Origin of the sequence: Psychrobacter sp. Ps6 (assembly GCF_022129235.1) — a bacterium.
Taxonomy (GTDB): domain Bacteria; phylum Pseudomonadota; class Gammaproteobacteria; order Pseudomonadales; family Moraxellaceae; genus Psychrobacter.
Genome location: NZ_JADQAI010000002.1, coordinates 1 through 115,343 on the forward strand (window position 1 = coordinate 1; position 115,343 = coordinate 115,343).

The 115,343-nt window shown below is 43.2% G+C and carries 82 protein-coding genes, 1 tRNA gene, 1 pseudogene and 1 CRISPR repeat array (1 of these 85 running past the window's edge); of the genes and pseudogenes, 35 read left to right on the forward strand and 49 right to left on the reverse strand.

Annotated elements, in window-relative coordinates:
* Positions 1–53 precede the first annotated feature (53 nt).
* Positions 54–8,429, forward strand: a complete 8,376-nt coding sequence (locus I3255_RS02705) for a VCBS domain-containing protein (protein ID WP_238036564.1) — start codon at positions 54–56, stop codon at positions 8,427–8,429.
* 147 nt (positions 8,430–8,576) lie between these two features.
* On the opposite strand, the gene I3255_RS02710 is transcribed toward I3255_RS02705, so the two are convergent.
* The 10 genes from I3255_RS02710 to I3255_RS02755 form a co-directional block, all read right to left on the reverse strand.
* Positions 8,577–9,278, reverse strand: coding sequence for a cytochrome c (locus I3255_RS02710; protein ID WP_238036567.1), 702 nt, complete (start codon positions 9,276–9,278; stop codon positions 8,577–8,579).
* A 103-nt stretch (positions 9,279–9,381) separates the two neighbouring features.
* On the reverse strand, positions 9,382–10,983 hold the full coding sequence (locus tag I3255_RS02715) for a flavin monoamine oxidase family protein (RefSeq protein WP_238036569.1): 1,602 nt from the start codon (positions 10,981–10,983) through the stop codon (positions 9,382–9,384).
* A gap of 94 nt (positions 10,984–11,077) precedes the next feature.
* Positions 11,078–12,394 (reverse strand): cytochrome c, encoded by a 1,317-nt coding sequence (locus I3255_RS02720; RefSeq protein WP_238037210.1) that lies wholly within the window; start codon positions 12,392–12,394, stop codon positions 11,078–11,080.
* A 224-nt stretch (positions 12,395–12,618) separates the two neighbouring features.
* The gene (locus tag I3255_RS02725) at positions 12,619–13,233 is read right to left on the reverse strand and encodes a YceI family protein (protein ID WP_238036571.1); all 615 of its coding nucleotides are present in this window, start codon (positions 13,231–13,233) and stop codon (positions 12,619–12,621) included.
* Positions 13,234–13,414: 181 nt separating this feature from the next.
* Positions 13,415–14,209 (reverse strand): PAP2 family lipid A phosphatase, encoded by a 795-nt coding sequence (locus tag I3255_RS02730; protein WP_238036573.1) that lies wholly within the window; start codon positions 14,207–14,209, stop codon positions 13,415–13,417.
* Between the two features lie 49 nt (positions 14,210–14,258).
* On the reverse strand, positions 14,259–14,729 hold the full coding sequence (locus tag I3255_RS02735) for a diacylglycerol kinase (RefSeq protein WP_238036575.1): 471 nt from the start codon (positions 14,727–14,729) through the stop codon (positions 14,259–14,261).
* A 239-nt stretch (positions 14,730–14,968) separates the two neighbouring features.
* A complete protein-coding gene (locus I3255_RS02740; protein ID WP_238036577.1) occupies positions 14,969–16,315 on the reverse strand; it encodes a HAMP domain-containing sensor histidine kinase in 1,347 nt (448 codons plus the stop codon).
* Between the two features lie 77 nt (positions 16,316–16,392).
* Positions 16,393–17,094 carry a response regulator transcription factor gene (locus tag I3255_RS02745; protein ID WP_201602091.1) on the reverse strand — a complete coding sequence of 234 codons (702 nt, stop codon included), beginning with the start codon at positions 17,092–17,094 and terminating at the stop codon, positions 16,393–16,395.
* A 74-nt stretch (positions 17,095–17,168) separates the two neighbouring features.
* Positions 17,169–18,857, reverse strand: coding sequence for a phosphoethanolamine--lipid A transferase (locus tag I3255_RS02750; RefSeq protein ID WP_238036579.1), 1,689 nt, complete (start codon positions 18,855–18,857; stop codon positions 17,169–17,171).
* A gap of 166 nt (positions 18,858–19,023) precedes the next feature.
* Positions 19,024–19,713, reverse strand: a complete 690-nt coding sequence (locus I3255_RS02755; protein WP_238036581.1) for a Crp/Fnr family transcriptional regulator — start codon at positions 19,711–19,713, stop codon at positions 19,024–19,026.
* Between the two features lie 85 nt (positions 19,714–19,798).
* Here I3255_RS02755 and I3255_RS02760 point away from each other — a divergent pair, with 85 nt between their 5' ends.
* Together I3255_RS02760 and I3255_RS02765 are read left to right on the forward strand one after the other, a co-directional pair.
* Complete coding sequence (locus I3255_RS02760; protein ID WP_238036582.1) at positions 19,799–20,590, forward strand: class II aldolase/adducin family protein; 792 nt, start codon at positions 19,799–19,801, stop codon at positions 20,588–20,590.
* Between the two features lie 7 nt (positions 20,591–20,597).
* Entirely contained in the window at positions 20,598–21,470 is an 873-nt protein-coding gene (locus tag I3255_RS02765) for an alpha/beta hydrolase (protein ID WP_238036584.1), read from the forward strand.
* Between the two features lie 112 nt (positions 21,471–21,582).
* Here I3255_RS02765 and I3255_RS02770 read toward each other — a convergent pair whose 3' ends face one another.
* The 5 genes from I3255_RS02770 to I3255_RS02790 all read right to left on the reverse strand — a co-directional run bounded on the left by I3255_RS02770 (position 21,583) and on the right by I3255_RS02790 (position 27,558).
* Complete coding sequence (locus tag I3255_RS02770; RefSeq protein WP_238036586.1) at positions 21,583–22,356, reverse strand: sulfite exporter TauE/SafE family protein; 774 nt, start codon at positions 22,354–22,356, stop codon at positions 21,583–21,585.
* Between the two features lie 197 nt (positions 22,357–22,553).
* On the reverse strand, positions 22,554–24,059 hold the full coding sequence (locus tag I3255_RS02775; protein WP_238036588.1) for a tripartite tricarboxylate transporter permease: 1,506 nt from the start codon (positions 24,057–24,059) through the stop codon (positions 22,554–22,556).
* Positions 24,060–24,064: 5 nt separating this feature from the next.
* Entirely contained in the window at positions 24,065–24,520 is a 456-nt protein-coding gene (locus tag I3255_RS02780; protein ID WP_238036590.1) for a tripartite tricarboxylate transporter TctB family protein, read from the reverse strand.
* 115 nt (positions 24,521–24,635) lie between these two features.
* Complete coding sequence (locus I3255_RS02785; protein WP_238036592.1) at positions 24,636–25,655, reverse strand: tripartite tricarboxylate transporter substrate binding protein; 1,020 nt, start codon at positions 25,653–25,655, stop codon at positions 24,636–24,638.
* 613 nt (positions 25,656–26,268) lie between these two features.
* The gene (locus I3255_RS02790) at positions 26,269–27,558 is read right to left on the reverse strand and encodes an SLC13 family permease (protein ID WP_238036594.1); all 1,290 of its coding nucleotides are present in this window, start codon (positions 27,556–27,558) and stop codon (positions 26,269–26,271) included.
* Between the two features lie 342 nt (positions 27,559–27,900).
* Between I3255_RS02790 and I3255_RS02795 the strand changes: the two genes are divergently transcribed.
* Positions 27,901–28,626, forward strand: a complete 726-nt coding sequence (locus I3255_RS02795; RefSeq protein ID WP_238037213.1) for a GntR family transcriptional regulator — start codon at positions 27,901–27,903, stop codon at positions 28,624–28,626.
* A gap of 168 nt (positions 28,627–28,794) precedes the next feature.
* Here the strand turns inward: I3255_RS02795 and I3255_RS02800 are convergent, their stop codons facing one another.
* Both I3255_RS02800 and I3255_RS02805 read right to left on the reverse strand, forming a co-directional pair.
* A complete protein-coding gene (locus I3255_RS02800; protein ID WP_238036596.1) occupies positions 28,795–29,490 on the reverse strand; it encodes a hypothetical protein in 696 nt (231 codons plus the stop codon).
* 167 nt (positions 29,491–29,657) lie between these two features.
* On the reverse strand, positions 29,658–29,930 hold the full coding sequence (locus I3255_RS02805; RefSeq protein WP_238036598.1) for a hypothetical protein: 273 nt from the start codon (positions 29,928–29,930) through the stop codon (positions 29,658–29,660).
* 262 nt (positions 29,931–30,192) lie between these two features.
* Here I3255_RS02805 and I3255_RS02810 point away from each other — a divergent pair, with 262 nt between their 5' ends.
* Together I3255_RS02810 and I3255_RS02815 are read left to right on the forward strand one after the other, a co-directional pair.
* Positions 30,193–31,056, forward strand: a complete 864-nt coding sequence (locus I3255_RS02810; RefSeq protein WP_238036600.1) for a LysR substrate-binding domain-containing protein — start codon at positions 30,193–30,195, stop codon at positions 31,054–31,056.
* Between the two features lie 381 nt (positions 31,057–31,437).
* Positions 31,438–32,862: an aspartate ammonia-lyase gene (locus I3255_RS02815; RefSeq protein ID WP_238036603.1), complete on the forward strand. Its 1,425-nt coding sequence runs from the start codon at positions 31,438–31,440 to the stop codon at positions 32,860–32,862.
* 141 nt (positions 32,863–33,003) lie between these two features.
* Here I3255_RS02815 and rluF read toward each other — a convergent pair whose 3' ends face one another.
* The 4 genes from rluF to I3255_RS02835 all read right to left on the reverse strand — a co-directional run bounded on the left by rluF (position 33,004) and on the right by I3255_RS02835 (position 35,982).
* Positions 33,004–33,987 (reverse strand): 23S rRNA pseudouridine(2604) synthase RluF, encoded by a 984-nt coding sequence (gene rluF, locus I3255_RS02820; RefSeq protein WP_238036606.1) that lies wholly within the window; start codon positions 33,985–33,987, stop codon positions 33,004–33,006.
* A gap of 111 nt (positions 33,988–34,098) precedes the next feature.
* A complete protein-coding gene (locus tag I3255_RS02825) occupies positions 34,099–34,377 on the reverse strand; it encodes a peptidylprolyl isomerase (protein ID WP_238036609.1) in 279 nt (92 codons plus the stop codon).
* Between the two features lie 182 nt (positions 34,378–34,559).
* Positions 34,560–35,414 (reverse strand): patatin family protein, encoded by an 855-nt coding sequence (locus I3255_RS02830; protein WP_238036611.1) that lies wholly within the window; start codon positions 35,412–35,414, stop codon positions 34,560–34,562.
* A gap of 136 nt (positions 35,415–35,550) precedes the next feature.
* Positions 35,551–35,982 carry an Lrp/AsnC family transcriptional regulator gene (locus I3255_RS02835; protein WP_087040231.1) on the reverse strand — a complete coding sequence of 144 codons (432 nt, stop codon included), beginning with the start codon at positions 35,980–35,982 and terminating at the stop codon, positions 35,551–35,553.
* Positions 35,983–36,150: 168 nt separating this feature from the next.
* On the opposite strand from I3255_RS02835, the gene I3255_RS02840 reads away from it, so the two are divergent.
* The 3 genes from I3255_RS02840 to I3255_RS02850 all read left to right on the forward strand — a co-directional run bounded on the left by I3255_RS02840 (position 36,151) and on the right by I3255_RS02850 (position 39,955).
* Positions 36,151–37,245 carry an ornithine cyclodeaminase gene (locus tag I3255_RS02840; protein WP_238036614.1) on the forward strand — a complete coding sequence of 365 codons (1,095 nt, stop codon included), beginning with the start codon at positions 36,151–36,153 and terminating at the stop codon, positions 37,243–37,245.
* Positions 37,246–37,484: 239 nt separating this feature from the next.
* Positions 37,485–38,444, forward strand: coding sequence for an arginase (locus I3255_RS02845; protein WP_238036617.1), 960 nt, complete (start codon positions 37,485–37,487; stop codon positions 38,442–38,444).
* Between the two features lie 95 nt (positions 38,445–38,539).
* Positions 38,540–39,955: a YjiH family protein gene (locus I3255_RS02850; RefSeq protein ID WP_238036622.1), complete on the forward strand. Its 1,416-nt coding sequence runs from the start codon at positions 38,540–38,542 to the stop codon at positions 39,953–39,955.
* A 248-nt stretch (positions 39,956–40,203) separates the two neighbouring features.
* Here I3255_RS02850 and I3255_RS02855 read toward each other — a convergent pair whose 3' ends face one another.
* The 4 genes from I3255_RS02855 to I3255_RS02870 form a co-directional block, all read right to left on the reverse strand.
* Positions 40,204–41,853 (reverse strand): BCCT family transporter, encoded by a 1,650-nt coding sequence (locus I3255_RS02855; RefSeq protein ID WP_238036625.1) that lies wholly within the window; start codon positions 41,851–41,853, stop codon positions 40,204–40,206.
* Positions 41,854–42,035: 182 nt separating this feature from the next.
* On the reverse strand, positions 42,036–44,543 hold the full coding sequence (locus tag I3255_RS02860) for a CoA transferase (RefSeq protein ID WP_238036629.1): 2,508 nt from the start codon (positions 44,541–44,543) through the stop codon (positions 42,036–42,038).
* A gap of 247 nt (positions 44,544–44,790) precedes the next feature.
* On the reverse strand, positions 44,791–46,281 hold the full coding sequence (locus I3255_RS02865; protein WP_238036632.1) for a CoA-acylating methylmalonate-semialdehyde dehydrogenase: 1,491 nt from the start codon (positions 46,279–46,281) through the stop codon (positions 44,791–44,793).
* Positions 46,282–46,356: 75 nt separating this feature from the next.
* On the reverse strand, positions 46,357–47,538 hold the full coding sequence (locus I3255_RS02870) for an iron-containing alcohol dehydrogenase (RefSeq protein WP_238036636.1): 1,182 nt from the start codon (positions 47,536–47,538) through the stop codon (positions 46,357–46,359).
* 241 nt (positions 47,539–47,779) lie between these two features.
* Here I3255_RS02870 and I3255_RS02875 point away from each other — a divergent pair, with 241 nt between their 5' ends.
* The 5 genes from I3255_RS02875 to I3255_RS02895 all read left to right on the forward strand — a co-directional run bounded on the left by I3255_RS02875 (position 47,780) and on the right by I3255_RS02895 (position 55,527).
* A complete protein-coding gene (locus tag I3255_RS02875) occupies positions 47,780–48,556 on the forward strand; it encodes an IclR family transcriptional regulator (RefSeq protein WP_238036639.1) in 777 nt (258 codons plus the stop codon).
* 346 nt (positions 48,557–48,902) lie between these two features.
* A complete protein-coding gene (locus tag I3255_RS02880) occupies positions 48,903–49,883 on the forward strand; it encodes a YhdH/YhfP family quinone oxidoreductase (RefSeq protein WP_238036642.1) in 981 nt (326 codons plus the stop codon).
* A gap of 648 nt (positions 49,884–50,531) precedes the next feature.
* Entirely contained in the window at positions 50,532–52,862 is a 2,331-nt protein-coding gene (locus I3255_RS02885; protein ID WP_238036643.1) for a FepA family TonB-dependent siderophore receptor, read from the forward strand.
* Positions 52,863–53,047: 185 nt separating this feature from the next.
* The gene (locus I3255_RS02890; protein ID WP_238036646.1) at positions 53,048–54,052 is read left to right on the forward strand and encodes an alpha/beta hydrolase; all 1,005 of its coding nucleotides are present in this window, start codon (positions 53,048–53,050) and stop codon (positions 54,050–54,052) included.
* A gap of 443 nt (positions 54,053–54,495) precedes the next feature.
* Complete coding sequence (locus I3255_RS02895; RefSeq protein ID WP_238037216.1) at positions 54,496–55,527, forward strand: alpha/beta fold hydrolase; 1,032 nt, start codon at positions 54,496–54,498, stop codon at positions 55,525–55,527.
* A gap of 199 nt (positions 55,528–55,726) precedes the next feature.
* On the opposite strand, the gene I3255_RS02900 is transcribed toward I3255_RS02895, so the two are convergent.
* Entirely contained in the window at positions 55,727–56,137 is a 411-nt protein-coding gene (locus I3255_RS02900) for a hypothetical protein (RefSeq protein ID WP_238036648.1), read from the reverse strand.
* Positions 56,138–56,719: 582 nt separating this feature from the next.
* Here I3255_RS02900 and I3255_RS02905 point away from each other — a divergent pair.
* Positions 56,720–57,841 (forward strand): Fic family protein, encoded by a 1,122-nt coding sequence (locus I3255_RS02905; protein WP_238036650.1) that lies wholly within the window; start codon positions 56,720–56,722, stop codon positions 57,839–57,841.
* Positions 57,842–58,363: 522 nt separating this feature from the next.
* Here I3255_RS02905 and nirD read toward each other — a convergent pair.
* Together nirD and nirB are read right to left on the reverse strand one after the other, a co-directional pair.
* Complete coding sequence (gene nirD, locus I3255_RS02910) at positions 58,364–58,714, reverse strand: nitrite reductase small subunit NirD (protein WP_238036651.1); 351 nt, start codon at positions 58,712–58,714, stop codon at positions 58,364–58,366.
* A gap of 90 nt (positions 58,715–58,804) precedes the next feature.
* Positions 58,805–61,390: a nitrite reductase large subunit NirB gene (gene nirB, locus I3255_RS02915; protein ID WP_275950123.1), complete on the reverse strand. Its 2,586-nt coding sequence runs from the start codon at positions 61,388–61,390 to the stop codon at positions 58,805–58,807.
* A 610-nt stretch (positions 61,391–62,000) separates the two neighbouring features.
* On the opposite strand from nirB, the gene I3255_RS02920 reads away from it, so the two are divergent.
* From I3255_RS02920 to cobA, 5 genes are all read left to right on the forward strand, one after another.
* A complete protein-coding gene (locus I3255_RS02920; protein ID WP_238036656.1) occupies positions 62,001–63,503 on the forward strand; it encodes a NarK family nitrate/nitrite MFS transporter in 1,503 nt (500 codons plus the stop codon).
* A 3-nt stretch (positions 63,504–63,506) separates the two neighbouring features.
* A complete protein-coding gene (locus I3255_RS02925) occupies positions 63,507–65,594 on the forward strand; it encodes a bifunctional protein-serine/threonine kinase/phosphatase (RefSeq protein ID WP_238036659.1) in 2,088 nt (695 codons plus the stop codon).
* A 76-nt stretch (positions 65,595–65,670) separates the two neighbouring features.
* Entirely contained in the window at positions 65,671–67,098 is a 1,428-nt protein-coding gene (locus I3255_RS02930; protein WP_238036662.1) for an FAD-dependent oxidoreductase, read from the forward strand.
* Positions 67,095–70,274: a nitrate reductase gene (locus tag I3255_RS02935; protein ID WP_238036667.1), complete on the forward strand. Its 3,180-nt coding sequence runs from the start codon at positions 67,095–67,097 to the stop codon at positions 70,272–70,274. The genes I3255_RS02930 and I3255_RS02935 overlap by 4 nt, the downstream gene beginning before the upstream one ends.
* Positions 70,275–70,411: 137 nt before the next feature.
* The gene (gene cobA / locus I3255_RS02940; protein ID WP_238036673.1) at positions 70,412–71,344 is read left to right on the forward strand and encodes a uroporphyrinogen-III C-methyltransferase; all 933 of its coding nucleotides are present in this window, start codon (positions 70,412–70,414) and stop codon (positions 71,342–71,344) included.
* Between the two features lie 273 nt (positions 71,345–71,617).
* Here cobA and I3255_RS02945 read toward each other — a convergent pair.
* Positions 71,618–71,692 (reverse strand): annotated as a pseudogene (locus I3255_RS02945) (IS1 family transposase); the annotation flags it as partial.
* A 72-nt stretch (positions 71,693–71,764) separates the two neighbouring features.
* Between I3255_RS02945 and I3255_RS02950 the strand changes: the two are divergent.
* Positions 71,765–72,598 (forward strand): cation transporter, encoded by an 834-nt coding sequence (locus tag I3255_RS02950; protein WP_025644116.1) that lies wholly within the window; start codon positions 71,765–71,767, stop codon positions 72,596–72,598.
* 114 nt (positions 72,599–72,712) lie between these two features.
* Positions 72,713–72,841, forward strand: a complete 129-nt coding sequence (locus I3255_RS14840) for a hypothetical protein (RefSeq protein ID WP_269117256.1) — start codon at positions 72,713–72,715, stop codon at positions 72,839–72,841.
* A gap of 255 nt (positions 72,842–73,096) precedes the next feature.
* On the opposite strand, the gene I3255_RS02955 is transcribed toward I3255_RS14840, so the two are convergent.
* A complete protein-coding gene (locus I3255_RS02955; RefSeq protein WP_238036676.1) occupies positions 73,097–74,572 on the reverse strand; it encodes an ATP-binding protein in 1,476 nt (491 codons plus the stop codon).
* Position 74,573: 1 nt separating this feature from the next.
* On the reverse strand, positions 74,574–75,296 hold the full coding sequence (locus I3255_RS02960) for a heavy metal response regulator transcription factor (protein ID WP_238036680.1): 723 nt from the start codon (positions 75,294–75,296) through the stop codon (positions 74,574–74,576).
* 194 nt (positions 75,297–75,490) lie between these two features.
* Between I3255_RS02960 and I3255_RS02965 the strand changes: the two genes are divergently transcribed.
* The 7 genes from I3255_RS02965 to I3255_RS02995 all read left to right on the forward strand — a co-directional run bounded on the left by I3255_RS02965 (position 75,491) and on the right by I3255_RS02995 (position 81,452).
* Positions 75,491–75,751 (forward strand): hypothetical protein, encoded by a 261-nt coding sequence (locus I3255_RS02965; protein ID WP_238036683.1) that lies wholly within the window; start codon positions 75,491–75,493, stop codon positions 75,749–75,751.
* Between the two features lie 91 nt (positions 75,752–75,842).
* A complete protein-coding gene (locus tag I3255_RS02970) occupies positions 75,843–76,436 on the forward strand; it encodes a cytochrome c (protein WP_238036686.1) in 594 nt (197 codons plus the stop codon).
* A gap of 135 nt (positions 76,437–76,571) precedes the next feature.
* Positions 76,572–77,213, forward strand: a complete 642-nt coding sequence (locus tag I3255_RS02975) for a DUF411 domain-containing protein (RefSeq protein WP_238036689.1) — start codon at positions 76,572–76,574, stop codon at positions 77,211–77,213.
* Between the two features lie 79 nt (positions 77,214–77,292).
* On the forward strand, positions 77,293–78,999 hold the full coding sequence (locus I3255_RS02980; RefSeq protein ID WP_238036692.1) for a copper resistance system multicopper oxidase: 1,707 nt from the start codon (positions 77,293–77,295) through the stop codon (positions 78,997–78,999).
* A 25-nt stretch (positions 79,000–79,024) separates the two neighbouring features.
* Positions 79,025–80,137 carry a copper resistance protein B gene (locus I3255_RS02985; protein ID WP_238036695.1) on the forward strand — a complete coding sequence of 371 codons (1,113 nt, stop codon included), beginning with the start codon at positions 79,025–79,027 and terminating at the stop codon, positions 80,135–80,137.
* Between the two features lie 27 nt (positions 80,138–80,164).
* Positions 80,165–80,650, forward strand: a complete 486-nt coding sequence (locus I3255_RS02990; RefSeq protein WP_238036698.1) for a DUF305 domain-containing protein — start codon at positions 80,165–80,167, stop codon at positions 80,648–80,650.
* Between the two features lie 52 nt (positions 80,651–80,702).
* Positions 80,703–81,452 (forward strand): glutaredoxin family protein, encoded by a 750-nt coding sequence (locus tag I3255_RS02995; protein ID WP_238036700.1) that lies wholly within the window; start codon positions 80,703–80,705, stop codon positions 81,450–81,452.
* Between the two features lie 60 nt (positions 81,453–81,512).
* Here the strand turns inward: I3255_RS02995 and I3255_RS03000 are convergent, their stop codons facing one another.
* From I3255_RS03000 to I3255_RS03015, 4 genes are all read right to left on the reverse strand, one after another.
* Positions 81,513–84,857, reverse strand: a complete 3,345-nt coding sequence (locus I3255_RS03000; protein ID WP_238036703.1) for a site-specific integrase — start codon at positions 84,855–84,857, stop codon at positions 81,513–81,515.
* The gene (locus tag I3255_RS03005) at positions 84,844–87,330 is read right to left on the reverse strand and encodes a hypothetical protein (protein WP_238036706.1); all 2,487 of its coding nucleotides are present in this window, start codon (positions 87,328–87,330) and stop codon (positions 84,844–84,846) included. The genes I3255_RS03000 and I3255_RS03005 overlap by 14 nt, the downstream gene beginning before the upstream one ends.
* Positions 87,327–87,836, reverse strand: a complete 510-nt coding sequence (locus I3255_RS03010) for a hypothetical protein (protein ID WP_238036709.1) — start codon at positions 87,834–87,836, stop codon at positions 87,327–87,329. Before I3255_RS03010 ends, I3255_RS03005 begins: the two co-directional genes overlap by 4 nt.
* Before the next feature lie 357 nt (positions 87,837–88,193).
* On the reverse strand, positions 88,194–88,445 hold the full coding sequence (locus I3255_RS03015) for a helix-turn-helix transcriptional regulator (protein WP_238036712.1): 252 nt from the start codon (positions 88,443–88,445) through the stop codon (positions 88,194–88,196).
* 160 nt (positions 88,446–88,605) lie between these two features.
* Between I3255_RS03015 and I3255_RS03020 the strand changes: the two genes are divergently transcribed.
* The 3 genes from I3255_RS03020 (at position 88,606) to I3255_RS03030 (ending at position 90,724) form a co-directional block, all read left to right on the forward strand.
* The gene (locus I3255_RS03020; protein ID WP_238036714.1) at positions 88,606–89,232 is read left to right on the forward strand and encodes a hypothetical protein; all 627 of its coding nucleotides are present in this window, start codon (positions 88,606–88,608) and stop codon (positions 89,230–89,232) included.
* 65 nt (positions 89,233–89,297) lie between these two features.
* On the forward strand, positions 89,298–89,966 hold the full coding sequence (locus I3255_RS03025) for a hypothetical protein (RefSeq protein ID WP_238036717.1): 669 nt from the start codon (positions 89,298–89,300) through the stop codon (positions 89,964–89,966).
* Between the two features lie 65 nt (positions 89,967–90,031).
* Positions 90,032–90,724, forward strand: a complete 693-nt coding sequence (locus I3255_RS03030) for a hypothetical protein (RefSeq protein ID WP_238036719.1) — start codon at positions 90,032–90,034, stop codon at positions 90,722–90,724.
* A gap of 72 nt (positions 90,725–90,796) precedes the next feature.
* A CRISPR array of direct repeats spans positions 90,797–100,353; the repeat unit is 32 nt; unit sequence GTTTCAATCCACGCACCTGTGATAGGTGCGAA.
* A gap of 247 nt (positions 100,354–100,600) precedes the next feature.
* Here I3255_RS03030 and cas2 read toward each other — a convergent pair.
* The gene (gene cas2 / locus I3255_RS03035) at positions 100,601–100,891 is read right to left on the reverse strand and encodes a CRISPR-associated endonuclease Cas2 (protein ID WP_238036723.1); all 291 of its coding nucleotides are present in this window, start codon (positions 100,889–100,891) and stop codon (positions 100,601–100,603) included.
* A 36-nt stretch (positions 100,892–100,927) separates the two neighbouring features.
* Positions 100,928–101,959 carry a type I-C CRISPR-associated endonuclease Cas1c gene (gene cas1c, locus I3255_RS03040; protein WP_238036726.1) on the reverse strand — a complete coding sequence of 344 codons (1,032 nt, stop codon included), beginning with the start codon at positions 101,957–101,959 and terminating at the stop codon, positions 100,928–100,930.
* Positions 101,960–102,071: 112 nt separating this feature from the next.
* Here cas1c and I3255_RS03045 point away from each other — a divergent pair, with 112 nt between their 5' ends.
* Positions 102,072–102,224 carry a hypothetical protein gene (locus I3255_RS03045; protein ID WP_238036728.1) on the forward strand — a complete coding sequence of 51 codons (153 nt, stop codon included), beginning with the start codon at positions 102,072–102,074 and terminating at the stop codon, positions 102,222–102,224.
* Between the two features lie 52 nt (positions 102,225–102,276).
* Here the strand turns inward: I3255_RS03045 and cas4 are convergent, their stop codons facing one another.
* From cas4 to I3255_RS03090, 9 genes are all read right to left on the reverse strand, one after another.
* Complete coding sequence (gene cas4 / locus I3255_RS03050) at positions 102,277–102,912, reverse strand: CRISPR-associated protein Cas4 (protein ID WP_238036730.1); 636 nt, start codon at positions 102,910–102,912, stop codon at positions 102,277–102,279.
* A gap of 83 nt (positions 102,913–102,995) precedes the next feature.
* Positions 102,996–103,889: a type I-C CRISPR-associated protein Cas7/Csd2 gene (gene cas7c, locus I3255_RS03055; RefSeq protein ID WP_238036732.1), complete on the reverse strand. Its 894-nt coding sequence runs from the start codon at positions 103,887–103,889 to the stop codon at positions 102,996–102,998.
* Between the two features lie 54 nt (positions 103,890–103,943).
* Complete coding sequence (cas8c, locus tag I3255_RS03060; protein ID WP_238036734.1) at positions 103,944–105,998, reverse strand: type I-C CRISPR-associated protein Cas8c/Csd1; 2,055 nt, start codon at positions 105,996–105,998, stop codon at positions 103,944–103,946.
* Entirely contained in the window at positions 105,995–106,726 is a 732-nt protein-coding gene (cas5c, locus tag I3255_RS03065) for a type I-C CRISPR-associated protein Cas5c (protein WP_238036735.1), read from the reverse strand. Before cas5c ends, cas8c begins: the two co-directional genes overlap by 4 nt.
* Positions 106,727–106,775: 49 nt before the next feature.
* Positions 106,776–109,409 carry a CRISPR-associated helicase Cas3' gene (gene cas3, locus I3255_RS03070; protein ID WP_238036737.1) on the reverse strand — a complete coding sequence of 878 codons (2,634 nt, stop codon included), beginning with the start codon at positions 109,407–109,409 and terminating at the stop codon, positions 106,776–106,778.
* A gap of 172 nt (positions 109,410–109,581) precedes the next feature.
* Entirely contained in the window at positions 109,582–109,902 is a 321-nt protein-coding gene (locus I3255_RS03075) for a hypothetical protein (RefSeq protein ID WP_238036738.1), read from the reverse strand.
* Positions 109,903–109,912: 10 nt separating this feature from the next.
* The gene (locus I3255_RS03080) at positions 109,913–110,203 is read right to left on the reverse strand and encodes a hypothetical protein (RefSeq protein ID WP_238036741.1); all 291 of its coding nucleotides are present in this window, start codon (positions 110,201–110,203) and stop codon (positions 109,913–109,915) included.
* Positions 110,200–111,402 carry a DUF3596 domain-containing protein gene (locus I3255_RS03085; RefSeq protein ID WP_238036744.1) on the reverse strand — a complete coding sequence of 401 codons (1,203 nt, stop codon included), beginning with the start codon at positions 111,400–111,402 and terminating at the stop codon, positions 110,200–110,202. Before I3255_RS03085 ends, I3255_RS03080 begins: the two co-directional genes overlap by 4 nt.
* A gap of 11 nt (positions 111,403–111,413) precedes the next feature.
* On the reverse strand, positions 111,414–111,629 hold the full coding sequence (locus I3255_RS03090; protein WP_075107543.1) for a hypothetical protein: 216 nt from the start codon (positions 111,627–111,629) through the stop codon (positions 111,414–111,416).
* A 150-nt stretch (positions 111,630–111,779) separates the two neighbouring features.
* Between I3255_RS03090 and I3255_RS03095 the strand changes: the two genes are divergently transcribed.
* Positions 111,780–112,004 carry a helix-turn-helix transcriptional regulator gene (locus tag I3255_RS03095; protein WP_095570171.1) on the forward strand — a complete coding sequence of 75 codons (225 nt, stop codon included), beginning with the start codon at positions 111,780–111,782 and terminating at the stop codon, positions 112,002–112,004.
* A 241-nt stretch (positions 112,005–112,245) separates the two neighbouring features.
* Here the strand turns inward: I3255_RS03095 and I3255_RS03100 are convergent.
* Positions 112,246–112,322 (reverse strand) — tRNA-Val (locus I3255_RS03100).
* Between the two features lie 313 nt (positions 112,323–112,635).
* Here I3255_RS03100 and I3255_RS03105 point away from each other — a divergent pair.
* Positions 112,636–113,613 (forward strand): glutathione S-transferase family protein, encoded by a 978-nt coding sequence (locus I3255_RS03105; protein WP_238036746.1) that lies wholly within the window; start codon positions 112,636–112,638, stop codon positions 113,611–113,613.
* Between the two features lie 122 nt (positions 113,614–113,735).
* On the opposite strand, the gene hemB is transcribed toward I3255_RS03105, so the two are convergent.
* Together hemB and I3255_RS03115 are read right to left on the reverse strand one after the other, a co-directional pair.
* Positions 113,736–114,743: a porphobilinogen synthase gene (gene hemB, locus I3255_RS03110; RefSeq protein WP_238036747.1), complete on the reverse strand. Its 1,008-nt coding sequence runs from the start codon at positions 114,741–114,743 to the stop codon at positions 113,736–113,738.
* Between the two features lie 251 nt (positions 114,744–114,994).
* On the reverse strand, positions 114,995–115,343 hold the final stretch of the coding sequence (locus tag I3255_RS03115) for an efflux transporter outer membrane subunit (RefSeq protein WP_238036748.1). It continues 1,460 nt past the right edge of the window; 349 of the gene's 1,809 nt are visible here — the last part of the coding sequence; its start codon lies beyond the right edge, outside the window; it ends in the stop codon at positions 114,995–114,997.

Sequence of the window (115,343 nt, forward strand, 5' to 3'; positions counted from 1 at the left end):
TTGAGGCCGCTGACATTGCTTCAATCAGCTACACCAATGCTGATGGGGTGGTGGTGACATTAGATAACCTCACTGACATCCAAGCCTTCCTTGACAATGGTGACAGCATCACCATACCAGCAGGCAGCTTAAGTGCGCCTGCCATTACAGTCACTGTCATTGATGACAGCGTCTATGAGCAATCAGAGAGCCTCGTGCTTAATGTTGCCGTTGATGCAAGCAGTCCAACAGCAGCCACTGTAGGTACAGGCACTGCCACTGGTGTAATTTTAGATGAAGACCAGCGTGTCAACACCAACAACCCGAACAATCCAGATGATGTGACTGATGAAGTTGATGGCGACAAACCTGTTGTTGGTATTACTGCCGCTGATGCTCAAGCAGTTGAGGGGGTAGACAATACCTTAGTATTTACTGTGGCTCAAAACAACCTCAGTAATTTTGATACTACTGTTAAGGTCAGTTTAAGCAATAGTACACTCATCGCTACTGATATTGATAGCATCAGCTATACCGATGCCACTGGTGCAGTGATCACGCTGAACAATACTATCGATATTCAAAACTTTCTCACAAATGGCGACAGTGTCAAGATACCAGCAGGTAGCACGAGCGCCCCTGATATTACAGTCACCGTCGTCGATGATAATATTTATGAGCAATCAGAAAATATCGTACTTACGATCAGTAATGCGTCTAATGCCACTGTTGGCAGTAATGCTAGTGCCACAGGTATCGTACTTGATGAAGACAACGGGAACCCTAATGACGGTAGCACCACTGATGGTGACAAACCAGTGGTCAGTATTACAGGTACAGTAAACCTAAGTGAAACCGCAGCCAATGGGTCGGCAAATACGGCTACTTATACGGTTAGCTTAAGTAATCCAAGCGCCCTGGATACCAGTGTGGTCGTCAGTATTGCTGCAGGATCTGCAACCGGTAATGGTACAGATTATATTGCTCCTGTTACCCAAATAGTCACTATTCCAGCCGGTCAAACGTCAGTCAATATTACTGTACCATTAGTTGATGATACAAATTTTGAAGGTCCTGAGAACTTTACTGTCAGTATTTCAAGTATTGCACCAGTATCGACAGGCAACGTGACTATTGATCCTGTAAACAATACTGTAAACACCACGATCTATGATGATGGTACGACTGATGGCACGACTCCAGGCGGTGTGAATGATAATATCGTGCCAGTAGCAGTAGCAGACACCCTCACGCTAACCGAAAATGTGAGCGTTGGTTCAAATTCCGGTAACGTGTTAACCAATGATAATTTGGGCAACACACCGACTCAAAGCTTTACTTGGGGTACAGAGTTTGCAAGCTACGGTAGTATCACTAAAAACCCGGACGGCACTTACAACTACGCGCTCAGTAACGGCAATACGGACGTACAAGCACTGGCAATAGGTGAGACGTTGACCGAGACGTTTACCTATAGCTTTAGAGACCAAGATGGTGAGTTGGCAAACTCAACGCTGACTATCACTATTACCGGTACCAATGACCAACCAAGAATCACCAATGGTGCTAGTCTAAATGGCGTCATAGACAGCAGACAAATCACAGAGCAGACAGATGATACCTCTGTTATTACGCAAACAGGTACCATCAACTTTACTGACGTTGATACGAGCAATGAGTTAACACTCATTTATCTAAAAAATCAAAACATCTTTACCTTTGGTTCTAATACCGCATTGACGTCATTAACAGCTGATCAACAAGCGGCACTAGAAAATATATTTAGCGTGAATCAACCATTAACGTCTAACAATGAGGCGAGTTGGAATATCAACGCTTCCTCTGCTGCGCTTGACTTTATCCCGCCTGGTGAGACGGTAACGATTCGCTATGCCGTACAAGTCAATGATAATGAAGGGGTCACGACTGTCGCTAATGGCAATCAACCAAGTGCCAGTGATATTCGTTATGTCCAAGTCACGATCACAGGTACAAACGATGGCATTGCTCTAGTTAATGATAGTAAAACAATGCTCGAAGACGGCACACTCACTGGCAATATCTTTACCAATGATAATGATGATCCTGATATTGGAGAGATGCTGACGATAGAGAGTTATAGTGTTAATGGCATAGTAGTACCTGTAACGACAGGTACAAACGTCGCAACGGCTGTGACTATAGATGGAAATACCGTGGGTCAAATCACTATGAATAGCGACGGCAGCTATGTCTTTACGCCAACTGCCAATTATAGTGGCACTGTCCCTATCATTACGGCTAATGTGTCAAACGGCTTACCAGTTGGTAATGCTAACCGATCATCAGGTTCTGAGACGCTTAGTATTACTGTGACGCCAGTCTCAGATGCGCCTACTTTATCAGCTGTATCAGTGATAACAAACGAAGATACTGCTGTGTTACTAGGGCTAAAAGCACCTATCATTAAAGATGCCACTGATCTCACGGCAAATACAGATGATAGCCCTGAACGTATCGGCTTGATTACCCTAACTGGCATACCTAGAGGTGTGACGTTAGATTATGGTAGCGGCAATATTACGACAGCCGCTGCCAATCAAACGATTAAGATTTTATTGAGTGATGGCCCCACTGTTGATAACCCACCAGGGCAAGATGCGTCGACTATCACCATGACAAGAGCTGAATTTGAAGCGATGACGCTAACGCCACCTAGAGACAATGCTACTAATATCTCGTTTGGTATGTCAGTGACAGAGTATGAGGTTGATAGTACAGGTGCTATCGTTTCAGGAGTGGCAGGCGCTGCGTCTAGCACAACGATAAAGGTTGATGTGCAAGCAGTGACCGACAGCAGTAGTAATAATGCGGCTGGCGATGATGTCAGTACCTTTGGCTATACTACAGTGGTAGGTGATACAGGAGTTGTGTCTGGTAATACTTATACCGTGAGTGCCCAAGAAGGTGACTCTGTTGTCTTGCCAATTACCGCTGCCTTTGGTGATTTGGTAGGTAGTGGCACTAATCGCGAGACTTACGGATTTGTTATTAGCGGCTTACAGCCAGATGCGGTCATATCGTTTACTCCTGCGGGCAGCAATACAGTCACTGAATACACTGCTAACAGTAGCGGTCAGGTATTGATCGGTGTGAATGCCGCCTCACCTACATTGACCACTTTGGCCGTGAGTAGCGGCTCAGAGCCGAAGATCAGTATCAAGTCAGCCATCTATAATTCACTCGATATGAAAAATATCACCGTATCGTTATATACCCAAGACCACGATAGTGACTCTGATCTCAATCCGAATCTTGCAGGTAATCAGAGAGATGCTACTGTTGAACTCATCAGTACGGTGACAGTCGATATGACTGTAACACCTGTTGCTGGTCAAGTAGTAGCGAATGACGTTAGTACAATTGAAGACACAGCCTTCACGCTTGATGAATTTAATTTTGCAGTACTTGATGACCAAGACGGCAGCTCTGCTATTGCCGAAACCATCACTGCAATTCGATTCACCTTGCCAGAAGGTTGGACATATAACGATGGTACCACCGATATAGTAGGCGCGAGTGGTGGTACGGTGATTGTGATTACCGACACCTCTGATTTGGGTAGCTTGTCGCTTACGCCACCTGCGCAATCTTCAACAGATACTGACATTGTTTTTGAAGTAACCAGTGCAGATTTGGATGATGACGGAGGTTTAGGTGCTGTCTCGATTAGTACAACAACAGAATTGACCCAAACGGTCACGATTACACCAGTGGCTGAAAAGGTTGGTGAGGATATCGATGGTGATGGCATAGGCGACCTAACCATCAATCCAGACCATGCATATACGAATGTTGCACAAGAAGAAGTGGCCTTTAACCTTGGTGTTGATGGTGCATTTACATTGCTCACTGGCTGGACTAACCAAGACGACACTGTGAACTTTGGACAGGAAAGTTATACTACCGCTGCGAATGATTCTGAGCAGACTTATGCTCACCTAACGTTTGGTTATAAAAATGCTAGCGGCTTTGAAGCAGTTGAAGGCGCGGTCTTCACTTATAGTGATGGTACTAGCACTATTACTTTAACTGATAATGGTACTGGTGTTGATATTCCAGCTGCTTATCTTAATAGTGTGACGGTCATCTCGCCAGAAGATTATAGCGACTTCAACCTTTTCAATATTTTAAACCTTGCCGCTGATACTAAGACAGCGGTCAAAGTAGAAGCCAAAACCATCGATTATGATGAAGATACAGGACTTGAGGTTGAGGCCATCAGTGGTGAGAGCTATTTGACCTTTAAAGTGGTAGGTGTGGCTGATAGTGTCTCACTGGGCGTTGACCCCGCTTACGGTAATGAAGATCAAGCACTTGCTGGTGGCAATATGCGTGACGGGTCATCGTCTGCTGTCGTTAATCCAACGAATGGCATTGCGTTGCAAATTCGTCCAAGCTCACGTGATGATGATGGGTCTGAAACTTATAATGTAACCATTGCAGATATTCCAGTAGGCGCGAAGCTGTATGCCGATAACAATGGCACCATTACTGAATTAGATACCAGTAGTGGGACGGTGACAATATCAGATTATACCAATGACGTGACCCGCCTTTATTTTGTTCCTGCTGAAAACTACAGTGGCACTGTCAATTTGAAAGTATCTGCAGTGAGTGAAGAAAGTGATGGCGATATCAGTGCATCTAGTGCCATACTCAATTTGCCTGTTACCGTTATCGGCAAGGCGGATCTTATATTAAATGATACGCTAGCCACTCAAACCGCTACAGTCACAGCCGCTGACGGTCAAGCAACCACGAAGGATTATACCTACGTAGGTGCTGAAGATGCTGGTAATATCGCGTTATCAGCGTTTTTCTCTGATTCAGCTAATATTGCTGCTTACGATAACGATGTACCCACTGCCGAACAAGTCACTTATAAAGTGACCGGTTTGCCAACAGGGTTTAATATCACTGGCGCCGTATTCTTAGGTGGTAGCGGGCTTACGCGTAGCTGGTCTGTATCTTTAGATGCACTAAAAAATGGTACAGCGGAACTGGTAACGCCTAGCAACTTCGCTGGTGAAGTCGATTTTACTATCACTGGTACAACCACTGAAACCATCTCTGGTAATAGTGCCACGCATAATACTCAAAACGTATCTGTTCTAATAACGCCAGATGCGTCTGATAGTGTAGTGGCCAACCCACAAGTGCTAGCGACAGAGGATGTGTGGACGACTGTCAACTTCCTTTCTGCTTACAGCAGTACGGATACCACGGCACTAGCAAACATTGCGACTGGTTACGAGGCACTAGAAACCGTCATTTTAAAAGCTGATGACTTAATCAGTAGGGAAGTCGCATTGCGTGTTGATAACGTTGAAGTCACGTTGGTGGCAGGTGAGACATATGTCTATACGCCAGATCAACTCATTGAGATTATGTACGATGATGACAAGCGTCATAGTGATGACAATGTCACCATACCTTTTGATTACACGTATACCGACACGGCTACATTAACAGATGGTTCAACCATCACCACAACGTCACCAGTCATTACTGGCAAAGCGGTAAATGTTACTTTCCAAGCCGTTACTGACCAGCCGACTCTAACATTGACGCCTATAACATTGACAGGGGACACGGCTCCTAATAATACTATTGATAATAGTGGCTCAAATGATACAGCGTCGGTCACAGTTTCACTAACCTCACCTGATCAAGATGGCACAGAAAGCTTTACCCGTCTAGAAATCAGCAATGTGCCGGATGGTATTTTGGTAGTAGGGGGTATATTGGCAGGTAGTATTTGGTATGTGGATGTGCCAGATACTACGATAACAGCTTTAGCACCAACCCCAACGTATGAGTTGGTATTTATCAGAAATGAAGACATATTTAATATACCTGAAGGGGTGTTTGATATTACGGTCGTTGGGGTCACTCAAGATATTAACGGCGATGGTATTGACGGTAATGAAGTAAAAGTTTCAGAGAATTTCTCAATTACGCTAGCACGAGTTGATGGTACTGGTATAAACCCTGTAGATCCGGACTTGATTAATACGCTTGAGGTAACCCCCTTATCTCAGTCAGAAGACGCCCCTATTGTATTGTCTACTTTAATCAATGCGACGCTAAACTCTGACCCCACAAGTGCGGTGAGTGCTTACAGCTTCACATTGACTAACTTACCAGATGATACGGTATTGACCAGTAGTAACTCAGATGTGCAGGTACAGAAAATTGCAGGTCAATGGATTATCAGTGTAGAGGCGAGCGCCAACTTAACGCCGAATGAAGCACTAGCAGCAGTGACACTGACACTGCCTGCTGACTTTAGTACCAATGAAGTCGGTCAAGAGCTGGTCTTCGATGTTGAGTTCACGGCATTGAACGATCAGGGTTTAGATGACAATCTCAAAATTGAGAATGTTAAAGTTGAAATCAGACCTATTACTGATGCTTTTGATAACGATGGTCAGACTTCAGCCGTTTCAACCAATGAAGACACGCCAATTGCGATTAATATCAACTTAACCAATACCGCAGACGGTAATTATGTTTCACTAGTTGATGGTAAGCTTTATCTACAATTAAATGAGGATGGTTTAACGGATGATAGAGGCACCACTGGTGTATTGACTGATGACAATGGTGTTCCCTTAGTGTTAGTCACTTTAGCGGATGGTGAGGTTGGCGGTATTCCGGCTGGTGACTATTATGTAGTTAACGTGGCCGATACAGATGCCGCTATCAATGGTGTAAATCCTGCAGGTAGCATTACCGTCAACTATACACCTGCTGCTAATGAAGACGGCACAGCAATCATTAATGTTTATGCTGCTCATGAAGAAGTTCATGATATCAGTGGTCATGACAGTGGCACATTAACTTATGAGCACAGCTATAACGTCACCGTTACGGCGCAACCAGATGCGCTTAGTATCGCTGGGGTCGGTAATGATGATCAAGATAATAACCCGTTAACAGTGACTGCTACGGGTGATGAAGATACTCTAATAGCCATACCGTATCAGATAGATCAAGTTGATGAGGGAGATGTGGCAGCCAGTATTACACTGGATGAAGTGCCTAATGGCTACTTGGTATATTATGTCAATGCGTCAGGAGATCTAGTTTTAGCCAGTAATAATGGTGTGTCAGCAACTAACGCTGACAATAACTCATGGTCAATCGATGCGAGTAAACTGCAAGCTGGCACGGATAATATCTTTATTTCGGCGCCAGAAAATGAAAGCGGTGTCGTCACGGGTATTGAGATGAGTGTGGTTAGTAATAGTGGTATAGTGAGTGCTCCGCTTGCAGTGACGCTCGATGTGACACCAGTTGCTGATGCTATCGAGTTCAGTCCTAGCTCTGTGATTGGCTCTCAAGGCAGGTGGACAGCGCTTAATTTAAACGCGGCTATGGTCGATATTGATGGCAGTGAAACGGTTAATGTGATACTGACGGGCACTAACCTGACTGGTAATGTGCTCGATGTGAAAACCAAAAGTGGCACTGCTATAAACAATGTTACGTTTAATTTTGATAAAGTTACTGGCACTGGCACTTATACCATTATAGGTGTAACACCAGATCAGTTGAACGAATTGCTTGTGAAATCAGCCGTACCATATACAGGTACACTACAGATTAGCCTGCAGACGATTGAATCAGCCAATGACGATAGCCTGACTACAGCAGCAGCAGCTCTACCTGTTAATGTTAGTTCGACGTTGTTTTTTAGTGGAACCACTGAGGATGATGTCTTGATTTCAGTTAATCAAACTGCTGCGCTTAAATACTCTGGTGGCAACGGTAATGATACCTTTATCGGTGGTAGCGGTAACGATACCTTCAATGGCGATGCGGGAGATGATATTTTAACCGGTAATGCGGGTAACGATACGATCAACGGCGGTGCAGGTAATGACACTATTAGTGGTGGGGCTGGTAACGACACGATCGATGGTGGAGCAGGTGACGATATGATAGATGGTGGTACGGGAGCCGATACACTCAGAGGCGGTGCAGGCAATGATACAATTGTCTTTGCTGCGGACAATATCTTGATGGATGGTGGCACTGGTATCGACACCATACTCATCAATGAAAATAGCACCACCATTGATTTTGGTACTTTTGATTCATCTAAGTTTGAAAGTATTGAAGTCATCGATATGACAGGTAATGGCGCTCAAGCGCTTACCAATCTGTCGACCAGTGACGTGCTTGATATTATCAATGATACAATACTCACTGATAAAGATTTGATCATCAAGGGTGATGGCGGTGTTAATGGTGATTCAGTGACATTGACCAATGAATGGACGGATACAAATACTACGGTATCACAGGGTGGTATTAGCTACGATGTCTATAGTTTCTCGGATACCAATGGAACGCATGATCTGTTGATTCAGACTGATATTACGACCAATATTATTATATAGGTCCATTTAGCTAGTACAGAATGTGACTTTTATCTTCTATAAAACGCCATTGGATCAAATCCAGTGGCGTTTTTTTGAGTGTCATCTACGAAATAGCATGCTTTAATAACTGGCCAGCCCTCCTTGCTCAGTTGCTTATTCAATTACTTATTCGCTCGGGTCTGATCCTGGTGGAAAGTCATGGCGCAATTGTGCGACATTAGCAGTGGTAACCGTGTCAGTGAAATTGTTCAAATCATTGTGCACGTATTGTGTGACGGCGGCTATCTGCTCATCATTCATCATGCCATGGAACGATGGCATACCGCGCAGGCCATTGATTATTACGCTAATAATATAGTACTTTGATTCCATTTTGCTGTTGTTAGCTAGCGGTGGATAGTAACCAGCGCCTTGTGCGCCGGCGCCTGTCGGCATGTGACAACCTGCACAGGAGTCATCGTAGAGCTTTTTACCATTGGTCGTGAAAAACCCCGTTTTGCCTTGTGTGCTGCCTTCAAATTTAGTGAGCCATTTCTGCATGCTAGCATCATCGCTCATTTTTGGTATTGAGCGTACATCGACGATATTGCTGGCGGGTTCAGCCAATTCTGCTTTGGACATATACACGCCGCCCCATGCGCCTTGATTGCGACTGGCCTGATTGTCAAAACTGCTGCCGAAACTGCTGTTAAATAGCATGGGCGCTGTCTGTGGATTGGCGATAGTGGCTACATCTTGTGTTCTATTCTGACTACAGCCTGACAATGTTGCCAATGTTAGCAACGCGATCGATCCGCCAACTGTGAGCTTCATTATGGTCTTGTCTGAGCCGGACGATATATTTGGGTTTGCTGTCATTATATTCATGATTGTTCCTAATGTGCCTAGTCTCATTATTAACACCCTTGCTTCAACGCTAGATCTATCATACAAAGGCTTATGATCTAGATTCTTGTCGTTCTAAGGCTTGCTATCCAAGCTTTTTGGCCTTTTGATGCAAGCGTTTGGCGGCATCCATACCTGATAGGATTGCGCCTTCTTGCCACGCAGGAATGTGCGAACAGTGCTCACCTGCCAGTACGATGCGGTGGTCAATCTCGCAGAGGGTTTCGTAATATTGCTTGCGACTGGACTCGCTCCAGATACCGTAACAACCAAGCGACCAAGGGATTCGGTGCCATGCAACCGAAGTGCCCGAGCGGAACTCTTTGTTATATTGCGGATGAATCTGTTTGCCATAGGCAAGCGCCGCGTTGATACGCTCTTTGGGTGTTAACGAGTTAAACTTGTACGAAGTTTCGCCAAATCCATAAGCACCAAGCAGTACACCTGAGCCTGTGCTAAACATATCTTGTGACGGATAGGAGATTTGGGTAATCGGTAGATCAGTATAAGTGATGCCGCCATAGATCCATTCATCCTCTTCCCAAAACCGCCGTTTGAACTCCAAGCCTACTTTATACGAGCTATCATAAGGGACGGCTGCCATCGCTTTCTTCATTGGAGCGGAGACGTTGATATCAATTTGAGTCAGTATGGATAAAGGAATCGTACAAATGCACCAATCTGCGCGCACCGTTTTGGTGGCACTGTCAGGGCTGTTGCTATCGACATAAGCAACAGTGACGCCCGTCTCACCTTGATTGATTTTAGTGACTTTGGCATTAAAGGTAATCATATCGCGGCACTCACGCGTGAATGCATCACCGATTTTTCCCATGCCGCCGACAGGCTGAAACATCGTTGGTTGATGCACATGCACAGTATAGTTGCTATAAATGTCCGACCACATGCCTGAGTCTAGTAGCTTATCCATCGGTATGGGCGTTGATGGCTTGGCATCAGGCATCAAGCCGCCACCCGGATACACACTATAGCCGCGATGCTTACCCGTCTCATGGCTTTTGACATAGCGATAGTTATTATCCAGAACGCCCCAGCCCTTTAGCCCTTCGAGTAGTTTTTCTTTATCCTCCTTATTAACGGTATTATCAAGACTGCCTTTATTCACCGCTTTGGATAATAACTCTGAGACATAACCACGAATATCGCTCTGTACTTCGCCCAAACGCTGCGGTGCACCATTGAAGTGATTGGTACGGTGTAGGTAAGCGCGATCATTGGTCTGGATAAAGGGTTGCAATGCCACACCAAACTTTTTGCAGTAATGAAAGACCGCGTAGTGATGGATGGGCAATCGCCATGGCCCACCATTAAAATAATTGCCTTTTTTGAAGTCGCACGTGACCTCAGCACCGCCAAGCTCCGTATATTTATCGCCGCTATTCAGTGTCCAGCTACGTCCGCCGCCGCGGTTTTGATACTCAAGCACAGTCACTTTATAGCCTGCTTTGCGTAGCTCATAGGCGGCAGTTAGCCCGCTCAATCCCGCGCCTAAAACCACGATACTGGCGCCAGCAGGGGCGCCTTTCAGATTCATTTCTTCTTTAAAGCTCGATTCGGATGCAAACCCCAACGTGGTCATCGCTTGATACATCGCGGTCGCGCCTGCGGTCTTGCCTATCATGGAGAGCAGTTGCCGCCGTGTGGGAGATTGGAGCAGGTCATTCATAGGATTATCCTTATCGTGCTGGTCTTTGCCATATGACAAAAGGCGAAGATTAGGGCACATTTTTTATCATTAGTTTTAATGCCAATTCTTAGGGTTAGCTTTTTTCTTTAATCACGCGCGTGACATCCGCCGCGCTGACATTGCTGTTTGGTAAACCACCAAAGGTGACTCGTACATAGTTAGTAATGCTTGCAATCTGTGTAGGGCTTAAATCTTTTGAAAAGCCGGGCATCTTTGGTGCTGTGTTAAAAGCTCCTTTTGCCCCAAAGGCAATCACCCCAACGAGTGCATCAGGTTTTACACGGCGAATACTACTCAGACCAACGATAGAAGCATAGCGGGCATCGGGCTGGGCGTAACCATCGACGCCATGACAGCTGGCGCAATTTGCTAGATATAAGTCTTTTGGCGAGTTGCTGTCCAAGTTATTATTGCTGCCGCTATTGTTGACACTGCTGACAGTATTCGTTTTGGCCTGCGCCAGATAGTCTTTTTGCTCAAGTAAGTTATAAGTAATGGAGTTGCTGACTGGCTGCGGTAGGCGAGATACATTGACAGGTATCAAATAGTCATCGGTCTTAATGGCTGGGACGACTTTTAGATAAGATGCCATCGCGATCAGGTCTTCGTCAGTGAGGTAGCGCGTACTATGTGCCACGGCTTCCGCCATTGGCCCGGCCGCATAAGCGCGCTTATCAAGCGTTCCTGTACGCAGATAAGTTACGATGTCCATTTCGCTCCAAAGGCCGATACCTGTGTCGTTGTCAGGTGTGATATTTGGGGCAAACCATTTACCGAGTGGCGCCCCAGATAAATAACGGTCTTTATCAAGGCCTTGGGTTAGGTTACGCGGCGTATGACAGGTGCCACAATGCTCTAAGTTATTGACCAGATATTCACCGCGTTGCTGGGTTGTAGTCAGCCCTGAGCGATTTTCGGTAGAGGGCACATTGATGACGTTCCATGCCAGCATTAAGCTACGAATATTTAACGGGAAAGGCAGGTGCGTGGTTTTTTCAGGGGGTTTGTCTACGATAGGTACGGTCTGAAAGTACGCGAACAAGGCACTGATATCATCATCCGTTAGACCATGATAGGACGGGTAAGGCATCGCAGGATAGATCTGATGACCGGGTGCACGACCTTTGCGTAAGGCTTTTTTAAAATCTGCCTCAGTATAATTGCCAATACCATAGCGCGTCGATGGTGTGATATTGGTCGAGTAGATATTGCCAATCGGCGTCTCAATCGGCACGCCGCCACTATAGTCCTCACGGTGGCAGGCCATACAGTCGGCGCTGCGTGCCACGTAAGCGCCTCGATTGGCAAGCGCACTATTAGCGGGGCTGACATTTGGTAGGGTTATTCTGCTAGGCAAAGTGTCCATTGGCAAACTGACCGTGTCTGCCATCACTACGGTAGACACTAAGCTAAATCCCAGTCCCAATGCTACTGCCAATGAAAACGACAATGTTGGCATGACGGCAGAAAGTGGTTTCATAACGTCCTTATAGTGCTGATAAATCATCCTTAATCCCTCATCCTAATATGCCTGCAATTCGCCAGTCGTGTCTAGCAAAATAAAGCAACGTGATATCTATACACATTCAAAAAGCACTGCCGTAAGACTAAAGCTTACTGTCTGGCAGCTTCCACCTTAATATTTAAGTTAAGATTTTTGGTCAGTCCAAACCAGACAAATTTGTTTATATTCCATTTTGTGCGATCAATCGTCGCAGTGAAGTCGCCACCGCAAACGTCCTTCTTAAGTCTTGGGCTTATAGAGCAATTGAATGTGGCAGCCGTGAGACTAATGGGATGTGTCACGCCATGTAGAGTCAACTTGCCATCGATACGTGTTACCTTCGGACTTTTCTTATTTTGATCAAAATGCCACTTCGTCGACTTAAATTGCGCCGAGGGAAATTTTTTTGCATCAAAAAAATCTGGTCCCGTCAGGCTACTATTAAAAGAGGGGTTACCCGTATTGAGGGAGTCTATCGGTATGATTAATGAGATGTCGCCTGTTTGTCGACTTGGGTCGTATTGCAATTGACCTTTGATATCATAAAAGCCACCAGTAGTGGCAGAGGTCTTGAAGCGTTCAATGGCAAATCGTATGTGCGTATTGGTAGGGTTGATGGAGTAACTGGCGGCATGACTGTCATCGATAGTGCTGATGAGTAGTAATGGAACAATCAACAAGGCGTAGATGTGCGAGATTTTTTGTCCAATGCATAAGAGGTGCATGGCTACATTCCTTTGTGGGCTATCGATATATATAGCGTTTTATTAACGAGCGCCATCCATGGTTTTGCTCAATACTAAGCCAGTTCTCACTTATTATTTATACATTGTTTTTCAAATGGTTAGTAGTGTTATTTTAGTAAATATATAACCGCTGGTTTCAGTTATATCTAAACATTCATATCTAAATGTTGGGTGTCTGAGTGTTAGACAGCTTTATATCAGTACGGTTTTTATGATTGTCGGTATTTTTAGTTTTATTTGCTATCGAGTGTTTGAAGAAAAGAGTGGCAAGCGCACACGCTATCGTCAGTGACAGCAGCATCGAGACCAAAGTATGGCTAAAGAAATGATCGCCAAACAGCATTTTATATAGCCCCATTGTCCATCCCAAGACTGTGACTGTGGTAAATATTTGATAGCGGTATTTTTTTAACGTTGGCAAAAAAGCCAATCCATATAAGGAAAACCCTGCGCTGGCGTGAGCCGCTGGGAAGCATCTGGCGGGCGTAGCTGCTACGATATTTTGCCACAGGTTAAGGTAGGGCAAATCACCGTTAAAAATAACCAAGTCATTTGGGCAGCTCACATGGGTGACGCCTTTGAGCGTGGCAATGCTAGCCGGTACAATCGCGATTATAATCAGTAGATAGCCAATCTCTCGAATTGGTAAAGGAGGCAAAAATCTATCAAATTTACGGCGATGCTGCGAGGCGGCGTCAGGCAAAGGTTGTCGGTACTTTATGATTAACACTGCTATGAGGTAGACCGCCAGTAGGATCAGTAGGGCTTTGGGCAAATCATAAAAGATAAACGCATAAGGCTGCGCGCCTTTTTCTAGTAACCAGTGTCCATTGCTATAAAAAAGCGCACTGATACGTATGTCCAACTGGCTATGCTCAAAAACCAAGGTGGCAATGATGGTCACGCACAGTAATTTTAGCCAGTCCCAAGCCATTGAGTGGTTTTCTAAAGTCATGGATACACCTGATAACGTATATTAAGTGATGATAGATTCCAGCATGTTGCTATAAAAAGACAGACAGCGCCATTAACCATAAGACGGTTAAGAGAAACAACGACAAAAACTGCGCAGCAGAGCCGACATCTTTTGCTATTTTTGCGAGTGGGTGCTTGGCGGTTGAGGTATGATCGACGCAAGCTTCAATACCCGTGTTAATCAGCTCAACAATCAAAGATAAAAAAGACGCGATGACTAGCATCATTTTTATACTCATTGCAAAAGGCATAAAAGCGATAGCCACAAACAGGGCAAAGTTGAGCCACACGACTTGTCTAAAAGCTGCCTCAAACTTGTATGCTGCCTTAAATCCGTCTATTGAATAGCCAGCAGCTTTTATAATTCGGTAAAAGCCCGTTTTGCCTTTGGCGCTCTCTGCAAAGCTATCAGGCGTGAGCGCACTGTTATGTGCTACCTGCTTGATAGGGCTGTGACTGGCTGGCTTGTTTTCAAGATTAATAGGGGTAATTTTATTCATATAGAATTCTTAATCGTCTATTAATATCAAGGTACGCGCTCGGCTTTGTATGACCAAAAAAACAGTCAGGCAAAGTCGATATCGCTTGAGTATAAGACGAGAGAGATTAAGAAAATGTTAAGAGCGTAAGCAGAAAGGAAAATAAAGAATGATTCGGACAAATGGCATAAATGGCATTGCCCGCCAGTTCAGTGGGCAATGGTTAAATAGAAATTGTGGTGATAGTAAGCGAAGTACGGTTATTTATAATAAATAATAAAAGTGCTGCCGCCAGACGGATTGGCTTGATGGGTCAGCTGCCAGCCCATATGAGACATGATGCGTTGTACGATACTCAGCCCCAAACCTGAGCCTTCAACCTTGTGATTGATATCGTGCTCTGGTGACAAGGCTGTGCCGGTACCCTCGTCTTGATAGTCATGAGTCAATCGCTCAAATCGTTCATATAGCAGCGGCATCATCGCCTCAGGAATACCAAGACCCGTATCAGTGACCATGATTTTTTCGTCATCGATAGTGATGGTCACATCGCCATCATCGGTATATTGAAACGCGTTTTTTATCAAATTGCCCAATGCCATTTTTAATAGCTCAGGACGCACATAGGTGCTATATTCTTGCTCAGCGACTACCTGACACGTGACGGTCTTGTAGCGCAGCAAATAGGTCAATCGCTGTACCTCGGCTAGAGCAGTGTTATTAATGGATGTTTGCGGTGCATCGAGCTTTTCAGGAGCGCGCGAAAGTAAGAGCAGGGCGGTGATAATCTCGGAGGTCTCACGGGCTGTATTACTGATACGATTGGTAAATTCGTTCAGGTAGCTGTCTTCTGCTAACTGTGATGCCAATACCTCAGAAGCACCCATGATGATGGTTAAGGGCGTGCGCAGCTCATGGCTGACGTCACCGGTAAACAGTTGCTCGCGCTTGAGATATTGCTCTAGCTTATGGTTTTTTTCATCAATAGCACGTGCCAACACCCCAACCTCAGATGGCATGTGCGTGAGTTCTGTGAGGTTTTTATGATCCGTTTCGACGGCTTTTTTTAAATCGAGTAAAGGCTTGATGATTTGTTTGGAGGACAAATGAGAGAATATGGCGGCAATAAGCAAACTTAAAATGACCGCTACTCTCAGGGTATCTGCAAATATATCTTCTAAGTTTTCAAAGATCTCTAAAACAGGGTAGTGACTCATCACCATCTCAACCCCTTCCAAGTACGTCAAAATGTAAGTCTGATTGCCTTGTTGATAGGCGAAAAAATGAAGGTTGCCGTGGGCTTTGCCAGACTCACCGTCTATAGTGACAGACTTCTCTTGCACCGTTGCCGTTGCTGTGGTTTGCAGGTTAGTAGGGGCACTGTCGTAGCGATAGATCTTGATGCCTGGATCGGCAGTATAAATAGAGCGATCGCCATACTTTTCTTGGCTGATATCAAGCTGCTGCAACAGCCGACCCTTGACCAATTCCTGTTCTATTCTACTTTCCGCGTATAGAAAAATACTGACAAAAGCCCCGCATAGCAACAGCGCGAATATAAAGTAGGATAATCGAAACTTATTGGCTATCGAGTCTATATTGAACATAGTAAAGAGGTACTTAATCGAAAGAGGCAATTGATATAGTGAGCGATGGTAGACCGTATGAGGTGCTGCTCTCTCAGCTATACTACCGCGTTTTCTGATTTATTGGGATCGATGATTTGGTAACCCACACCAGGCACTGTCACTATCATGGTTTTGTCAAAAGGCTTGTCGACCTGCGCCCGCACGCTATGCATATGAGTACGTAGCGCATCACTGCTCGGTATATCCAGACCCCAAACCTTTTCTTCAAGTTCTGTCTTGCTGACGACTCGCGGTGCGGCACTCATTAGGATATGTAATATCTTAAATCCAGTTGGGGTGAGCTTAATGGATTTGCCCTCGCGCATAATAGTATGTTCGCTGTTGTTCAACGATAGCGCGCCCACAGCGATACTGTGCACAAAATGATCATCCTCATGACGACGTATAAGTGCTTTGATACGGCACTCTAACTCAATCAACGAAAAAGGCTTGACCAAATAGTCATCAGCGCCGCTATCAAAGCCTGCCACTTTATCCAAAATCGTATCGCGAGCAGTGAGCATTAATACAGGCGTTTTGTCGTGCAATTCTTCTCTGAGTTTCTTACACAGCTTGGTGCCATCCATACCTGGTAGCATCACATCGAGCAATATCACGTCATAATGATTGCTTGCGGCGAGCGTTAACCCACTGTAGCCATTATGTGCGTTGTCCAGCTCAAAGCCTTTTGGCTCAAAAAACGCGTAAATATTGGCCACGATATCGGGGTTGTCTTCAATAACGAGTATCTTATACATGATGTTGACCTAAAAAATAGTGGCTACCTAAAAGATAGTGATGGCCTAAAAGATGGAGCAATATAAAAACAGATTTAGTTATTTACTTTAAAAAAGGTTGGTGCTGCCTTGACTTCATCAGTCGTGATGCCAAAAAAGCTAAGCAATGTCGGCGTAATAAAATCGTGTGATACGGGCTGACTGCTCATACTAGAGAGGCTGTCTGCATCGATGTTATTACTATCTGGTGACCAAATGACCGCAGGCACATGTTTTTGGGTATCTGGTGCAAATTTATATGGCAGACCATGCAAGTAAATATTATTTTCACCCAGACTCTCGCCATGATCGCTCATATATACCATGACTACATCATAATCTTGTTCGTAAGTTTTTAGGGTATCGATCACGTTATCCAAAAAGTAATCGGTGTACAGAATCGCATTATCATAGCCGTTGATCACAGACTGGGCATCACATTTGGACAGCTCATTGGTCATACAGACAGGTTTATACGCCTCAAATTCTTTAGGATAGCGCTGGTAATAAGCGGGGCCATGATTACCCATTTGGTGTAACAAAATAAGCGTATTTTTAGGCGTCTCTTTCTCTGAGCTGCCTGACTTAACCAGTTTATCAAAACCATCAAGCATACCAATATCTCGGCATTCAACATCGCAGTTCGGGTTGGTATCAGCCGTTTTGTAGTCCTCAAAAGCAACACGATCAGCCACGCCTTTAGAGCTAGAGTTGTTGTCTCGCCACACGACATTGACCCCTTGCTTGCTCAGCGTATCGAGTACGTTTTCATTGTACTTGGCGGTATCGATATCATAGTTCTCTCGATTGGCATAACTGAACATACACGGTACTGAGTAGGCAGTCGAGGTGCCACAAGAGACGGCATCTTTAAAGCTATAAAGGTTTGATTGTTTTGAGAGCAGCGGCGTGGTGTTGCGTGTATAGCCATTTAAACCAAAGTGATCCGCTCGAGCGGTTTCGCCAACGACGAACACCATTAACTTGGGTTTTGCAGTGCTATTAGTAGGGGCTACGTGCTTTGCATCTGTCGCATGTAGCGTGAAAGTATCAGGACGGCGCAGCTCATTGACATAATTTTCGCCAAGTTTGATCGTAGAGTAAATAGGTGTGATCGGGTTGGCATAAGAGCGCACCTCTTTATGCTGACGAAAGAAGCTGGCGTATTGGTCACCAAAGGGTAAAAGACACGCCGCGATGACTGCGATAGACAATATCAAGGTAATTGCTTTTTGTAGAATACTGCGTTGCCAAGTAAAGCGTTTTAGACGAATTTTGCTAATGATAAATGCTGGCAACACGCCTAGTATCAGCACCCGAATGACCATGCTAGGGGCAAACAATCCCATCGCCTCTGCTTGATCGGTCTCCAGACTATTGACCAGCATATTGGTATCAAATATTGTCCCGTAAGCATCGGTAAAATAACCACAGATGGCGGCAGTGATCAGCAGTGCAATTAGTACTGGTTTAGCAATCGGACGATAGCAAAGCAGCTGCAAAACCAGCCACATCAGTCCAAACAACAAGCCAGTAATAGACAGTATAAAGCCGACGTTTTTGCTAAATGGATAGACGTTTAGCACCTGCTCAAAAAATCCAATATTGGCAGTCGCCACCAAATATAAGGCAACGATGATAATAAGATAACTGAGATTTATCTCACGATTGTAGAGTTTACTCAGATAGTTGTTTTTTTTATTGGCTTTAGGCGTGTCGATTTTGGCGGTTTGAGATATTGACATATAAATACTTCTCAACAGAATGATAGGAAACGTCATTCCTTACCATAACAAGTGTGCTGTTAAGAAGATGTTAAGGTGGCAGCTTCGATGCTAATGCTTATGATATTTTGCGAGGTGTTGAGTGGTTTATAGAAAATTTTACGGAAAGATTTTGCAGCTATTCAAATTATTCAGAATTCATCATTGCTTTTAATTCAGACTGATTCTTTATGGTAATAAAACCATAGTGCATATCGATTATGGCCTTTTTTTGCCAAGACTGAATGATTTTATTGACGGTTTGTCTGGTGGTACCAAGCATAAAGCCAAGCTCTTCTTGCGATAAGCGTAAGTCTATTTTGATATTGCCATTCACTTGCTTACCATAAGTAGCGATGAGTCCCATGAGCATGCTCGCCAGTCGCGCCGATGTATTGAGTGAGGTGGCATCATCAATCCAGTCAAATGCCCTACGAATTCGCGCGCAAGTGATAAGCGCGAGATGTTTGTATAAAATTGGATACTGTTGCGCCGTTTGAATCACTACCTTTCTAGGGATAGAAATCAACGTAACCTTATTGATTGTCCATGCATCGTGGGTGCGAGGATTGTCATCTATGATAGATATCTCACCAAACCACTCGCCACTAGATAGATGCGCCAACGTCATGGCATGGCCACTAGCGCTCACATTGCATACCCTAATCGTACCCGACACGACAAAGTGTAGCGCCGCATCATCGTTGTCACCGATGGCATGAATCATTTGGCCTTTTTGGTATACCTTTAGCACCGCATCGCCTGCCAGTAGTGGCTGCACAATGGCTGGTAATTGACTAAACCATGGGTCGTTACTTAAATAATGATTGATATTCATAAGTGTCATGTTTTTGACAGATTTGGTTTTATGAAATGGTGTAAAGTAATCATTCAGGATATCTAACACAGTAAAGGAGTACACCATGCAAACAACTATGCAAACCGCGACATCGACCGATTCAACCTCGAGTGTACACCATAATATGAGCGAACAAGAGTGGCAGATGCGAGTAAATCTTGCTGCTTGTTATCGCTTAGTCGCTTCTTATGGTTGGGATGATCTGGTATTTACTCATATCTCCGCCCGCGTTCCAGGCACAGAAGATGAGTTTTTAATCAATCCTTATGGCATGCTATTTGAAGAGATCACCGCCTCCAGCCTAGTCAAAGTCAACAAAGCGGGCGAAAAAGTAGCGCCATCGGAATACAACGTTAATCCAGCTGGATTCATCATTCACAGCGCCGTGCATGAAGCTCGCGACGATGCACATTGCGTGATTCATTTGCACACCAGCGATGGGGTGGCAGTCTCAGCGCAAGAGCAAGGCTTATTGCCCATCTCGCAGCAGTCATTATTTCCTTTATCTAACTTGGCGTATCACGATTACGAGGGCGTTGCGCTCAACCCCGAAGAAAAAGTACGCTTGGTTGCTGATTTAGGTGACGCTCACTTTATGATTTTACGTAATCATGGTCTGCTAACTTGTGCTGATACAGTCGCTGATGCATTTTTGAATATGTATATTTTACAAAACGCCTGCGAGATTCAAATCAAGGCGCAGAGCGGTGGCAGCGCATTGACGCCGATACCAGCACAAATATTGGCTGGTATTCAAGCGGCATCTGAGCAGGTGACCAGAGGGGCGAATGGTGATATCGCATGGCCTGCTTTATTAAGAAAGCTGCGCCGTACTGACCCATCGTTTGAGGAGTAAGCCAATAATGATAACCTTGGACGAATGGCGACGACAGGGAGAGTATTTTACTGTTGATGATCAGCAGATTTTTACGCGGCATGCCGGAGACAAAAGTGCACCAGCATTGTTACTGATTCACGGCTATCCTAGTGCTAGTTGGGATTGGGAGGGTATGTGGCAGGTACTCACTGAGCATTATTATGTTATTACTCTTGATATGCTGGGGTTTGGGTTATCAGACAAACCCAAGAATGCTCGTTATTTAATCAGTGAGCAGGCAAATCTTTGTCAGGCTGTGTTGCGACAATTGGGTGTCAGCGACTATCATATATTGGCGCATGATTATGGTGATACAGTGGCTCAGGAACTGCTGGCAAGGCAGGTTAATACTAATAGTGAGTTTTATATCGGTAGTGTTTGCTTTCTAAATGGAGGGCTTTTTCCTGAAACGCATAAACCTATTTTGATTCAAAAACTATTGATATCACGATTAGGTCCTTTGGTGTCCAAACTCATCAATAAGCAGAAGTTCGCCAGCAATTTACAACGAATATTTGGCCCTAACACGCAACCTAAACCTGACGTTGTCGATACGCTATGGCAGCTGTTAACACATAATAATGGTTTGGCAGTGATGCACAAACTGATTAACTATATACCGCAACGTCAGCAGTATCGTGAACGGTGGGTAGGCGCTATTATCAACAGTACCGTTCCTATTAAGCTGATAGCTGGTGCTAAAGATCCGATCTCAGGTCAGCATATGATCGATCATTATCGTAAGTTGATTCCCCATGCTGATGCGACCGAAATTCCTATGTTGGGGCATTATCCGCAGATCGAAGATGCGGAAGCAATAACAGCAGTCTACCTACAGTTTAGGACCAGTATTCTTTAATAACATCAAATGTAATAAAAAACGCAGGGTATCAAAAGATGCGCTGCGTTTTTTTGTAATAAGTGCCTATCTATTTTTATATGTAAACTGACCCTATCGAATGATAGGCTTATTAAAACAATACGTTTATGTTTCTTATGATCATTATTAAACCACTAATCACCATTAGTATCAGCAGCATTATTCTAAACTGACTAATACTGATGCCAGCCAAAAAGCGTTTGCCAATGACATTGCCAATAACCGCACCCAGTCCTAATACCAGACCATACACACAGATCTTGACAGTGAGTATGCCAAAAAAGGCGTAGCTGACGACTTGTACAATACCGACAAAAAAAGAATTCGCCGTTTTGGTCGCAATAAGATTTTCTTTTTCTAGACCTGCATTCATATAAAAAGGGTTAAGAATAGGGCCGAGGCCACCCACCAATGTGCTCATAAAGGCAATGAAAAATCCCACAGGTACAAAACCGACTTTTGGCATATCAAACGTTTTACTTACTTTACCGAACTTGTATTGGAAAATGGTAGAAACCAAAAATGCACCAACCAATAACTGAATCCAGCCGGCATCCAAACGGCTAAAGACCAATGCCGCTAACCACGCTCCTACGATAGCGCTTGGCACATAGTATTTGGTCAATGACCAATCAATATCATGCCAAAATAAATAGAGCCGCGAGGCATTACTCATAAAGGTAGCCACGTTGATCACAGGTGGCGCAACCGCAGTCCCTATCATCGAAGAAGTGACTGGTATCAGCAGCATCGCACCGCCACCACCAGATACCGTAGAGATAATAAAAGCGATCATACCAGCACTAAATAGTCCTACTAAGTGCCACGTTGGAATGGTTTGCAATAAATCTAAAACAAGGGGCACTATAAAATCCTATTTCATGAGTGACATCAAGTAGTGATGTTTTGCTAATGTTGGACAGCTGACAAAAAAGTGAAGAGTGTTAAGGGCTTGTCCCTAATAACGGTTGAAAGTAGAGTAAAAGTATCTCTAAAAAAACGGTGGTCATACCTGAGTATAACCACCGCCGGAGAGACATTTAGAGACGAACTAGCAAAAACTTATGCAGCAGTTTTCTTAAAACGTTTACGATACATTTTACGAATGATTGGCATGAAGATCATGACCACGACCAGACCCCATAATGATACGGTGATTGGGCTGCTCCATAGAATAGACATCTCGCCTTGAGAGATAGAGAGCGCACGACGTAGGTTAGACTCCATAAGCTCACCTAGTACATAACCTAGGATAAGGGCTGATAGTGGGAAGTGCAGTTTACGTAAGAAATAACCAAAGATACCAAGTCCTACCATGAACACCATATCAAACGTTGTGCTGTTGATAGAGTAGACACCAACGAAGCTGATAGCAGCGATTGATGGGATTAGGATGTAGTTTGGTACGTTCAATAGCTTAGAGAAAAAACCAACCAACGGGATGTTCATGACAAGCAAGATAACGTTACAGATGAACAATGAGGCAATAAGACCCCAAACGATATCTGGCTGCTCAGTAAATAGCTGTGGACCTGGCGTGATGTTATACAACGTCAACGCACCCATCATAACTGCTGTGGTACCAGAACCAGGGACACCTAGGGTCAACATTGGTACAAATGAACCACACGCTGATGCGTTATTAGCCGCTTCTGGTGATGCTAGGCCACGAAGGTCACCTTCACCAAATTTGCCATCATCACCAGCAATTTTACGTTCACTTGCATAGGTCATTGCACTGGCAATCGTCGCACCTGCACCCGGTAGGATACCAACGAAGAAACCCATTGCACCACTACGTAACATAGCACCGATGGTGAAGAGGAACTCTTTCATATTAAATAAGCTACGCTTACCTTGCGCGACTATTTTACCACCCGTACTGGTTCTTTCGAGCAAAATCAAGATTTCACTGACACTAAAGAAACCAATAACGATCGTTGTAAATTGGATACCATCAGATAGATTGACAGAATCAAAAGTATAGCGATAAATACCCGTCACCGCATCGACACCGACAGTCGCTAGACCCAAGCCAATCAAGGCTGATACTGCGGTCTTAATCGGCTGATCACCGACCAAACCACTCAAGCAGCAAATCGCGAATACCATCAATACGAAGTATTCAGCAGGGCCAAAAGACACCGCCCATTTAGCCAATAGAGGGGCAAACAAGACCACGCCAAGGGTCGCAATCGTCGAACCAATAAACGAGGCGACCGCAGAGATGGACAACGCAATACCTGCCTTACCTTGCAGCGCTAGCGGATTACCATCCAATGAGGTCATCACCGCCGCAGCAGACCCTGGCACGTTGAGTAGAATGGCAGAAATACGACCGCCATATTCACAACCAAGATATACGGCTGCTAGCAAGATCAGCGCACTCTCTGGTGGCAGACCAAGGGCAAAAGCAAATGGTAGTAGGATTGCTACACCATTAATCGGGCCAAGGCCAGGCAACATACCCACAATCGTACCAATAAAAGCACCGATAAGCGCAATCAGTAAGTTTTTGGGCAACATCGCTACGCCGAAACCGTGCATCAAAAAGTCAAAAGTTTCCATAATAGCTATCCCATTATTCCTGATAATATTCCAAGTGGCAGAATGACGTCCAAAGCCATGTCAAATAAGACATACAGGGCGATACTGATCACAACTGAAAAGACAAGGCTTTTAACAGGATTGCCTGCAAACAGTAGACCAACCGCAAAACACATCAGGGTGGTAGCAACAACAAAACCTAAAGGCTCAAAAATCAAACTATAAATCAATAATGCACTGACACACAGAACCAGATTTCTAAGCACAACCTTGTTATAGCCTAAATCAATGACTTTGGTAAATCGTGCTGGACGAAAGGCAATAACCAAGGTCAAAAGTGCCATCAGTGAGAAAATTAAAATAGGATAGGGCCGAGGGCCGATAGGATCATAAGCAATGGGAGCAACGTAACCAATAGCTAAGTAGACCAAAAATAAGCTAAATAGTCCCATTAATCCGGAGAACGCACGTTCCATCGTCATAGAGGTATTCCTTAAATTTTAAATAAAAAGGTTGAGAGATGTCTCATCTTTCAACCTTCGATGAATACTAAACAATTTAGTATTCAATCATTAAGGGGATATGGTCCGAGTAATGCTACTGTGCGGCAGCATCAACAAGACCGTACTCAGCAGACAACTCACGTAGCTCACCAGTACGCTTATAGACATACTGCTCAAGCTCATCGCCAGTCATAGAGAATGGTAGTAACTCTTGTTGTTCACGCAATTCGGCAAATTTTGGATCAGCAAGCATTTTATCAAATGAGGCTTTCCACCAGTCGTAAGCGGCAGGGCTAACATCTGGCCCCATGTAGTAACCACGAACGACAGGCCAAGTCACATCATAGCCTTGCTCTACTGCAGTAGGGATATCGGCCATAGAGCCACCCAGTCTTTCATCTGCAAATACGGCTAACACACGTAATTTGCCAGCAGTAGCTTGTGGCATGATCTCAGCGATACCAGCACTCACAACAGTGACATGGTTACCCATTACTGCCGTAATTGCCTCACCGCCGCCTTCCATCGCAACATAAGTCATGTCGCTAGGGCTGACGCCAACGGCTTTGGCCAAAATAGCGGTTTGCATCCAATCCTGACCACCAACACTACCACCAGCGGCGAAACTGATTGCTTTTGGATTTGATTTAAGCTCAGCGACCAATCCTGCTAGATCTTTGATTGGCGAGTCCGCATTGACAGCGATAGCACCATAATCAGTACCAACGGCTGCTAGCCATTTCACGTCTTTTTCAGTGAATTTACCAAATTTACCTTGTGATAAGTTCAGGATTGATCCTGTTGAAAACGCGATGATAGCGTCTTCGTTGCTGCGGTCATTGGCGACAATTTTGTTATATGCAACGGCACCTACGCCACCTGGCATATAAGTGACGCGCATTGGATCTGTCAATATTCCCGTGTCTTTTAAACCTGACTGAGCAAGCTTACAAGTCAAATCAAAGCCGCCGCCTGGTTTTGCTGGAGCGATACATTCTGGACGTGAAGGACCTGCAAACTCATCTGCACCTGCGCTCGCAGTTTCGTTAGCATTGTTACAAGCTGTCAAGGTAAGTACAGATAGACCAAGCGCTAGATAGGATAGTTTTTTCACACGACACTCCTTGTGTGTATTTTTTCAGTAAAAATCAATAAAGTTTTGATTGAAAGGATAGGGCGACTATACAAAAAGTTGGAAGCAGACCAATAATGTTACCAACCTTTACAACAGTAGTCTTTTTGTTCACTTTGCAAAAGTAACAGAATAATTTAGAAATAACAAGAAACATATGTATGTATGTATGAATTTTTTCTAAGTAGCAGTATTAACTATCTGACGAGTCGCACAAATGGCTATTTCAATGTGAAGTCACAAAGAAACCAGTTTGGGTCTGTAGATGAAATTTTATAATACCAACAATAACAAAAGGTTATGATTTGTCGTAAATGGCGCATATCGTCGATTAGTATAAAGATGATTTTGATTTTAAAATGGTCAGCTTGATAATAGGGGCAGGATAAATGAGGTGAGCGACGAAGCTTACGCTGTATTTTGACTACAAAGACTATCTGACAGACATAAAAGTAGACGCATTCTAAGGGGGTTTTTGCTGAATGAATACGTCTTTTACTGTGATTTGTTTGTCGTCATCTGTTTGTTGTCATTTGTCTGGATCGTATGCAATGGCATACATATGATCCCTATTGCTGTCTTTTTTCAATAAAAATTAGAACATCATTTGGATAAAGAAAATTGCTATTAGGCCAACGAAGATATCCAAAGGCACTGCCTTGAATAATAACGTATGCAACAGCTTGTTTTTATCTATATGCACTTGAGCGGCTCCCAGTATCAGACTGCCTCCTGACGAAAAAGGAGAGATAGATGAGCTTTGGGCACCGATGACAATACAGATAAACAAGAAAAAAGGACTCAAACCAGAAGCTACAGCCAAGGCAGGTACCATCGGAAATAAAGTCGGTGCAACGACGCCAAGCGTGCTGGCAAATATCGACATAATTGCACTAATAATGAATACCAAAAATGGTATCATCCAAATAGGAACGTTGGTACTGAGCCACTCTGTCAGCTCATAAATAACGCCCACTTCCACACCGAGGCTAATCAACATACCTACGCCGCAAATCATAATAAGCGTATTCCACGGTATCAAAGCAATCACGGTTTTTTCATCACCCAGCTTCAAAAATAAGCTCATCAAAGCGAAGAAAATGGCGATAAAACCAATATCAATCCGAGCATTCAAAAACTCAATGGCGTCTACGTTCGGTATGAGTAGGTTTGAGATGGGTACGATAAGTACCGTCGCCATCATGATAAAAATCAGCATGATGGACTTTTTCTGTTTGCTGTCAAACGGCTGTGGCACAATAGTCTGAATGGCTATTTTACTGGTCTTAGCATTAATAAAGCTATAAGTGCCTAATAAAACCACAGGCATCAAAAAGGTCGCGGCAAATATACCCAAACCATATGTAAAGGTATTGTCATTGGCCACACCAGCGCCGCTCATAAGCTCTCTAAAAATAACGCCACTCTGTGAGGTAATAAAATTGGCACCCGCAAGCGCTCCATAGTTCACAGATAAGGTTGCAATAATAATGTTTAAGTTGGTTCTTTTAGATAACAACAAAATCATCGGTGCCATCGTGGCAAGAACCGTGTAATAACCGGCTCCTAAAGCTGCTACAATTGTCGCAGCAAAGAAAATAGCCAGCGGCAAAAACGCTGGAAAATGTCGACACTTGTATATCAAATGCTCACACAGTTTTTCTAATGCGCCATTCGCCAAGGAAAAATTATAGAAGAGCGTAACGGCAAAAATCACAAAGAAAATCTTCAGAGGCCATAGCTTAATAACCTCATAAGCGCTTAGCTGCATACCAAAACAGCCGATAAGGTATGAAAACACAATCGCAAACAAGCCAATATTGATTTTAGTGGTGTAACCCAATGCAATAGAAATTACTATGGCCGCTATAAGATATAGGGTCATATTCGCTCCTTGGTATTGACTGTATGACATCTAAATATCTACATACATATATATGTTTTAGATTAAAGAGCATTGTGATAATGTTGACAAACAGCTTTTTAAGCCAGCAAATCTTATCAGCTTTTTAAGTGTATATAACTCAATAGAATAATAGCAAAAAAGGAGCCGTTAATTAGGTGAGATTGACCAAAAAATCTAGATAGACTTTAATATCGATGAGATGTGCATAGAGTTTGGTAAGGGCTTAAGATAGAGTGTCAGAGATACTCTACTTCTTATGAACATGATTGGACTTAGAAAGATTGGGCGTATTAATAAAATCTTCCTATTGTGGTGAAAAAAATTATGGATAATTTTAAAAAATTTAACATGCCACGGTACGAGCAAGTGCGGTGGCATATTCAAACGTTACTGACAGAAAATAAGTGGGATGAAAAAACCCCCTTACCGACAGAACAGGAGTTTGCAGACAAGTACCAAGTATCGGTGGGCACCGTACGCAAAGCGGTCGAGAAGCTAGTAGATGACGGCGTCTTGATAAAGCAGCAAGGTCGCGGTACTTTTTTAAAAAGGCCAAACTTTGAGGGCTCGTTACTAAGGTTTTTCAAATACCGTGATAAAGACGCTTCTTATGTCATACCGACTGGCGTCATCAAAAAGGTCATGTTGATAGAGCCTGTTGAGGCAATCAATAAAGAATTAAACATTCATGAAAAGGAAGGTTTAATTTATATAGAACGTGTGCGCATTGTCGAAGACAGAGTGATTTTGAGTGAAAGAATTTGGTTACCCGAAAGCCGTTACCAAGACTTTATCGGTCTTGAACCTGAAGACTTTGAAAATCTACTTTATCCTTTTTATTACAAAAAGTGCGGTCAGTTTGTCTCATCTGCCGTAGAAATGCTATTTTTTATCTCTAATCATATAGACCCTTATCTGGACAATACCAAGCAAGAAAACTTAGTGAAAGTATGCCGCGTTGCTAAAAATCTAGAAGGGGACCCTATCGAGTATAGAGAATCTTATGGATTGGCAGAAAAATTCAGTTATGAGGTCAATATCATTTAGCTATTGGCCATTTCACCATTGGCGAGGGCAGTGGTTAAGTTATGGTCGATAAGTTATAAAAAAGGAGCCGATGACTCGGCTCCTTTTTTATGTCAGTTTTATTTTTATTTCGAATCTAGAATCTATGAATGACCGATTAAAGAAATGGCTTATTCATCATTGAGCAGCTTACTTGCTGTTAAACGTAATCGTCTGTCCGCCATTACCAGCTGGCGGTGCGATAGTGACTTTGCTCGCAAGTATGTCGCCTTTGGCATTGATTTTGTAGCATTCTTTTGAGCTGCCTTCAGAGGTGCCACCAGCAAGCATATTGTCTGAGGTTTCGATACAGAACCATGCGGTCTGATTGCTATCTCGCGTTAGAGACCAGTTTTGGTTATAGGTTCCTATTTTTTTGCGCATGCTGCTATCGCTATAGACATTTTCAGTAATCAATTTGTTTGAGTCGCCCACTGTCGCCATTTTTGGGATAGTGGTCGTTTGGTTTGAGACCGAATATTTGCCTGTGCTGTCCGTAAAGCCGTGAAATACCAGAGGGTTCAAGGTGAAGTAATTGATAGCGACTGACTGATTAGTGATTTGATTGTTCACTTTGTTGATCGTGTTGATCTCAGTACCTTGTACCTTTTTATTATTGAAGACCATATTGCCTTTAGGCGTGACTTGAATATCTGCTGAGGCCGTTTGATTGCCGATATTAGCAACCAAATTTTCACTACGTTGTTTGGTATAGATATTGAGCATAGCAGTCTCAATAGAGTACTCGGTCACTATGTTGTTTGGGTTGGTGTTACCCATCGTTCCACCGCTCGCACAAGCGCTTAAGCCCAGTCCTGCGGCAATACATAATCCTAGTGTTTTCATGATTTAATCCCTCAGTCTATTTAGATGAATGCTATTAGTAGCTACTGTAAGTAGCAGTTATTATAAGGAATATCTACTATAATCGAATTTTTTAGCAATGACATCTGCTAACCATCCTAGACCTTCTATCATTACATCACTATAACAACCAGTAATTTTCTAGTGCGTTAAGAATTGCGGGCGATGCTATAGGCGTAACCAGAGTTTTCCATGAATTTGCCAAAAATATCCCCTAAGATAAATAGGGGGAAATATTTGACAGAAAATCTACCAAGACCTTGCATAAATACTTCAGTATAAATGCCCATTGTTTGGTGGCTTTGTCCACTTAACACAACGGCTAAAATAGCTAGTAAGGGCGCTAAAACTAAGACGCTCACGCCTCTATAGGCAAAATACATTAAGAGGGACAAAGACAACAAAATGGCAAAAATACTCATGATTTTGATTTCCTTCCATGGAAAAAATAGGCGGTGAACTATACTTTGTGAAGCGGATCGTTTCTTATAAATAGGATTTAGGTGGTTTACCGTCCAATAAAATTCTATGGACTGTTTTTATTATTTTTTATTTAAGTGGTAGGATAATGCTTTTAAGTGTCAATGCTTCCTGCCAGATCAGTACTTGAGAGATACTAGCCACTTTGAAATAAATTAGATCGTATTCAAATGTCAGGCATAACTTATAAGTGTGGTGATATCAGTGATAAGAGAGCTTAAAACCTTCGTTGCCGTTTGCGAGTTAGACAGCTTTGCCGCAGCAGCTCGACATATCAACCTGACTCAGTCTGCGGTCAGCGCACAAATCAAAACGCTTGAAGACAACCTGGGGTTGTCGTTATTTACCCGCTCTGCTCGTGCTATTACGCTTAATCCGCAAGGCACGCGCGTATTACCGATTGCCAAAGAGATTTTGGCGCTTTACTCCACAATGCAGCTGTCTTCAGATACTGACATTGCCAGCTATTACGGGCAGCTTAGGATTGGCTCGATCAACTCCGTGCAAGTGGGTATCTTACCAGAGGCGCTAAAGGCGATTACGTTGCTTGCCCCATTAATGCAGACAGAAATTGTCCCCGGGCGTGCTATAGAGTTATTTGAGAAACTAGAAGTCGGGGAGATAGATGCGGCGATCACCATTCAGCCAGCGTTTGCACTGCCAAAAGACATCGTTACCCAGTCTATTATGACCGAGCCTTACGTGCTCATCAGTCCCAAAAAATGGCCATTTCATAGCCTCAGGCAGATGCTTGAGCAGCATCCTTTTATTCATTACACCTTACAGTCCTCAGCGGGTGTGAAGTTAAATAAATTCTTTAAACAACAAGACATCAAGGTCAATACGATCATGGAGATCAATGACCTTGATGCTATCGTTAGGATGGTGGAGTCGGGTCTAGGCGTGGCGTTGATTCCATATGCAGGATTATGGATTAGAAGTACGCCGCCCGTACAAATTCACCATTTAGGGGATAACAGTTTGGTGCGTGAGGTTGTACTGGCATATCGTTATACGGATCGTCAGCAACCACAGATCAATGCCTTAAAGCAAGCATTGGGACTGTAAGTGAGTCAAGAGTCTTATAAACCTTGCTCACTGAGGCTAGGCGTTTGCTTGTGGCACGGATAATTAGCGATTAATCCATTGTTTCAATCAGCCAAACTCCTTATAAAAAATTCTCATAAGATACTTCCTACCACATAAATTTTTTCCAAAAATACTACTGTAAAAGCGCTCATTCTTTCTTATAGAACAACCTTATCTATCATACTTTTTATCAAGCATCAAAATTTTTGGGGCTGAGAACGAAATATTTGCGTTTTTCTTGTGCTTAATTCTCGGTTACGATGGCGCTAATCTTTAGTAGCACTAAGACAATGCACCTAAATAACAAAGTATTGTCTGTCTACTGCTTCAACCTTCCATACTTTAAGAAACCATAAAAATATGACACATACAGATAACCTTATCGATAATAAAGCCCAAACTCGCATTGAAAAAGACTTACTCGGTGAGCAAGCCGTTCCTGCCACTGCCTTATATGGTATTCAAACGCAGCGCGCCGCACAAAATTTTGATATTACCGGCATGCCAATCAGCCATTTTCCTGATTTGATCAAAGCACTGGCAATGGTAAAAGCCGCCGCTGCAAAAGCCAATTATCAGCACGGTCTACTCAGTGAAGAGAAGCTCAGCGCCATTACTGAGGCATGTACCGATCTGATACAAGGCGAGCATCATGAGCAGTTTATTGTTGATCTCATACAAGGCGGGGCGGGCACGTCAACCAATATGAATGCCAATGAGGTGATTGCCAATATTGGCTTAAAAAAGATGGGCTTTGAGTACGGTCAATATAGCCAATTACATCCTAACAATGATGTCAATCGCTCTCAGTCGACCAATGATGTCTATCCGAGCGCGGCACGTTTGGCAATGGTGTTTGCGGCAAAACCACTGCAAGAGGCTATTATCAAGCTACAAAATAGCTTAGCTACCAAAGGCAAAGAGTTTAGCGGCATTCTAAAAATGGGTCGTACTCAATTGCAAGACGCGGTACCGATGACGCTGGGGCAAGAGTTCAACGCCTTCGCCAGTGATCTAGGCAGTGAAACGGCGCGAATCGAACAGGCTTGTCTACAGTTATGTGAATTGAACTTGGGCGGTACGGCGATTGGTACGGGCATCAATGCGCCCAAAGGTTACGCCAGCTTAGCGATTAGTGAGCTCGCCGATATCAGTGGTCTGCCAGTGTCACTTGCTGAAGATTTGATCGCCGCTAGTGCCGACATGGGTGCCTTTATTACTTTCTCTAGTGTGCTCAAACGCCTCGCCATTAAGTTGTCTAAATTGAGCAACGATTTGCGCTTACTATCGAGCGGGCCACGCACAGGTCTGGGTGAGATCAATTTACCAGCGATGCAACCTGGCTCGTCGATTATGCCCGGTAAAGTCAACCCTGTGATTCCTGAGGCCATGACTCAAGCTGCCTTTCAGGTAATGGGTACGGATATGACGATTACCATGGCGGCAGAAGCAGGGCAGTTGCAGCTCAACGCGATGGAACCACTGATTGTTTATAACCTGCTCAATAATGCGCGTCTGTTAGAAAAATCGATTCGTATGCTTGATGAGCGATGCATTCAAGGCATAACTGCCAATGAAGCTCGCTGCGCGCAACATGTCGAAAATAGCATTGGTATTGTGACGGCACTGGTACCACATATTGGTTACGAAAACGCCAGTCGTATTGCAGGAAATGCTTTGCTGAGTGGGTCAGGCGTGGCGGATTTGGTCAAGCAAGAGAAACTGCTCAGTGATGAGGAACTCGCGGCAATTTTATCACCTGATAAAATGGTCAGCAGTATATAGATATGTGCATATAAGCTGGATTAGAGAAAGCAAAAAAAGGGCGGTATCTATCAACGGATATCGCCCTAATTATTTTAAAGTGTCTTATCTTCATCGTCTTGATCAGCATGATAGCGATGTGATGAAATTAGACAATTACTATCACTTAGAACCTCGACCTTTTGAGGGGCGTCTGCCATTTGTAGCAGGTCTACCATTGCCTGCAGAATTCTTGCCACGACCGGCAGGACGCCCATCTCTACCTTTAGAACCTGCTGGTTTTCTGGCATCATCCTTGGCATACTTGTTGCGTCCCTTTGCAGCACCCGCTGATTTTGCAGAGGGTTTTGACTTTGATTGAGCATCAGTACGCGGTTTTTTGCGTGGCGCATTGCGCGATTTTTTGCCCGAATGATTGTCTTGCGACGAGGATTTTTCTACCGCCTTTAGCAGGGTCGATAACTCTGTTGGTGTCAGGTCTCGCCAGTCGCCGACAGGAAGCCCCTTAAGGCTTACATTCATAATCCGCGTACGCTCAAGCTTGACGACGTCATAACCGAAATGCTCGCACATACGGCGAATTTGACGGTTCAAACCTTGAATAAGTGTGATGTTAAAGACGTTGGGTGCCACCTTGGTGACGGGACATTTTTTTGTCATTTTACCCAGCATTGGTACGCCACTCGCCATACCCTCAATAAAGCTATCTGTAATTGGCTTATTTACCGTCACGAGATATTCTTTTTCGTGGTTATTGCCAGCACGCAATACTTTATTGACCAGATCGCCATTGTTGGTCAAAAAGATCAATCCTTGAGAGTCTTTGTCCAAACGTCCAATCGGAAAAATACGTACTGAATGTCTCACAAAATCGACAATGTTGTTTTTCTCAGAGCTTTCCGTGGTGCTGACGATGCCCACTGGCTTATTCAAGGCAATAAAAATAAAATCATCAGGCTCGCGTGGCTCAATCAGCTGTCCGTTGACTTTTACTACGTCTCCAGCAGCCACTTGATCACCCACCGATGCACGCTTGCCATTGATGTATACATTACCTTGTTCAACAAAGCGGTCAGCATCGCGTCTGGAACAAATCCCACTTTCGCTGATGTATTTATTGAGACGAGTCGAGGAATTGTTATACATAAAGCACCGTTTTACCTGATGAAAAGCTTTTTTGCTAAGAAAAAAGCCTAAATTGAATGGTTCAGTCGTCTTGTCATTGAAGCTGCGACTTGTATTTTTACAGTCTAACGCTTACGTTCTGTAAAGCACTTTAACCACATGCCAGCCAAATTTGGTTTTTACCAAATGAGGGGTAAAAAGTTCGCCGTTAAAGCAGATTTTATCAAAGGGTCCTACCATTTGGCCTTTTTTGAACTCACCTAAATGACCACCTTTTTTGCCTGATGGACAGGTTGAGTGTCGTTTGGCCAGCACATCAAATGCCACGCCTTTTTTGAGCTTGGCAATGATATCTTCTGCCAATTCTTTTTGTTTGACTAAAATGTGCAATGCGCTAGCGGTACAAGCCATCGTATAAACCTTTCATAGAGTATCAATTATCGGGTCATTATATCATTACTTATCTTATCTTATTTTAGCTTAGTTACTAACCTTTGTGATTCAAAGGTTATCTGAGGCAAGGTTTAAGCCAATTTCTTATATTCGAAGCCCGTGTTTTCTCTTTAATATCTCTTCTTTACAAGATAAGGAGGTTAAAGCTGGTACCAATCCTCAATCGCCTTGTGTCCAACTTCTAATCCCACATCATAGCTATAACGGATTTTGGCCTTATTTTTGGACAATCGACTCGCCATGTTTTTTAAGTCGGGTGGACAAATCTCTAAAATTTTCTGTGATGATGGCGTCTGTAAAAATTGTACCGAGTCGTTATAGCGTTGGGTTCGCGTCAACAAGCTTTGGGCAAAACCATGTCGTTGCTTAGTATAATATTTAGCCAATAACTGATCGCCTTTACTGCTTGCTTTAGCGTAGTTTTGCGGGCGAGTACGTATGACCATGAGCTTATCAATACTCTCTTGCCCAGCTGCCCACTGTACGGGCAAAGCATCTGCCACACCACCATCAAAATAAGGCTCACCAAATATCTCGACCGCTTGGCGGGTTAGCACTGGGATAGAGCTGGATGCCCTTAATCCATCCAAAATATTGTCTTTAGCCGCTTTGATGTAGATCGCTTCTCCTGAAATAGCATGTGTTAATACCATGTAAAACTCAGCATGATTGGCAAATAACTGTGCCTGATCCAGTGGGTATTCTTGCTCCACCATATCCCACATCCACTTTAGATCCAGTAAGTCACCGCCTCTAAGGAAACGACCATAATGGATAAATTCAGATCGAAGGGAATGATCCAAGTAAATATGCAGGGTGCGGCCTTGTTGAGCGGCCAAATAGTTAGCAACGTTAGTTGAACCTGAAGAGACACCCACACACAGATCAAAAGGATTGAATTGTTGTTGTAAAAAGGCGTCTAAGACACCACTGCTAAATGCGCCACGCATGCCGCCGCCTTCAACCACTAGTGCTTGTCGATGTTGTTTAAGCATTGAAAACCTCGAATGACGCTCGAAAAGTATACCTACAAGTACACGAAACGAGGGGATAAAAAGTGTTTATAAATATAGTCGATACTAGGGAATTATATTTTTAAGCCGTTCTAAACCTATTTCTTGGATATAGACATTATAAGCTCGACAGCAGAACACTCGTTTCGCTATTCAAAATGCCGTCAATCTCTCTTACTTGACGCAGTACTTCATCAAATTCTCTTAAACTCGTCGTGTGTATTTCTGCCACCAAGTCCCATGCGCCATTGGTCGTATGTAGCTTAATCAGTTGCGGGATGCCGCGCAGCTTCCTAATCACTTGTGACGTAGATTTGCCTGTCACCTCGATCATCATCATCGCTTTGACCGTTTCTTTATCTAGGGCCTCATGCACTCGAATCGTAAATCCTAAAATAGCGCCATTATGAATCAATCTGTCCAATCTATTTTGGACAGTGGCACGTGAAACTTTGAGTTTTTTTGCAAGAATTGAGATGGTTGCGCGGCCATCTTGCCGAAGCTCAGATATCAGCTCGCTATCTAAAGAGTCATAAGTATAGTACGCCATAAAAGTGCTTCCTTCATCAAGTTTTGACATTATGCTAAGTAGAGATTATCAATATGTCAAAAATACATCAATATTTAATAAATTATTGACATTTTAACTGACATTTATAGTTGGTAGGATATTGATTGTCGGTTCAACAAATAATATTCATGGAAGGGAGCAACATTAATGTCTAAATTTATCGTATCACAAAAGCAAGGTGTGCCATTTGTTAGCGTACAGGCGATGGCTGAAATCATCAGTAATTATGGTATCGAACAGACCATAAAAGAATTGGTAGATGCGTTAGAGCAGGATTATCTTCGTTGGGATCAATTTGAAAAATCCAGTCGTTTTGCTTCTCATTCCAAAGACGGTGTCATAGAGCTCATGCCTGTCAGCGATGGTGACATGTTTGCGTGTAAGTATGTCAATGGCCATCCTATTAATACCAAGCGCGATTTGCAGACGGTCGCAGCTTTTGGTGTATTGTCTGATGTTGATACAGGCTATCCAATTTTATTGACAGAGATGTGTATTTTAACCGCACTACGCACGGCGGCGACCTCGGCATTGGTCGCCAAACACTGTGCGCCTAAAAACGCTGAAACGTTGGCGCTCATTGGTAATGGTGCGCAAGGAGAGTTTCAGGCGATGGGTATGAAAGCAGTGATTGGTATCTCAAAAGTGCGTTTATATGATGTCGACCCAGCTGCGTCTGAAAAAGTAGCGCATAACCTTGCCGATTCAGGCCTAGATATTATTATTTGCAAAACCGTAGAAGAAGCGGTTGAAGGGGCAGATATCATCACCACCTGTACCGCTGATAAGAAAAACGCCACGATTTTACGTGACGACATGATCAAAAAAGGCGTCTATCTCAATGCCATTGGTGGCGATTGCCCTGGCAAAACAGAACTTGATGCTGACATTCTGCTAAGAGCCGATCATGTCATTGTAGAATTTGAACCACAAACCCGTATCGAAGGCGATATCCAACAGCTCTCTCCAGACTTTCCTGTAACGGAATTTCACCGCATCGTAAAAGGTGAGAAAGACATACGCACCAACGACAATAATTTAGTGGTATTTGATGGTGTCGGTTTTGCCTCAGAAGACTTTACGGCTCTAGTATTTTTGCGTGATTTGATCAAAAAACAGGACGCCTATGAGCTGCTTGATTTGATCCCTCATCAACAAGATCCTAAAAACCTCTATTCGGTAGTGAAAGCTCACAGTAAAAATCATAGTACGGTAACGCATGAAGCTGAATCTATGGCGTAAGTGGGGGCTGTAGGTTTGAGCCGTTATAAAGTGTTTGATCCACTATAAAGTAAATAGGCGCTGCTGAAATAAATTTTGCGCCGCCTCTGTCTGCGAAGGCACAGCAAGCCAGAAAAATTTGTTTCAGTAGCATGTGATACCGGATATATCTTTCTTATTTAGGACTGACTATAGCTAAGTAGTGAGAAAAAAATAAATTCAAATGATAAAAAATTGTTTTATTTAATGGAGACAAAATAATGAATGATCTAATGAAAAACGTGCGAATAGTAGAAGTGTATTCAGATGTCGCAGGGCATAAAAAAGGCGCGTCACTAGGCATTGATGCATTGCGCGCGTCATCAAAAGAGATGAATGCAGACTACTATGAAAAACTGCAACTTGACAGTATCAAAAATGAATATATCCATGAAGAAGAATCGCCATTTAAACATGCAAAATACGCTGATGTGATTGAGCCAGTTATCTCTAAACTAGCACACAAAATAAAAGAGATCAGAGAAGAGAATCAATTTCCTATCGTGATCGCAGGCGATCATTCTAGCTGTGCAGGTACGATGCATGGTCTCAAAATGGCGCACCCTGATGCTGAGATCGGTGTGGTGTATATAGACGCGCATGCTGATTTTCATTCACCATACACCAGTGGATCAGGGAATATGCATGGCATGCCTTTGGCAATGGCCTGTGCAATCGATAACTTGGAATGTAAACGCAACGAGCTCTCTGACACAGAAAAAGAGTATTGGGAGCGACTAAAATTTATGGCGTCCAACGAGCCATCAATTAAGCCAGAAAACGTGGTGTTTTGTGCGGTTAGAGATTATCAAGAAGAGGAAATGGAATTAATCAAAAGACATAAAATTCCTTTATATAGCGTGGCTGAAATAACCAAAAAAGGCATCAGTGCCACAGTAGCCGAAATCTTTAAAAAGCTAGAATATTGCGATCATATTTATGTGTCGTTTGATGTCGATAGTGTTGATCCTTTATACGTTCCAGGAACAGGTACGCCTGCAATGAATGGTCTGTCTTATGAGCAAGCCATGCAGCTCAATATAGAGCTCATTAAAAATGAAAAAGTATGTTGCTGGGAAATGGCAGAAATCAATCCCTTATATAACAATTCAAAAGATGACTCAACGAGAATATTTAAAATTTTAGAAGAGGTTACACATTCTCTTTTAAATAATTACTAGTATGAAATATCAAGAATGAGTTAAAGGGTATTTAACCTAAAAAATATTACCTAAATTTTTAGGTTAGTTAAAAAGGGACGAAAGGTAAAAATAATATGGACATTATTAAAGCCAGCACTGCAAATCAAGATGCTAGCAGTGCTAATACCAGTATCAATATCAAACAGTTTTTAAAGTTTTTTATACCCTCTATGATAGGGTTGATTGTCTTCGTATTTCCCATTCCCTATGTAGATGGTAAGTTTGTCAGCTATGCAGACGGATTCACCATTCCTATCGCTGTGTTAAAGGATTATATACAGGGTTATATGAGCGACTTTTTGCCATTGCTCGTTGTTACCTCAATTATGATTACATTGGTTGGTAGCTTATATACCAAAATCATGAAACCTGCATTGATTTTAAACAATCACTTTTTGAATAACTTACTGAACGTCAAAACATCTTGGCTAATGCTTAGAATACTTGGTGCGTTTTTTGCTGTCGTGACCTATTTTCAATTTGGGTTTGAGACCATATATTCAGACAGTATTGGTGGTCTATTATTATATGAGCTCATGCCCATACTGTTTATTGTGTTCTTTTTAGCAGGATTATTACTGCCGTTATTGCTTGATTTTGGCTTACTAGAATTTGTTGGGGTTTTATGTACCAAAGTCATGAGACCGTTGTTTGGTTTACCGGGCAGATCCTCTGTCGACTGCTTGGCATCATGGTTAGGTGACGGCACTATTGGCGTATTACTAACGGATAAGCAATTGCAAAGTGGGTTTTATACCAAAAGAGAAGCAGCCGTGATTGCGACCAGCTTTTCAGCGGTTTCGGTTACCTTTTGCTTGGTGGTGATTTCTCAGGTCAAATTAGAAAGTTACTTTATCAACATGATTGGCGTGGTTGCGTTATGCGGTATTGTTTGTGCGCTCGTCGTACCAAAGTTATTCCCATTGTCTAAAATTGAAGATACGTATATCACAAAGAACGATGAGGTAGATTGCGAAGCGATTCCCGAAGGAAAAACGTTATTCAACTATGGCCTACACAAAGCCGTTCAAAAAGCAGACAAGAGCCCCAGTTTTTTGACTTTTTTAAACGATGGGTTAAAAAATATCTTGGATATGTGGATAGGAATTCTGCCTATCGTCATGGCAATCGGTACTTTAGGGTTGATTGTGGCAGAAAAAACGCCTGTATTTGATTATTTAGGTATGCCATTTATTCCATTCTTAGAGCTGTTGAATATCCCATTCGCCGCAGAAATGTCAAAAACGATCATGGTGGGTTTTGCAGATATGTTCTTGCCGGCTATTATTGGCTCTTCAATAGAATCAGAGTTAACGCGATTTGTCATCGCTTGCTTATCGGTCTCTCAATTGATTTATATGTCGGAAGTCGGCGGATTAATCTTAGGAACAAAAATCCCCGTTAGTTTCTTCCAGCTATTGGTGATTTTCCTATTAAGAACGGTTATCTCATTACCGATTATTGCGTTATGTGCTCATATGATCTTTTAATGATATTCCACTGTAAATCTGGCCTTGAAAGAGAAGATTGTAAATAGAGCCTGCTGAACACTCATTGCCGTATGACTGAATAAAAATTAGCAAATAAGAAACCACCTATCAAGGTGGTTTTTTACTATTAACATCGACCTATAGTTTTAGTGAGAAAACTGCTACGACGACCTATAACTTAGAAGTGCAACCTACACGAAACATCGCGTAGCACGTGTTTTATGCGCCTGACCATTAGCGTGTCAACCTCAACTCTTTTCCTCCACTAAATCTACCGTATCGACTTCAGGATGTGTGGTGTCATAGAGAACCGCTTTTATAAGGGCTATTCCCATGAGTACCATGACGAAACTAAAAGGCAGTGCACCAATCACCATTGCCGTTTTGATTGCGCCCAATCCACCACTGATCAGTAGAACCCCAACAACCAATGCTAATATAACACCCCAAAAGATAATGTGTGGACGACCTTTTGGACCTTCGTTACCACCTGAGTTGATGGTGTTGATAACCAAAATGGCCGAATCTAGCGTGGTGACTAAGTAAGTCAATAGTAAGACCAGAACTAAAATAGCCATTGCCCAAGCGGCATTAGGAGATAGCATCACATCCAGCATCGCCAGCAACTGGGACTCTTGACCGACGCTTGAGATAGCATCAGTACCACCTAATGTTAAATCGATTGCGGTACCGCCCACGACTGAGAACCAAATAAAACACATCAGTGCAGGTAGGATGACCGTACCGAATAGATAAACACGAATGCTACGACCACGTGAAATACGGGCAAAGAACACCCCGACGAAAGGACCAAAGGCGATCCACCACGCCCAATAGAACACAGACCAATCTTTTTGCCATGTGGACAACGTATCACCGACAGTCGTACCATCTGGCTGCCAAATCGTTGTTAGCAGGGCAGGAAGTGCAACCACATAGTCAAACAAACCTAAGAAGAAAGATTGCAAACCAAAGAATGTCGAACCAAAGATTAAGAAAAAGGTAAACAGAATAAAGCTGAGCCACATGTTGAGATTAGACAGCCATTTGACCCCTTTGCCAAGCCCTGACAATGCAGAGACGGTAGCGACCCCAACGATGACAATCAATGCAACGATAATCGCGGCCGCGGATGATTTTCCTTCAGCGTTGAGGAGCCAGTCGCCCATGCCAACACGGTACATGCTAGAAACAAATTGCTCAACACCAAACCCTAGTGTTTGTGCCACGCCCAAAAGCGTTGCAATGACAGCGACAATGTCAATAGCATCACCGAGTCTACCAGACAGTTTTTTGCCAAAGATTGGCGCAAGCCCTGAGCGAATAGTAAGGGGTAGTTTACGGCGGAAAGAGAAATAGGCCATCGAAAGACCGACTAAAGAATAGCAAATCCATGCACTAAATCCCCAATGGAGAAAGGCCCATTTATACGCGTATCGCACGTTATCAGCACCATAGCCTGTTGCCATACCTTGAATAACTTCAGGGTTATTGCCAAAGTGATACATTGGCTCTGCGGTGGCAAAGGTCAGCATGCCCACACCGATACCGGCACCAAAAATCATCGCAAACCATGAGAAATTAGAAAACTCAGGTTTGTCCCCTTTGTCTCCTAAGACAAGCTTGCCATAACGCGGAATGAAGGCTAGGAACATGGCGACAAGTAAGAAAAAGGTGACCGATAAGATATACCATGTCGAGAAGTTACTGAGCAAGAAACTATTGATAGTGCCTAGTATGGCAAGCGAGCTTTCAGGGAAAATGACTGCCCAGAGAATGAGCAAGCCGAGTAAAATTTTTGCAGTAATCGTAACGTCTTTATTAAACCCTTCATAAAAGCCTTTTGTGGCGACTTTGATGGGTAATTTGGTTAAAGGTTTTCTACGGTTAAATTTCATATCTAATCCTTTAGATAGTATGCTTCTCGTTGAAATGAGTCTTAGGTGCCGCAATCCTTCCGGTCGCCTAATCCATATTATTCAAAGAAGGTCATTGTTTGGCCTATGCACAAACCTAACGGCGCTAAACGCGGCATCAAGCAATGACACTTCCTGATTTAAATGGTTCATTAAATTTGAGGTTAACTTGGTAAGTATTCTTGACTCCAGCTATCGCTTACATAACCGCTTGCGATACTTTCCTCAATTTGTGACTCGCTATAACCAAGCTCTTTCATGATTTGACGCGTTGAATGACCGAACTTTTCGGGCCGAGAAAGCGCGTATATCTTGCTATGCGTGGGACGAATGGCATAGGGGTCAAGTTGGGTGACTTTGTGACCACTTGGATGGTCTTCATAGGTCGAGAATGAGTAACTGCCACGATCAATACCTGGCGTGTCATCTGCTAGTCGGCTATATTCTGCGCGTAGCGCATTGATATCAGCACAAATAACGGCAGCAATATCCGCGGCTTGCAAACGATCTACCCATTCGTGAGCAGGTATTTTTTGGAATGCGTTAGACAAGAATGAGGCACGGTCACTTTTTGCCAATTGGCTAAAACCTTCTAAGCCCTCGACTCTCTCGAAGTTGTCTACGTCAACTTCATGCGCGTTTAACAATACATAGTTACCTGAGGAGGTGTAGTAAAAGCGCGTTAATTCATCATGACCATTGGTTTCGCGGCCTGATGGCTCATCAAACAGTCCACGTTTTGCAAAGTCATAGCAATAAGGAATTTGTAGCAAAGCACTATTGGCAACGAGTGATGTCCGTCCGCGCCCGATACGTCCAGTACGGAATTTTTGATAAAGCGCCACACCAATACTCATCGCACCGCCAAAACCGCACATGACGTCGATGGTACCCACATGCGCATGCTCTTCAGGTGTATCCATTGCACCGCCGCAGCGCAGCATAATACCCGTGCAGGCCTGTACCACGTCATCGTAGCCAATAAAGTCGCTACATGGGCCTTTACGTACACCACTGAAGCAGTCCAACTTACAGAAGATGGCTTCAGGATTTAAGGCTTTTAAACCTTCAGCATCTAATCCCATTTTCTTAATTTGCGTGTCGGTGGCATTCCAGACGATCACATCAACCGACTTGACCAATTTTTCAAACAGCTCGCGGCCTTCGCCTTTGCCAATATCAGCAAGAATAGAGCGTTTGCCCGTCATTTGAGAAAGACCATAAATAACAGTGTTCCAGCTGTCATAGAGCGGAGTGGCAGAATCAAGTTTGATGACCTCTGCGCCAAATCGTGCCAAGTAAGCGGCCGAATGTGGCCCTGCAATCACGTTACAAAGATCAAGGACGCGAACGCCGTCTAACCAACCACGTTTTTCACTGCTCTCATTAACTGAAGGCAATTTGGTTCTAAAGTTCTGGAACTTTGCTAAGGCTTCATCAAAGGTACTCGGCTTAGGCGGCTTGGGTTCTAACATAAGCTCGCCACATTCTTCTAGCCACACAATTGGGCCTGGCTGAATCATCTTGCCATAAGTAGGGTCATCGACCTCGATCATCAAACCTGCCGTTTCTGCATGATCATCACGGATCCACTCTTGTAGCCAACGCTGCGGCGCGCCAGGGATACCACGTTTACCAAAGATTTTTTGCCATTCTTTAGAGGTACGTAGTAAAAAGGCGTCTTTCATTTTTGCAGCGATATGATCTGCCCAGTACTTTGGCATGGGGTAAACACCAAGAGAGGTATCGGACGTCCACTCACTAGACGGTAGATACGTGTCATCTTCCTCCGTCAGTCCTTCCGCCACCAATTCATCGTACAATCCAAGTACTTCTAAGCAGCGCTTGGCATGATGTTTGTGGCTTGGGCATACCACATAAAACATACGACCATCTTTACACATATAGCTGCGGTAAAAAGGATCGAGCAGTTCTTGCAGATCTTCATAGTTCATATTCATTGGGATGCCTTCAACGCGGCGGCGTTGAATTTCAACTTCGCGCTGAGTTAAATAACGCTCAGGCATGTCTTCAACTTCTATGGAGTTGTAGCAGAGTCCTTCCATAACAGCAGCGGCAAGCGGCACTTCAATCGCGTCACCAAGGCCAGTATTTTCACGGGCTTGTAGGGCAAACACCACAGAAGAACCAGCTAACATGGCACCATAAGCTGAAGGTAGTGGTAGGGGTGAGAACGATGGGTTAATCCCCATGAGGACACGGTTCAAACCCATGTCGGTAAATACGCCCGAGCTTGCTGAAACGATACTTTCGTAAGCACGTAGCTCACGGCGTCGCTCATCATTTGACGCAAATCCAGGGATGGACAAGGTGATCAGCTGCGGACGTTCTGCACGTAACGCGACCAAATCGAGTCCCATCTCTGCCATTTTGCCTGGGCGGAAACCTTCGATGACGATGTCGCTTTTCAAAATGAGTTGGCGGGCCTGTGCTAAGCCTTCCTCTGTTTTGAGATCGAGTTTGAGCATCAATTTATTGCGATTTAATATGGCGTTGGCAGGGCTTTGCCATTTTGGACCTGACGGTGGGTCTATATGAACCACGGTGGCGCCTAGGTCACCAAGCATCATACCTACAGCAGGACCAGCAATATATTGACCAAAATCGATTACTTTGACACCTTTGAGTGGCAATTCACGAGTTTCTTGCATAGTCATCCATCCTTAGAATTTTGTTATGCGATTGCTATTAAAAATTAGAGCTAGTAAAAATGAGAACGATAAAAATAAGTGTTTGCTTAGCGGCGATAGCATAGAGATGAGCGGCCGCCAAACTGTATCGCTAAAGTGCTCGCTATCTATCCACCGGTGAGGTAGATAAAAAGCAAGCACCAGTGATTTACAAATTATTTGCTATTTTTGAGGACACCAATAACCCAGCACTCAAAAGACAATAGGATTAAGTTGGCATAGAGAACTGTTTCTCATCTCTCACTGCCGTGCTAGGCCAGCGCTGAGTGATGGTTTTGCGGCGAGTGAAGAATCTAACGCCGTCTGGTCCGTACATCGCCAAATCGCCAAACAATGAACGCTTCCAACCACCAAAGCTCTGTGATGCTACGGGTACTGGTAGCGGGATATTGACGCCAACCATACCGACTTCAATGTTGTCGATAAAGTGACGAGCCGCTTCACCATCGCGAGTATAGATACACGTACCATTACCATATTCATGGTCATTGATAAGTTGCAGTGCTTCAGCCATGGTTTCTACGCGCATGACTTGCAGTACTGGACCAAAAATCTCGGATTTGTAGCTGTCCATGTCTTTAGTAACATGGTCAATCAATGTTGGACCAACAAAGAACCCTTCTTCATAACCTTCTGGCTGAACGTTAGAGCCATCCGTAACTAGGGTTGCACCTTGATCAGCAGCACTCTGAATGTGCCCGACAACTTTAGATTTGTGCGCTTTGGTAATGACAGGGCCAAAATCGTTGTTTTTCTCTGAATGCACACCGAACTTGAGCTCTTCGATAGCAGGCTTTAGCGCCGCAATCATCTTGTCAGCGGTTTCATCACCGACGGCGACGGCAACAGACAACGCCATGCAACGCTCACCTGATGAACCAAACGCTGCGCCTAGCAGTGAAGTGACCACATTGTCCAAATCTGCATCTGGCATAACGATTGCGTGGTTTTTTGCGCCGCCTAGTGCTTGGCAACGTTTGCCTTGCGCCGCTGCGGTCGTGTAGATGTATTCAGCGATAGGAGTTGAGCCAACAAAGCTGACTGCTTTAACATCTGGATGATGCAAAATGGCATCAACAGCATCTTTGCCGCCATTGACGACGTTGATAACCCCTTCTGGAAGCCCTGCTTCATGTAGTAGCTGTGCAATAAATAGGGTAGAGCTTGGGTCGCGCTCAGATGGCTTTAGGATAAAGGTGTTACCACAAACGATCGCCATCGGGAACATCCATAGTGGCACCATCGCAGGGAAGTTAAATGGGGTGATACCAGCGACAACACCTAGTGGGTGAAATTCACTCCAAGAGTCGATATTGGTGCTGACATTACGGCTGTGCTCACCTTTTAGGAGCTCAGGTGCAGCGCACGCATATTCGACGTTTTCGATACCACGTTGTAGCTCACCTGTCGCATCGTGTACGATCTTGCCGTGCTCTTCGCCAATGAGGCGGCAAATCTCGTCTGCATTTTGCTCAAGCAATTCTTTGAACTTGAACATGACGCGCGCACGTTTTAGTGGCGAGGTTTTGCTCCATGCTGGAAATGCTGCTTTAGCCGCAGCGACTGCTTCATCGATGGTTTTTTCGCCACCTAACGCAACTTTTTTACTGACTTCACCCGTTGATGGGTTGTAGACGTCTTGGGTTTGGCTGTCATTATTGACTAAGCTACCGTTAATAAAGTGTCCGATAGTTTGCATAGTTTATGTCCTTTAAACATGTTTGTTATTGGTAGGTTGATAAGTAAATGAAGGCGACTTTGATACTACAGAGCGCTATGCGTGAGCCGTACTATTGTCATCCCACAGCATGGTATAAAGCTGAATCATTTCTTCAAGATTGGGTATGCGAGGGTTATTGTTAGGGGAGCCCGATGCAAATGCTTGCTCACACATCGTGTTAACAAGTTTGTCAAAGTCGGCGCGCTGCACACCGAATTCTGCCAGCGTAGGCACATGCAACTCTTTATTTAGGTCTTTTAAAAAGCGCACTAAATTGGTGTTGGCTTGATCGTCGGTGTCGCTAGTATCCGCGATACCTAGGGCACGCGCGCAGTCAGCATAACGGTCAGGCGCGCTTGAGATGCCAAATTCAGTAATGGTTGGCAGCAGCATGGCATTTGAGAGGCCGTGCGGTACATGGAAAAAAGCACCAATCGGACGACTCATACCGTGTACAAGCGCAACTGATGAGTTACAAAAAGCGATACCAGCTAAGGTAGAGCCAAGCATCATTGCCTCGCGAGCCGCTTCGTCTTTACCATTGCGATAAGCCGTTTGGATATTAGGTCCAATCAGACGCAGCGCAGCCAATGCTTGCTGATCGCTATAGGCATTGCGTTTAGGGCTAATGTACGCTTCGATAGCATGCGTCATCGCGTCAATGCCTGTATCTGCGGTAGTACGCGGCGGTACACTGAGCGTCAGGCTAAAATCGATAATCGCTGCTATAGGCATGAATCCCATACCCACGCACAATAGTTTTTCGTTGTTGAGATCATCTGTAATGATGGTAAAGCGAGTAACTTCTGAACCAGTACCAGCCGTGGTTGGTATGGCAATGATGGGCAAACCCGTTTCATCGACTTGACGCGGGAATTTATAGTCACGCATATCGCCACCAAATCTACCTAAGATAGAAATGGCCTTAGCGCTATCGATAGGGCTGCCACCGCCTAGCGCGATAAGACCATCATAGTCTTTCGCTTTGACTTGAGAGACGCCAGCGCTGATAGACATTTCAGTAGGCTCTGGCACAGTGTCCGAGAACACATCTGCACTGATCTGCGCTTCTTTTAAAATGCCTTGAATATTATCGACATAGCCAAGCTTGACCATCATATCGTCAGTGATAATCAGGGGTTTTTTGATACCCAAACTTTTTAATATCTGCGGTAGCTTTTGGCAAGCATCGCGGCCAATTTCCATCGTTCTTGGCAGAAGGATACTGTGCGACATAGTTACTCATCCTTGTATTAATAACTTCCATTATTAGCTTGATAGGCCGTTTATTCGTCGTAAGAAGGACTGACAAAATGAATCATACCTAACAATAAAATTTCACATAACGATAAATATTTTATCGTTATGTGAAAGGTAACAGAATATGTTTATGATGACAAGACGCAAAAGCATAAATTTTATCGCTATAATGAATAAATTTATTTGCTGAGCGTCAGCTAAAGGTTTGGAGTAATTAATGAGTGAGGCTAAGAAGAGGAAAGGATCAAGCGTGGAGCGTGTTTTGCAGATCGTAGAAGTGCTGGCAAGCTCCCAAAGACCGATGAGTGTCAGTGATTTATCAGAAACATTAGAGGTACCCGTACCCAGTATGTATCGATTGCTGGATCAGCTGCAGAGCCTTGGGTTTATTCAATTAGATTTGCCAGGGAAAGTCACCTGTGGAAAGCGCACTTATAAGCTTGCGATGAACTTATTACAAAATAGTGATTTCAAAAATGAGAGGCTGGCGATACTAAATGAGCTATCAGCGAAAATAGGGGAGACAGTTGGCATTGCGATTTTGCAAGACTTAGATGTGGTGTATGTCGACCGCGTTATGTCGGATTGGCCACTACAAATATTTTTACCGTCGGGCTCTCATGTACCTGTATGGGCCAGTGCCAGTGGTAAGTTATTACTTGCACAGCTGTCGGATGATAAATGTGAGCGTATCGTTGAGAAGATGTCGATACATGCGCTCACGACCAATACTCAGACAGATAAACAGCAACTGATGCAAACGATTATAAAAACACGCGAGACCAAAGTGGGTATAGACAACGAGGAGTTTATTCCAGGAATGGTAGCTTGTGCGGTCATGATTCCTAATGGCGAGCAACAAGCATTTGCCACGCTGTTTACCCATGGTCCCACCGTCAGAAAAAGTATGGATGAATTACTCAGTTATTTGCCGCTGATGCAAGAGGCTGCTGATGAGTTGTCCATCATTTTTAATCAAAATTATGAATTATGAATAGAGAAGTAATTTGTAAAATACAGCAGTGTATTAACTCTCAATCAAGACATCATCGCTTCTATAACGCATAGAATAATAAAAAAGGTTGGCAGTACCATACGCAATATGGTGCTCCCAACCTTTTATTGTTGAAGCGATTTAAAGGCTTGTACACACATATCTTGTTATCATAAATCGATTATGTTATTTTTCATAACGATAATTTTTATATCGATATATGAAGCTATATTAAATTTGAAACATACTATTGAAATGCTAATACATAACTGAGGTAACTAAAGGCAAAGAATCTCCTTGCCAAAAATACTGAGGTTATAACTCTAAGCATGTACAAGGAGTGAATATGAAAGCCTTTTTAGTAGAGAAAGTAGCTGATAGAGAATTTTCTGGCGCGATACAAGAAGTTCCTGTCCCAGAATGCAATAAAGATGAAGTCGTCATAAAGACAACTTATTCTTCATTAAATTATAAAGATGCTTTAAGCTCCATCGGTAATCCTGGAGTAACTAGAAAATTTCCTCATATCACTGGCATTGATGTAGCCGGCGTGGTGCACGAAACGACATCCGATATCTTCGCCGTTGGAGATAAGGTACTGGTTACAGGCTATGACTTAGGTATGAATACGGATGGTGGACATTCAGAATTTGTTAAAGTCCCAACTTCATGGGTTGCAAGAATCCCAGATACGATCACTGACAAAGAAATCATGACTTTTGGTACTGCGGGATTAACGGCAGCTTTAAGTATTAATGAGTTATTAGATAATGGTCTAAAGCCAGAAGACGGTGAGATTTTAGTCACTGGTGCGACTGGTGGCGTAGGCTCTATAGCGGTTTCTATACTGAAAAAAATTGGCTTTACCGTTGTTGCCGTATCAGGGAAAGAGGAACAAATTGATTATCTTAAACAGATTGGTGCGTCAGAAGTTATTCTCAGAGACACTTTTAATGAGAATGCTAAAAAGCCTATGATGGCTGAGAGATATGTAGGGGTTGTCGATACGGTAGGCGGTGATATTTTAGCCAATGCCTTGAAATATATAAAATACGATGGGGTTGCTACTTGCTGCGGCCTCACAGCATCACATGAACTCAATACCAATGTATTTCCATTTATTTTGAGGGGAGTAAGACTAATCGGTATCGATTCGGTTGAATGTAAGCTTGAGAAGAAGCAAGCAGCATGGGACAAGCTGGCTGGTGAGTTTAAAATAGCGACGTTAGATAGTATCACTAGTGAGATTGGTCTAGAAGATATTACAACCACTTACGCATTGATGTTAGAAGGAAAATCCGTAGGCCGATATGTAGTAAAAATATAAGAAGCGTCTATCTTATTGTCTTTATGGTACCTCTCAAAGAGAGTCTTAATTTTTGGGGCTATATCATATTCAAGCAGGTAGTATCCGTGATGATAGTAAATGACCGATGCAAATAATGTCTGGTGGGTATGGGCATGAGTAAGTTCATTTTGTTGCCCCGATTGCGGGTCGGTTGCCAGATCAGTTAGACACATTGTTATTGTGGTTCAACACCTCATCAAATGAGCAAGACGATATAGATTTGGTCATAAAAGCAGGTATTGCTCATTTATGGCTCATGACTTTGCATCAATAAGTGAGCCAGTCATTTCCTTAGAGCGATTCATCTGGTTTCTTGTGTCATTTGGCTGAATTGATGACACGCCTTAGCTAACTGAAATTCTAAAAATCTGTGGCCAAAAATTTACCAATAGCTATATTCATAAGATAATCATGACACTAAAATAAAAATGATAATAGGAATGATTATTGTTTGTATTAATTCTATAATATTGCTAAAGTGTGTTCGCTTTATTGCCAATAGCTCATTAGTCATCCCGATTCTATGTCCTAAAGCAGAATGTTTACCTACTGCTAGGTGAATACCTGCCTAATGATTGGCTAAAGCTAAAATATACTGAAAAACAAGTATCATTAGGATTGCGATCTATGCCAACATCACCAAGCTCTGCCGCTACGCCCTTCTTTTATTTTCAAAAATTGCCATGTTTAACGACCAAAAGAGCTTTACTAAGCATTACTGTCGCCTCTATTTTGAGTACAACTGCATTCGCCGCTGAGAGTGATGACCTTACTGTACAACAAATAGAAGCGCAAGAAGCTGCAGAACAGAGCATGCCATCTGTTGAGCTCGATACCATTGTCGTTAAGGCTGCTCGAAAAGAGCTTGAACAGGCAGCTGGGCTGTCAGTAATTAGTGAAGAGGCTATTGAAAAGGCCTCTGTTTCTAATGATATTGCAGAAATCGTTCGAAAAATGCCTGGCGTTAATCTTACCGGTTCCTCTACTTCTGGTCAGCGCGGTAACCAGCGTCAAATTGACCTACGCGGCATGGGCCCAAACAACACTCTCATTTTAATTGACGGCCGCCCCGTTACCTCTCGCAATGTGGTCCGCCCTGGACGTTCTAGTGAGCAAGATACCCGAGGAGACTCGCAATGGGTGCCACCGAGCGCTATTGAGCGAATTGAAGTATTGCGTGGCCCAGCTGCGGCTCGATATGGCTCTGGCAGCATGGGCGGGGTAGTCAATATCATTACTAAAGCCCCGACCGAAAAAGAGTTTTCAGTCTCCGGTCATTATGAGTCGCCAGAGAGTGATTTGGAAGGTAAAGACTGGCGTACTAATATTAATATGGCAGGTTCTCTAAACGACAAACTGTCTTTTCGTACTACTATTGGTTACCATGACAGTGAAGGTGATGACCCTTATATCAATGCAGAAGACGCAAAAATTGTTGATGGCAATAGCGGTCCGACTGCTTCAGTTGCAGCAGGTATTGAGGGTGTAGAGAATATAGACGTCCGTCAGCTGTTTGAATATGCTATGGACGCTATGAATACAGTAGGCTTTGAAGTTAATTACAGTGCGCAAGAAAACCGCTGGGTAGGAGATTCACAGTTTCAAATAGTTAAAGACGAGCTGCTAGAGACGCTAGCTGACGAGTCTACTAATAAAATGCGCCGATATGGTGCTGCAATCACGCACCGTGGTGACTATGAGAATACCAGTAGCAACAGCTATTTGGAATTTAACCGTACCAACAATGAGCGCTTGGCGGAAGGTACTGCTGGCAGCGGAGAAGGTCAAATTCAGCTGCCAGAAGAAGATGAAGGTAAGCAGTGGAAAAAAGCCACCTATGATACGTTGAACGCCAAATCAGAGTGGGACATTTTCTTTGATCGTCACACACTAACAGCGGGTGCAGAGTTTCGCGGTGAAAAACTTACGAATCCCTTAGTGTCTGACTTAGTATTTGATGAAGGCTTTGAGTTTGGTGATGTCGAAACTGACCCTGCCAAGCGTGATCCAAAATCAGACGCTTATCTCGTCGGTGCTTATGTAGAAGATAACTATCAAATCACGCCTGATTGGTATGTAACCCCAGGATTGCGCTTTGATTATCACAGTGAAGCCGGTAGTAATTGGTCACCAAGCGTCAATACCACTTGGGATTTTAGCCCAAATTGGTCAGTGAAAACAGGGATCAGCCGCGCTTTTAAAGCACCTGATCTTTATCGTTTAGACCCCAATTATATCTATTACACTAGAGGTAATGGTTGTCCTTCTTGGGTGCCTGTTGACCAACAAGGATGTCAAGTATTAGGCAACCCTGACCTTGAACATGAAACCTCTTGGAACAAAGAGCTGACCTTTACCTATGACGATGGCACAGGACTCAATGCAGGCTTAACTTACTACCATAATGCTTATGACAATCGTATTGGGGCAGGCATAAACCGAGTGGCAGTAGACGCGGCGACTAATCGCTCTATCTTCCAGTGGGAAAATCAAGGTGAAGCTGTCATCGAAGGTCTTGAAGGCTTTGTGCAAGTGCCAGTGACAGAGGCTGTTTCTTGGTCTACTAACGTTACTGGTAATCTTCGCTCAGAACGTAAAGATACTGGTGAAGCGCTGTCATTAATCCCTAAATTTACTGTCAACTCTAACGTCAACTGGGACATTACTCCGCGTTGGAACGCTGACTTAGGCGTCAGCTATTATGGCACTATCGAAGCGCCTGAAGTTTCTGATACGACTGGTGATGAGCTAAGCACCTTGAAATTAGATCGCAAGCCTTATGCCCTTGCCAATGTCAGTACTCGCTATAGCGTAACCGATAATATCCATGTTGGTGCTGGCATCAAAAACTTATTTGATAAACAAATTAAACGCGAAGGCACTGGCACCAATGCAGGTGCTAGAACGTTTAATGAGCCAGGCCGTGCTTATGTATTTGATGTTAAGTTTGATTTCTAACCTTTAAAAGCGATGAGTAAGGTCTAAGCTGACTTTTATAAATACGTTATATTTTATGGGATCAGCTCATTAGACTGCTGACAAAATTAAGCACATCAGTATCTACTAATCAGTAGAATTAAGACACTTAGACAGCGTTTTATTTATAAAAAATATTATCCACACATTATAGGAAAAACTTATTTATGTCACATTATCAAAAAAAAGCCCTGCTCACTGGCGTACTGACTTTAAATTTGTTATTAGTAGCGGCATGTTCTTCTACGACGTCTACTCCAGATTATCCGGTGGTAAATGATATGCCGCAAAAAAAACAAGAATCACGTCGAAATGACAGTGCAGCAACTTCAGAGACCCTAAAAGCTATAGAAGCAATTTCTGAGAGTCAATTAGACGTACCATATAAAACGATAGGTAATAAAGACTTAGCGATGGATATTTATCTACCAAAGTCTGATACGAGTGCCAATACCGCAAAAGGTCATCCGCTTGCTATTTGGGTTCATGGTGGTGCGTGGAAACGTGGTGACAAAGCCGATTTCCCTGCCAAAAATCCAAACCTTGCTAAAGCCTTGCTAGAAGAAGGCTATGCGTTGGCGTCTATTAACTATCGTCTCTCAAGTGAGGCACAGTTCCCTGCGCCACTCGAAGACTCTAAAGATGCCGTAAAATTTTTACTGGATAATGCTAAGAGCTATGGTATAGATTCTGAACGTATGGTTATTATGGGACGCTCGGCCGGAGGTCATTTAGCAACGCTAACCGCTACTGAACTTACCGCATCTAAGCAAACCACATCGCAACCGATGCCAAAAGCTATCATAAGCTTTTTTGGCTTATATGATCTATTAGCACTGGAGGAGCAAAAATCCACTCGAACTCCAGCCAGTTCACAAACGCCTGAAGGACTATTTTTAGGAAATACACCGAGTGCCGTTCCAGAATTGGCTAAAATGGCATCACCTGTCACTTTTGTAACGCCAAACACACCTCCCACATTACTGATGCACGGTAATATGGATAAACAAGCCCCTGTTCAGCAAAGCTTAGATTTTGCTGTGGCGCTAGAGAAGAATAACGTGCCTCATAAGATAATTGTTGAAGACAACGCTCGTCATGGTGATCCAATTTTTGATAGTAAGGCATATGTTGATCAAGTACTGGCCTTTCTAAAAGTTCATAATCCATAAGATAATGTGGATTATTCGGAGATACTTTTAAAATAGTGACATTGCGACAGCTCCCACTAGCATACCTGTCCTATCAAATTACTATAATCAATATATGATATAGCCGATTCATTAACTACGGTATGTAGCTAATGAGTCGTTTTCGTTGTTTTATAATTTAGTCTCGATGAGAATTGAATATTTATAATAGAAAGAGTCCATAGTTGAGTTTTTAGGAGGTGTTTCTTGTTGTTATGAGAGGGATGATCTTAACTCGACATTTTATCCAAATAAGAAGTCTGCAGATACGATAGTTATGAACCCCTCTATAAGATAAATTTTCGAAGCGTTATTAATTTGGCACAGATTAAAATATCTGCAGACAAGAGATGAAAGGTTTATTTTATATGATAAAAAATATATCTAGTTTAAAATCAGTTGTTAAGTCAAAACCTGAATTACCGATGCTTTATTATAAAAAAGATGGGGTGTTCAATGATACGGTTGTAGCTCTAGAGCAGTTGCAACAAGGGTACAGTCCAACACCATGGCTTCGTAATAATCATATACATCTTATGTTCTTTGATATCATTAAAAAGAAGCTCGCTCATTTAGAGTACGATTACATTGAACAATTAACTATGGTTGATGGTGGGACTACAGCCATCGCTTGGTTTGGACTGGATCTGTCTGAAGGTACACCAACTATTGTTCTTTTACATACAGTCACCGGTACCTTTAATTCAATGCGAGAAATAGTTCATGATTTGAATTTCTATACAGGATGGCGCGTAGCTTTATGTATGCGTCGTGGACATGATCGTCTACCCCTAACAGTTCCTAAAATTAACCTATTTGGTTCAACTCAAGACCTCAAAGAGCAAATTGTTTGTATCCAAGAAAAATTTCCAGATTCTGATTTGTATGCAGTGGGTTCTTCTGCTGGAACAGGCCTATTAATACGGTATTTAGGAGAAGAAGCGGAAAAAACACCGATCAAAGCTGCTTTTGCATTATGTCCCGGTTATGACACTGAAATAGGGTTTAATAATATCCATCCTATTTACAGTAAAATTATGACTAAAAAACTTATTCGAAAATTTATTTTGGCTCATCAGGAAACATGGCAACAGATACCGCAATGGGAAGACATTCTGGGTACTAAGTCTTTAGCTGAATTTGAAAAAGCGTACTTTAAGATGGCTGGGTTTTCTGACTATGGAAGCTATGCCGAAGCAACCAATCCAATTTATACGTTCAAAAACATTAAAATACCTTTGATGATTTTGAACTCAGAAGATGATCCTATTTGCCATATTAAAAACTTTGAGCCATATAAAAAAATTATCGTAAAGATGCCTAACATTATTGTAGTGACTACAAAAAAAGGCAGTCATTGCGGATTTTATGAGGGATTGTTTAAGACAAAATCTTGGGCAACGCGTCTAATGTCTGAATTTTTACTTCATCAAGAGAAAAGTTATAACAATAATTAGAAGGTTATATTCTTTACTTTGAAAAACTGTGATCAACTGCTCATGAAAAATAATAAGTTATATAGTTAGTGATAACTCATATTGAAACAATGGCAAAACCGAACTTAGTAAATTAAAGACACGGTTAAGCGTTTACCATAACGAAAAAAATTGGAACTATAGTGTAGCTTTCAAATAAAGAAGCTTTAATACAAAAAACTTAACTCACAATAGATAGTTTTTCATCTGTGATTAGCATAATATGCATAAAAGATCGTAGTAGCGGTGAGTATTGCCATTTGTTCGTTTGCTTTCTATGGTCTTGACTAGCAATACCGATATGGAGAGCATTTTTCGAATCATTAGAGTGCTGTTTAATATCTTGATAGTCAGTAGATAACATAGTTTTCATCAATAAAGCTTCGTTGCTACTCACCAGCCAACGTTTCAAAGGCAGCAGTTGTTCAGCAATATCAATGAAACGCTTCAACTCTTTCTCATCTCCTTTTCTAAATGGTAGGTATGCTCTGCTATTAGACAGTTTTTGACTACATATCTCAATAAACCAAGTCCAGTCAGCCCCTGAATTTTCTCGTAGACGATAGGCATTACTTAATAAAAGCGATAGCAATCTTAAATCACTTTGGTATTGAATATTCAGTGGACTTAGTACGGAATTCTTTGAGTCTGATGGCTTAACAAAGCGAGGTTTGCCGCGTTTGGTAGTGATAGCGGCAACCTCGCTCGCACGTTCTACTGTAGAAATATTTGCAAAATTTTTCCCCTACAGCCCATATTCCACAGACAAAAAAAGCCCCAATCGCGAGATTGGGGCTTTCTAAATTTGGTAGGCATAAGCAGATTCGAACTGCTGACCTCTACCATGTCAAGGTAGGTCAACGAACGTGTAAAAAATGATATTATCTTACATACACTGATATTCATAGCCTGTATATATTATACGATTTAATAATCACAATGTAAATTGTAATAAAATAAAATTTAACTCGTAATTGGGCACTGTATTTTTATAGTATTTTTACCTCTACTCAAGCCCTTACCAGAATAAAAGAATATGTGTGTTTGTTGAGAATCTACTCTTATTGCATCTACTATTGTCATTTTTGAGTTTTTGCGTATTGCCTCTACTACTTATTCTCTGCATAATATAAGGAGATTACTGTCCTAATCTCTGCATATTTCTGAGGAACATATGAAGCATGTTACTTATATTCATGAACATCCAAACTGGACTGAATGGCAATGGTCGGACAAAAAGCTATTGCCACTCGTCAGTCGTGTGCGGATATTACAAGGCCATTTACTAGGAAAGCTGCTAACACTAGGGTTCGATCTGAATGTTGAGGCACAATTAGATGCGGTGACCTTAGAGATTATCAAAACTTCTGAGATAGAAGGTGAGACACTAAATGATGAGCAAGTTCGTTCTTCAGTTGCGCGGCACTTAGGGCTGGATAATGCCAGTATGCTAACCACTACTCGTGAGATAGATGCAGTGGTAGAGATGATGCTAAGTGCCACCTATCGTTATCAACAACCGTTATTATTAGATGATCTACTCGGATGGCATCGAGCATTATTTCCAAATGGATATAGTGGGCTTTATCGTATTCAAGCAGGCAGTATCCGTGATGATAGTAAAGGACCAATGCAAGTAGTGTCTGGTGGGTATGGTCGTGAGCAGGTCCATTTTATTGCCCCAAGTGCAGATAGGTTACCAGATGAGCTAGATAAATTTTTATCATGGTTTAATACTTCGTCAAATAAGCAAGACGATATAGATTTGGTCATAAAAGCAGGTGTTGCTCATCTATGGTTTGTGACTCTGCATCCATTTGATGATGGAAACGGTCGACTAACACGAGCACTCACAGAACGAATGCTGGCAAAAAGCGATAACAGCGCCCAACGCTTTTATAGTATGTCAGCGCAAATTCTTAAACAGCGTAACGACTATTACAAAATACTAGAACGTACGCAAAAAGGTGATAAAGATATCACGGATTGGCTGGTGTGGTTTTTGCAAACGCTAGAGCAATCCCTCATTATAGCTCAAGAAACCACGGATAAAATTATCAATAAGGCAGGCTTTTGGCAGACGCATCGACAGCATGCTTTAAATGATAGGCAAGTGAAGATGTTAAATATTTTGCTGACTGATTTTTATGGCAAACTCACCACTAAAAAATGGGCGACCATGACCAAGTGCTCTATAGATACTGCACTACGAGACATTAATGATTTAGTAGAGAAGGGTATGATGAAAAAATCTGTAGCATCAGGACGCAGTACGAGTTATGAGTTGGTTTTATGATAAAAACTATATTGTTCAAGTCTGCTATGGCAGCAAGAAAGGATTCTAATAAGCGGCAACAGATGCAACCAATTCAGTGACCTAATATAAGTGGTTCCATTATGAAGGTCTAAAATATTCGATACGATAAGGAAGTCTTAACTTTATGAGAGGGTTGTATCTACAAGATCTTCTTTGTATGTACAGGGGACCAACATAGAGCCCAAGCTGATTGTTCAAGATGATAAAAGCGCCTAGACTTTGTTATACATCTACTGTGCAGTTATTGGTTGTAGAAAATAAAGCAAGATGTCTTATTCCTGTGTGATAAATGTGCATTATCATTTTAATGTTGATTTATGAATGATCACAAACAGCTTTTCTAATCTTATTTAATATCGATAACTTACTAGCAGACATCAATCTCATTAATTTATTGGGGGATGACAAAAGGTTTGATGAAGAATAAAACGGCCTTCGACTCTTAAAGTCAAAGGCTGCTTCAATAGTCTAGAAGGTAGTATGTACTAGACACACAAGTACCTAGTTATATTTTACGATGACATCGCTCCCCTCAAGCTCGACTTTATACGTGTCGAGTATAATGCTTTTGTCATCTAAACATTGACCTGTGACCAGATTAAAGCGTTGCTTATAAATAGGTGAGGCGACATATAGTACATTTTCATCAGAGCCATCCTCGTTAGTAATAGTGGTGCCGCCAATCAGACCTCTAGACAAGACGTTGGCTTGACTGAACGGGTCATAATTATCAAGCGCAAATAACTGTGTTTGCTTGGTGCAAAAAATAGCCACTTGTTTGCCGTTTACGAGCGCACAGACACCTGTCTCGGGAATAATATCATTGATTTTGCACACAGTGAGCTGAGTCATCAGAAGATCCTTAATAGTAAAATATAAATGAGACCAACAACAAAAAATGCTTTTTAGCGTCTAATATTAATAGACGCTGACACGTTAAGATTACGCCAATTCGGTCACTTTTATTTGCGTCTTTTCGATATCGGTTGCAGGGCGAATCTGCTCTCGCTCAGTGACGAATACCACATTGTCATCGCCTTGCTCACTATTAACAAAATGCCGGAAACGTTTGAGTTTTTCGCTATCAGTAATGGTGGCTTTCCATTCACAAACATAGTTGTCGATGAGTAATTGCATCTGTGACTCTAGATCCTCAGCGATACCTAAACTGTCCTCAATAATGACTGCCTGTAGATACTCAAGTCCACCTTCAAGGCTCTCGCGCCATTTGGATGTACGCTGAAGCTTATCTGCGGTCTTGATATAAAACATGATAATACGGTCGATATATTTGACAACTGTATCCGTATCAAGATCCGTTGCGAATAGTTCACCATGACGCGGGGTCATGCCACCATTACCGCAGACAAAGAGATTCCAGCCATTTTCAGTAGCAATAATCCCAAAATCCTTGCTTTGTGCTTCAGCGCACTCACGGGTACATCCAGATACGCCCATTTTTATTTTGTGCGGTGAGCGCACGCCTTTGTAGCGGTCTTCTAATCTAAGGGCTAAGCCAACACTGTCATCGACACCGTAGCGACACCAATTGTTACCCACACAAGATTTTACCGTACGCAGAGATTTACCATAAGCATGACCCGTCTCAAACCCAGCATCGACCAGTTGTGTCCAAATATCAGGCAGTTGCTCTAAACGGGCACCAAATAAGTCGACGCGCTGACCGCCAGTGATTTTGGTATAAAGATTGAACTCTTTTGCGACTTGTCCGAGGATGATGAGTTTATCTGCAGTAATTTCACCACCAGGCACACGCGGCACGACCGAATAGGTACCGTCTTTTTGAATATTGCCCAGATAGTAATCATTGCTGTCTTGCAGTGGCGTGAGTTCAGGTTTGAGTACATAATCATTCCAGCAAGACGCCAAAATAGAGGCGACGGTTGGTTTACAAATCTCGCAGCCATGACCACTACCGTGCTTGTCCAGTAGCGCATCAAATGTCTTAATGCCTTGTACTCGAATCAAGCTATACAACTCCTGACGTGAGTGAGCAAAATGCTCACACAGATCATTGTTGACTTCAAAACCAAGCGCGGTTAGTTGATAGCCTAATGTGTCTTTTACCATGGGTGCACAGCCACCACAGCCTGTACCAGCACTGGTACATGATTTTACCTCTGCCATGGTATAAGCACCGTCTTCAACGGCGGCGCAAATAGCACCTTTGGTAACGTTATAACAAGAGCAAATCGTGGCGCTATCGGGCAGGTTCTCGATGCCCATGGTGGGCTTTTCTACGTTGGGTAGGATCAGGCTTTCAGGATGGGCAGGCAGGTCAATATCGTTTAGAAATAGCTGCAAGAGATTGTTGTAATCTTCAGTGTCACCTACCAATACAGCGCCCAGTAGCCGCTTATTGTCCGCTGTGGTTACCAGTTTTTTATAGATACCCTCAGCAGGGTTTTGATATAAGTAGCTCAAACTGTTTTCTGTTGCACCGTGCGCATCACCGATACTGCCCACATCGACGCCCATTAATTTGAGCTTGGTGCTCATGTCAGCGCCTGTAAAGGTCTGAGCGTGATCGCCTGCGATTTGAGCGGCGCAAATACTGGCCATGCTATAACCTGGCGCGACCAAGCCAAAAACGGTGTTGTCCCATACGGCGCATTCTCCAATGGCATATACATTCGAAGCATTGGTACGGCAGGCTTCATCAATCAGAATACCGCCACGGGTGCCGATTTCAATACCGCATTCAGGGTTGCTTTTGATAATGCCATCTTGCGGACGAATACCCGCACTAAAGACGATCATGTCGGTATCCAACGACGTATCATCAGCGAACTGCATGGTTAGATGACATGATGCTTCATCCGACAGGGTATTGTCGATAATGGCCTTAGTATTTTTACCTGTTAGTACTTTGACGCCAAGGGCTTCAATTTTACGCTTTAAAATATCACCGCCAGCAGCATCAAGCTGTACGCCCATCAGTTGAGGCGCAAACTCTACTACGTGAGTATCTAATCCTAGTGTGACTAGGGCTTTGGCAGCTTCAAGACCCAGCAGACCACCACCGACCACGACACCTTTTTTGACTTTTGGCTGCTGAGCAGTACTGAGGATATCATCCAAATCTTTAATCGTACGATAGACATGACAGTGCGGATGCTCGCGCCCTGGAATCGGCGGCACAAACGGATAGGAGCCTGTTGCTAGTACCAATTCAGCATAGTCTATCTGGGTACCGTCTTCCGTGCTGATACATTGATTGGCGGCATCGATGTTTGTGATTCGCTGATTAAGATGCAACTGAATCTGAGCATCCTCATACCTGCTCAAGTCCACTAAGTTTAGTTTACTCACATCTTTATGTTCAAAATAGCTCGATAGATACACCCGGTCATAAGCTGGGCGATCCTCTTCAGCAAATACGTGAATCTCAAACTGATCGTGTAAGCCTTTCTCTATGGCTCTCTCGATAAAGTGATGTCCCACCATACCGTTACCAATCACCACTAATTTAGCTTTATTCATCGTACTTACTATAGTGCTACTCATATGCCTATCCTCAGTAATGGGTTTGCTTAAATACTTTCATCTAATGTCCCATCCAAAAGTCGCAAGTTAATTTTTAGATGGTTCAATGATAGATAGTCGTTAATGCTTAGATGCCTATAACTATTAAGCTCTCAATAATCGTGCCAAACACAATTAATGACATTCAATTATCGAACCCTTATATAGTTAAAAGATATGTAGCATTACCAGTTTATAAGGTCATGCCAGTACTTTTGGTGATGCTATTTTCTGTTGTAAGTAGTTGCTTAATACAATCTTTTTAACAATTGTTATTTATATCCTATGCACCAAAATAGTTACAAAAATGCACCAATTTGGTTTTGATTGTTACTTTAAAGGTGCATCGCTTACTTTAATTAACCGAGGGGTAACTTATTTTTATCTAAGTAATATTATTTAATTGGGATGCCTTTAGAGCCATTTGGCACAAAGCGTAGCCCTATTAAAAAAGATGACGTTTCATATCTATATCAATTTTATATCTGTAGCTGGCACATCCATTGCACTCTCTTAATGGTCGCAACTGATAAGTTTTTGACTCATAACGTGTTTTTATAACTTTAATGTTAGCCATTTGAGGAAATCGTCTATGCCTTCATCGAAAACTGATGTGTCAAATAAAAACAAACTGAATATCTTTTCTTTTAGCGGTAAAAACAAAATTCTCCATCTTGGGTGGATGGCGTTTTTTTTCACCTTTTTTGTATGGTTTAACCATGCACCATTCTTATCTGCGATAGGGGAGAGCTTGAACCTCACCAAAGACCAGGTAAAAACCTTATTGATATTAAATGTTGCCTTGACTATTCCAGCCCGAGTCATCATCGGTATGTTGACCGATCGCTTTGGTCCGCGGCTTGTTTACACTGCAATTTTAGCCATTGGCGCTATTCCTTGTTTCACCTTCGCTTTTGCGCAAGATTACAACACGTTAGCGCTATCACGCTTTTTATTAGGTTTCGTTGGTGCAGGGTTTGTGGTCGGTATTCGTCTCATGAGTGACTGGTTTCCTGCCAATGAGCTGGGTACAGCTGAAGGTATCTATGGGGGCTGGGGAAATTTCGGCTCTGCCGCCGCGGCACTGCTACTACCGACAGTCGCTATTGCGGCCGCTGCCATTTTCGGCGGTGAGGAAGGTTGGCGTTATGCAACGGCTACTTCAGGGTTGGTTATGATGCTCTATAGTGTGATTTTTTATAAGATGGTACGTGATACCCCTAAGGGTGCCACATATTTCAAACCTAAAAAATCTGGTGCCATGATGGTGACTTCATCAGGTGACTTTTGGCTCATGATGATATTTAAACTGCCTATGTATTTGGCATTGGCCTTATTAGCGTGGAAATTATCACCAGCTGGCGTAAGTTTGCTGAGTCAGGCAAGTGTCAACATCGTTTATATTGCGTTGGTGGTGTTATATGTTTATGAATTTATCAGTAGTTATCGTTTTAATAAAGAAGTATTCACCACGCCTGTGCCAAAAGCTCACCGATATGACTTTAAGCAAGTCGGTATTTTGAATATTTTATACTTTGCTACTTTTGGCTCAGAGTTAGCTGTGGTGTCTATGCTGCCACTCTTCTATCAAGAAACCTTCAACTTATCGATTGTTATGGCAGGTGTCTTGGCATCAAGCTACGCCTTTATGAATCTGATGTCACGTCCAGGCGGCGGCTGGTTGAGTGATAAATTTGGTCGCAAAATTACACTTTTGATTCTCACTGCAGGTTTGGCCGTTGGTTATCTGTTGATGGGTATCGTTGACTCTTCATGGCCGATCGCACTTGCGCTGTTGATTACCATGTTCTGCTCTTTCTTTGTACAGGCGGGTGAGGGAGCAGTGTTTGCTGTGATTCCTTTGATTAAACGTAGTATGACAGGTCAGTTTGCAGGAATGACAGGTGCCTACGGTAATGTCGGGTCAGTGATCTATTTGACCGTACTGAGTCTGGTATCGTATCAGGTATTCTTCTTTGTGATTGCCGCAACGGCTGTGGTTGGCTTCTTTGCGCTGTTTTTACTAAAAGAGCCTGAAGGCGTTATTATTGAAGAGATGCCAGATGGCAGCTTTGCTCAAATACAAGTGAGCTAAATTATGCATGAGAGCGACAAACAAGCTCCTAAAGTGACAAATCAAGTAAGCAGCCATGATGCGGACGTTGCATTGTGGCTGCCTGATTTTTGTACGATGGCAGGTCGCAAAGCTGAGAACCAAGATAGCCTACTCATGACGACCTGTTTGCCTTATGGGTTTCCATCGTCATCGCATAGTGGCAATCATCGCTCTTTTACAGCGCCTTTACTGGTGTTGATGGCTGATGGGGTCAGTGCTTGCCAGTTCCCCAAACAAGCCAGTCAGTCAGTGATAAACACGGTGGCACACCATATCACCTCAAAGCTTGCAGAGATGGTACAGACAGATCGGATGCAAGCAAATGAGGCATCAAGCGAATCGCAAAGGCACTCTGCAATCGAAGCGCAAGAGCCAAACCCACTGTACAGCCTTGATGACGATCAAGTTGCCATCGTGATTAAGGAGGCGGTGCACCAAGCCAATGATGCGCTTTATTTCCCGCAAGCGTATGAGCGCCTGCCAGCTTTATTATCGACTTTATCAGGATTGCTATGCATAGGCGACCGTATTCATCTGTTTCATACGGGAGATTCTCGTATCTATCGTATCGGTATCGATAGTATGGTGCTATTGACCAAAGACCATCACATTCACCACGGACGGGATAAAGGAGCCCTGTCTGCTGCTATCGGTGCTGACACACGAGTGGAGCTGCAACAATTTGTGTTTACCTTGCACCAAAACGAGTGTTTGGCGCTCATGACCGATGGGGTTTATGAGTCTATCGCGCCAGCAGAGTTAGAGTTTGAGCTGTGTGCTGCGGTACAGGTTATGCATCAATCAGTGGGATGTCCCAATCAAATCATCGACCATCTTCAGGTAAGCCAGCGTTTGTGTGAGCACGCCTTTAGCGAGGGTAGCCATGATAATCTCAGTGTGATCATGCTGGGTATGAACGATGAAATCATAAAGAGTAAAACGCACCGAGAAACAGACAACGGCATTGCGCTTGATCAGGGTGTGGATAGCGACAGTAGTCACGCTCAGGATATCAATCACTATCGCTTACCAACTGGCTTGGCAGTAGGGGCACAGATTGATAATTTTGTGGTCAAAAAAATCATAGCGCGTACGGCTCGCAGTGAGGTGTATTTAGTAGAGGATAACGACCAGCATGCATTTGTTTTGAAGTCGCCAAGTCTCAATGTCATTGCTGATGGACATTATCTACGTGAGTTTTTAAAGGAACGAAAAATCGGTTTGAGCCTGTCCAAGCACAAACGTATTGGTGAGCCTGCTTATAATCAAGTGGACCCCAATAGCGTATCCTCCCATGATCCGCTTTTAACCATTGATGTCTCTAAAAAACTGAGTGCGACCTTTAATGCGTCTAATGCGTCGGGGCTTTTGCGCTACTACCCAGTACCTGCCAGTAGCACTTATTTATATCATTTAACGGAATATATCGAAGGGGAGAGCCTACGAGTATTTATGGATCGTCAAGCCCCTTTTGATATTTGGCAAACTTACGATTTACTTACTAAGATCGGCATGGCGGTCCGTGTGATGCATCGGAACTATCTATTGCATCAAGATATCAAGCCTGAAAATATATTATTAACTCAATCAGGTGCGGTCAAGTTAATCGACTTTGGCTCTGCTAGCTCCTCCATACTAAAAGACAGTACGCGTCCTCCTAATGGCGATTTGCACTACGCTGCACCAGAATATTACACCGATGCCCCAAAAGGCGTGCATTCTGATTTGTTTTCTATTGCCGTGATTGGTTATGAGTTACTCACAGGTGAGCTGCCATTTAGCTCGCAAGATTTGATGAACCCATCCGCCTCACTGATCGTACCTGCAGAACGCCTACGTCAAAACCGAGTGCCAGCTGCTAGCCAACAAGCGTTGATGCGTGCGCTACATTCTAGTACGCAGGCAAGGTATCAAGCGATTGGTGAGTTCTTACAAGACTTCAGCCCTGATAACAGTAACGATATCAGAGACCCTGAACCGCTGATTGTACGTCATCCCTTATTGGTTTGGCACAGCATTTGCTTTATTCAATTTGTCATTATCATATCGTTGCTGATTTATTTTTTATAAAACCTTGTTAAACGTAAATAGTACGACAAGCCATTTTATTCAACGCTGCGTGCTGCGGCTAAGGAATGATTTTCCTATGTCACTTGATTCACCAGAACCAACCCATACTTCTTTTTCTAAACGTCGGACTACTGCTGGCATCGTTATTATCGGAGCGGGCATGGCAGGCAGTCGTTTTGCCATTGAGCTGGCACGTGCCCAGCAGCAAAGTAGCCAAGAAAAAGGCGCAGCGCATTTACCCATCACATTGATTAGCAAAGAACCGCAAGTTGGCTATAACCGTATCATGCTGTCACCAGTACTTTCAGGAGAGTCGGTTTTTGAAGAGACATATTTATACGAGCTAGCAGAATATGAGCAATTGGGTATCACGGTATTGGCTGGCACGTCGGTAGATGCCATCGATACCAAGCAACAGTGTATTGAATTGAGTGATGGACAAGCCTTAAATTATACCGAGCTGGTGCTGGCTACTGGCTCACAAGCTCGCGTCATCCCTTTTGCCAATCATGATGCTAAGGGTGTTCATGTATTTCGAGATATTGCTGATGTGCAGGTATTGACGGAGTACGCGCGCCAAGCAAAAAAGGGTCTCGTTATTGGTGGCGGGGTGCTGGGTCTGGAAGCCGCTTGCGCTTTGGCGTCTCAAGGGGCAGATATGACAGTGGTTCATGTCGATAGTCATGTTCTCAACCGACAGCTTGATATGCCCGCCGCTCATCTGCTACAAGCAGAACTCTTCAGTCGAAGTGTCAAGCTGGAGGTATTAGCCAACACAGAATGTATTACGGTCAATGATCAACACGAGGTTAATGGTCTGTTGTTAAAGGATGGTCGCACACTGCCAGCAGACTTTATTGTCATGGCAGTTGGCGTCATCCCCAATATGACGCTGGCGCAGCAAAGTGGTCTTGAGATTAACCGAGGTATCCTTGTAGATAACTTTATGCATACTAGCTGCCCGCATGTCTATGCGATCGGTGAGTGTGTCGAGCTGGACGGGGAGCTATTCGGGATGGTGGCTCCTGTCAATCAACAGGTCGATACTTTGGTGTCTGTCTTAAAAGCGCCACGCATCTCAAGTCGCAAGACAGCCAATAGTGACTCGCAACTAAATAAGTCTAAAAACCACTGGCGTCCCTTTATAAGTAAACCTTTATCTTTAAAATTAAAAGTATCTGGCATCGCCGCTTTTTCAGCAGGTCAGATTGCTTTTGATGATAGTGAAATGATGCGGATAGAGCGCGTGGTCTATCAGCAAACGAGCCTCAATCATTATCTTTGTCTCTATATTAAAGAAAGCAAACTTATTGGCACGGTACTGTACGGTGATGTGAGTGAAAGCGGGTTTTATAGTCAGCTGATCACTGATGGCAGTGATATATCCTCGATAAAAGAAGACCTTATCTTTGGCGAAGCCTATTGCGATTTAGAGAAAATAGAAGCAGCTGAGCCCGAATCTGCCGTGCCAAGTGACGCACACCTAATAGGAGAGGCATCATGAGCAGCACCATCTTAAATGACGATCAAGACCTCAATATTGTACCGTCCTCTCGCATTAAGACTTACACTGAGGGCTTGATCAGTCCTATTCGTACCACTTGTCCTTACTGCGGTGTGGGCTGCGGCGTACTAGCAAACATCGATGAGGCAGGTGTAGTCAGCGTGACAGGCGATCCTGATCATCCAGCAAACTTCGGTAAACTCTGCTCAAAAGGCAGTGCATTGGCACAAACATTGGGCACTGAGCGCAGGTTGACTCAGCCTTATTATCAAGACAAACAGCGATCAATTGCAAAAGGACAACCAACAGATAAGCAGCCTGTCGAGTGGGAGGCAGTATTGGATGATATTGCCAGTCGTTTGAATAACACTATCGCGACACACGGGCGTGACAGCGTAATGTTTTATGTGTCAGGGCAGCTGCTTACAGAGGATTACTACGTTGCCAATAAGTTTATTAAAGGCTTCATTGGTAATAATAATATCGATTCCAATTCGCGTCTTTGTATGTCCTCAGCGGTTGCAGGGCATAAGCGTGCTTTTGGTGCAGACTTAGTGCCTAGTAATTATGAAGATTTAGAGTCTTGTGATTTGTTGGTATTGGTGGGCTCCAATATGGCGTGGTGTCATCCTATCTTATTCGGACGGTTTTTAGCCGCCAAAAAGCGTGATCCTAATAAAAAACTAATCGTGATTGATCCGCGTCGTACTGATTCTTGTGAATTTGCCGATTTACATGTGCCCATCACTGTCGGCACGGATACCCACTTATATAACGGACTGCTGCATTATCTTGAGCAAGAAGGCTGTGGTGATAAGGACTATCTTAAGCAGTGTCAGGATGTCACGCCCGCCTTAGAGGCCGCAAAAACATGGACGATTGATAAAGTGGCGACGGCATGCGGTATCAGTGAGGAACTGGTACGGGAGTTTTATGAGCTGGTCGCTGCAAACGATAAAACAATCACAGCATTTAGTATGGGAGTCAACCAGTCTGCGAGTGGTACCGACAAGGTCAATGCCATCATCAATACTCACTTGTATACTGGGCGAGTGGGCCGAGTAGGTGCAAGTCCATTTTCACTCACCGGTCAGCCGAATGCGATGGGCGGGCGTGAAGTGGGCGCGTTATCGAACCTACTTGCCGCGCATCTAGACCTAGATAACGAGCAGCATCGTCACTTGGTGGCTGATTTTTGGCAAGCGCCGCAACCGCTTGCCGCAGAGGTTGGGGTAAAAGCTTGCGATGCTGCTGATGCCATACTAGATGGCCGTATCAAAGCCATCTGGATTATGGCGACCAACCCTGTCGTCAGCTTGCCCGAGGCTGATAAGTTTCGCCGCGCACTGGCTACCTGTGATTTGGTGATAGTATCTGACTGCTCCGTCGACAGCGACACGGTTAAGTGTGCAGATATTGTTTTGCCCGCACAGGGTTGGGGGGAGAAATCAGGCACAGTGACCAATTCGGAGCGCCGCATCTCGCGCCAGCGGGCTTTGATGCCTGCACTCGGACAAGCAAAGCCTGACTGGTGGATACTGTCGCAAGTCGCTAAACGCATGGGTTTGGCAGGGTTTGATTATCAGCATCCTAGGGAGATATTTAATGAGCATATCGCCCTAACTGCTTATAGAAATGATGCCAACCAAGATATATCAGCGAACAATCAACCGCGCTATCTTAATTTAGCAAAAGATCTTTCTCCAATGGTAGTCGGTTCGATAGCATTGATAGAGGAAAGCCCAAACCATCTTGAGCAGCAAAATAAAGACGTCGTTTCTTTCAGTCGTGACGCATATGATGCCATGACACCGTTTCAGTGGGGCGGCGCACGTATCGCACCAATCAAAACACGTTTCATTGCCATTATGCCGTCTAGTCACGCGAGTATACCCAACAGGCATCCACGACGATTAAGGTCAAAAAGCACTAATAGTAAAAAAAACAACGGCAGTCGTATGTTTTATCAGGATGACTCAGGGGCAGTAGACTTACGGCTGATTACAGGTAGGCTGCGCGATCAGTGGCATACGATGACGCGCACAGGACTTGCACCGCAGCTCAACCAACACGAGTCTGTACCAACGCTCACCGTGCATCCAAATGATGCCAAGCAGCTCGGTGTTGACCAAGGCGATTATGTACAGCTACGTCCCTGCTATGAGAAAAACTTATCAATAAATAGCCAGCCGCCGCGTACGGTCGCGAGCACCACTACAGGCAGTCAGGTGCTCGCCCAAGTTGCCATCAGCGACAGTATGAGTGCAAGCGATGCCTTTATGCCGATGCATTGGAGCAACGCCTTTGCTCGTTTTGCTCGCGTAGGTACGCTGATCCCAACAGTTGTTGATCCGCATTCAGGACAGCCTGAATTAAAAAATTCTGCAATCAGCGTGATGCCTGTGCCGATGAAAACTTATGGCAAGATTTTGGTGCATCCTGATCTACAAGACACCATGATAGTGCATCTGCGTGAGACTTTATTGAATTTTGAGAAAGAGTCTGAGGATCAAGGAGTGCTGATATCTTCTTCTGATACAAATAAAACTTCTGAAAGATCAAACTCATTACCAGCATTGACATGGAGTTTAAGTCGTCAAACCAATAGCGTCTTGATTACTTTAGCCAGTCCTATAGATAGAGTCGTCAGTAAATTGCTTGATCCTGATTATTGGCAGCACTTTATCAATACTTATCAAGCATTTCTCACCGATAAATCGATCAATAGTGCCTTCACTTGCAGCAAGCAAGCAAAGCAGCTTCGCTTCATTTCGACGCAGGTAGAAGCAAATAATAAAGCGATAGATCGGGCATCGATTAGTACGTCAAAGTCTGACATACCAAGCGATCAGCTACTACTGAGCGTTTGTTTTGCACCGCAGGTGGCGCAGCTGCCCAGTATTCATTGGCTTAACAACTGCTTTGCCAGTACTGATGCGATACCAAAGAATCAACGCTATAAGTGGTTGCTAGCAGGTCGTCCAGCGACAGGGTATGTTGATCCAGGTGCATTAGTATGTTCATGTATGGCAGTTGGAGAGAATATTATTATCGAGACGATTACCAAGCAACAGTGTATGAGTGCCCATGCGGTTGGAAAGGCATGCCGAGCAGGGACTAACTGCGGTTCATGTGTGAGTCAAATCAATGCCTTGATCGATAGGTATGCGTCTTAAGTAGTGCTTGTTGCAAAGTTGGATCGTTAATATGGCATAGGGCTTGCACCGTATTTTATATGCTCTTCTTTTCTTAGTTATGCCATTGTTAAGTGCAGAGTTGCGCGTCATTAACAGTGTTATTAGGAGTTATTACCATGACTGATTCATCTACCTTCATCGCCGCATTAACTTCACAAAATTTACCCAATATAAATTGTCATATCAGTGTGAGTAATGAGCCATCATGTATAGAAAAAAGTGTGAAAACGGGCACGGTACATTTGGTTGGTGCAGGTTCTGGCGATCCTGAGCTACTCACGTTAAAAGCATTACGAGTGATGCAAAAAGCAGAGGTCGTACTCTATGATAGTTTGGTTTCAGAGGATATCTTAGATATGTGTGCGCTGACGGCAGAGAAGATATTTGTCGGTAAGCGCCGTTCCAATCATGCGCTACCACAAGAAGGTATCAATGAGCTGCTAGTCAAACATGCGTTAGCAGGTAAAACGGTCGTTAGGCTCAAAGGGGGCGACCCCTTTATTTTTGGACGAGGTGGTGAAGAACTGCAAGAAGTGGTGCGTCATGGTATTCATTTTGAATCTATTCCTGGTATCACTGCTGCTAGTGCGGCTGCAAGCAGAGCAGGTATTCCCTTGACACACCGTGATCATGCACAAGCCGTAAAATTTGTGACCGCCTGCAAAAAGTTGGGCGCACCTAACAATGACTACGATGAACTCTTAGACAGTACGCAGACCGTTGTCTTTTATATGGGGTTGAATAGACTAAATGAGATGACCCAAGGGCTAATTGCCGCAGGACGCGACAGTAATACACCTTTTGCTGTAATTAGTCATGCCAGTTTACCAACTCAGCAGCTGCTCATCGGTACGCTTGGTAATATCGCCGAGCAGCAAGCTGAGGCAAAATTACCAACACCTGCACTACTAATTATGGGTGATGTGGTTACTTTATATCATGAGTTTGCAAGCTACAACCTTGGTGCGTTAGGTAAAAGCGCATGTGTTGACGTTCAAAACGTTGTTAGCAGTCATGATTTAGTCAGTAATTTGGAGGTTGTCACGTAGGATAGAAGCATACTAGTGCCAAGCGATAATAGTGCTTAGCACTTTTATAGTATGTCAGCACAAATTATTAAACAGAGTAATGACTACTACAAAATACTGAAACGCATGTAAAAAGTAGACGATATAATAAAAAGAGTATGATGCAAGGTACCATGACTTTGGGTACAGTAAGAGTTAGTTCAGCAGACTGGTATAAGTGGTTCCATTATACCAGTCTGTTTTAAGTAGTCTATTAATAGTTTTAAAAGGTGAGTTGGCTGGTTCCGCTGGGGTATAACTTTTGAAACCATTTTTCTTTATATTGTCACTTAGACAGGCTGGGCGTTTGATGTATAGTGTCATTTGCATTTCACTATTTATCAATTTCTCAGCCTGTTTTTTTTCTACTTTTTGAACCACCACCCGGATATAAATGTAGCTATGAATAAAACAACTTTTAAAATATCGAAGATGGACTGCCCTTCGGAGGAAAACCTAATCCGAATGAAATTAGAGGGCCACTCGAATATTGAACATCTTGAGTTCGACATTCCTAACCGTCAATTAACTGTGTTTCATCATGACAATATAGAAGGGATAGAGACTGCTATTCATGACCTAAAATTAGGAGACACCCTACTCTCGACCGAAACCATTGACCCCTCTGATCCCAACAATAATTTTAAAATTGATGCTGACTCTAGTCACAAAAAAGATGCTGAGCAAAGAAAGCTACTATGGATAGTGCTGGTCATTAACTTTGCTTTCTTTATTATTGAAATGAGCACGGGACTGATTTCTCGTTCGATGGGGTTGGTCGCCGACAGCTTAGATATGTTAGCAGATAGCTTCGTGTACGGAATTAGCTTATTTGCGGTCGGTGGAACGGTCATTAAGAAAAAACGGATTGCTAGAATTGCCGGATATTTTCAAATTACGCTAGCGATTCTTGGTTTTTTAGAAGTACTAAGACGTTTCTTTGGCAATGAGCAGTTACCTGACTTTTCTACCATGATAGTCATATCGATTCTTGCGCTAATTGCAAACTCGATTTGCCTCTATTTACTACAAAAATCGAAAAGCAAAGAAGAAGAAGCCCATATGCAAGCCAGTATGATTTTCACTTCAAACGATGTGATTATCAATTTAGGGGTAATTGTTGCAGGGATTTTGGTTAATTGGTTACACTCTAGTACGCCTGATTTGATTATTGGTAGCATCGTATTTGCTTTAGTTATTCAGGGCGCCTTTAGAATATTGAAGTTGAGTAAGTAGCCAAGCCTAATAACTGAAGCAAATAGCTCAAGTAAGTAGCTTAATTAAACCGCTAAGTGTAAAGTAACTGGGTTTGAAGCAAATAAACATCATAAGGATATGAGACCTCAAGCAATGATTGAACAAACTTTAAATCTAGTCACCACCAAAGACCATCAGCAAGTTGCCGTTTGGCGAATAATAGATGATGAAGTCTTTGATAAGAATCTGGGAGACCTTCCTAAATTTTGTGTAAGTATTTAATCTAAACGTCAGTTACACAGAATCTGGGATGGTCTCTTCAAGTCCTCACTAGCGCACCGATCATAGATAGAATATCTATGGTAAGTACACCAAGAAGTACACTGTGACTATTTAAGAAAGTCAAAATATTGATATCATTAGCTTATAGCCCAAGATTCAAGTCCTCACTAGGGTGCCGTCATTATTATCTTAATATCTTGTTAACTCATCGATTTTTATAGTTCATAAAATCCAAGCATCGTAGTATGAAAATAGTTAATATTTGGCCATCAATAACTCTACAGTAACCTCAAAATGATACTCATCTTTGATCGCAATATTTACTTTGCCTTTATGGGCATTGGCGATAGCCCGAACGATAGACAATCCTAGTCCTGTCCCTGAATGTTGACTGCTTGTCTTATCATGACGATAGAATCGCTCAAATAATTTATCGGCCGCGCTTTGATTTAGCGGTTTGTCTAAGCGGTTAGTCAAGGCGATTTTTAATAATGATTGTTTTGAGGATAGAGGATCTTCTTTTGAGTTCTCAAGAGTCATATCTGAGGTAATGATGGTAGCTGATATTGTGATAGTGCTGGCACTAGCGGCGTAATAGATGGCATTTGACAGCAGATTAGCAAATAACCGCTGCAGCAAACCTTCATCACCTAGTACTGTCGCAAATACACCCGATTTTACAAAAGTTATCTCACGATCCTCGGCAAGCATTTCATAGTAGTCGATCAGCTTTGTGATTAGACCCTCGGTATCTACGTTACTAACTTGCGAGTCGCTTAATCCTTTTTGAGTTTTTGCCAGTAACAACATATTATTAATCATAGCCGATAGCTGCTCTAACGTGTCATGTTGATGGTGTAGCTGCTCAATGTATTCATTACCATCTCTTGGCTTACTCAACATGACTTGCGTTTGCGTACTCAGCGTTGCAATTGGGGTACGGAGCTCATGGGCGATATTATCTGAAAACCGAGACAAGGATTCAAAATTACTATCAAGTTTGACCATCATTGAATTATAAGATTTTGCTAGTGGTCGTAGCTCTAAAGGCATATCACTGACGGTTATTCTTTCATCCAGTCTTTCAGGGTTAATCCTTTTCATTTTTTGTACGATAGTGGCCAAAGGCGCAAACCCCCAATACACACTTAATGCAGCTACTGACACCAACAGTAATGTAATAGCGAATAAAATCATACTGAGTTGACGATTGAAATGCATGAGATAGTGGTGATGAACATCGATGGGCAATGCAATAAGTGCCAAAACCTCTTGGTTTTCGATGATGATTGCTCGGTAATTCCTACCCTTTATCTCAATCGTGAATTGCTGATCACGATAGACTTGCCACAATTGTGGCAGGCTAAAATCTGAAGGTAGGTCGTTGATGAAGCTGGTTGGATCGCTAGATAATAGTGCACCGCTCTTATTTGCAATGACAGTTTTTAAGTCATAGTCAAGCCGAGAAGGATGTAGATGGTTGGCGCTAGTTAATGACTGAGATTTTGAAGCTGCTGATGACTTTGTCTGAGCATCAACATCATTGATACTTTTGCGCAGGTTAAAAGCTGCATGCGTGATAATCTCAGAGTCCATTTGTTCAAAATGTCCACTGACAGAACGCTGCACCCACGCGTAAATAATCACTTGAGAGATAATTACGAATACAGTTAGCAGAAAAACGGTGCGCCACAGTAATGGCAGGCGTCGACTATCTAACCGATATTTCATATTAGATATCGTCAGCTTCGTAAGATGGCTGGCTATCAGCGATTGTATTGACAGCATCTAATCGGTAGCCCATACCACGCACAGTATGAATCAGCTTTGCCTCATGTTCATCGTCTATCTTTATGCGCAGACGTCTTATCGCCACATCAATCACGTTCGTATCATTTTCAAAATTCATATCCCATACTTGAGAGGCGATGACTGAGCGTGGTAGAACTTCACCTCGGCGCTCTAATAAAAACTGTAATAACGAGAACTCTTTTGCGGTCAATTTAATAGGTTGGTCTCTTCTATGTACGGTACGCTTTGCAATATCCATTTTGAGATCTGCTATTTGCATGATCGTACTTTGATAATCGACTTGATTAGCACGTCGCAATAGACTTTTCATCCTGACTACCAATTCTGCAAACGCAAACGGCTTGGTTAAATAATCATCGCCACCAATCTCAATCCCTTTTATCTTGTCACTTAAGTCATCTTTTGCTGTTAAAAATAGCACGGGAGTATGTTTACCTGCAGCTCGGTAGTTACGCACCAGCTCAAAGCCACTAATATCCGGTAGCATGACATCCATCAGTATCACGCTAAATTCTTCAGTCATCAATGCGTGATAGCCATCTAGGCCTGTTAGATAATGATCCACAATAAACCCAGCTTCGGTTAAGCCCTTTTTTATATATTCGCCAAGTTTCAACTCATCTTCTACCAGCAGTACTTTCATAATAGCTTCCCATATACATTTCACGCCTACCTAGCATAGTAAAGCATAACCCCGCTTTGAACATCAAAAATTCGCAAGATGACAATATTGTAATCTTGCGGTCATGTCTCTGTCAGAATCAATAAAGTATGCTTTAGAGTAACTTAATACTTTGAAGTCTTGTCGATTTCATACCAATCAAATAAGGATCTATCATGTCACTATTTAAATCAATCGTAGCAACCGCTATCGCCTTAGTTGTTTCAACGTCTGCTATGGCACATGACCCTAAGATGCATGCTGAAAAGGATCAGATGAACTGTGAAAAAATGGAAAAGCATATGCAGATGATGCAAAAGATGGATCACAGCAAGATGGACATGAATGATCCTGCCATGAAAGCCATGATGGCTAATATGGGTAAAATGAAACAGATGTACCAAAAACACTGTGTGAGCAGTGATAGCGACTCTTAACGATTCCTTTTATACGCTCATGATTATTGCTAGATGATTTTCATCAAAGGTTAATCGGATATTAATAAAAATGGATTTTTAGGATGAGCCTATGAAGTTTTTACTAGGAATACTCTTTGCTGTCTTTGTCGCTATTGTAGGCGTTTTTGCGGTAGTGACTAGTGGTGTGATAAATATTGGCGCTGATCAAGCCCATAGCCCACTGGTTTATAAATTTTTAGAGACTGCCCGCACGCGCTCAATAGCAAATGCTAGCAAGGGCATCATCGTTCCAAACCTAGCAAAAGTAGATATGATCAGTACAGGCGGTGCGGATTATAAAGATATGTGTGCAGGCTGTCACTTATCACCTGGGGTGGAAAGCACCGATTTTAGTGAAAGTCTATACCCTAAACCGCCCAACTTTACCAACGCTGATGTGGTGAAGCGCTATCAAACGAAAGCTGGCGCACAGCAAGGATTTTGGGCGATTAAGCACGGAATCATGGCGTCTGGAATGCCAGCATGGGGTGCCTCTCACGACGATGACAGAATGTGGGCAATGATGGCTTTCATTAGATCGTTACCTGAATTAAATGAAGCTCAGTACACGATGCTGACCACGAGGATAGATACTGACATTATGGACATGAGCTTTGATGGAGATATGGATATGTCGGATGATAGCTTTGAAATGCAGCACTAATTATTTAATAAAAAGCGTAGCACTAAAATAGTGCTACCTTTTGCAATTTAAGTTTGGCCTGTTTTACTTTATTTAGTGATAGGTTGTAGAAATTTTAAAATGTCCAATAGACAAATACATGCTTAGGAGTGTTTTATGAGACGCTATACCAATATGTTTTCTAGTAAGCACAACCAGTTATCTGGTCGTACGCTTTTAGTGATGATGACATCTTCACTGTTACTAGCGGCTTGTAGCCAATCAAATACGGGCACTTCTGATTCAAAACCCGTACAACCTGAGCCAACTGTTGCCACATCAACCAATCAGGTGACAGAAACACAAGCTGAATCTACAGCGGTTACGACGCCTGTAGTCAACCAATCAGACCTACTTAAGAATGTTTCAGCGACGGTTTATAAAGATGCCAACTGTGGGTGTTGCAAAGAATGGGTAAGCTATGCAGAAGATAATGGATTAAGCGCAACCGCACACGATGTTGAAGATTTGTCTTTATTCAAAGAACGCTATAGCGTACCGCAGCAGATGCGTTCTTGTCATACCACCGTTACCACCGATGGCTTTGTTTTTGAAGGACATGTTCCTGCAAAATACATGGCACAGTTCTTAGCAAATACTCCTGCACAAGCCATTGGACTTGCTGTACCAAGTATGCCTGTTGGTAGCCCCGGTATGGAGTATGAAGGTAAGTTTATGCCTTACAAGGTAATGCAACTTAATAAAGATGGCACCACAGAAGTTTATGCGGATATTGAGTCTCCTCAGCAGCAACTGTGATTAAATTATTCGTTAAATATAAAAAATATAACAGCCAAAAGCTTAACCACCATCTCGCAAATTAAATTAGGTCATCATTATGAATAAACAGAACATATTGAACCGCCGACGTTTTTTGACTGGATCTTCTGCTGTCCTTGGTGCTTCCTTGATACCGACCATTGCCAGTAGCGCATTAGGCCATTCGAGTCGCTCGGGCAGTCAGGCGGCTACCATTAATAGTGATCAAAACACTCATAAAGTACCTGTATTGACAGGCAAAGAGTTTGATTTATACGTCAGTAAACAGTCTGCTATTGTGAACGGTAAAAAGAGCATGGCGACGCTCATCAATGATTCACTGCCAGCACCAACGCTAAAGATGCGTGAAGGTGATACGGTGGTGATACGTGTTCATAACCAGATGGATGAATCAACTTCTATTCATTGGCATGGGTTGCTGGTGCCGTTTGAAATGGACGGTGTACCTGGAATTAGCTTTGAGGGCATTCCTGCGCACAGCACCTTTACTTATAAGTTTAAGCTCATGCAGTCAGGCACCTATTGGTATCACTCACACAGTGGTTTCCAAGAACAAACTGGCATGCTGGGTGCTATGGTGATTGAACCCAAAGGTCGCGAGCGTCATCCTATCGAAGAAGACCACGTGATCGTGCTCAGTGATTGGACCAGCCGTAATCCGCATAATCTACTGAAGCTGCTCAAACAGCGCGCAGACTTTGACAACTATCATCTGCCAGACTTCAAGAAGCTGTTGTCTGATATTGCCGAAACGGATATGAAAACCGCGTTTGATAAGCGCAAAATGTGGAATCAGATGCGCATGATGCCAACCGATTTTACTGACTTGTCGGGTGAGACTACCTTTACCTACCTTATTAATGGCAAAACAACGGCAGCTAATTGGGCACAAATCGTTAAAGCAGGACAGCGCGTTAAATTACGCTTCATCAATGCCTCAGCGCAAACTATCTTTGATGTACGCATACCCGGTCTCAAAATGACTGTAGTGGCAACCGATGGTATCGATGTCGCACCAGTTGCGATTGATGATTTTCGTATTGGTGTGGCTGAGACTTATGATGTCATCGTTACCCCGACCAAAGATGCCCATACCATATTTGCCCAAAACATAGACCGTTCAGGCTATGTTGCAGCAACACTTGCAACTAAAGAAGGCGCTCGTGCTGCGATACCTGCTATGGACAAAGTTGAATGGCTCACAATGGCAGATATGATGGGCGCTATGGGTGCTGATGGTTATAAAGCCCGTCATGCCAAAACAGAATACGATTTTAAGAGTGATATGCGTGTGGACAGTCCACGTATGAACCTTGATGATCCCGGTATCAACCTGCGCAATATTAATAGAGAGGTATTGAATTATAGTCAGCTGCGCTCTGTCGATGAGGCAATATTTGCGGAGCAGCGCAAACCTACCCGAGAGATAGAACTACATTTAACCGGTAACATGGAGCGCTATATTTGGGCGTTCGATGGGGTCAAATTTAGTGACGCGACACCAGTGAATATTAAGCCGGGTGAGCGCGTACGTATTACCTTGGTTAATGACACGATGATGAATCATCCGATGCATCTACATGGGATGTGGAGTGATTTACGTATGCCTAACGGCGAGTTTCAGGTGCGCAAGCATACTATTATGGTACAGCCAGCGCAAAAGATTAGCTTCGATGTGACAGGAGAAGCTGGACGATGGGCATGGCATTGTCATCTGCTGTATCACATGGAAGCCGGTATGTTCAGAGAAGTGGCCGTCGTTTAATAAACCTTCGAATATGAGCCTTATTATGAAAATTTATAAAGTAAGTCTACCGTTTATTGGCATGTCATCTTTGATGTTATTAACGTTACCTTTAGCAAATGCTGCTGAGATGACCATCATGGATCATAGCAGTATGGACATGTCAGGTATGGACCACAGCAGCATGGATATGTCTGGCATGGATCATAGCAGCATGGATATGTCTGACATGGATCATAGCAGTATGGATATGTCAGGTATGGACCACAGTGGCATGGACATGTCGGGTATGGATCACAGCAGTATGGACATGTCGGGTATGGATCATAGCAGTATGGACATGTCTGGCATGGATCACAGCAGTATGGACATGTCTGGCATGGATCATAGCAGCATGGATATGTCTGGCATGGATCACAGCAGTATGGACATGTCAGGTATGCAAGGTGGTAAGGCTCCAGCTGATGCTCGAAGTCCTGACTACTCAAACGGCGTTCCCTATGGACGTTATGGCAAGCCTATGATGATGGGTGATATGCCATTATGGGGCGTTTCTGTAGATGATTTAGGTTATCAGTTTGATGACGATCAGATTAATTATGAGGTTGGTGCTTGGTATGGCCTAGATGAGCGCCGCCTCTCTTTACGCAGCGAAGGTAGTGTTCAGACCAAGGGTGATAAAGAAATTGATAGTCTGACCTCGTTGTCTTATTGGAAGCCACTAAGTATCTTCTGGAATGGTTTGGCAGGGGTAGCCTACGATACCGAGAATGATAAGCCTGCCGTTATGGCGGGTATTGAGGGCACAGCACCTTATTTTATTGAAACCGATGCAATGGCTTATCTGTACTCTGATGGACAGGTCCGATTGGACCTTGGCGCAGAATACGAGTGGCGTTTGAATCAGCATTGGGTTGTGATACCAGAAGTAGAACTAACGGCATTTAGCAAAGAGGATAGCGACAACCATATTACTAAAGGCTTTAATGAATTTGAGGCTGAAGTGAGGCTGACTTATGAGACGCTAAGCCGTCAATTAGCGCCTTACGTTGGTGTGAGTTATGAGACGGCGCTTGGTAGTGCTCGTGGTCAACGACGTCAACATAATGAATCAGTTGATAGCAGTAGTTTGACAACGGGGGTCAAATTCTGGTTCTAATATCATTAAAATAATAGGAGATATACTATGAATGCTTCAGATCAGAAAAACATGAATCATCAACAGGGCATGAACCCGTATGTAAAGTTCACCCTGATGATTCTAACGTCTACGATTGTGATGTACATCATGATGTATTTCAATACTTATGAGTGGGATCATATTTATTTTAGTGAGACCAGAGCCTATATGGCACTGTATATGGGTGCAGGTATGGCAGTGGTCATGTTGGCCTTTATGACCAACATGTATAAGAAGACCAAAATTAACTTGATGATCTATGGTCTGAGCGTATTGATGTTTGCTGTTGGTATTTGGGGTGTTAGATCACAAGCAACAGTCGATCAAGTCGATTGGATGCAGGCCATGATACCGCATCACTCGATTGCTATTCTCACTAGTAGTCGTGCTGATATCGAAGACCCGCGTGTGCAGCAGCTTGCCGACGATATCATAGAAGCACAAAAGCGTGAAATTGATGAAATGCAGCAGCTGATTGAAGAGCTTGAATGAAGCGTAAAAGGTTTAGAAGATAGAATCTATAGGTTAGATAGGAGTGTGTATTATGAAAACAGCCGTGGTTTATCGTATGGTCAAACCTGATCATGTTTGTCCATTTGGTTTAAAAGCACTCGATCTTTTAGAGCGTAATGGTTATCAGGTCGAAGACAAACATTTGACGAATGATGCTGAAACTCAAGCAATTAAAGACAAGTTCAATGTTAAAACTACGCCGCAGATTTTTATCGATGGCGAGCGCATAGGCGGGTATGACGATCTGCAAGCGTTTTTTGGCAAAGAGGTTTCTGAAAGTACTGAGATGAGCTACACGCCAGTGATCGCAATATTCGCAACCACAGCACTCGCTAGTATTGCACTGACTTGGAGGTTTAGCAGCACATTGTTTTCGGTACAAACTATCATCTGGTTTGTTGCCTTATCCATGATCGTGCTTGCTATTCAAAAGTTGCAAGATTTAGAGAGTTTTACCAATCAATTTTTGGGATATGATTTGTTGGCACGTAAGGTAGTCCGTTACGCCTACGTTTATCCTTTCGCCGAGGCGTTTGTAGGTATTTCCATGTTAGCAGGTGTCGCATGGCTAAGTGTAGTAGCGGCTATGGTGGCTATATTTATAGGCGGTATCAATGGCCTCTCAGTATTTAAGGCCGTCTATATAGACAAGCGTGAGCTAAAATGTGCCTGCGTTGGTGGTAACTCAAATGTACCGCTTGGTTTTGTATCTTTGACTGAAAACATTATGATGGTTGGTATGGGCATATATATGCTCATGAAATTTTCAAGCACATTCTAGTTCTTATGATGATTGGCCTTAGGCTTGAATCTAAATAAATCCGTGAATAATTTAGAAAAATCAACTCACAATAGATAGTTTCTCATCTGTGATTAGCATCATATGCACAAAAAACCGTAGTAGTGGTGAGTACTGCCATTTATTCGTTTGTTCTCTATGGTCTTGACTAGCAATACCAATATGGAAAGCATTTTTCGACTCATTAGATTGTTGTTTAATATCTTGATAATCGGTAGGTGACATAGTTTTCGTCAACAAGGACTCGTTGCTACTTATTAGCCAATGCTTCAAAGGCAGCAGTTTCCCAGCAATATCAATGAACCGCTGTAACTCTTTTTTATCTTCTTTTCTAAATGGTAAGTATGCTCGGCTACTAGAGAGTTTTTGACGACATATCTCAATAAACCAAGTCCAGTCAGTCTCTGATTTTTCTCGTAGACGATAGGCATTATTTAACAAAAGCGAGAGCAATCTTAAATCACTTTGGTATTGAATGTTCAGTGGACTCAGTACAGGGGTATTTGAATCTGATAGCTTAACAAAGCGAGGTTTGCCGCGTTTGGTAGTGATAGCAGCAACCTCGCTGGCACGTTCTATTAGAACTTTTGCATCGTGAATAGAAATATTTGCTAACTGGGATGCTTTATTTAAAGGCATCTCTTTATCGTAGGTCTGTAGTAGCAGCTGTACTCGGTTTAGACCATAACGACTAAACAATTCATCAGTGGCTGGCGTACTGGTACTCAAGAGAAGTTGCTTATCACAGTTTTCGATCGTGAATTTCGGTGACTTGCGTTTGCCTTCTATGATATTTTTAAATAAAAGTGTACGTATACTAGACATATTGATCATACCGTTATCATCAATGTCAGCATTATCACTGATCTTTCTTGGGCTAATTTTAGTAGATTTGGTAAGGTTAAGCAGTGTTTGTTTAGGCAGTTTTATATTAGAGACGCTTAACGCATAAGTAGCCATTAGAGTAGCAAAGTGATTGTAATACTCAAAGCTACGCTCAGGCGATAAGTGTCCCATAATACCTGATAGAGCGTACCAGCGATCTTGTGCATCTATATGCTCTCCGAGTAAGCCTTGTTGTATGCGTAGTATGTCGTTTTTGTCATAATCGGTTAGGGCTTCCACGAGATCTGGATGGCCTAATAGCGCTAAAGATAGATTACTCACCGCCGTATGCCTAAACCCATGAAAGGTATGCTCTGCCGCACTATCATCTGCTGATATGTCTTTTAAGACTCGTTTGAGTAATTGCAACGGAACATGGTCATCAATAGGGCGCTGATCCGATGATAAGGTAAAGATAAATTTGTTTGAGTTGTCGCCAATATTACTCTGCACAAAGTTAATAAAAAAATTCAGCTCATTAGGTTTGAGGAGAGCAAATAAGGGAACGCGGCGAATACTACTTTGAGTCTTAGTTGGACGGTAGCTATTGGGCCTGATCACCACTGAGGGTGTGGCTGTTTTTAAGCCTTCGATGTCATTATACTTAAGTCCCAACAGCTCTTTTTTGCGCATGCCAGTACGATAGACTAAGATAAATAAAAGCGCGAACATCTCCCGCTCCAATATATCTACAGAACCCAGTATCTGAGTAATAATGGCTTGGTACGCTTGCGGTGATATCAGCTCCGCACGTACACGTCGACCATTTTTGGCGTGTTGGAAGTTCACGGAGGGTAGGTTGTATTTACTCTTGGCAAAGTTGTGCATATTCTTTAATAAATTGGCAGAATATACAATGTCAGTATTATTACGTACGACAGCTTTATACTCTAAAATATCTTCATAGAGCTCTTCAAACTCTTCCTCTGACCAAATGTCAAGCGGCTGCGCTGTTGTGAAATATAACCATTCATAGCCTATGGTTCTGATATATTTCAAAATAGTTACGTTGTTCGGTGGTCCTTCTCGGCTTAGCAAACTGAGTACCCAATCTAATAAAATTTTTTCACTTAAATCATCGTATTGCTTATAACGTTTTTGTACTCTTTCAATAAGAGTAGGTGGCTTTTTGCTAGTTTTTTTCTTTTTCTGTTTTTCTTCCATTTTGAAGTCTTTAGTCAGATTCATAATTAAATCAGACTTTCTAACCTCTATCTTTTTGTTAGAACTGCTAGGCGTCTCTTTTTGCATAATAGAGTTTTTGCTGATAGACAGCGTCAAGATATGTTCTAGATCATACGGCTCCTCTTTATACTGATATTTTTGGTTCAAAAACCAATCAAAGTCTTGCGTGCTCAGTCCAGTAGTGTTATGCATACCTCGCAGCACCCCAACTGAAGCGTGGTCAATGTCAGCGCCATCGAGCATCTCCCAGTGATAACTGGCGTAATATAAAAACCTTGAAAAGGGAAGTGGCTTAATACCTAAAGGCTTGATCACGTCAGACAAAGCTAAGGTCACATACTGTTTAATCTTAGCTGCTGATAGCTTAGCAAGTGTACGTTCGGTCTCTGCTGGGCTGCTGTTTTTATGGTAACGAAGCAGCCAACACTGACTGACCACATCTACAATGATTTGCTTAGTGTTATAAAGCTTGTCACTTCCTTCTTCGCGCTCGTTACCAAAGCGCTTTTGGACAAAACGCGGTGAGACTATTATCCTTTCTTTGATGAATGGCTGATACTCTTTGGCGAGCAATGAGGTAAGCCACCCTTGAAGCATTTGTACTTCATTGATACCGCCATATACAATCCCTGAGAATATCAGCCAGCCTATGATTTCCTCTTGGCTGTAATCGGCTGTTTGCTCCCAATCATGCTCTACTGCGCGAATAATTTTGACCAGTGATTTGCCGTTTTTGACCCAGTCGTCATTAATAGTCAACGGATTAAACTTTATGGGCTGCGGCGCGATTATCTTAGGATAATAGTGTTCTGCAAGCATGTAACGTTGATTTTGATAATCAATAAACTGACTGACAGTTTGCCATGCTTGTTTTAAGGTTTTGGTTGTTTTATAGGCTTGAGAGATTTTGTCCTGAACAATAGCTTGAAAATTATCGAACCCTTCGCCAGATAAAGGCTTTAGCTTATTAGTAAAATCACGCTGAAACTGACCTATCACTTGGCTTTCTGGCAGCCATAACTCATCAGCACGACTTATAGGGCTCGGCATAGGGAAAAAGGTGCGACTATCTGGCCAAAGTACTTGTTCGTAGTGTCCGTAATATTTACTAATAGATTGGGTGAGCCTAATGTTGCCAGGATAGGATTTTTGCAAGAAGTCCCACTCGGTCTGTAAGTCAGCCAATAGCTTTATGTCGTAATTTTTAGGGACATCATCTTTTAGTTCAGAAGGATAAGGCACGTAACGTTTTTTTCTACCATCAAATTTTGCTAAACCATCAATGATTTTTGGCAGGTGGATATTATCTATGAGCATGGTCTGCCTCTACAAGTCTTCTCTCAGTACGGCTGAGCTTAGAATAGTTGTTCACTTTTATAAGATTTAACCCTAACTGCTCAGCGATCTGCTCAAATACAGGTGCAACACGTTTAATATCTGCTTTACTGCACGATGAAAAACGACCTAATACTTCTTGTCGAGATTTTTCATGACCAATAACGGTGTTGATTAGCGGAAGCTGAACGCCATATTTCTCAAGCTGAGTACGTACGAAATGACGTGTCCAATAAGGGTTGGCATCAATGATGTCTTTAGTCATATGATAGGCATCGCCTCGCTTGATGTCTTTTAGATTATTTACACTTGCAGATAAGAGCTTCAATAGTGCTTCATCGTTACCTAAGCGGATACTATCGATAGTCTCCCTGATTTCTGGCTTTGATTGATGTTTAGTCTCATAGTCACTTAGATAGTCTCTATATTGTGTTAAAAGGCGTACAACAGTAGGGCATAATGGAATTAGCCGATCAGTTCGCACTTTTTTAACAGGCTTATCATTGATAACAAGCCAGCCCATATCGAGATCGATATTACACATTTTTCCAAGACCATTATTTGGTCGCACGCCGGTTAAAAGGCAGAATACAAACCATACTAAAATACTGATTCTATTAAAGTGAATATCATGAGTTGTACTCTGTTCCGCCCAGTGCTTCATCCCATTTATAATCTTATATACAGTTTTGAGCGTGAGTGCAAAAGCTGAGCCCACCGCATATTTATGCCAAGGCGTGATATAAGTTAAGTCAAAGTCACTATGACTATTAAATACGCTCAGTGCTGATTTATAGTGTGCAAGAAGTTCCTCACTGGTATGGCTGCTATAGTACATTGCTGGAGCATGAGGTGCTGATGTGCGGCAAATAATATCGGCGATATGCGCATGGCAATTTGGCGTATAGCGAGAGAGTACAACGTGCAATGCCGTTTCTATTCGATTGACTGAAAGGTAAGGTAGACCAAGGCTACTACGTAAGTCAGCGAGATAAGCTATAAAGTCCGCTTTCACAGGCAATTTGCAAGCAATCAGGTTATCAATTAGCCATAAAGGTAGTGGGATTTTGATGTCATCAGAGTGGTTTTCGTAATCTTGCTTCGTTAATGTCTGACTAACAGAGCGTTTAGTAATACCAAGGCTGTGTTTGATGTAAGCTCTTTTATCGTAGATACCAAAAATACTAGGATGACCGATATAACCTGATATGAGTAACGATTTAACTGGGAGACCAGTCAGCATTGAGAGCAATAGAATACCAGCGCAGATTTTATTCGTTTCTGTCTCTGGTAGAGATTTGGCATCTTGGTGTAGCGCGGCAAATAGGACTTGGTAACCAGCAAGGGATAGCAGTCGTGTATTAGAATTGAGCGCAAGATTACGCTGGGCCATATATTTTTGCTGCAGTGACAAATCAATAGTTTGTAGCGGTATAGATTGCTGTATGAGAGGGTCTGGATAGTTGTCGTAGCTGATATATGGCGCTTCATTGTGATCGAGATACTCTTCAAAACTCGTCGTTAATCCTTCATAAGTTTCTGTATGGGCATCTAGAAATCCCAGATCTACAGCAGTAGCATTATGCTCAATGTCATCCGGTGTACTGCTCCAATTATTGTCGCTATGTGTACTACCCCAGTTATGAGTCGGCATATTAGAGTCAGCTTGATATATCGGATTGTTATCAGATAATTTTATAGGCTTGATACTATTATTTTTTGGTGGTTTTTTACGTTTAGGTTTTGCTGCCTGTAAGTTATATGCGTGCTGGTAGGCGATCGTTATTTTATCTATTTGGCCAAGCTTGGCCTTCAATATAGATTTTTCACTTTTTGCTTTGACTGAGTCACTAATAGGGTTGTTAGTTAATGCCTCAAACTCACTTTTTTTCTGCTCTAATAGATTATTGAGAAGGGTAGATATGTACTCCACACTTATGGTCATCTGAGGCAAGTCGGGTAGTTCACGCCAAATCCACGTTCGTCTTATAGAGCTTGAAAACTGAGCTTGTTTAAACTGCATTAATATATTATCAGTGTGCTTTTTTATACCATGCCGCATCAGCAGTACGCTGGTGTGCATTGCTATAGCTAGCCAAATCAGATTTTTTCTTAGAAAATTATGGGGGACTCTGTTTATAGGGTTCTGCATGAGAATGAGTAGCTGCATCATCAGCGGCTTTCGTGCCAGTGCTGATTTGCTAGTCTCCATATAGCGGCGAGCGACGGGTTCTGTTTGTAATATCTGTACGATACACTCGAACAAATCTTGAACAGAGTCATCCGGATATACATAGCTATCATTTACCGAAATAACAATGGCAGATATGGCAGCTAAAACTTCTTTTGGGTATATGAATACCTCATCATCGCTAAGTGTATTAACAATATCTGTTAATGTTTGCGTACTAAGCCATTCTCGCTGTTCATGAATGCCTTCAGTATTTTTCGTCATAAAACACTCTCAGAAGATCGCTTATGGTAGGTTTGCTCATTGATATTTATGAGTTGACAAAATGTAGTAATAGGAAAGGTGTTTTTGTTAAATAACGCTTGGTTCATACTTATAGTTAAAATCTCATTTAAGCAGGTATAGATAAGCTTTATGTCTAAGAGCTTTTTATACCGAGCGATGATGTCAACCAATTCATAAAAAGGTATGCCAGACACTAACTGCTCTTCACTTATGCTACCTATACTCACATCTTTTCTGACTAATTTTTGATCTATGCTGAACAGTTTTAAGGAGTAGTAGAGTTCGAAATTATTGACCATCGACCATACTGTCTTTTCTTTAATAAATAATGTAGGTCTGAAGAAGACTCGGTTCTGCTCCATTTCTATATCATGACTACCCATTGAAGGTCGAATATGATTAACGTAAATATCGAACAAACTAATGATATCTGGATGTATCGTCACTGTGTTTTTTTGAAGCTTAGCTATTGATATCCTATCCATTTCTTCCTCACTTAGTCCATACTCTCTAAATATTTAAGTCGGCATTTATCACTTGTTTACCTCCACTCTATAATAAATAAAACCAAAAATCAGATAATAGTTTGAAGACTAGAAACAAGACGTCAACTGTTGACGTGTGTGGATAGAATACAATTATTAATAGGTAATTAAACTTTTTATATCTCTCTATATCAGCTTAGTCTTTCTTATAGTAACGGGATGATAGTTAAAGTTAATGATTTTGAATAAAGAAGAAGGGAAACGACAAGAGAGTTCATGTCGATTGAAGCTTAGCTACTAATATAAATAGATAAGAATATTATCTAGTCGCTTATTTTATATCTAACTATAACCATCCTACCGCCACTCAAGTATCTGAGCCGCCAACGCATCATCAGCAAAAAAATAAGCTGGCGGTACATTTAGCGTCTTGGCTATTAATGTCAGTATTTGAAAATCCGGTTGATGAATGCCGCGCTCATAACGATTGATACGCGTACTGGCGACAAACTCATCTAATCCAATAGCAAGACCTAATTGCTCCTGCGTAAGTCCTTTTGCCTTTCGTGCCTCTTTAAACCTTTTAGTAAATATAGTCTGTAAATTCATAGGTCATCTCAAAATAAATAAACTACGAATTTCGTCTATTTCTTCTTGATTTTTACTACGAATAACGTAGTATTACCATTTATCTATGTAGGCCGGATTTTTGTCGTGTAGATGATATGGGAAATAAAACTGACTTTTAATTGACTAGAGAGTGATAAGAATGACTATCCAAACAGTATTGGCTCCTGACAACCGTGCACCTAAATTTAATTTAGGCAAGCCTAGCTGGTCGACACAGCTTCTTACTAATAAGAAATTTTGGATAGTGGTGGGTGGTTTATCAGTGCTCTTTTTAATTATGGGCGTGCCTTTTGATACCGTATTTCTCATATACCTTATCGCTGCCATACTTGGATTTATAGCTTCAATGATAGGTTCGCAATTTAAGGCTTTTGCTAGACTCATCAGGAACGACAAGGTTCCCGCTTATTTCCAGCAGAATCATGATTACTTTAAGCAGCACCTCGTACAAAATCATAACTTTCAGGTGGATTATGAATCGGTGGGGATTTTGGTTGATGCGCAAGCTAAGCGCATTGCTTTTACGCTTGATCCTAAAGTCAGACCTCAGGTCATTGTCTGTGACTTTGTGGATGTTCAGCGTTGGCAGGCCTATTCGCAAGGAGTAGAAACGCAAAATCAGTATGGCGCCACACGAAGTTTAATCAGTAAGCACTATGTGAGTGTGTACATCAGAAACCCTGAGCAGCCGAGATATGACTTTTTTGCAGCAGATAGTGTCGATGCTGATCAATGGGTGGCTAGATTAAGTGCGCTGTTGAATTAATAATGGCTATAATACAAAAGCAGACTAAAATTGATTAATTATTAACTTATAAAAGGATAAGTATTATGAACAAACAAACCCTTTGCCTGAGCCTTATGCTTGGCTTAACGTTGAGCACTACTGCCATAGCAGCTGACTACAATAGCTTTTTATCACCCAGCTCTTTAGGTAAAGAGGTCAAGACAGTGAACAGTCAGTATAAGCTTGGCCTCAAAAAACAAGAAGGTGGTGGTTATAGTAATAGCGACGCGTACGACTGTAATCTTGACGTGAGTGTTAATAGTCGAAATCTGATAACACGTATTCAAGTCTCACCCAATACCGAGAAGTGCCGTTATCAAGCAACGTCGAGCGGAGCAAGTTTCAATGCTAAAAGTACTAAAACAGTAGACATTCTTAACCAAGTAAAGCTTGAAGATATCAAGTTCATCCCAGGATGTTTTAATTGTCCTTCGCGTATTGAGTTACCTGATAGCTTAGTGGTTAATAGATCTCAGGACAAATACTATACCGAGTTTGAGGTATCAGGCTATAACGGTGATTATCACGATTTTATGGCCAAAAAGCTGTTTGGTAGTTTTAGCCAAGATGACTACTATCCAACCATGGATAAGTTAGAAGAAAAATTGAGTAATAGCCCTGATAGTTATGACCGTAAAGATTTCAAACTCAAAGCCATTCAGACCTATGATCTTCAGCAGCAACCATGGAGTTATGCGATTGGTCTCAAGTAGCTATTAGCCTAAAAATGCTGAATAACAATGATCTATTGAAACGATTGATAAAAGGGAAGATGGCTATGAATATGAAAACTCGTTTGGACATACCAGTGCGTAGGATGATGCTGGCAGTAGTTGTGAGTGTGGGAGCTGCTTTGACAGGTTGTAGTGAGATGACTGGCGTTATGAATGACTTACAAACCATGACTACCTCAAATCTACCTAAACAAGGCATTGCGCAACCAATCAATAAAACCGCTGTTTCGTCACAAATAAAAGGGGCATCAAAGACAGATTTGGTTGGCTTGGTCGGCTGGTTTGAAAACAGCTGTGGTTTTGATCCAGTCTCCTATACTGAAGGCACTAAAGAGAATCAGGTTCAGAAAAGATTTGACGCTTTTCAAGAGTCGTTTATGGCAAAGCAGTATAAAGCTGATGGCAGTTACACCGCTTATGTCAAACCTGATTATCGATCGAAACTTCCTGCTAACTATAGAGAAGCTGTTAAAAATATCTCTGTGGTAGAAGACAGCAAAGGTGTGCATTATTACGTAGATTTTAATAATGCCACCTACCGTGGGTATGACTTATCACGCTTGGAGCTGTTTTATCAGCCAGAAAGTGATTATGTATACGATACGCTGTATTTTAAAAATGCGAATTTTGTAGAGCTGAAATCTGTCTTTAAAACCACAAGTGATGAGTTGGATGAGCTTCGAGGTGGTGAGTTTGATGCTAAGAGTCGTTCGGTGATGTGTTATTTGGGGTTGTAGATTAAAAGTGCTCAGTAAGATGGTTAGAAGGAAAAAGCACAAAGAGTTGATATTATTTGTGCTTTTTTTCTGGTTTCAGTCCATGCACCTGTGATAGGTGCGAATGCATTTTTTGCATTTAGTAATAAGCAATTAACTGTTTCAATCCACGCACCCGTGATAGGTGCGAAAATCTAGCTTGTGCCTCTGCTTGCTTTTTGATTGTTTCAATCCACGCACCTGTGATAGGTGCGAAAGCAAAGCAGCAGTACCGCCACCTTTTAACAAGTTTCAATCCACGCACCTGTGATAGGTGCGAACCAGCCCACCGACCCGTACCCGCGCCGTAATAGGCGTTTCAATCCACGCACCTGTGATAGGTGCGAATATTTTCAGGGTTCCAAGTTATCCAAACTTCTGTTTCAATCCACGCACCTGTGATAGGTGCGAAGCTCAATCGGTGTGATTGCCATGCACTATGAGGTTTCAATCCACGCACCTGTGATAGGTGCGAAACAATCAAAAAGAGCGTATTGCAGCATTAATTGATGTTTCAATCCACGCACCTGTGATAGGTGCGAACTTACGTATTGTTTCGTCGTCTGTTTCTTCTTTGTTTCAATCCACGCACCTGTGATAGGTGCGAACTCCCATATTCTTAAAAGGTACAACATGCCCGTGTTTCAATCCACGCACCTGTGATAGGTGCGAATATCACCAACACAAGTATGTTTAGACTTAACGGCGTTTCAATCCACGCACCTGTGATAGGTGCGAATTGCAAAACCTGTTTGATTGCCCACAGCGTATGTTTCAATCCACGCACCTGTGATAGGTGCGAACAACTACGACAAATCACATGAGTGGGTTTATAACGTTTCAATCCACGCACCTGTGATAGGTGCGAACGGTGATGCCTACAACACTTGACGATGTGATTGTTTCAATCCACGCACCTGTGATAGGTGCGAATCTGTTCTATTTCTGCCCAATCTTGCGGATTTAGTTTCAATCCACGCACCTGTGATAGGTGCGAAATTATTAAGAGCGAGTTTGATAGCGTTTGATAGTTTCAATCCACGCACCTGTGATAGGTGCGAATCAAAGCTTTGGCCAAACTTGGATAGTAAAAGCGTTTCAATCCACGCACCTGTGATAGGTGCGAAGATAAAGTGGCCTTACCACGGTCAACGATTTATGTTTCAATCCACGCACCTGTGATAGGTGCGAATATTGCGATGCACAGTATTACGTTGATTTGATAGTTTCAATCCACGCACCTGTGATAGGTGCGAAGAAATCCCCAAAAGTGTTTACGTTGATGGTATCGGTTTCAATCCACGCACCTGTGATAGGTGCGAATTTTAGACAAAAAAAACGCCCCACTCTAATTAAATTTTCAATCCACGCACCTGTGATAGGTGCGAATCAGGCTCTTTTGATGTTCAAGGCTTGCGAGAATTAGTTTCAATCCACGCACCTGTGATAGGTGCGAATGCTGGTCTTGGTCTTGCTTCTGCTGTCGTCATGTTTCAATCCACGCACCTGTGATAGGTGCGAACTAGCAATGGGTGGTGATACGTCTTCGATTCATGTTTCAATCCACGCACCTGTGATAGGTGCGAACTGGTAGGTTGCCAAGCGTCATCGCTGGCAGGTTGTTTCAATCCACGCACCTGTGATAGGTGCGAACCTTGGGGTTATATTTATGAATACCTAGAATGGGTTTCAATCCACGCACCTGTGATAGGTGCGAAAATGGGGATGCTTATACGTGCTACGACACAATGTTTCAATCCACGCACCTGTGATAGGTGCGAATTAATGCGTCTGTAGGGCTGTTTAAGCTCTTAGTTTCAATCCACGCACCTGTGATAGGTGCGAAGCTTTTGCACAAACACGATGAACATGCTGTCGTTGTTTCAATCCACGCACCTGTGATAGGTGCGAATCCAATTCATCCTCATAGTTCTTGACAGCGCAAAGTTTCAATCCACGCACCTGTGATAGGTGCGAAAACAGAACAACCAAGGCTATCAGCAGCCACAGCAGTTTCAATCCACGCACCTGTGATAGGTGCGAAACCCCTAAAGCAAGACAAGGTAGATAACAGCCTGTTTCAATCCACGCACCTGTGATAGGTGCGAAGAAGCATCACGCGCAAAAAACACCATTATTGCCGTTTCAATCCACGCACCTGTGATAGGTGCGAAGATTCTATTTATGTGCTATGTATCAGCTAAAAAGTTTCAATCCACGCACCTGTGATAGGTGCGAATAGATTGCTGCGCAAATCTGCGCCTGTTACGCGGTTTCAATCCACGCACCTGTGATAGGTGCGAAACAACAGGCGATGCAAGAGTTGTTGCAGCAGCTCGTTTCAATCCACGCACCTGTGATAGGTGCGAACTTTCATCTTATACGCTTGCTGACGCACTACTGGTTTCAATCCACGCACCTGTGATAGGTGCGAATGCCAAGGTTGTACCTATCAATATAAATGGTCAGTTTCAATCCACGCACCTGTGATAGGTGCGAATAGCACCTATTGCCAAACAGCTAGGCATGAGCTTAGTTTCAATCCACGCACCTGTGATAGGTGCGAAGCATTTAATGCTTTCTGCATTACCTTCTTTTTAGTTTCAATCCACGCACCTGTGATAGGTGCGAATCTAGCGTAACACCTGTAAACCAACATTTACAGTTTCAATCCACGCACCTGTGATAGGTGCGAACCCATATCTCTGAGTTTTCAGCACGAATGGTTGGTTTCAATCCACGCACCTGTGATAGGTGCGAAACCTCTTGCAAACTTGTAGCGACATGGCCTATCGTTTCAATCCACGCACCTGTGATAGGTGCGAACTCGCTGTTAAATTCAGTCCAGTGGGAAACGAGTTTCAATCCACGCACCTGTGATAGGTGCGAAAACCCCTGCTTGCTTGCCTCTTGCAGCCCATCGAAGTTTCAATCCACGCACCTGTGATAGGTGCGAATTAAACTCCTCAGGCTTAATGCCTGCCTTTCTAAAGTTTCAATCCACGCACCTGTGATAGGTGCGAAGATGGTCTAAGTTCTTAATTAGAGTGCTCATGCGTTTCAATCCACGCACCTGTGATAGGTGCGAACGCTACGCGCTATTGGCCGTGAGCTAGATAAAAACGTTTCAATCCACGCACCTGTGATAGGTGCGAACTCTCCAAACACACGATTAATCAATCGCTGCAAGTTTCAATCCACGCACCTGTGATAGGTGCGAAACGTTATAATTGACAGGCTCCATTACATCAGTCGTTTCAATCCACGCACCTGTGATAGGTGCGAAGCACCCGAGTTAATAAGATCAGCAGCAGCATCAGTTTCAATCCACGCACCTGTGATAGGTGCGAATTCCCCCTATCGGTGCTATCTTCATTTATGATGTTTCAATCCACGCACCTGTGATAGGTGCGAAACCGTCCTGATTTGCTAGAATGGTGTTATAGAGTTTCAATCCACGCACCTGTGATAGGTGCGAACATTCATTGCGACCAGAGGTATGTTTGGCGTCATGTTTCAATCCACGCACCTGTGATAGGTGCGAATCACCTAAAATGATTAGTGCTCTAGATAAGCTTGTTTCAATCCACGCACCTGTGATAGGTGCGAAACGGTGGCGCGTGCTGCTTTTTGCCAAGCAAGCAGGTTTCAATCCACGCACCTGTGATAGGTGCGAACGCAAACTAAGCCAGTACATCAAGTATGGCTTAGTTTCAATCCACGCACCTGTGATAGGTGCGAACATTAAGGTTGCTGAGAAAGCTAAAGTGCTTGAGTTTCAATCCACGCACCTGTGATAGGTGCGAACGTCATGATTGCTGTGTCTGGTGTGGCAACCGTGTTTCAATCCACGCACCTGTGATAGGTGCGAAGCTAAAGAAAACACGCTTGAGCCGACCTGACAAGTTTCAATCCACGCACCTGTGATAGGTGCGAAACCTGTATATTCAAAGTTACCATCTATCACGTTAGTTTCAATCCACGCACCTGTGATAGGTGCGAACAAAAGCTTTATATATCTATTAATAACCAGTTTGTTTCAATCCACGCACCTGTGATAGGTGCGAAGTTATGCAGCCAATCGACTGCCTGTAAGTTGTTGTGTTTCAATCCACGCACCTGTGATAGGTGCGAATTAACATCATTGCTAATGTATTGGTTATAAGGGTTTCAATCCACGCACCTGTGATAGGTGCGAACAAAGCGTCTGAGTAGTTCATGATTACGTCAAATGTTTCAATCCACGCACCTGTGATAGGTGCGAATCAAGGTCAACCTGAGCAACAAGCGTTACGCGAGTTTCAATCCACGCACCTGTGATAGGTGCGAAACACTGTCAGGTAAGACGCAGACAGCGTATGAGTTTCAATCCACGCACCTGTGATAGGTGCGAATGTTCTTAACCAGTAACGCTATGTTCGCATATACGTTTCAATCCACGCACCTGTGATAGGTGCGAACGGCAGTCCAGCCTATACCCGATACTATCAACACGTTTCAATCCACGCACCTGTGATAGGTGCGAAAAGCTACCACCACGCGCTTCAATTATGGGTATTGTTTCAATCCACGCACCTGTGATAGGTGCGAAGCTGATACTAAAACGAGCACAATCAAAGCTGATGTTTCAATCCACGCACCTGTGATAGGTGCGAAATGCCTATAAGCGACGACCAAGAGGTTAGGGATGTTTCAATCCACGCACCTGTGATAGGTGCGAAAAAGCGAATAGGAACGGTCAACGGATTATTACGGTTTCAATCCACGCACCTGTGATAGGTGCGAACGCTTGTGGGTCAATCATTAATCATTAATAACGGTTTCAATCCACGCACCTGTGATAGGTGCGAACTGGTGTCGCTTACATGATGGGTTTTGATATTGTTTCAATCCACGCACCTGTGATAGGTGCGAACTAGAGTCGTCTAGTGGATTTACCACCGGTGATGGTTTCAATCCACGCACCTGTGATAGGTGCGAAACCATGAATTTATTTTTGAAGGTTTGATATCAGTTTCAATCCACGCACCTGTGATAGGTGCGAAGACCCAAACACCCTGTTTGCTGATATACGCATGTTTCAATCCACGCACCTGTGATAGGTGCGAATCGATGCCGCCTCGACCTTCAATATGTATTAAGTTTCAATCCACGCACCTGTGATAGGTGCGAAAATACCTGATATTTCACCTTCACCTAAACCGTAAAGTTTCAATCCACGCACCTGTGATAGGTGCGAAGCTAAGGCTGTAAAAGGTTTAGCTGAAGGTTTAAGTTTCAATCCACGCACCTGTGATAGGTGCGAACGTTCACGATTGCGGGTGTTTATTCTGTCCACATGTTTCAATCCACGCACCTGTGATAGGTGCGAAGGCGTAACGACGGTTTATAGCAAGACACTAGCAACCGTTTCAATCCACGCACCTGTGATAGGTGCGAAAGAGTCATCTAGCGGATTTACCACCGGTAGTGGGTTTCAATCCACGCACCTGTGATAGGTGCGAATAGGCTTAACTTTTGAGTACATTAAGCTCGCTCGTTTCAATCCACGCACCTGTGATAGGTGCGAAGCTAGTGCAATACCTTCTTCTGACGTTTGGCTAAAGTTTCAATCCACGCACCTGTGATAGGTGCGAAAGGTATCCCAGAAGTAGAGATGCCCGACTACTGGTTTCAATCCACGCACCTGTGATAGGTGCGAAAAGTGATTGCTAAGCAGCAGGCTGAAAAAAGCGTTTCAATCCACGCACCTGTGATAGGTGCGAATTTTTAACAAGCGCGAACCAGCAGCCAGTGCCAAGTTTCAATCCACGCACCTGTGATAGGTGCGAAGCGACCGCGCCCAAATTATAAGGGAATGGTGCAGTTTCAATCCACGCACCTGTGATAGGTGCGAATCGCCAAAAGCATATCAAACGGGTTTTTATTGTCGAGTTTCAATCCACGCACCTGTGATAGGTGCGAAGGCTTGCATTACAACCTCAGCCGTTATGTAAGAGTTTCAATCCACGCACCTGTGATAGGTGCGAACGTGGAATGCCCCAATAAGTATATGATTAGGTGGTTTCAATCCACGCACCTGTGATAGGTGCGAATCTGATGTATCTGCAATACATTTCAACTTTGCAGTTTCAATCCACGCACCTGTGATAGGTGCGAACAGCCTCACCAAGTCGTCTTATGTGCATACAAAGTTTCAATCCACGCACCTGTGATAGGTGCGAACTTTCAGACCGCCAAAGTATACCAAGCAGGGCGTTTCAATCCACGCACCTGTGATAGGTGCGAATCCCAACGCATTGAGCACATATCACCGTTGCGCTGTTTCAATCCACGCACCTGTGATAGGTGCGAACGACAATCAGATAACCGTCTTTTCTGCCTAAATCGTTTCAATCCACGCACCTGTGATAGGTGCGAACAACAAATCAGCAGAGTTACTGATTGATTTTTGGTTTCAATCCACGCACCTGTGATAGGTGCGAACCGAATTAATGTAGTGATTGGTAGCGTATGCACGTTTCAATCCACGCACCTGTGATAGGTGCGAAGTTACTGCTGCCAATGAGCGTGCTGCTGCTGCTGTTTCAATCCACGCACCTGTGATAGGTGCGAACTGACCTTGCAGCCATTCCTGCGCCATCTGCGCGTTTCAATCCACGCACCTGTGATAGGTGCGAATCCTGCTCAAAACGTACAACTAGAGCTTGGCAGTTTCAATCCACGCACCTGTGATAGGTGCGAATGATGTTTCTCGGTATCGCTACACCCATGCGCGGTTTCAATCCACGCACCTGTGATAGGTGCGAACCACTCTGCCTCCTCTGCGGTAAATGCCGAGCCGTTTCAATCCACGCACCTGTGATAGGTGCGAACTGAAAGCCTTTATCGATGCCATGTATGAGAGTGTTTCAATCCACGCACCTGTGATAGGTGCGAAAAGCCTGAAATATCGCCGCCTGTCTGCTCGTAGTTTCAATCCACGCACCTGTGATAGGTGCGAACAGCTATAGCATCTTCGTATCTAGTGTTTTGAATCGTTTCAATCCACGCACCTGTGATAGGTGCGAATTTAATCGCTCAACCTCGCTGGCATCAGCTTGCGGTTTCAATCCACGCACCTGTGATAGGTGCGAATTTCGGTTTGGTCTGATAAACAGCAAAATATCTGTTTCAATCCACGCACCTGTGATAGGTGCGAAATTGCCTCTGTACGTACTTGTTGGCATCACTTGTTTCAATCCACGCACCTGTGATAGGTGCGAAAATCACCCTTAGCCAAATCATTTGGATGAATAAAGTTTCAATCCACGCACCTGTGATAGGTGCGAAATCAGCCAATGTGGGGTCTTTCTTCCCTGTAGGTTTCAATCCACGCACCTGTGATAGGTGCGAATATTTATTAAATCACCTATACGGTGAGTGATAGTTTCAATCCACGCACCTGTGATAGGTGCGAAAAGACCTGATATGATGTTATATTTAATACAATGTTTCAATCCACGCACCTGTGATAGGTGCGAATTCTTAGCTTCTACTACTTCATCAGTGTATATAGCGTTTCAATCCACGCACCTGTGATAGGTGCGAAATAGCCAGCTTTTAAGGCGCTCTGTGTTTGATTGTTTCAATCCACGCACCTGTGATAGGTGCGAATCATTGCTTGACCTGATATTACTTGCCATACTATGTTTCAATCCACGCACCTGTGATAGGTGCGAAACTGCTTAACGCGCTCGGTAAAGTTTCGTCATAAGTTTCAATCCACGCACCTGTGATAGGTGCGAAAGGGGTTGCATCAGTGCCAGCAGTGGCAGACAAGTTTCAATCCACGCACCTGTGATAGGTGCGAAGCAAATATATTTACCGATGACGGTGCATTATTAGTTTCAATCCACGCACCTGTGATAGGTGCGAATAGGGTAGGGGTGCTAGCAATGCCTTCTACTATGTTTCAATCCACGCACCTGTGATAGGTGCGAACATGACCACTTGAACCCAGTAGGGCAGGTGGTAGTTTCAATCCACGCACCTGTGATAGGTGCGAAAAATTTCACTCGGGCAATTTCGCCCTAAAAGAGTGTTTCAATCCACGCACCTGTGATAGGTGCGAATTGCCTTTGCATATTGTTTGACATGAATTTTACGTTTCAATCCACGCACCTGTGATAGGTGCGAATATGTTTTTGTACCGCGACGAGGTTTACAACGAGTTTCAATCCACGCACCTGTGATAGGTGCGAAATCATACCTACCAAGTCCACGCCCTCTATGAGCGTTTCAATCCACGCACCTGTGATAGGTGCGAAGTATAATAATTTGCCCATCGTTATAACTCCTATTGTTTCAATCCACGCACCTGTGATAGGTGCGAACCCTTCATCTAAACCCACGATTAAATCAGAAAGTTTCAATCCACGCACCTGTGATAGGTGCGAAGTGCTAGTACCGCCAATGTCGGCAAATCTTTGATGTTTCAATCCACGCACCTGTGATAGGTGCGAAAATGATGCTATTAATAAAAGCTCCGTCACTGTCGTTTCAATCCACGCACCTGTGATAGGTGCGAAGTCTTTAATCAATGCTTGGTCGGCTCGTTTAGCTGTTTCAATCCACGCACCTGTGATAGGTGCGAACTTTTGCCTTAACAATGCTTTTTAACAGACTTTAGTTTCAATCCACGCACCTGTGATAGGTGCGAATTCAAAACTATAAGGCATTGATTTATTGTTATGGTTTCAATCCACGCACCTGTGATAGGTGCGAACACTGACCATGCCATGATAGGCTGACTCGCATGTTTCAATCCACGCACCTGTGATAGGTGCGAAGCTTTGTAGCCTTGAAACGGACTATTTAAAAAGGTTTCAATCCACGCACCTGTGATAGGTGCGAACTAAGGCAGATTGGTAAAACTCTCTATCTGTCATGTTTCAATCCACGCACCTGTGATAGGTGCGAAGCAATCCTAGACGCGCTTCAAGCCACTCATCTGTTTCAATCCACGCACCTGTGATAGGTGCGAATCAAGACCTTTCAAGAGATTTACGAGCAAGTGGTGTTTCAATCCACGCACCTGTGATAGGTGCGAACAACCTCAAATGTCACTTGACGCTTTAAGCGGTGTTTCAATCCACGCACCTGTGATAGGTGCGAAGAAGGTAGTTTTTGGTCTAGTGTTAATTTTCCAGTTTCAATCCACGCACCTGTGATAGGTGCGAAAATACCTAAAGTGATGATACAAGCGCTACATAACGTTTCAATCCACGCACCTGTGATAGGTGCGAAAACTTAGATAATGAGATTGAGCGCAAGATATATGTTTCAATCCACGCACCTGTGATAGGTGCGAACCACTCTGCCTCATCTGCGGTAAATGCCGAGCCGTTTCAATCCACGCACCTGTGATAGGTGCGAATCGCGCCGTCGGAGTTTGTGGCAGTAGCTGAGGTTTCAATCCACGCACCTGTGATAGGTGCGAAATCCAGCCCCCATACCTTTTTGTCGCGTTCGTGTTTCAATCCACGCACCTGTGATAGGTGCGAAACCTCGGCTCTAGCCTCATTCGGTGACATGATTGTTTCAATCCACGCACCTGTGATAGGTGCGAAAGCCCATAGTCTAAGTCGCTAATAAGGTTAAGAAAAAACCTTGAAATTTGCGAACGTCTAAACCATAAGCGAATTTGGCAAGCATATCGCTTACCAAAACTTTATTGTCATAAAATATGGGTAATAAAATCAAGTTGTTAAATAGCATTGTAACCCTTTTGCGAATCCTCTAGAGATTTTATGTATGCTATAGGCTCGCATTGACCTTGTGATAGTCAAATATTACGTTTTGACGCTTATAAAGTAATTAAAACAATAAGACATCATTTAAGTCTAGCACAGGTTTTGCCCCAATGTGTTCCACTTTATTTTGCCAATTTTTACCAAGATAATAATAACGCAGACTGTCCACCTCAGGATTAATGATGTCTTCAAGCTTTGCTCTAAGTGTCGTCCATTCAGCAGGATTGACTTCGATCTCAAACACGGAGTACTGCACTCGTTGACCATAGTTTAGGCAATGCTTGGCAACGTGACGCAGACGCTTGGCACTGGAGGTGCCCTCTGAGCTAATATCGTAAGTGACCAATATCATCATAATAGTAACCTTTTTTCCTATTCTTATTTTGGTGATCTATTTCCATAAAAAAGGAATATAAGCATCGATATCGCCTCTGATATGCCGTGCCATGATTGTCGCTTGTAAGTGAGGTAATAACCCAAAGGGCACTGTTTCCTCAAACCACTCATGATAAATGGTTTGCTGTTTACGATCATGCCACGCCTTAAAGAAGGTTTGTCGCGCTTCATCTTTTAACCAAACCGCACCATTGGCTTCTTGTTTAAAATCAGATTTGCCCAATTGTTTTTTATTGATAAGAGACAACACAAAACGATCAACGATAGGACGGAACTCTTCAACCAAATCGAGTGCGAGAGAAGGGCGCCCGGGTCTTAATTGGTGAAACGCACCACAAGCAGGGTCAAGCCCAACGGCTTCGAGCGCACTACGGCAGTCATGCGTCATCAAGGTATAGGTAAAAGAGAGCAGCGCATTGACAGCGTCAGTGGGCGGGTTACGTGTGCGTTTGGGAAAGTGAAAATCAGGATTGCGGATCAGATGCGGAAACACACTAAAATAAACACTGGCCATCTCACCCTCACGGCCTAACAGGTCGGGCAAGTTTTGGGTCGCAAGAATTTTATTGAGTCCGTATCCTAAGCGTTGTTGCGCTGCTTCCAAACTATTAATAATGGGCGTATCCAATTGTGATTTATAGTCTCGTAGGTAGCGGCGGATGACTTGGCGCTGGTTGTGGACTTTGCCCAAAATAATACTGTGGCAAATAGGCTGAACCCGTTCAGGGTTATCACTGATACGGTACTGCTCACGGCGTAATAATACGTTGCCACTGACTGCGCCCTCGATACGCGCTTGGAACTTACCATATTGGTTGAGATGGGTAATGGTGATAGCGTTATCCGTACAATGCGCCATCAATGCGGGCGATATCGATACTTGCCCAAAACAGACAATTGCGTCTAGCTTATGAATGGGCACGCGACCTTTAACCTCATAATCAATGTTCATAACCACGTTTTCGCCCTGTTTGTTGAGCCAAGCCCCTTGAGTCTGAACGAATAACGTGTTTTTTAAAGGTCGCATATGAGTTCCTAAAGATTGGATTGAGTTCCTAACGCTACTTTGGTTTTGAATATCATTTTCTATTGTGCTAAGTTAAATAAGACAACGTTTAACTACTATCAAGGAATGAAATATGAGTAAATCTAACAACGAAGCTGATATGCAAAACCCGAATAAAGGTACTGACGGTACAAACGAAGCTTATGATCAAAATCAAGGTAATAAAGGCAAGCAGTTAAATCCACAAGAGCCTAAGAATGATGCTCAGCCTAAAGATAGTAACTAGTAACTAGTAACTAGTAACTAGTAACCAGTATTCTGAAAGATTAATACCACTATCAGTGATTGGTTTCATCCAAACTGCTCGCTATTTTTTTGGACAACCAAGCCGTTGCATTTTTATTAAATATTTTTGGATGACAGATGTCTTTAAGAGAGCAGTTGCGACACTTACTGGTGTTGTAGGTTGGTTTAGGCGTCTGTCCACTCTCTATAATGTGCCGACAGTCATTGATAGCGTCCAAGGTGATTTGTCGCAGTTCATCATCGAAATCGACAGCATGACGGCGACGTGTCTTACCGTAAAACAAAGCGCCTTTGGGAACGATGCACTTATGCATGTCTTCTAAACACAATGCTTGAGCGCAAAGCTGCACCTCATCGGCACGGTGCGATTTGGGTTTGCCGCGTTTGTATTCGATAGGAAACGGAATTTGTGTGCCTGTATCATCGGTGTGATATTCGACCACATCAGCAACCCCCTCTAAGCCAAGTGCGCGATGCCCAAGTGGTAGCGTGCGCACGGTCTTTATATTGCCACGCGTATCATGTCCGCCAGAGTTGACCTTTTCGTGCATGACTTGCCCTTCGGCAGTAAAGACATTTTCCGCCCACGCGCATTCAAGTTCAATCAGCGCAAACTGACGCGGACAGAATAAATAATGCTGCAAGCGGGATAGGTAAAGGGTTTGCATAAGGGTTCGGCTCTGAGTTAATAATAAGTTTTGAGTAAACCTTATTTGATAAAGTTTACTCAAATTTCAAAAGTTAAAAGGGCTTAAAACCCTTCAATAATCTCAGGCTCTAATCCTTCTAATACTGACTTTAACGCATCTTCATCAAATTCACCGTTATCATCAAGCAACTCCTTTAAACTGCGATGTACTTTAGCAGATGAGTGTTGCCCTGATTTGCTGCTATGCTCCCACCAAATGACCTTTTTGACCTGCATACTGCCTTCAGGACGAGCAGAGGAAGCGTCCCCTTCGAACAGCTTAGGGAGTATCTCTTTGATCTTGTCGGCATCAGCATCACTAAAGCCTGTACGTTCAGCCAGTTGTGGCGTAATCGCACCATAAGTCACATAGATGCCTTTATCCACGCGGTGCTTCATACCCATAGTGTCGCTGCCTTTTTTCGTACCATCGCCTTCACCACTGACGCTCTTGGTAATTTGGGTACTGGTGATATCAACAGGCTGTAAGCTAAAGGCAGATTGAATGCTGACGGGACCACGGATAGGAATAGAGACACCATCGGCATTCTTAGTATCCGCTTTAAAGGCAAACACTTGACCAAAAGCACGTACATCGAACCATTTTTCACAAGCCTTTTGCGCTGTTTCATCACGTTTGGCTTCAATGTTTTCTTTTTTGTTGGCTTCAAAAGCATTTTTGCCTAAACCAACGTCTTCGTCATAAGCACGATTTTTTAAGCTGGTCATGCCATCAGTTTTTTTTTCATCCGACTGTACAAAAATCGTTTCGCCCGCCTCTTGTAGTCGGTCACGGATTTTGCGTTTTAGACACACATCAGTAATCTCGCCATTCCCTGCAAAGTCAGTACGAGGACGGTTACCGTTTAGGGGGTCGCCGTTTGGATTGGCATTATTCACTGCGATAATGATGGCAAAGTCAATTTTATGGTTTAAGGTATTTTCGTTGGCGCTCATAAGGTTTCCTTTTATTTATCATTGAAAATAGGATGTCGCTAAGTGTTGACTGGATTATGCAGCATCGCTATCATTTTCTACTTTGGCTTTCGCGTGCTCTTTGTCTAATTTAAATTGCATTTTTTGGCTGTGATACCCTAATAAAAATTCTCCCGATAATGCCGAATCATCGGTAAAACGGTCGCTGGTAAACGCACTCATGATTTCATCAATCAGCTGCTGTTTTTTAGCCAAGTAGCCACCGCGATTGGACTTTAGGCGGTTTTCATAAGGCTTTAGTGCCAGCTCAATGTTGCGCCATGTGGTAAAAGGTCGATTGGCGAACTGTTGCATATAGCGCTGGGCGGTGGTGTTGCGCTTTTCTCCAGCGACATATAGCGCGAGGCTTTCAATATCTTCAGCAACTGCCAATAAACGTCCATACAAATAGTCTCGGCTGGTAAGCTCAGGTTGTAGTGCCACGGTATAGCTCCTTTTTTTATTGTCTGATTGTCTTAAATAATAGCCACGGTATAAGGCGCACGCCGTACTTAGCGCTTGTTCCCATTCCCAGTGCTCAAGTGCCAGCGGGTTACAAGCGCGTTTGATGCACAGCTCGACCAGCTGTCTAGGAAAGCGGCGTGCTTCTCCCTCAACGATACAGGGCAATACTTGAGCGACCACTTGTTTTTTTAGCGCATCGGACAGACGTGCACCATAGGCAACCTGCGCAATCTGTTTTGGGGTAGGCGATTGAATACCCAGTCGTTGCTGATTGCTGTCATCATCTCTATAAGTGTGATACCACGCAAACTGCGTATACCATGCTTGTAAGGCGTCTATATATTCACTGGGCATACTTTCATGGTAGTACGTCACTGCCATACGTCCAGGAGTTGCAGCTTCTAAGGTGATAATAGAGATTTGGTCATGCGCTTCAAGCTTTTGGCGATAGCCTTGTAAAGTATTGCGTAAATGTGTGGCAAAACGATAACCCAAGTCGTTAAGATGCTGAAACGTAGGTTCTGTACCTGATGCTTCGTCATCGTCATATTCTTCAAAGTCATCATCGTCATCGTCATCGTCATCGTCATTGTCAGATGTCTTAGATGCGTCTAGTACGTCCAGCGGTGCGGCGACGCTGGTTGGTTGCGGCACTTCAATACCTGATATTGACCATGCAACGATGGCTTGTCCCGCTTCTTCGCGTCCTTGTCGTGACAGCAGCCATGATAGCGCGGCGTGCGCCTTTTCGGTAACCACGGCGCTAATACCTGCTGCCTGCATACCTGTTGCATCGGTAAAGCGACCACGAAACGTGTAGCCTGTCGCATCATTAGCAGAGATGAGTTTGGCATTGGTCGCGCTGCGTAAGATGCGGTTGGGGTGCTTGCTGGCGAGCGGACTGGTGCCGCCAGTGATGTAACAAAAGCCATCGATACTGTCTAAAGTGGCGTAGAACTGCTGCCATGCGGCAAACAAGCTGTCATCACGCCATGTCTCGGTGACGTGCTGAGTAGGGGTGTCTAAACTACTGGCAATGACATTCCACGCGATAAAGGCTGCCCCTTGATCGAAGACGCCTTTGTTTTTATTGAGTGCTGATAAAAGGCTATCGGGATAATCGCTGGCTTGTTCAGGGTAGGCAAGCTTGCTTTTGTCATTAGGGTCAATAATCAAAACATGAGCGTCGATTAAATCTTTGACCAGCGTGCCTTTTTTAACATAAGTTAAGACGGCTCGTGCTTTGGGGTGTGAATATTCTGAGCTGCACCATGTAGACAACGAGTCTTCATATAGTGGGTACAAATCTTTTTTATTCTGACTGTAATCAAAAAAATCTTTAGCGACATATTGCAATTTATCGGATAGCGGATGTGCTACTGCACCCGATGTACGATTAGCAGAATCATTGGTCGCAGGAATGGCAAGGTATTTTGATTTGACTTTGCCATTGTCATCGCGGCACACCTCAGCGCGGACAAAATCGCCTCTGTCATTAATGGTGATGACAATTTGCACGTTTTGATTGACATGATAATAAGGCATCAGCTTCTGGTCTTGCGCTTGGATGTCGGCGTTTTGACTGGCAGCTTCATAGGTTTGGTAAAGTCGTTGTAACCAGCTCATAAAGAGGCCTCCGTCTGACTTACTGACTGCATGTTATTATCAAGCGCAAAGTCTTTGGCGCTCATAGTGCGAACAAAGCGGTTTGGCATTCCGTTTTGGGCATCTAGCGTTAAGTTGTCTGTAGGCTTTGGAAAATCAACAATGCCAAAGCGCATAATGGCTTGCCAAAATCTGCTATGCAGTGCGTCCAAGCCTGTCTCGTCAGGGTAGGCGAAACTATGAAACATCAAGCCATAACCCAGCTCATCAACGTCATCATAAGCCCCTGTGCCGCTACCAAACTCGCAAGGCTCGACATAGCCTTGACACTCGCGTGTACCTAAAAATATATCTTGGCGTCCGCCTTTATCCAGCATACGCTGGGCAATACTGTAATGTTTGCCATCGATGCGGTCAGCGGCCAACTCGGGGCGGTGCATGTTCCATTCAAAATGTGCTTGCACTTGATAGGCGACATCATGCAAATAAGTGTAATACGCTAAATCGTTGCCGCTTTCATTAAACTTAATCGGCTTGACGCCTTTGGTCTGTGTACGGATAGGATTGATAACGCGCACTCTGTCGATATACCAGATGATGGAAGGTTTCCAGTAAATAGATTTACAAACCCCCTTTAACGCCTCATAAGTTGGCAGATGATAGCTGGTTTTTTCGCCACCAATACGGGTGATGGGGTCGGTAAACAGGGCATGACGCCCTGTAAGTAAAAATTCAATTTGGTTTTTCACAGTTTCTCCTTTTACTTTGTATTTTGATAGGGCGCAATGTCTGTCTGTCCTAAAACGCTAATAAATCCAATTCACTCGTTCCTTCAATATTAAGTCCCATCTGCGCGTCATAAAATGTCTCAGATAAGATAAAAATACCTGTGTCTCTGACAGTATGTAACGCGCCTGCGGTAAATAGCGCGTTAAAAGTATGCGCAAAGACATTGATACTGTATTGCTGCGCGTCTCGCACCAGCTGATAAAAGTGGCTGTCACTCACGCTTGTATTACAAAGGGCACTAATCAGGTGCCGTCCTTCCTCAAGGTACGGCACAATAATGGCTTTGGTTGGTGCGTCAATGGCTTTAAAGGTGCGCCCTGCGTCCATAAAGGACTGCCAAAGCTGCGGAAACTGCTCAGCTTGATGCCGCTGTATATTGTTGTTATTAGTCAATGGATTGGTGCTGTTACTGCTCAGCCAGCTATATAAGGTTTCTGTACCTGTAGACTTACCCTTGCTGTCCTTAATGGGGTATGCCATTTCTTTTATACCGTGCTCGGTCTGATAGTAATGATGGAAAAACTGCTGCATAATGTCGGGGTGCAGCAAATGTACATCGCCATATGTGCTATGCGCCCATTGGGACAGAATATTGCTCATGATGGCCTTTCCTTGAGCGATGGTAGGCAGTTTATTCAGGTTTTCGCTCTCTGGACGTACGATAAATACCTGCCCTTTAACAGGCTTGTCTTGGTCGTCACGCATCTCGCCATGACGGTTACAGCGTCCCGCCGCCTGTGCGATACTGTCAAGCCCTGCCAAAAAGCGCACGACGGAACGAAACGATACATCCACGCCAGCTTCAATAAGCTGAGTTGAGATTACCAAAGTTGGTAAGCCTTGTTTTAAACGGTTTCTAATTTGGTTTAATAGGTCTTTACGATGGCGAGCGCATTGGGATGTACTCAAATGATATAGCTCGTTTTCAGGCACGGTGTCTGATAGTTTTTGATAAAGCTGACTGGCCCACGTCTTGGTATTCACGATGACCAAAGTGCTGCTAAATTGAGCAAAGTTATCTCTAACATAATTTGTCAAACCATCTAAATCTTGAGGGTTTTTAGTATGGTCATGAGTATCGACGCGCTGTAAAGTATCGAATAGGGTATGTAGCTGAGCGCGCTCGCCAATGATTTCGGTAGCAGAGTTCAAGCTGCCATTATGTGCTATCGGTAAGTTGTCCAGTACGGGCTGGGTGGCGGTGCACAGCACAGCGCTTGAGTTGGCGTGAGTGGTCAAAAAATTGAGCGCGCTACAAAATAGGTAGTAGCAATTCATTGGTAAAGTCTGTATCTCATCAAAAATGAGCACCGCACGACTTAACTGATGCAAACGTCTAACGCCTTTAGTGCCGCCGCCAAAGCAGCTTTCTAAAAACTGTACCATGGTGGTAAACACAATGGGTGCGTTCCAATTATCCATAATCAGTTTGCTTTGCCACGTCTGTACGTCAGGCTCTAGGTTTGAATGTTGTTCTAACACCCATTGACCATCAAAGATGCCGTCAGGGCTTTCTTCTTCCAAAATCTTACGCACCTCAGCAGCATTCTGCTCAATGATGCTGGTAAAAGGAATAATGTAAATGATGCGGTCGAGGTTATGCCGTTTGGCATGTTGCACAGCAAAGCGCAGGCTGGCGAGTGTCTTGCCGCCCCCTGTCGGTACGGTTAGGGTAAAAATACCTTGGTCAGACTGTGCAGCGTGTAGGCAAGTTTGGGCGATATGGTTGCGCTGTTCATTGATTGGGTTTGGCGGGCTATGCGCTGCTTTATCAGCGAAGCCTTGATAGAGGGTTTCGATTTTATCTATCGCGATTTGCCAGTCTGGTCGCGTGTCATCTAAAAGATGGGCTTGGTTTGGGTGTTCGAAAGCGATGCTGTTGCTACGGTCAGCATCAATCAGACAGCTAAACAGCAAGCGAGTCAAAAACCCCAAATAAAAGTCTTTTTGCTTGTCCGTAGCGCGGCTATCTACCATGATTTTTTTGACAATACCTTGAAACTCTTTAAGCGTGTCTTTTTTAAAGCTGTCACCCAATTGCGCAAACAGCTGCTCTTGTTGGGCACGCTCTAGTGCTTGGGTATAATGCGTGTCTTTTTCAGGTTTGTTTTTGCGGTTGAGTAAATATGGCTGGGCATTTTGTCCGACGACATTAACAAGCCCACTATGATGTGATGCCACACAGATAAATAGCATATCCGCAAGCAGCTGTCCTTCATAGCGGCAGATTTTTTGTTGTGTATGTGCTTTTAGATAACTTGAGCCTAATTTTTCAAACTGCTCTTTAAGATAAATAGCGCCCGCTGTAGAGTGGTCCACTGAGCCTTTAGTTGGTTTCCCTCTACGTAATATTTCAGCCTCTTCATCTTCATCTAAACCCAATTCTTTATAGTTAGCATGGATGACACACTCTTTTATATACTCTTGAAACGCCGTGCTGTATTTGCCAAGATCATGTACCAGTCCAATCAACTCACCTGAGAGGGGTAAACCAATTTTGGCTGCTAGTGCTTTACTTATCTCTGCCGTACCTGTTAAATGGTCATAGAGTAGTTGTTCGCTACCATCACTCTGACGCACATGCGCAATAAATTTCTGCCTATCAGTATTGGACTGCTTTTTTTGAATTTCCATGTCTTCCATGATTTTAAATCCAAACAAGAGTTTTTAATTTATTTAATAGACAATAGCCTAATTTGATCAGGGTAACAACACAGAAATAAAACATTTACGACAACGGATGTCGTTGAAGGTTTAAAAGGCAATAAAAAACCAGACAACCTAAGTTGTCTGGCAATAAATTTTTTCTAAAAACCTATCTGTCTACAATAAGCTGTCCACCAGAAAAGCTAATACACCCCTCACAAAACCAAGAGTTCAATCTCCTTGCATGAGGAATATCTGCTGGGACATCTAATGGATAGGGACGACCACAGTACTCACAGTGTACGTCATCTAAATAAACCTGACATTTTGCAAGTGTAGCAAATAAAACATCAGTCTCCGTGTTGTGGTCATAACAAAGCAGTTCTAAATGCGCTATATAATCACTGGGCGACGCATAGGACCAATACTCATAGCACAGACGCTTTGCTGTATCATCCAGAGCTGAATCAAAGACAAAGTTCAAACTCATAACATTCTCCTTAGTATCCATAGCCAGTGTGTGGTAGTAGCTCGTAAAGCTCACTCTGTAGCTGACTACACATATCATCAACGACATAGTCAGGATTGGCCTCTAAGCGCGTCTGAACCCATATGCGCAGCGCCATATGATTATCAAAGCAACTATCAACACTCAGGAACCTAGCTAAACCAGTACCTGACTGAATACAGATCTCACAAATGAGGTAGTTAGCAATATTATCTGCGCCATTACTGACATAGCCACTAGGTTTAAACGTCGCATGCAGTTTATCGTAATCAATCATTTTCATCGTGACGTCTCCTTGTCAGTAGATACTTGAGCCATCTGACTCCGATTGACCAATGCTTCAAACGCACTACCATCCTGCCTAGTCATGTTCGGTACGTAGCGACTATAAGTATTAAACAGCATCTTAGTCGTAGCGTGTCCCATTTGACTAGCAATCCATTCAGGACTTTCCCCAGCAGCTAACCATAGCGTTGCTGCAGTATGACGAGTCTGATAAGCATTGCGCTTTTTCAGACCTAAAATCTTAAGAGTAGGGTGCCAAACACGTTTATTTACGTTGTTATAATCAAGTGGTTCACCTGTATGCGCGCAAAATACATAGTCAGATCGCTTATAAGTGATGGTCTGCTGTTCCTTCAGAGCATCGTAGACCCAAGGTGACATTTGAATCGCACGATAAGACTCCTGAGTCTTAGGAGGAACAATTTTGCCCTTAACATAAGCTTGTTTGATCACAATCTCACGTCGATCAAAGTCAATGTTCTCCCACGTCAATCCATCGATCTCACTCGTACGCATCCCTGTGAAAAAACGTACCAGATAATAATTGCGATAGTCTGCTCTCACCCCATTGATAAACGTCCAAACCTCACTTAGTGTGAATGGTTGAATATCCGTTTTGGGCTGTTTGAGCGCATTGATATCGTAGTAAGGATTATCAAATTTATAGCGTTTAGCTGCTTCTTTTAGTATCATACCTAAAGGTACCATTATCGAATTGATGCGTGCCGCTGACAGATGTTTGTTAGCTTTTCCGTAAGTCACTTTGGCGAGGGATGAACGGAAAGCTAATACATCTGTCTTTTTTATGAGATGAATGGGTTTAGTCCCAAACTTAGCAATCAAGTACATATCAATAATCTCCTTTATTTTGCGCTTGTAAGTATCACGCCATTCAATTTCTTTTTCAGAAAACCATAATTTTGCAAACTGTTCAAAAGAGGGCGTATCGGTACTAATGCATTCCTTGCGGTTGTTTAACGCTACCATCTGTGCCGCTTTATCACTTTTTGGAAAGTACTTAGCATAGTTGAACAGTCCTAAAACGATTTCTGCTTCCATTTTCTCAATCACTTTTTCAAGCTTCTTGCGATTCGCTGGTGTGTCTGTTAGGTTTGTCGTCTCCCGACAGCGTATACCCATATAGTAAAAATCGACAAATAGCATATTGCTCCCTCTACGGGTTCTAATACTAGCCATCCTATTCCTCCTTATTGTAGTGCCATGGCATTGACGCTACCGGCAATGCCAGTGCGCATATCTTTTTCAATCTCTTCCCAAATGTACAAAATTTTACGACCACCGAATGGGCGTATATAATGAATGCCTTCGATAAGCACGCTATCTTTGAGCTCATTACGGATAGTACGAGGGTTATATTTGATGAGCTCAGAAAGCTCTTGGGTAGTTAGGTAGGTATGTGACATAATAAATTCCTTGTAAGCCAATTAAATAACTAGGTTGTTTTATCGAGATAACAAATAGTTTTATAAAAGTAATTTGTTGTTCGATAGAATTACTTTACTAGCTATTGTTAGTTGATGCAAGTACTTTTTTAGTCTATTAAGGAATTATTAATGATTTTATGTAATTTACCAGTGCTACTAGCTGAACGACGTATGAAGGTGGCAGATCTAATAAGGATGACAGGAATTAGTAAGTCGACAGTGCACAAGATCTATAACGAACAGACTTCAAGAATAGATTTTGACACTATGGATAAAATTTGTGAGGCACTAGATATTGAAGTAGGTGATTTATTTACTTATGTACCTAACGAGTCGCTAGATAAAGAGAAGTAAATCAATTTTGAGATTGCTTTAGATAGTTTAGGGTAGAGGTCAAAAGTGCTACTCTGAAAGAAAGGCGAAATAGATAGCAGGCGCAACTTAGGCACAATTTGGGCACACACGTTTTTTGATGATGTTTGCTGAAAGTGAGAAAAGAGGTAATTTGAATCGACGTATAGTTTCCTTTTCCGCTACAGCCCATATTTCACGGACAAAAAAAAGCCCCAATCTTAAGATCGGGGCTTTCTAAATTTGGTAGGCATAAGCAGATTCGAACTGCTGACCTCTACCATGTCAAGGTAGCGCTCTAACCAACTGAGCTATACGCCTATTTAGGTTGAGCATTTTAGCAAGTTTCTCAGACTTTGCAAGCCTTTTTTATAATAATTCTATTTTATTATCATAATATTTGATGTTACGCGCCATTATCAAATATTGCAGTATGTTTTTTATGTATGTTTTCTAAATATTTAATTTAACACGTTTAGTTTTTATTGTTAATAATAGGGTGAAACCGAATGGATCAGCGCCTATAACTGGTATTATATCTCTCTAACGAATGTGATGGTCATAATAGCAATGATGTAAAGTCATTCGTGTTAAACAAGCATTCAATGAAAACTAGAATTAGTCGGAGGATAACATGGGCTTATTGGTAGATGGTAAGTGGCAAGATAAATGGTACGACACGGAAGAAAATGGTGGTCGATTTGAGCGTGAAGATGCCGGGTTTAGGAACTGGGTAACGGTAGATGGCAGTGCAGGTCCTACAGGTGTTGGCGGATTTAAAGCTGAATCTGATCGCTATCACCTATACGTGTCGCTAGCCTGCCCTTGGGCACACCGCACTTTGGTTTATCGTAAGCTTAAAGGTTTGGAGCAGATCATTCCGATATCTGTGGTTCATCCTTTTATGGGAGAGCACGGCTGGACGTTTGCAGAGGGCGAGGGCGTGATTGCTGATCCGCTTATCCATGCAGATTATGCTTATGAGCTTTATATTAAAGCAAAACCCAATTATACGGGACGAGTTACTGTTCCGATTTTATGGGACAAAAAGACCAATACGATTGTGAGTAATGAGTCATCAGAGATCATTCGTATGTTTAATTCAGCTTTTGATGAGGTTGGCGCACTAGCAGGAGATTTTTCGCCAGCATCGTTATTGCCAGAAATCGATGACATTAATGCGTTTGTCTATACGACGATTAATAATGGTGTGTACAAGGCTGGATTTTCGACCACACAAGAGGCTTATGAAGAGGCAGTGATTGAGCTGTTTGCCGCATTAGATACACTGGAAGCACGTCTAGCAGATAAGCGTTACCTCACAGGTAGCACTATCACCGAAGCGGATTGGCGACTATTTACCACCTTAGTTCGTTTTGACGCGGTTTATGTTGGGCATTTTAAATGCAACCTGCGCCGCATTATCGACTATCCAAACCTGTGGGGCTATCTGCGTGATCTATACCAAGTTCCAGGTATCGCTGAGACAGTGAATATGGAGCACATCAAGCAACATTATTACACCAGCCACGCCAATATCAATCCCACTCGTATCATCCCTATTGGCCCTGCTATTGATTTTACGACAGCCCATCATCGTGATCAGCTATAGATATGTTTGTTTTATACATGTGAGCAAAAACGGCTTAGTATAAATAGAATCTCAATAAAAACACCCCAGCGACTATAAAGCAGCTGGGGTGTTTTACGATGTAAAAGGCATTTTAATTGATATTAAGCATTGTTTAGCTGACGGGCTGCCTCTAACGCAAAGTAAGTCAAGATACCATCTGCACCAGCACGGCGGAAACCAATCAGAGATTCTAAAATCACAGCATCACTGAGCCAACCGTTCTGTATAGCAGCCATGTGCATGGCATATTCACCAGAGACTTGATAGGCAAAGGTCGGTACACCAAAGGTATTTTTGACTTCACGGATGAGGTCTAAGTATGGCTGGCCTGGTTTGATCATGACCATGTCAGCGCCTTCATTGATGTCCATAGCGACTTCATGCAAGGCTTCCGCACGATTGCCAAAGTCCATTTGATACTGTTTTTTGTGCCCGCCTTTTAAGTTGCCAGCGCTACCAACAGCATCACGGAACGGACCATAGTAAGCAGAAGCATATTTGGCTGAGTAAGCCATGATCGCGGTATTAACAAAGCCTTCTGCTTCAAAGGCATCACGCATGGCTTTGATACGCCCATCCATCATGTCACTAGGAGAGATGATATCAGCGCCAGCACGGGCATGCACAAGGGCTTGCTTGACCAATACTTCGGTGGTTGCATCGTTGATCACATAACCACTGTCGTCGAGCAGACCGTCTTGACCGTGCGATGTATAAGGGTCTAGTGCGACATCAGTCATGACAACCATCTCTGGTACGGCGTCTTTGACCGCTTTGACTGCGCGTGCGGTAAGACCATCCTCATCGTAAGCGGCTTTGCCATCAGGGGTTTTTAATGCGTTGTCAATGACAGGGAAGATGTCGATGGTGGTGACACCCTCTGCCAAAAGCTCTTTGGCATAATTAATAAGTAAATCGATTGATAAACGCTCAACGCCCGGCATGCTAGAGATCGTCTCGCGCTGATTGTCGCCTTCTAATACAAAGACAGGCGCGATAAAGTGCTTGGGATGCAGTTCGACTTCACGAATCATTGCACGTACATTGTCGTTATAACGTAGACGACGCAAGCGAGTTTCAGGGTATTGGCGGTTAAACGTATAGCTCATAATAATTCCTTACTATCATTTTAATAGTTATGGTGTTGCTCGAGTGAAAATTATTTTATAAGTCGTTTTTTATGGCGTCATGCTTTATGGCACTAACTTCTCAAAAAAGCGACTTATAAAACGATTTTACTATAACTAAAAGGCTCAAAATAAAGCAAAAAGCCCTACCAAGTTAAGTCGGTAGGGCTGATGATACTTATCGACTATCAACGTGAAGATACGGTGACGTCACGAGATTATGAGCGCATTATTTAAGGCTCAACAATCTGTGTGACAGGCACCTGTTCAACGCTCGCATCATTGAAGCGAGTCTCTTCAGTCACCACACCGACGGCTGCATCTTTTCTACCATCGTCATTGACATCGACGATGGTGGTGGGTTCAAAAGTGGTGGTTTTTGTCGTTTGAGATTGCTTGATTGCTAACGCCTCTTGTGGAGACACAACAGGTGCTGAGCCAGCTGCTTGAATAGCATTTGTTGCTTTGGCTTTTGCACTTTTGGCAGATCCAGTGACGATTTGGGCTAAGTTGGTGTGCTGCGGTACAGGAATCACTGCTGGCACATCAAGGTTAGCACCGCCACCGAGGGCTTGATACAGC

Bases quoted from the DNA above. Each gene is read 5' to 3' on its own strand.
- I3255_RS02710 (WP_238036567.1), bottom strand. From the start codon at position 9,278: ATGAATATAATGACAGCAAACCCAAATATATCGTCCGGCTCAGACAAG.
- I3255_RS02715 (WP_238036569.1), bottom strand. From the start codon at position 10,983: ATGAATGACCTGCTCCAATCTCCCACACGGCGGCAACTGCTCTCCATG.
- I3255_RS02720 (WP_238037210.1), bottom strand. From the start codon at position 12,394: ATGGCAGACACGGTCAGTTTGCCAATGGACACTTTGCCTAGCAGAATA.
- I3255_RS02725 (WP_238036571.1), bottom strand. From the start codon at position 13,233: ATGCACCTCTTATGCATTGGACAAAAAATCTCGCACATCTACGCCTTG.
- I3255_RS02730 (WP_238036573.1), bottom strand. From the start codon at position 14,209: ATGACTTTAGAAAACCACTCAATGGCTTGGGACTGGCTAAAATTACTG.
- I3255_RS02735 (WP_238036575.1), bottom strand. From the start codon at position 14,729: ATGAATAAAATTACCCCTATTAATCTTGAAAACAAGCCAGCCAGTCAC.
- I3255_RS02740 (WP_238036577.1), bottom strand. From the start codon at position 16,315: ATGTTCAATATAGACTCGATAGCCAATAAGTTTCGATTATCCTACTTT.
- I3255_RS02745 (WP_201602091.1), bottom strand. From the start codon at position 17,094: ATGTATAAGATACTCGTTATTGAAGACAACCCCGATATCGTGGCCAAT.
- I3255_RS02750 (WP_238036579.1), bottom strand. From the start codon at position 18,857: ATGTCAATATCTCAAACCGCCAAAATCGACACGCCTAAAGCCAATAAA.
- I3255_RS02755 (WP_238036581.1), bottom strand. From the start codon at position 19,713: ATGAATATCAATCATTATTTAAGTAACGACCCATGGTTTAGTCAATTA.
- I3255_RS02760 (WP_238036582.1), top strand. From the start codon at position 19,799: ATGCAAACAACTATGCAAACCGCGACATCGACCGATTCAACCTCGAGT.
- I3255_RS02765 (WP_238036584.1), top strand. From the start codon at position 20,598: ATGATAACCTTGGACGAATGGCGACGACAGGGAGAGTATTTTACTGTT.
- I3255_RS02775 (WP_238036588.1), bottom strand. From the start codon at position 24,059: ATGGAAACTTTTGACTTTTTGATGCACGGTTTCGGCGTAGCGATGTTG.
- I3255_RS02780 (WP_238036590.1), bottom strand. From the start codon at position 24,520: ATGACGATGGAACGTGCGTTCTCCGGATTAATGGGACTATTTAGCTTA.
- I3255_RS02790 (WP_238036594.1), bottom strand. From the start codon at position 27,558: ATGACCCTATATCTTATAGCGGCCATAGTAATTTCTATTGCATTGGGT.
- I3255_RS02800 (WP_238036596.1), bottom strand. From the start codon at position 29,490: ATGAAAACACTAGGATTATGTATTGCCGCAGGACTGGGCTTAAGCGCT.
- I3255_RS02805 (WP_238036598.1), bottom strand. From the start codon at position 29,930: ATGAGTATTTTTGCCATTTTGTTGTCTTTGTCCCTCTTAATGTATTTT.
- I3255_RS02815 (WP_238036603.1), top strand. From the start codon at position 31,438: ATGACACATACAGATAACCTTATCGATAATAAAGCCCAAACTCGCATT.
- rluF (WP_238036606.1), bottom strand. From the start codon at position 33,987: ATGTATAACAATTCCTCGACTCGTCTCAATAAATACATCAGCGAAAGT.
- I3255_RS02825 (WP_238036609.1), bottom strand. From the start codon at position 34,377: ATGGCTTGTACCGCTAGCGCATTGCACATTTTAGTCAAACAAAAAGAA.
- I3255_RS02830 (WP_238036611.1), bottom strand. From the start codon at position 35,414: ATGCTTAAACAACATCGACAAGCACTAGTGGTTGAAGGCGGCGGCATG.
- I3255_RS02835 (WP_087040231.1), bottom strand. From the start codon at position 35,982: ATGGCGTACTATACTTATGACTCTTTAGATAGCGAGCTGATATCTGAG.
- I3255_RS02840 (WP_238036614.1), top strand. From the start codon at position 36,151: ATGTCTAAATTTATCGTATCACAAAAGCAAGGTGTGCCATTTGTTAGC.
- I3255_RS02845 (WP_238036617.1), top strand. From the start codon at position 37,485: ATGAATGATCTAATGAAAAACGTGCGAATAGTAGAAGTGTATTCAGAT.
- I3255_RS02850 (WP_238036622.1), top strand. From the start codon at position 38,540: ATGGACATTATTAAAGCCAGCACTGCAAATCAAGATGCTAGCAGTGCT.
- I3255_RS02855 (WP_238036625.1), bottom strand. From the start codon at position 41,853: ATGAAATTTAACCGTAGAAAACCTTTAACCAAATTACCCATCAAAGTC.
- I3255_RS02860 (WP_238036629.1), bottom strand. From the start codon at position 44,543: ATGCAAGAAACTCGTGAATTGCCACTCAAAGGTGTCAAAGTAATCGAT.
- I3255_RS02865 (WP_238036632.1), bottom strand. From the start codon at position 46,281: ATGCAAACTATCGGACACTTTATTAACGGTAGCTTAGTCAATAATGAC.
- I3255_RS02870 (WP_238036636.1), bottom strand. From the start codon at position 47,538: ATGTCGCACAGTATCCTTCTGCCAAGAACGATGGAAATTGGCCGCGAT.
- I3255_RS02875 (WP_238036639.1), top strand. From the start codon at position 47,780: ATGAGTGAGGCTAAGAAGAGGAAAGGATCAAGCGTGGAGCGTGTTTTG.
- I3255_RS02880 (WP_238036642.1), top strand. From the start codon at position 48,903: ATGAAAGCCTTTTTAGTAGAGAAAGTAGCTGATAGAGAATTTTCTGGC.
- I3255_RS02885 (WP_238036643.1), top strand. From the start codon at position 50,532: ATGCCAACATCACCAAGCTCTGCCGCTACGCCCTTCTTTTATTTTCAA.
- I3255_RS02890 (WP_238036646.1), top strand. From the start codon at position 53,048: ATGTCACATTATCAAAAAAAAGCCCTGCTCACTGGCGTACTGACTTTA.
- I3255_RS02895 (WP_238037216.1), top strand. From the start codon at position 54,496: ATGCTTTATTATAAAAAAGATGGGGTGTTCAATGATACGGTTGTAGCT.
- I3255_RS02905 (WP_238036650.1), top strand. From the start codon at position 56,720: ATGAAGCATGTTACTTATATTCATGAACATCCAAACTGGACTGAATGG.
- nirD (WP_238036651.1), bottom strand. From the start codon at position 58,714: ATGACTCAGCTCACTGTGTGCAAAATCAATGATATTATTCCCGAGACA.
- nirB (WP_275950123.1), bottom strand. From the start codon at position 61,390: ATGAGTAGCACTATAGTAAGTACGATGAATAAAGCTAAATTAGTGGTG.
- I3255_RS02920 (WP_238036656.1), top strand. From the start codon at position 62,001: ATGCCTTCATCGAAAACTGATGTGTCAAATAAAAACAAACTGAATATC.
- I3255_RS02925 (WP_238036659.1), top strand. From the start codon at position 63,507: ATGCATGAGAGCGACAAACAAGCTCCTAAAGTGACAAATCAAGTAAGC.
- I3255_RS02930 (WP_238036662.1), top strand. From the start codon at position 65,671: ATGTCACTTGATTCACCAGAACCAACCCATACTTCTTTTTCTAAACGT.
- I3255_RS02935 (WP_238036667.1), top strand. From the start codon at position 67,095: ATGAGCAGCACCATCTTAAATGACGATCAAGACCTCAATATTGTACCG.
- cobA (WP_238036673.1), top strand. From the start codon at position 70,412: ATGACTGATTCATCTACCTTCATCGCCGCATTAACTTCACAAAATTTA.
- I3255_RS02950 (WP_025644116.1), top strand. From the start codon at position 71,765: ATGAATAAAACAACTTTTAAAATATCGAAGATGGACTGCCCTTCGGAG.
- I3255_RS14840 (WP_269117256.1), top strand. From the start codon at position 72,713: ATGATTGAACAAACTTTAAATCTAGTCACCACCAAAGACCATCAGCAA.
- I3255_RS02955 (WP_238036676.1), bottom strand. From the start codon at position 74,572: ATGAAATATCGGTTAGATAGTCGACGCCTGCCATTACTGTGGCGCACC.
- I3255_RS02960 (WP_238036680.1), bottom strand. From the start codon at position 75,296: ATGAAAGTACTGCTGGTAGAAGATGAGTTGAAACTTGGCGAATATATA.
- I3255_RS02965 (WP_238036683.1), top strand. From the start codon at position 75,491: ATGTCACTATTTAAATCAATCGTAGCAACCGCTATCGCCTTAGTTGTT.
- I3255_RS02970 (WP_238036686.1), top strand. From the start codon at position 75,843: ATGAAGTTTTTACTAGGAATACTCTTTGCTGTCTTTGTCGCTATTGTA.
- I3255_RS02975 (WP_238036689.1), top strand. From the start codon at position 76,572: ATGAGACGCTATACCAATATGTTTTCTAGTAAGCACAACCAGTTATCT.
- I3255_RS02980 (WP_238036692.1), top strand. From the start codon at position 77,293: ATGAATAAACAGAACATATTGAACCGCCGACGTTTTTTGACTGGATCT.
- I3255_RS02985 (WP_238036695.1), top strand. From the start codon at position 79,025: ATGAAAATTTATAAAGTAAGTCTACCGTTTATTGGCATGTCATCTTTG.
- I3255_RS02990 (WP_238036698.1), top strand. From the start codon at position 80,165: ATGAATGCTTCAGATCAGAAAAACATGAATCATCAACAGGGCATGAAC.
- I3255_RS02995 (WP_238036700.1), top strand. From the start codon at position 80,703: ATGAAAACAGCCGTGGTTTATCGTATGGTCAAACCTGATCATGTTTGT.
- I3255_RS03000 (WP_238036703.1), bottom strand. From the start codon at position 84,857: ATGCTCATAGATAATATCCACCTGCCAAAAATCATTGATGGTTTAGCA.
- I3255_RS03005 (WP_238036706.1), bottom strand. From the start codon at position 87,330: ATGACGAAAAATACTGAAGGCATTCATGAACAGCGAGAATGGCTTAGT.
- I3255_RS03010 (WP_238036709.1), bottom strand. From the start codon at position 87,836: ATGGATAGGATATCAATAGCTAAGCTTCAAAAAAACACAGTGACGATA.
- I3255_RS03015 (WP_238036712.1), bottom strand. From the start codon at position 88,445: ATGAATTTACAGACTATATTTACTAAAAGGTTTAAAGAGGCACGAAAG.
- I3255_RS03020 (WP_238036714.1), top strand. From the start codon at position 88,606: ATGACTATCCAAACAGTATTGGCTCCTGACAACCGTGCACCTAAATTT.
- I3255_RS03025 (WP_238036717.1), top strand. From the start codon at position 89,298: ATGAACAAACAAACCCTTTGCCTGAGCCTTATGCTTGGCTTAACGTTG.
- I3255_RS03030 (WP_238036719.1), top strand. From the start codon at position 90,032: ATGAATATGAAAACTCGTTTGGACATACCAGTGCGTAGGATGATGCTG.
- cas2 (WP_238036723.1), bottom strand. From the start codon at position 100,891: ATGATGATATTGGTCACTTACGATATTAGCTCAGAGGGCACCTCCAGT.
- cas1c (WP_238036726.1), bottom strand. From the start codon at position 101,959: ATGCGACCTTTAAAAAACACGTTATTCGTTCAGACTCAAGGGGCTTGG.
- I3255_RS03045 (WP_238036728.1), top strand. From the start codon at position 102,072: ATGAGTAAATCTAACAACGAAGCTGATATGCAAAACCCGAATAAAGGT.
- cas4 (WP_238036730.1), bottom strand. From the start codon at position 102,912: ATGCAAACCCTTTACCTATCCCGCTTGCAGCATTATTTATTCTGTCCG.
- cas7c (WP_238036732.1), bottom strand. From the start codon at position 103,889: ATGAGCGCCAACGAAAATACCTTAAACCATAAAATTGACTTTGCCATC.
- cas8c (WP_238036734.1), bottom strand. From the start codon at position 105,998: ATGAGCTGGTTACAACGACTTTACCAAACCTATGAAGCTGCCAGTCAA.
- cas3 (WP_238036737.1), bottom strand. From the start codon at position 109,409: ATGGAAGACATGGAAATTCAAAAAAAGCAGTCCAATACTGATAGGCAG.
- I3255_RS03075 (WP_238036738.1), bottom strand. From the start codon at position 109,902: ATGAGTTTGAACTTTGTCTTTGATTCAGCTCTGGATGATACAGCAAAG.
- I3255_RS03080 (WP_238036741.1), bottom strand. From the start codon at position 110,203: ATGAAAATGATTGATTACGATAAACTGCATGCGACGTTTAAACCTAGT.
- I3255_RS03085 (WP_238036744.1), bottom strand. From the start codon at position 111,402: ATGGCTAGTATTAGAACCCGTAGAGGGAGCAATATGCTATTTGTCGAT.
- I3255_RS03090 (WP_075107543.1), bottom strand. From the start codon at position 111,629: ATGTCACATACCTACCTAACTACCCAAGAGCTTTCTGAGCTCATCAAA.
- I3255_RS03095 (WP_095570171.1), top strand. From the start codon at position 111,780: ATGATTTTATGTAATTTACCAGTGCTACTAGCTGAACGACGTATGAAG.
- I3255_RS03105 (WP_238036746.1), top strand. From the start codon at position 112,636: ATGGGCTTATTGGTAGATGGTAAGTGGCAAGATAAATGGTACGACACG.
- hemB (WP_238036747.1), bottom strand. From the start codon at position 114,743: ATGAGCTATACGTTTAACCGCCAATACCCTGAAACTCGCTTGCGTCGT.